This is a genomic window from Massilia orientalis, from assembly GCF_030411975.2.
Classification (GTDB): domain Bacteria; phylum Pseudomonadota; class Gammaproteobacteria; order Burkholderiales; family Burkholderiaceae_D; genus Telluria; species Telluria orientalis.
The window spans coordinates 338798-452378 of record NZ_JASNRB020000004.1 but is presented as its reverse complement, the minus strand read 5'-3'; the positions used below and the strand labels follow the sequence as shown (position 1 = coordinate 452378).

Here is a 113581-nt window from a genome sequence, read left to right as displayed (position 1 = left end):
TCGAGCAAATGGCGCAGATGTTCGCTGCAATCGATGCCGAAAGTCGGCGCTACGTCATGGTTGTGCTCCGCGGCGAATACGAGCGCGCAAACAGGTCTCGCCGCCCGATCCTGCGGCTGGTCCACGGCGGCTCGCCAGCCAAATCGACCGCTAAACCTCGCGCTGCGGCGTGCCCAGAAGCGAAGGAGTCGGCATGAGCATGCTTTCTACTATTCCTGCCACGACGGGAACGGACCGCATCGCCGGTATCGACGTCGCGAAGCTACTGCGCGACATCGGTGAAGCCAGCGCGAACGACAGCAGCACGGCGCTGTTTGGCCTGCTGCTGAGTGCCCAGCAAGTGCTGACCCAGGTGCAGGCCAGCTCCCCCACTATCCGGACGCCGCGCGAGGACGCTTTGTCCGCGACGTACCACGCGATGAACGACAACGGCCAGGATCGGCTTGTCAGCTACGCGAGGCACTTGCAGAAGCGGTTCTCGCGGCAGCGCGCGACTCTGACCCTTGTGCCCACCAGCAGCCAAGAAGGTGCACGATGAAAAAGCCCGTATCGGCCGGCGCCGACGCCCGCCCGAAACCCGCTGAAACCCGCATGGATGCTGTGTCCCACGGTGGCGCCAGACGCGTTCGCGCCCGCCGTGAGACAAGCCTGACCGATGCCGACTATGCGGCCATGGTTAAGCGCTATGAGGATGCCGGCGATGTCCAGAACGCGAACATCATCCGGCGTCAGTGGGAGATTGCGCGCGCAACCAGCGATTGCAAGAGTGGGGTCAATCATGAGTTCTGATGCTCTCCTGGCACGGCTGGATCTCGTGCGCAAGACCGGCAACGGGCGCTGGGTATGCCGCTGCCCAGCTCATGACGACAGAGGCCCAAGCCTGTCCGTCCGTGAGCTGGACGATGGCCGCGTGCTGCTTCATTGCTTTGCCGGCTGCGAGGTGCAGAGCATTTTGGATGCGGTCGGTTTGGCATTCGAGGACCTGTTCCCCGAGCGGATTGGCGGGGATGTCGTCAAGCGGGAGCGCCGACCCTTCAATGCGGCTGACGTTTTGCGCTGCCTGTCCTTTGAAGCTCTGATCCTTTGCCAGTATGCGACTACCTTGGCAAAGGGTGATGCGCTGACGACGGACGCGAGAGAACGGCTGCTGACCGCTGCCAAGCGGTTCCAACATGGCGTGGAGGTGACACATGCGTGACGGCTGGGATAGCGTCTTTCGTGGGGCCGCGGCGCTGGACGGGATGCCGGATCGAGTGCGAGTCGTAAAGATTCGTTGCGGTGCCGACATCAAGCCGCAGCCTATCACCTGGCTATGGCCTGGCTGGCTCCCAGCAGGCAAACTGACCATCCTAGCCGGCGCCGCTGGCACGGGTAAGACTACTCTGGCGCTTGCGCTCGCGGCCGTCATCACTAACGGCGGCCGTTGGCCGGACGGCGTGCCCAGCAGGACGACGGGCAATGTCCTGATCTGGTCCAGCGAAGACGTCGCCGACGATACTTTGGTTCCACGACTGCTTGCGTCTGGCGCCAATCTCGGGCGTTGCCACTTCATCGAGGGCATCGCTCAGAATGGTCAAAGTGTGCCGTTCGACCCGTCGCAGGACATCGTAGAACTGCATCGTGCGGCCCAGGTGATAGGCGGCGTCAGCCTGCTGCTTATCGATCCGATCGTGTCAGCCGTGGCCGGCGACATGCACAGGGCAAATGACGTGCGCCGAAGCTTGCAGGCTGTGGTGGACTTCGCGGACGCGCACGGCTGCGCTGTCATCGGCATCACGCACTTTGCCAAGGGCGGCGCTGGACGCGCGCCACAGGATCGGGTCATTGGTTCGCAAGCGTTCGGTGCTCTCGCGCGTATGGTCCTGGTCGCGGCCAAGGAGGAGGGGAGCGGACGCCGCGTGCTGGCGCGGGCAAAGTCAAACATCGCCTTGGACGATGGTGGCGTTGCGTATTCGATCGAGGCCGTCACTTTGGGCGGGGGGATTGAGGCGACGCACGCTGTTTGGGATGGAACGATTGAAGGGACAGCGCGCGAAATCCTCGGATCGGTCGAGTATGTCGAGGATGATGCCGGCGAGGAGCAACAAGATGCCGAGCAGTTCCTCCGTGGCCTCCTCACCGACGGACCCGTACCGACTAAGCAGATCAAAGCTGACGCGTTGGGCGCAGGCTACTCGTGGCGGACGATAGAAAGGGCCAAGCGTGACCTGGGCATTGAGGCGATCAAGGCCGGCATGAAGGTCGGCTGGGAGTGGCATCTCCCGAAGACCGCCAAAAACGCCGAAGACCGCCACACAAATTAAGTGGCGGTCTTCGGGAAAAGTGGCGGTCTTCGTGGCGATGTTCGCATATTTTGGTCGGCGCTGAGGCGAGTTTCGGGACGCGCTTTAGAGATCGGCGAGATGCGCGAAAGTGGGGTAGTGCTGCTGCAGATTTTGCTCACGCATGAGTCCGAGGCAAAAATGCCCCTACCCTGCCATTAGGTGTCAGGTTGAGACCCCCCTTTGACCTGTCACCTAACCACGTCGGATTGTGGTTAGGTGACACGTTGCACCTAACAGGTTTTTTGTGGTTAGCTGGACGGTTGTACCTAACCACTTCGCGCCGCCGAAAAGTAGCCGGGCAGGGTGATTTCAGGAGATCATTTTGCAACCACGCCCAACCGAACTTGGCACCATTGGCACATCTTGTTCCATTGCGAGGTTGACACTATGGGCGACATTAAAAGAGGTGGGAAGGGCTCGATCAGGCCGACGTTCGTGGCGTTAGAAAGCGAAATGCGGAGCCACATAGACACAGCATGCGCGGCATATCACCTTGGGCGAAAGGCTCAGACTCTGAGGACTTGGGCGTCTACCGAGACGGGCCCGGTGCGACCGATTCGGGTCAATGGGCGCTTGGCATGGCCTGTTGCAGCTATCCGCGCGATTCTCCAGGTATCGCCGCAGTGTGTGTCGAGCAGCGTTTAACGGAGGACGCTCCGGCGCACTGCCTGTCAGTGACGCCTGCCGGCTCACCGAGTAAGCGACTCATCTTTTTGCGCTGAAAATGCAAAAACTTGGCCGGCCGCGCCGTTTTCGGTCCCGGAGGAGTCTACGATTTGGCAGTATGTGCTCCACGTTCATTTCGGGAGCCGAACCCATGTCACAGTCAGCCGACACACCCATACAGACCACCACTCAGCCCATGCCTGCCTTTGTGCCGCTGGATCTCGAGCAACGCACGCACGTGGACACGGCGAGCGCCGCGTACCACCTGGGCCGTAAAGCGCAGACGATGCGAGTGTGGGCGTCGACGGAGCAGGGGCCGATCCGTCCGGTTCGGATCAATGGAAGGTTGAGCTGGCCAGTGGAGGAGATACGGCGAGTTTTGCAACGAGAAAACTAGCGTGAGATTGCTGCGAGGCAGCAAATTTTTACGCAACCTCAACGTGTGCCGATAGCGCATCTAAAAAACTTAGGATATACTAATGTAAATGGATCGGGGGGTCCCGGTCGGCGTCATTGGCCTCGGTGAGTTTCATCGGGGCTTTTCGCTTTCTGGGGCAGGAAAGATCTTTAGCCCCATGTCTTGGTAGCCAACTCCAACGTTAGCCCTTCCTCCGCTACAGTAAAACTTCTGCTTCAGTACTTCAAAAGCTCTGTTTTCTTGTCCAGTGCGTACGAAGCTCATGCCAATTGGTCGAGCTACAAGGTCGGCAAGCTGCAGGCCTGATGAGTTGACGCGCTTATCTGCGAAGATGATCTCGAACGGCAATCGGATGCGCCATTTGTTGTCCCCGTCGCATATCCTTCTGAACTCGAGCTCGAGGTCGTTGTCTTCTTGATCACCGCGCCGCTCGACGACCACGTGCGTCAGCAATTTCTCTTGCCCCTTTTCGCACAGAAATTCATAAAGCGTTTCTATGCAGAAACCAAGAGCTAAGTGGTAAGGGTTGTCAGGCAACGCTTGCTTAGCCCGAAGCCTTACCTTGTCGATCACGCAACTGACAAGGATAAAGTTGCTTTGCTGGATGACGTCGGTTAGCTCGGATATGAACTGATGTTTTTCTGCCTTGGTCTGAAACGTCTTAAAGTCGCCTGTTTCTTTTCTTATGTCACGCTCGTGTAGCACGATGTGGTCATGGCCGAAGTGTTTAAATTTCAAGTCCTCGACGGCTGCCACTACCTTACGTGTGTAATGCATCTTATGGAAGATGCAGAATGCGAGAACGAAGACGGGAAACTTTGCATCAATGGTTTGCATGCCGTGATCACCGCTCTCATCGACATACACGATGAATTTGCTGAATTTGGGAGCAGGTGTCTCGACGGGCACGTCAAGCATTTTTGGCGTGACTAGTTCCACAGGCGACTCGGGAACAACCACCGGCTTTGGAGCAATCTCCGGCACGATTGCAACTTCTAAATCGACAGTTACTTCGGGGTCAAAGAGAGAAAATTGTCGACGATCCATTTACATTCACCGGTTAGAGAGTAGACAAGCCTTGTTGTCGATCAAGGATTTTAACTGCTTTTTTCCTTAGGCAAGTAACGGTCTGAGCTGTCCGCTACTTCCAACCTGTCGAGTATGTGGCCATCTGGTGACGTTGTGACTCGGCCATGCGGGTTACATAGCGGTTACATGGACTCAGAAAGCAAAAAGCCCAACCGCAATGGCTGGGCTAAGTGCTTGATTCTATTGGTGCCGGCTGCAGGACTCGAACCCGCCACCTGATGATTACAAATCAACTGCTCTACCTGATGAGCTAAGCCGGCAATGTGGCCAGAATTATACCCTTATTTGATCCGGGTCAACGTGGGGCGTCCACCTTTTTTGGGTGGTTCGTCATCGTCGTCGGGTACATGCGACACCTCGGACGTCTTGGCCGGGACGGCAGCCAGGCCGGGAGCCGGGGCGGCTACCGGTTCCGGTGCGGGCGGGGGCAGGTCGGCGGCCGTCGTCGACACGTCGAAGGCCATGCCCTGGCCGTTTTCGTTGGCGTAGATGGCCAGTACGTTGTGGACCGGGATATACAGCTCGCGCGAGACGCCGTTGAAGCGCGCACGGAAGGTGATCGCGTCGTTGTCCATTTTCAGCCCGGAGGTCGCGCCGTAGCTGATGTTCAGGATGATCTCACCCTTTTTCACGTATTCCATCGGAACCGTGGTGGTGGCGTCGACCTTGACGGCCAGGTAAGGCGTGTAGCCGCTGTCCGTACACCATTCGTAAATGGCACGCAGCAGGTACGGCTTGGTGGAGATGTCGGGCATGGTGTGATCGGAATGATGCGAGATGTTACACGCCAGTGTACTTCGATTCGCCTGCGGCGGCGTAAACTGGCGTGCAACAGAGGTGGCGCTTTAACGGCGCATCACCTTTTCGGACGGGGTCAGGGCTTCGATGTAGGCCGGACGCGAGAAGATGCGCTCGGCATACTTCATCAGCGGTGCCGCGGTCTTCGACAGTTCGATGCCGTAGTGATCCAGGCGCCACAGCAGCGGCGCGATGGCCACGTCCAGCATCGAGAACTCGTCGCCCAGCATGTACTTGTTCTTCAGGAACAGCGGAGCCAGCGTCGTCAGGCGGTCGCGGATTTCGGCGCGCGCCTTGTCGTGGCTCTTGTCGCCCACCTTGTTGCGCTCGTTTTCGAGCGTGTTGACGTGGACGAACAGTTCCTTCTCGAAGTTGAACAGCATCAGGCGGGCACGGGCGCGCATGAGCGGATCGGCCGGCATCAGCTGCGGATGCGGGAAGCGCTCGTCGATGTATTCGTTGATGATGTTCGATTCGTACAGAATCAGTTCGCGCTCGACCAGGATCGGCACCTGGCCGTACGGATTCATCGTCGAGATGTCCTCGGGCTTGTTGAACAAATCCACGTCGCGCACTTCGAAGTCCATGCCCTTTTCGAACAGGACCAGACGGCAGCGCTGGGAGAACGGGCACGTGGTGCCGGAGTAGAGAACCATCATGGTTTATAGTTCCTTCAAGAAACAAAGGGGTGAAGCGCCAGGCGGCTCACCCCGAATAGACATTGCCCGCATTATAACCGGGCAATCAACTCACTTTACGTCTTTCCAATAAGAAGCATTCAACGACCAGGCAAGGAAAGCGAATAATGCGAGGAAAATCACGACGATCGCGCCCAGGCGCTTGCGAAAATCGCGCGCCGGTTCGGCCATCCAGTCCATGAATCCGACCAGGTCGGCCACCTGCGTATCGAATTCCTGCTGACTCAGGGTGCCCGGGGTCACCTGCTCGAAGCCGGCGAAGCGGTGCACGGTCTTGCCCGGCTCGTGCGGATCCGGTTCCTCGACCATCTTGACCGTGCGCACACCCTGCAATTGCCACAGCACGTGCGGCATGGCGACGTTCGGCACGACCAGGTTGTTCCAGCCGGTCGGACGGGCGTCGTCCTTGTAGAAAGTGCGCAGGTACGTGTAGATGTAGTCGGGGCCGGACCCAGCGCTCGAGGCGCGCGCGCGCGTGATCACCGACAGGTCCGGCGGCACGGCGCCGAACCAGGATTTCGCATCCGCAGGACGCATCGCAATCGTCATCAGGTCGCCCACCTTCTCGCCCGAGAACAGCAGGTTGTTCTTGATCTGGTCTTCGCTCAAACCCAGATCGCGCAGACGATTGTAGCGCATCGACGATGCGGAATGGCAGTTCAGGCAGTAGTTGACGAACAGCTTGGCGCCGTTTTGCAGCGACGCCATGTCGGTGCGTTCCGGCGCCCGGTCGAGCGCGACCGTCCCTTCGTTCGCGAACACGAATCCCGGCAGCAGGGCCAGGACCGCGAGCAGTTTTTTCGAGAAAAACATCATGGTTGTCCTTTGGCTAGTTTCCGGAATCAATGCGGGGTGAACGTGACACGCTTCGGTACCGGCTTGAACCGGCCCATTGCGCTCCACCACGGCATCAGGAGGAAGAAGCTAAAGTACAGCAGCGTGCAGGCCTGGGCGAGCAGCGTGTAGGCCGGGGTCGGCAGCTGGGTGCCGAGGTAGCCGAGCGTCAGGAACGCGACGAAGAACACCGCGTACACGTATTTGTGCCAGCTCGGGCGGTAGCGGATCGATTTCACCGGCGAATGGTCCAGCCACGGCAGCAGGGCCAGGATCACGACGGCCGAGCCGAACAGCACGACGCCCCAGAATTTCGCATCCAGCACTTGCGGCAGCATGCCGATCTCGGCCAGGATGGCGACGACGGTGATCGCGACCTTGGTCTTGTACGACAGGCGCGAACGCAGCCAGATGAACACGACGTACGCGGCAATGCCGGCCATCACGACCCACATGAAGTCGGACGTCGTCGCGCGCAGCACCGAGTAGAACGGCGTGAAGTACCAGGTCGGCGCAATGTGCGGCGGGGTCTTGAGCGAGTCGGCGGGCAGGAAGTTGTTGTATTCCAGGAAGTAGCCGCCCATCTCAGGCGCGAAGAACACGACGGCGCTGTAGATCAGCAGGAAGGCCGACACGCCGAACAGGTCCTTCGTCGTGTAGTACGGGTGCGAGGGGATCGTGTCGACGCCGTGGCCGTCCGGGCCCAGGTTTTCCTTGACCTCGATGCCGTCCGGGTTGTTCGAACCCACTTCGTGCAGCGCGATCAGGTGGGCGGCGACGAGGCCCAGCAGCACCAGCGGGATCGCGATCACGTGGAAGGCGAAGAAGCGGTTCAGCGTGGCGTCCGACACGACGTAGTCGCCGCGGATCCACAGCGACAGGTCCGGGCCGATGAACGGGATGGCGCTGAACAGGTTCACGATCACCTGGGCGCCCCAGTACGACATCTGGCCCCACGGCAGCAGGTAGCCGAAGAACGCCTCGGCCATCAGGCACAGGAAGATCGCGAAGCCGAACAACCAGATCAGCTCGCGCGGCTTGCGGTACGAGCCGTACAGCAGGCCGCGGGTCATGTGCAGGTAGACGACGATGAAGAAAGCCGATGCGCCGGTCGAGTGCATGTAGCGCACGAGCCAGCCCCACGGGACTTCGCGCATGATGTATTCGACGGAACCGAACGCGAGGTTGGCGTCCGGCTTGTAATGCATGGTCAGGAAGATGCCGGTGACGATCTGCAGCACGAGCACCAGCATGGCCAGCGAGCCGAACAGGTACCAGATGTTGAAGTTCTTCGGGGCATAGTAGCGGCCCCACTGGTCGTTCCACAGCTTGGACAGCGGGAAGCGGTCGTCGACCCAGGCGAGGGCCTTGTGGCTTTTCGGCGCGTCGGCCGGGAGTTTGGTGTCCTTGAACGCTGCGCCCATCTTATGCCTCGCCTTTCTCGTCTTTGCCGATCAAGATCTTGTTGTCGGACAGGTACATGTACGGAGGAACATCGAGGTTGGCAGGGGCCGGCTTGTTCTTGAAGACGCGGCCCGACAGGTCGAATGTGGAACCGTGGCAGGGGCAGAGGAAGCCGCCGTGCCAGTCGTCCGGCAGGTTCGGCTGGGGACCTTCGGTAAAGCGGGCGGAGGGCGAGCAGCCCAGGTGGGAGCAGATGCCGACGACGACGAGCACTTCCTTGTGCTTGTCGTAGGCGCGGAATTCGTTCTTCGCGTATGCCGGCACCGGCATTTGATAGGGTTTATCGGAATTCGGATCGGCAACGAGGTTGTCGTTCTTCGGCAAACTGGCCAACATTTCGGGAGTGCGGCGGAGGATCCACACGGGCTTGCCGCGCCATTCCACGACTTTCAGTTCACCCGGTTTAACATCGGAAATATCCGCTTCGACCGGAGCACCGGCCGCCTTCGCTCGTTCCGAGGGCTGCAACGTACTGACCAGCACCCCGGCCGTTGAAACACCGACAACGCCACCCGCCGCGCATGTAGCCACGAGCAAGCCTCGCCGGCCTGAATCGACCTGCTTCTCATTACTCATACCAACTCCATTCGTCAAATGCGAAATGTTGCAATGCAATACGTTGCAAACCAGTAAAAGGCTTTTTTGCAACAGTCGATTATAGGTGAACAGTTTTGCAAATTAAAGAAAAAACGTTTGCCGTGTCAGGCGGCATCCCAAAACGCCCGTTTTTGACTTGGACCGCTTGACCACATGGATATCTCCCTGGACCGGATTGCCCCACGTTTCCTGTATCATCGCTGTGAACCTGACAAGGTTTTAAAAAACACAAGGGAGGTCCGTGATGGCTATGCTGGAAGAGTTCAAGAAATTTGCGATGAAGGGTAACGTCGTCGACCTGGCGGTCGGCGTGATCATCGGCGGTGCGTTCGGACGCATCGTCGATTCGCTCGTGCAGGACGTCATCATGCCCCCGATCGGCAAGCTGTTCGGCGGCCTCGATTTCGCCAGCTACTACATCCCGCTCAACGGCCAGGCGTACGGCCTGCCGCTGGCCGAGGCCAAGAAGGCCGGCGCCGTGCTCGCCTACGGTAATTTCTTCACGATCCTGCTGAACTTCGTGATCCTGGCCTTCGTCATCTTCCAGATGGTGCGCCTGATGAACCGCATGCGTGCGCCGTTCACCAAAGCGGAAGAAGAGAAAGAGGCGGCCGCGGCGGTAGCAGTATCGGAAGAGGTCGTGCTGCTCCGTGAAATCCGCGATTCGCTGAAACGCTGAACACAGGAGTTCCCCGATGCGCCGCTACTGGCTGCTGTTCGCGCAAACCGTCACGATCGCCCTCGGCATCTATATCGTGATCGCGGCGCTGCGGCCGGCGTGGACGGGGCGCGCGCCGACCCAGGTCGGCGGGGTGGTGCCCGTGCTGCAGGCGCCCGGCGGCGGTCCGGCGCCGGCCAGCTACCGCGACGCGGCCGGCCGCGCGATGCCGGCCGTCGTCAACATTCTCACCAGCAAGGCGTTGCGCGAAACGCATCCGCTGCTGAAGGATCCATTTTTCAAACGGTTTTTCGGCGACAAGATGCCGCCGCAGGAACAGATGGCCAGCCTGGGCTCCGGCGTGATCGTCAGCGGCAACGGCTATATCCTGACCAATTACCACGTGGTGGAAGGCGCCGACGAGATCGAGGTCGGCCTGGCCGACGGGCGCAAGGCGGCCGCCAGCATCGTCGGGACCGATCCGGAAACAGACCTCGCCGTCATCCGCATCAAAGCGGATAAATTGCCCGTGATCGTGCTGGGCGACCCCGAGCAGGCGCGCGTGGGCGACGTCGTGCTCGCGATCGGCAATCCGTTCGGCGTGGGCCAGACCGTTACCCTCGGCATCATCTCGGCGCTGGGCCGCAACAACCTGCACATCAACCACTTCGAGAACTTCATCCAGACGGATGCCGCCATCAACTTCGGCAACTCGGGCGGCGCGCTCGTCGATACGCGCGGCAACCTGCTGGGCATCAACTCGGCCATTTATTCGCAGACGGGCGGTTCGGTCGGCATCGGCTTCGCGATTCCCGTGTCGACGGCGAAGACCGTGCTCGATTCCATCATCAAGCATGGCCAGGTCGTGCGTGGCTGGATCGGCGTCGAATCGCAGGACATCACGCCCGAACTGGCCGACAGCTTCGGCCTCCCGCGCGACCGCGGCGCCATCATCGCCGGCGTCGTGCGCGGCGGACCGGCCGACCGCGCCGGCATGCGCCCGGGCGATATCCTGCTGGCCGTGGAAGGCAAGAAAGTCGGCAGCACCAATGACATGATGAACCTCATCGCCGACCTGCCGCCCGGCGGCAAGGCGCAGATGACGGTCATGCGCAAGAACCGCGAGACGACCATCGCCGTGACCGTCGGCCGCCGTCCGCGCCAGACGCCCTGAATATTTGGACTCATTTTGGACCCCTTATGCACCTGCGCGACCTGACGCAATTCCTTACCGAACTCAAAGAGAACAACACCCGGCCCTGGTTCATCATGAACAAGCCCCGCTACGACATCCTGCGGGTCGAATTCCTGGAAGTGCTGACGGAACTGATCAGGGAGATCGGCCGGTTCGACAAGCAGGTCGTCGCCTGCGACCCGAAGAAGGCGATGTTCCGCTTCCAGCGCGATACGCGCTTTTCGCACGACAAGACGCCGTACAAAACGCATTTCTCGGCCGGCATCGCACCCGGCAACAAGCGCCGGCCCAGCGAAGGCGGCGGACCGACCTATTACTTCCACATTGAAGCGGACGGCACGCTGCTGTACGGTGCGGGCGAATACCTGCCGCCGGCGGCGCGCCTGAAGGCGATTCGCGAGCACGTCGTCAACGATGCGACAGGTTTCGCCAAAATGTTGAAGAATAAACATCTGCGCGAAGCGTATGGCGACCTGCAGCCGGAAGACAAGCTGCAACGCCCGCCGAAGGGATTCGATCCGAACCATCCGCTGGTCGAATACCTGAAGCTGAAGAGCTATTTCGTCTGGAAGGAAGAGAAGCTGGACATCAACGCCCCGGACAAGCTCGTGCCGCAGCTCGCGCAGGGGTTCAAGGACGCCACCGCGCTTGTCACCTGGCTGCGCGGGGTGCCGCAGACATTCGAAGAGTAAAGGGAGTCACACATGGCGTTGCACCACGCAGTCTCGGGTGAGCGGATCGCACTCCAGCGGGGCGAAGACGATATCGCGAATTTCACCTCGATCGCACTGATCAAGACGGATCGCATGGAATTGATCCGGCTCGTGATACCGAAGGAAAAACCGCTGCCGGAACATTGGGTCGAAGGCGAGATGACCTTGCTGTGCCTGGAAGGCGAGATCGCGTTCCAGGCCCACGGCCGCACGACGATCCTGCGCCCGAACGAGATGGTTTATCTCGCCGGCGGCGAACCGCATGCGGTCCACGCCAACCAGGATGCGGTCGCGTTGCTGACCATCCTGCTGCATCCGGGCGATAACGCGGGTGGGCCGACGCGGAGCACGCCGGCACCGTAGTCCTGCGCAATAAGCCAGGATCAGGCCAGTTCGTCGCGCGGATCCCGCGCCAGCAGCCTGGCCACCATGTCGCTGGCGGAATCGCCATCGAACAGCACGCCGGCCACCGCATTGGTGATCGGCATGTCGACGCCCAGCCTGGCCGCCAGCTCGCGCACGGCCTTGGCGCAGGGCACGCCTTCTGCCACGTGGCCGAGTTCCCGGACGATCGTGTCGAGCGGCTTGCCCTGGGCCAGTGCCAGGCCCACGCGGCGGTTGCGCGACAGGTCGCCCGTGCACGTCAGGATCAGGTCGCCCATCCCCGTCAGGCCCATGAAGGTGGCTGCATGGCCGCCCAGCGCCGTGCCGAGGCGGGTGATTTCCGCGAGGCCGCGCGTGATCAGCGCGGCGCGCGCATTCAGGCCCAGGCCGAGGCCGTCGGCCGTGCCGGTGGCGATGGCGAGGATGTTCTTGACGGCGCCGCCCACTTCCACGCCAACCATGTCATCGCAGGAATACACGCGCATATTGCCGCCATGGACGAGTGCAACGACGCGCTCGCGCAATGCCTTGTCGGTCGAGGCGACCGTCAGCGCGCACGGCAGGCCGCGCGCCACTTCCTGCGCGAACGACGGGCCGGACAGCGCAGCGGCCGGCACGGTATCGCCCAGCACGGCGCGCACGACCTGGTGCGGCAGCAGGCCGGTTTCGTATTCGAAGCCCTTGCACAGCCAGACGATGTTCGGAATCGCGCGGCCCTTCAGTTGCTGCAGCAGCGGGCGCAGGCCGGCCACCGGGCAGGCGGCGATCAGCAGCGGCGCCTCGCCGGCGCCATGCGCGACATGCGCGACGGCGGCATCGAAATCGGCCGTGACGTCCAGGCCGTCCGGGAACGGGAAGCCGGGCAGGTATTCGGTGTTTTCGCGCGCGCTGGCGGCTTGCGTCATCTGCGCGGGATTGCGTCCCCACAGCAGGACGTCGTGGCGCGCGGCGAGCGCGATCGCCACCGCCGTGCCCCAGGCGCCGGCACCGAGGACGGTGATCTTTTGGGGTGGTTTCGGTTCGTGCATGGGTATCGATAGACGGGCTAGATGCCCCAGATGTCGGACGCCTTGACGTAGCCGCTGGTGCCGTCGCGGTGGCGCACGCGCACCCAGTTGCCGGCTTCCGGATCGACGAGCTCGAGCAGGACGTTCTTTTCGGCCGTCATCACGACGGGCGCATTCTCGTCGGGCGCCGAGCGCACCTTGGCGGACGCGACGCGCACGATGACGTTGCGCTTGGCCGACAGGTTCTTTGCTTCGGTCCAGGCCATGTCGCCGGTGGCGTCTCTGACCTTGACCCAGTCGCCGTAGCTGAGTACGACCTCGACCGGCATGCCGCTGGGCGCGACGTACAGCTTGCCGCTGCGGGTGGACGGGGCGTCGTACAGGATCACGGCATGCGCGCCGACCGTCTTGAAATCGAACGCGGCGGCCGCGCACGATGCCAGCAGCAGCAGGCTGCCTGCAATGAGTCGGTGGCGGAAGCGGATGGGGCGCATGTGGGCCTTTGAAGACGGTGCATGCCGGGCGTCGGCGTGCGCGTCAAAGAAACAAGGCGTCCGGCCCCGCCCGGGACGGGCGAAGCGGGACGCCCGGGATATTACTGGTTACCAGCCGGCGTGCCTGCTGCGGCAGCCTGCTCGGCCAGCGCCTGGCGGCGCTGCTGGTAGAACACTTCGAAGTTGATCTCGGCCAGGTGGACCGGCGGGAAACCGGCACGGGTGATCACGTCGGCGATGTTCGCACGCAGGTACGGATAGATGATGTTCGGGCAACCGATGCCCAGCAGCGGATCCATCTGCTCGGCCGGGATGTTACGGGCTTCGAAGATACCTGCCTGCTTGCCTTCGGCCAGGAAGGCCACTTTGTCCTTGACCTTGGCGGTCACGGTGATGGTGACGGTCGATTCGTAGATGCCATCGGCAATGCCTTCGGCGCCGACGTCCAGCGCGACCTCGATGGTCGGGGCTTCCTGCTCCAGGAAGATCGCCGGGGAATTCGGTTGTTCCAGCGACAGATCCTTCAGGTAAATACGCTGGATTTGGAATACGGGTTGCAGGTTTTCGTCAGCCATGGAACGCTTTCGTGTAATTTTTAAAAAGAATGGCAACATCCTGCCATTCGAGGTGCTTGACTTGTCAAGGCGCCGGCAATTGTATCAAAACCAATTCGGTTTCAATAGTTAGCCGGGGCCCTGCCAAGCCCACGGGTCAGGCTGCGCTGCCGTTCAGCAGCGGATCCAGGCGTCCTGCCTGGTCGAGCGCGTACAGGTCGTCGAAGCCGCCCACGTGGGTATCGCCCACGTAGATCTGCGGCACCGTACGGCGCCCCGTGCGTTGCATCATGATGGCGCGCTGTTCCGGATCAAGGTCGACACGGATGCGTTCAATGTTGGTCACGCCCTTGGCTTCCAGCAGGCGCTCGGCACGCACGCAGTAGGGACAGCTGGCGGTGTGATAGAGGACAACATGGGCTGTCATGGCAATTCCTTTCAAATTATTTGATCAGGGGCAGGCCGGCAGCCGTCCAGGCCGCGATACCGCCTTCCAGGCCATAGATATCTTCGAATCCTGCCGCTTTCAACAGGCGCGCCGCTTTACCGGCGTGTTTGCCGTCCTGGTCGACGACAACGATGGTCTTGACTTTCGACTTGTCCAGCTCGCCGGTACGATTGCCCAAGTCTGCCAGCGGAATGTGTTTCGCGTCGCGCAGGTGCCCTGCGGCAAATGCGTCGGCGCTGCGGACATCGATCACGGCGGTGGATTTACCCCGGTTGATCATCTGGGTAGCCTGCAGCGGCGAGGCCACGCGGCCACGCGGCGCGAGCGACAACCACAGCAGGGCGCCCCCCGACAGAAGAGCGATCGCGACAGTGATGAAATGGTCGATGATGAATTTCACGAAGGTTCCGTTGGTTGAACTGAATCATCGCATTATAAAATAGAAGTCGGATCGGTATTTCCTGCTCACTTTTTTCTATAAAGCACCTATGTACAAAATCGTATTCATGCGCCACGGCGAGTCCACTTGGAACCTCGAGAACCGTTTCACCGGCTGGACCGATGTCGACCTGACCGAAAAAGGAGTCAATGAAGCCAAGCTGGCCGGCCGCCTGCTGAAGGAAGCCGGCTTCACCTTCGACCTGGCGTACACCTCGGTCCTGAAACGTGCGATCCGCACCCTGTGGCTGGCGATGGACGAGATGGACATGATGTGGCTGCCGGTCAAGAACGACTGGCGCCTGAACGAGCGTCACTACGGCGCGCTGCAGGGCCTGGACAAGGGCGAGACCGCCGCCAAGTTCGGCGACGAGCAGGTGCTCGTATGGCGCCGCAGCTACGACACCCCGCCGCCGGCACTGGAAGCCGACGATCCGCGCACGTCCTTCAACGACCCGCGCTACGCCGGCCTCGACAAGGCCCAGATCCCGCTGACCGAATGCCTGAAGGACACCGTCGCCCGCGTGATGCCGGCCTGGGACGAAGAAATCGCCCCGGCCATCCGCGCCGGCAAGCAGATCCTGATCTCGGCCCACGGCAACAGCCTGCGCGCCGTCATCAAGATGCTGGACAACATCAGCGACACGGACATCGTCGGCCTGAACATCCCGAACGGCACCCCGCTCGTGTATGAACTGGACGCGGACCTGAAGCCGATCCGCCACTACTACCTGGGCGACCAGGCAGCGATCGCGGCCGCCATGGCCGCCGTGGCCAACCAAGGGAAGGCGAAGTAAGTCTTGCGTTTTTCCTTCGTGAAGTCGACGTCCGCGGGCCTGTCCGCCCGCGGCAAGCTGGTATGCGGCCTGCTGGCCTGCGCGTTCGCCTTCGGCAGCGTGCAGGCGGCGCCGCGCCAGACCACGCGCAGCAAGGAGAAGGCCGCCGCCGAGGCGGCGCGCGCCGGTATCCAGCAAAAGCTCAATGCGCTCAAGAAGGACATCAGCCGCACCGAGAGCGAAAAGGAAGACGCGGCCGACGAGTTGGCGGAATCGGAAGAAAAGATTTCCGACGCCAACCGCTCGCTGCGCGAACTCGCGGACGAGCAGGCCGAGACCAATACCAGGCTGAAGGATCTCGCGACCGAAGAGGCGAGACTTGGCGACACCATCGCGGCCCAGAAGCGCCAGCTGGCGAAGCTGTTGCGCGAGCACTATATCGCCGGCAACGAGGACCGCATCAAGCTGCTGCTGTCCGGCGATAACCCGAACCGGATCAACCGCGACCTGCAGATGATGGCCTACGTCTCGCAGGCGCAAGCGAAATTACTGAACTCCCTGCGCACGAACCTGGCGGCCGTCGAGGCGAACCACGCCGAGACGCAGAACGCCAGGGACGAGCTGGAAGAAATTGCACAAGAGCAGACGTCGCAAAAGACGCTGCTCGAAAAGGAAAAGGCCAAACGGGCCGCCTTGCTGGCGAACCTGTCGAGCAAGCTGACGGACCAGCGCAAGCAGGCGAGCCGCCTGGAACAGGACGAGCAGCGCATGAGCGGCCTCGTCGACCGCCTGACGCGCCTGATCCGCGAACAGGAAATTGCCGCCGCGGCCGAGCGCAAGCGCCAGCAGGAACTGGCCGCCGCGCGCGCGAAAGCGGCCGCCGAGGCGAAACAACGTGCGCTGGCGCGGGCCAGGGCGCAGCGTGAAGAACGCGAACGCCTGGCGCGCGAAGCCGCGAAGGAAGCGGCCAAGACCGGCAAGCCCGTCAAACCGTTGCCGCCGCCGAAACCCGAACCGGAAGAGACGCGGGTGGCCGAGGAACCGGCACCGAAACCGGAAGCACCGCAGCGTTCGGCCGATACGGCACTGGCCGCCGACCTGCCGAGCGGCGCATTCGAAAGCCTGCGCGGCCGCCTGCCGGCGCCGATCTCCGGCAAGATCGCGGCCCGTTTCGGCGCCAAGCGCGGCGACGGTCCGACGTGGCGCGGCATGTTCATCAAGGCCCCGGAAGGGACCGACGTGCGCGCCATCGCGGCGGGGCGTGTCGTGTTCGCCAACTGGATGCGCGGCTACGGCAACCTGATCATCATCAACCACGGCGGCGAGTACCTGTCGATCTACGGCAACAACCAGACCTTGGTGAAACAGGCCGGCGACGCGGTCAAGCCGGGCGACGTCATCGCCAGTGCCGGCAATACCGGCGGTAACGAGGAATCGGGGCTATACTTCGAGCTCAGGCATCTCGGAAAAGCGTTCGATCCTTCGAGCTGGATCAGGTTCTAATTTCCGGAAGCACAATCCAGGGAACAGCATGGGCAAGAAACTCAAGAACCTCGGTCTGATCGGCCTCGGTATGGTGGCCGGGGTGGCCGTCTCGGTCCAGTATTCGGCGCTGGCACAAAAGGGCGGCGATGCGCCCCTGCCGCTGGACGAGCTGCGCCAGCTGGCCGATGTGTATGCCCTGATTAAAAGCGATTACGTCGAGAAGGTCGACGACAAGAAGCTGCTGTCGGACGCCATCGCCGGCATGGTGAATTCGCTGGATCCGCATTCCGTCTACCTGGACCAGAAGGATTTCGCCGAGATGCGCGAAGAGGTGCAGGGCCGCTTCGTCGGCCTCGGCATCGAGGTCGCGATGGAAGACGGCTACGTCAAGATCGTCTCGCCCATCGAGGATTCGCCCGCCTACCGTGCCGGCATCAAGGCCGGAGATTTGATCACCCGCATCGACAACGTGCCGGTGAAAGGCCTGTCGCTGGACGATGCCATCAAGCGCATGCGCGGCGAGCCGCACAGCAAGGTGATGCTGACCATCGCGCGCCGCGGCGCGGACACGCCGTGGGTCGTGCCGGTCGAGCGCGAGGAAATCAAGGTGGCCAGCGTCAAGGCGAAGATGATCGAGCCCGGCTATGCCTGGCTGCGCATCAACCAGTTCCAGGAAGAGACCGTCGACGACGTCGCGGACAAGTTGAAGGACCTGTACGCCCGCAACCCGAACATCAAGGGCCTCGTGCTGGACCTGCGCAACGACCCGGGCGGCCTGCTGCCGAGCGCGATCGGCGTCTCCGCCGCCTTCCTGCCGGCGAACGACGTGATCGTCTCGACAAAGGGCCAGCTGGCCGAGTCGAACGCCACGTTCTACGGCCGGCGCGAATTCTATGCCGTCAAGCCGGGCGCCGATCCGCTGGCGAAATTGCCGGCCGCGCTGAAGACCGTGCCGATGGTGGTGCTGGTCAACACGGGTTCGGCCTCGGCGTCGGAAATCGTCGCGGGCGCGCTGCAGGACTACAAACGCGCCATCGTGATGGGCAGCCAGACGTTCGGCAAGGGTTCCGTGCAGACCCTGCGCCAGCTGACGCCCGACACGGCCGTGAAACTGACGACGGCCCGTTACTTCACGCCGAAAGGCCGTTCGATCCAGGCGCTGGGCATCGTGCCGGACCTCAAGGTCGACGAGACGCCGGAAGGCGACGGCCTGAACGCCGTGCGCGTGCGCGAAGCGGACCTCGATCACCACCTGACGAACGACGCGGCCGACAGCAAGAGCGCGAACGCGAAGCGCCGCGACGAGCTCGAGGAAGAGCAGTTCACCATGGCCGCGCTGAAGAATGAGAAACCGGTCGAATTCGGCGGCAAGGATGACTTCCAGCTCACGCAAGCCCTGAATCACTTCAAGGGTTTGAAGGTGCAGCTCGCCAAGGCCGATCCGGACGAGGACAAGCCCGCGCCGGCCAAGCTGCCGGGCCAGGAGCCGAAGCCGGCCGAGATCAAGGACGACGCCAAGCCGTCTGCACCGAAGCGATGAACGACCAGCAACTGCTTCGCTATTCGCGCCATATCCTGCTGGACGAGATCGGCATCGAAGGCCAGGCGCGCTTCCTGGCCGCGCGCGTGCTCGTGATCGGCGCCGGCGGTCTCGGCTCGCCGGCCGCGCTGTATCTCGCCGCGGGCGGTGTGGGCCGGTTGACGCTCGTCGACGACGACACCGTCGACCTGACGAATCTGCAGCGCCAGGTGATGCACACGACGGCCCGCGTGGGCCAGCCCAAGGTCGAGTCCGGGCGCGAAGCCCTGCACCAGATCAATCCCGAGGTCGAGGTCGTCGCCTTGCGCGAACGCGCCGATGCCGCACGTTTAGGGGAACTCGTGCGCGATTCCGATGTCGTACTCGACTGCAGCGACAATTTCGCCACCCGCCATGCCGTCAATCGCGCCTGCGTTGCCGCCGGCGTCCCGCTCGTCGCGGGCGCCGCGATCCGTTTCGACGGGCAGATCTCGGTCTTCGACGTGCGCGACCCCGCTTCGCCCTGCTATGCGTGCCTGTTCCCGGAGGACGGCAAGTTCGAGGAAGTGGCATGCAGCACGATGGGCGTGTTCGCGCCGCTGGTCGGCATCATCGGCGCCATGCAGGCGGCGGAGGCGCTGAAGCTGCTGGCCGGAAGCGGCCGTTCGCTGGCCGGCCGGCTGCAGATGCTGGATGCGCGCGCCATGGAATGGACGGAGATCGGCGTGGCGCGCAATCCGTGCTGCCCCGTTTGCGCGGGGCGTCCCGGCGTAGAATGAGTCGCGGCGCACGCAGAAGGTGTCTTTCTGTGCCGTCTATCTTACAATTAGACAATTTTCCTGACGAGTTGGAACATTTTCCAAACGACTTTTAACGTCATCCCCGCTCGTTCGGCCTTATACTGTTTTTTCGACCACATCCATCACATCTATGCAGAACTTCAAGCATCGTTTCGCACGGCAGCGCCGCCAGCGCGGTTTCACCCTCGTCGAAATCATGGTCGTCGTGGTCATCATCGGCATCCTGGGCGCGCTCGTCGTGCCCAAGCTGCTGGGCCGTACCGGCGAGTCGCGCGTGACAGCGGCCCGCGTCGACATCGCCACGCTGATGTCGGCACTCAAGATGTACAAGCTCGATAACCAGCGCTATCCGACCACGGAGCAGGGCTTGCAGTCCCTCGTCCAGAAGCCGACCAGCGGCCCGGCCGCCAACGGCTGGAAGGAAGGCGGCTACATCGACAAGCTGCCGAAGGACCCGTGGGGCAATCCGTACCAGTACCTGTCGCCGGGCCTGCACGGCGAGATCGACGTGTTCTCGCTGGGCGCGGACGGCCAGCCGGGCGGTACCGGCGAGGATGCCGACGTCGGTTCGTGGGACAACAAATAACGTAGGTGTGTCGATGACCACGCGCGCGCCGGGCCGCGCCGGCGGCTTCACCCTGGTGGAGATCATGGTCGTGATGGTCATCATCGGCATCACGCTGGGGCTGGCCAGCCTCAACGCCATTCCCAGCCCGCACCAGGACCTGCAGAAGGAGGCGCAGCGCATCGCGCTGCTGCTGCAGCTGGCGCGCGATGAAGCCATCGTGCGCAACCGCCTCGTCGCCTTCGAAGCCACGCCCGAGCGCTACCACTTCCTCGTGCGCACCGAAACGCGCTGGCAACCGATCGCGAACGACGACATGCTGCGCGAGCGCGACTTCAAGAATGCCCCGCTGACCCTGCTGCTGGACCCGACCAGCGCGGGTACCCTGAATCCGCTGCGCATCACGTTCGGCAGCGAACCGGTCGACAAGCCGTTCGTGCTCACGCTGGCCAGCGGCAACGACCGCGTCGCCATCCGCGCCGACGGGGTCGGGCACTTCACGGTGGAGTGAAGAGGTCAATCATGCGCGCCATGCGATTCCCGAACCGGCAACGCGGCTTCACGCTGCTCGAAGTGCTCGTGGCCCTCGTCATCGTGGGCACGGCGCTGGGCGCGGGCCTGCGCGCCGTCGGCAGCCTGAGCGCCAACGGCAGCAGCCTGCGCGCCTCGATGATGGCGACGTGGTCGGCCGAGAACCGGCTCGTGCAGATCCGCCTGGGCAAGGAATTCCCCGACATCGGCAAGCACGGCTTCGATTGCCCGCAGGGCGACCTGCACCTCGTGTGCCAGGAAGAAGTGATCGCCAGCCCGAACCCGCGCCTGCGCCGGGTCGAGGTCTCGGTGTACGACATCGAAAACCCCAACCGGCGCATCGTCAAGCTGGTCCAACTCGTGCTGAAGCCGTGGCGATGACGAACTCTTCCCGGGCCCGCGGCTTCACGCTGGTGGAGCTGCTCGTGGCGATCAGCATCCTCGCCATCGTGGCCGTGCTCGGCTGGCGCGGGCTGGACGGCATCGTGCGTGCCCGCGTGGCTCTCACGCAGCAGATGGAAACGACGCGCGGCATGCAGCTGGCCTTCGCGCAGATGCAGAGCGACTGCGAGCACATCGCGCAGCGCGACGTCGTCGACCAGCGCCCCTATCTCCTCGTCGGCGCCGACCGCCTGACGCTCGTGCGCGAGGTGTTTACGGAAAACCAGCCGTCGCGGCTGCAGGTGGTCGCGTACCGCATCGTCAACGGCACCTTGATGCGGCGCGAGTCGCAGCCGACGCGCGACCTCGTCCAGCTCGACGCGCTGTGGCAGGCCGTCACCAGCGATGCCGACACCAATCCGGCCGTCGCCCTGCAGACCGGCGTGACGGGCATGCAGGTCGCGACCTGGCTCAACAACTCCTGGCGCCAGGGTGGCGTCGATCCCGGTGCGAATGCGGCGGGCACGGGCCAGGCGCCGCCGCCGCCCCAGCCCCCGTCGCCCGACCAGGCGGCGCAGATGAGCAACGAACCGACCGGCCTGCAGGTCGCGTTGCAGGCCCAGAACCTGCAACAGCCGATGGTCAAATCCTTCCTGCTGGGGGAACCATGAGAACGCGCCAGCGCCGGCCTGCGCGCGAACGCGGCGTGGCCGTGATCACCGCGCTGCTGCTCACCACGCTGGCGATCTCCATCGTCGCCAGCCTGTTCTGGCAGCAGCAGGTGCAGGTGCGCTCGATGGAAAACCAGCGCCTGCACTTGCAGACCAAGTGGATCCTGCGCGGCGCGCTCGACTGGTCGACGCTGGTCCTGTTCCAGGACGGCATCGACCACCGCGACTACACGTCGCTCGACCAGGTCTGGGCGACGCCGCTGGCGGAAACGCGCCTGGACCAATACGTCGAACGCCAGCGGGTCGAAGGAGAAACGTTCGATGCGAGCCTGTCCGGTAACATTACCGACGCATGCTCGCGTTACAATTTGCGCAACCTGGGGATGAGCCGCGGGTTGCCGGATCCGCAGCAGCAGGTGATTTTCAAACGCCTGCTGAACAACCTGCAGCTGGATCAGGGCCTCGCGCTGCGCATCGCGAACTTCGTCGCGGCCGGCTTGCCGGCCACGACGGACGAGGGCAACGACCCGACGAAGCAGACGCAGGCCGCGCCCGTGACGGGCGCGCCGGTGAAGATTCTGCAGGTGGAAGATTTGTTGTCGGTGCGGGGCGTGACGCCGGCCATCGTCGAGCGGCTGCGGCCGTTCGTGACGGTGCTGCCGGAAAAGACGCCGGTGAACGTCAACACGGCGCCGGCGGAAGTGCTGGCGGCCGTGGTGCCGGACATGTCGGTGTCGGAAGCGAATACGCTGATCGTGCGGCGCAAGCAGGCGGCGTGGCGCGGTCTCAATTATTTCGAGACCGAGATCGGCGAGAACCGGAAGCCGGTGGAGGGTACGGCGGGCGTCAAGAGCGACTGGTTTTTCGTCGACAGCCGCATCCGCCTGGACCGTGCGGCACTGGACGCGCAGGCGCTGATCCACCGGTCGTCGAACCTGGTGGCGGGCAGCGGGCCGAAAGTGGTGTGGATCCGCCAGTATTGAATTGGACAGAAGTCTCGAGGGATAGCGCAGGGCATGTTAGAACGACCAACAGAAGATCGAGAAAGCGAGACAGTTTGAGCACACTTTATATCCGGCATCCTGCGCGTGCCGAAGGTGAACATGCGTTGTGCCGCTTCGCCCTCGTCACCGATGGCGGCGCGATCGACCAGCACGGCGAAGGCCCGCTGCGCAACCTGGGCGACCTGGTCGGCGCGAGCCGCCGCATCGTCCTGCTGCTCGCCGCCGCCGACGTGACCCTGCTGTCGGTGCAGGCGCCGCCGCTGTCCGGCGCGCGCCTGAAGGCCGCGCTGCCGGGCCTCGTCGAAGAACACATCCTGGGCGATCCGATGGACGCCGTCCTCGTGGCCGCGCCCGAGCAGCCCGACGGCATGCGGCCCATCGCCGTGGTCGAGCGCGACTGGCTGCAAGGCATCGTGAAAAGCCTGCTGGCGCAGGGCGCGCGCACCATCATGGCCGAGCCCGCGCAACTGTGCTTGCCCTTGCAGCCGGGCAGTGTTGCCGCCGCCATTTCCGGCGTCGAACTGACTTTGCGCCAGAGCCTGTTCCAGGGCTTCGGCCTCGCGCTCGACGCCACGCCGGCCGTCGTGCTGCAGACGGCGCGCGCCTTCAGCGGCGACGCCCCGCTCGTGCTGTACGTGCCGCCCGCGCAACTGGGCGAATACCAGGCGCTGGCGCAGGAAGCCGGTCCCGGCATCCTGATCGAGGCCGACAACTGGACGCACTGGATCGCCGGTTCCAAGACGACTGCGCTGGACCTCGTGAGCGGCCTCGGCGCGGCGGGGGCGCCCACGCGCGACTGGCGCCGCTGGCGCTGGCCGATCGCGCTCGGCGCGCTGGCCGTGGCCGTCAACCTGATCGGGCTGAACGTCGACTGGCTGCGCCTGCGCCGCGAAGCCAACACGGTGCGCCAGTCGATGATCCAGACCTACCGCAACGTGTATCCGCGTGAAACGACGATCCTCGATCCCGTACTGCAGATGCGCCAGCACGTCGCCCGCGCGCGCGCCAACACGGGCGACGTGTCGCCCGACGAATTTACTTATCTCGCCTCGGCGCTGGGTGAAGCGACGCGCGCGCTCGGCCGTCCGGTTGGAATTGCATCAATCGAATACCGCGAACGCGCGTTGACCGTCAAAGTCAAACCTGAGACGGTCGACCCCGGTTTGACCGGGCAGTTGCGCACGGCCCTGGCCACGCGCCGGCTCACGCTGGAAGAAAGCACGCCGGGCAACTGGGTCATCCGCAGCACGGGAGCCAAACCATGAGCATCGCCACCACCTTCGCCCAGTACCGCGAGCGCGCCACGGCGCTCTGGCTCGCGCGCACCGAGCAGGAACGCCGCTTCCTGGCGGCCGGCGGCGCCGTCGTGCTGGCCGCGCTGCTGTATCTGCTGCTCGTCGATCCGGCCATCGAAGGGCGCGCCCAGCTGCGCCGCCAGTTGCCGCAGCTGCGCCAGCAGGCGGCCGAGCTGCAGGCCATGGCCCAGGAAGCGAGCACGCTGGCGCAGGCGCCGGAAACGCACGTCGTGCCGCTCACGCGCGACACCGTCGGCAGCAGCCTGTCGGGGCGCGGCCTGAATCCGGAATCGCTGTCGGTGAACGGCGAATACATCAAGCTGCAGTTGAATAACGTGGCGTTCGCCAACCTCGCCACGTGGCTGGACGAGCAGCGCCGCGCCAACCGCTTGCTCGTGCAGGACGCCGTCGTCACGTCCCTGCCCGCCGCCGGCCAGGTCGACGCCAGCCTGACGCTGCGCCAGAACACCGGCAGCGGCCAATGAAGCGCACGTTCGCCTGGATCGCGCTGCCGACGCTCGCGGTGATCCTGACGGTACTGGCGTTCCTGCCGGCGGCATGGCTCGCGCCGATGGTCGAACGCCAGACGGATGGCCGTTTGACTCTGGGGGATGCGCAGGGTACGCTTTGGCGCGGCTCAGCCTTTGTGGGCGGGGCGCCGGGCGCGGGCGGATCCGTCACGCCGCTGCTGCCGGGACGCTTCAGCTGGCGCCTGTCGCCGCTGGTGCTGTTCGGGGATGTCAGCATGGACCTGGCCAACGACCAGGCGCTGGCGCAGCCCGTGCACGTCAGCGGCAGCTGGTCGCAATGGCAGGTCAGCGCCGGCCAGCTGCTGTTGCCGGCCGAGGGCCTGGCCGGCCTGGGTGCGCCGTTGAACACGCTCGCGCTCACGGGCACGATCAAGCTGTCCTGGAACCTGCTGGACATCGCGCGCCAGGGCAATACGGTGGCGGTGAGCGGGCGCACGGTGCTGTCGCTGACCGACATGGGATCGCGCATGAGCCCGATCAAACCGCTCGGTACCTACGAGATGGCCATGGACTGGCACGGCCAGCGGGCCGACGTGGTGCTGCGTACGGTGAGCGGTGCGCTCCTGCTGTCTGGCAATGGAGCATTGGAAAGCGGCCGCTTGCACTTCTCGGGACAGGCCGCGGCGGCCGACAAGTACGAAGACACGCTGGGCAACCTGCTCAACCTGCTGGGTCAACGGCGTATGGTGAACGGCAAGAACATAATCGCGTTAGAGTTCAGATGATGAAAAAAAATCCAACCCGCAGCATCCAGCAACTCCCGGCACTGCGCCGCATCGTGGCCGGCGCCATGCTCTGCTGCACCGTCGGAACCAGCGTCCTGCCGCCGCTCGCCCATGCACAGGACGGTAGTGGCAATGGCGCCGCGCTCAACTTCGTCAATGCCGACATGGAGTCCGTGATCAAGGCGGTCGGCCATTACACGGGGACGACGTTCATCATCGACCCGCGCGTGAAAGGCACGCTGACGCTCGTTTCGGAAAAGACATTGACCAGGGCCCAGGCTTTCTCGCTGCTGACCTCGGCACTGCGCCTGCAGGGCTATGCGGTCGTCACCGGCGACGGTTATGCGAAGGTGGTGCCGGAAGCGGAAGCGAAGCTGCAGTCCTCGCCCACGCAGGTCGGCATCGGCGGCTCGAAGGTCAAAGGCGACCAGATCGCCACGCAGGTCTACCGCCTGCAGCATGAGTCCGCCGCCAACCTGACGGCCGTGCTGCGGCCGCTGATCTCGCCCAACAACTCGATCATGGCCGACCCGGGCAACAACAGCCTCGTGATCACGGACTATGCCGACAACCTGCGCCGCCTGTCGAAGATCATCGCCGCGCTCGACGCGCCGGCCACCGGCGACCTCGACGTGGTCCCGATCCGCAACGGCATCGCCAGCGACGTCGCCACGCTCGTCACGCGCCTGATGGAACCGGCGGCAGGTGGCGATGCGGGCCGTGTCACCGTGCTGGCCGATCCGCGCACCAATACCGTCATCGTGCGTGCGCCGTCGCCGGCCCGCGCGAGCATGGCCAAGAACCTGATCGCGAAGCTCGACCAGCCGACGACGGAACTCGGCAACATCCACGTGGTCTACCTGAAGAACGCCGACGCCAGCAAGGTCGCGCAGACCTTGCGCGCCGTCGTGTCGCAGGATGCGTCGGCCGTGCCGGTGCAGCAGCAGGGCACGGCGGGCGGGTCGATCCAGTCCACCGCCGCCGGCGGCGCCGGTGGTGCCGGCGGACTCGGCGGCCAGCAGGGCCAGCAGAGCAGCGTCGGCATGGGCGGCACGGGCGGCTCGTTCGCCCAGCAGGGCCAGGCCACGGCCGGCGGTGCCGGCGGCGGACAGGGTTCCGGCTTCATCCAGGCCGACGCATCGACCAACAGCCTCATCATCACGGCGCCGGACGCCGTGTACCGCAACCTGCGCGCCGTCATCGACCAGCTCGACGTGCGCCGCGCCCAGGTCTACATCGAGGCACTGGTGGTCGAGGTGACGTCGACCGACGCGTCCGAGTTCGGCGTGCAATGGGTGGGCCTGACCGGCAACAACAACAGCAGCTACCGCGTCGGCGGCCTGCAGTCGTTCAGCCTCGGCGGCAGCAATAACAACATCGTCAACCTGGCGCTGGCCGCGGCGACGGGCATCAGCGGCGCATCCGGCACGACCACCGGCAGCTCGATCCCGACGCCGACCGGCCTGTCGATCGGCCTCTTCAAGCAGGTGAACGGCGAGCTGGGCCTGGGCGCGATCGCGCATGCCCTTGAAAGTACGGGACACGCCAACATCTTGTCCACACCGAACATGATCACGCTGGATAACGAACTGGCGACGATCAAGGTCGGCCAGAACATACCGATCATCACCGGTTCCTTCACGACGGGCGCGAGCGGGGCAAGCAATCCGTTCCAGACGGTCGACCGCAAGGACGTGGGCCTGCTGCTGAAAGTGCGCCCGCAGATTTCCGAAGGGGGTACGATCAAGCTGGCGATCTATCACGAGAATTCGGGGATCGACAATTCCGTCAGCTCGGCGTCGGGCATCGTGACCACCGTCCGCGCGATCGAGAGCAACGTGTTGGCCGACAATGGCCAGATCGTCGTGCTGGGCGGACTGATCTCGGACGACGAATCCGAGAACAACGAAAAGACGCGTGGACTGGGCGATATTCCGATCATCGGCAACCTGTTCAAGTACCGCACCCGCACGCGCGCCAAACGTAACCTGATGGTGTTCCTGCGCCCGGTCGTGGTGCGCAGCAAGGAACAGAACGACAGCCTGTCGATGGACCGCTACGAATTCATGCGCGCCGCCGGCACGACGGCACAACCGGTCGACGACACCGTGCTGCTGAAGAACCTCGGCGCACCGGTGCTGCCGAGCCTGGTCAATGGCCAGCCGCCCGTGGGCAGTGCGATGGCGACGATGCCGCCGCCGGCACCGGCCACTGCGCGTCCGGGCGCCGCCACCGGGCCGGGCACGAGCCAGCCCAAGGCGCCGGCCCAGCCGGAGTTCCGTCCTGTGCAACCCGCGCAACCTGAATACCGGCCGGCGACGCCGACCCAACAGAATTGACAGACGATGAATAACTTGTTGCCCTACGCATTCGCACGCGATTACGGCGTGCTGGCGCGTTCCAACGGCGACCCGTCGCAAGCCGTCGAAGTGCTGGTCTCGAACGCGACCAAGCCCGCGGCGATCGCCGAGGTCTCGCGCCGTTTCGGGCGCATCACCCTGCGGCGGATGGAACGGGCCGAACTGGAATCGGCCATTGCCGCCGCGTACCAGTCGGCCGGCGGCGACGCGTCGCAGGTCGCGGACGAGTTCGACGCCGATCTCGACCTCACGAAGCTGCTGCAGGACGTGCCCGCGATCGAGGACCTGCTGGAATCGTCCGACGATGCGCCCGTCATCCGCATGATCAACGCGCTCCTCACGCAATCGCTGCGCGAAGGCGCGTCGGACATCCATATCGAACCGTTCGAGCAGACGTCCGTCGTGCGCTTCCGCATCGACGGCGCGCTGCGCGACATCGTGCGCCCGCGCAAGGGCATCCACGCGTCGCTGATCTCGCGTATCAAGATCATGTCGCAGCTCGACATCGCGGAAAAACGCCTGCCCCAGGACGGCCGCATCACGTTGCGCATCGGCGGCAAGCCCGTCGACGTGCGCGTGTCGACCCTGCCGACCGGCCACGGCGAACGCGCCGTGCTGCGTCTGCTCGACAAGGAAGCGGGCCGCCTCGACCTCAGCCACCTCGGTATGAGCGGGCAGATGCTGCCGCAGTTCGACAAGCTGATCAACCAGCCACACGGCATCGTGCTCGTCACGGGCCCGACCGGTTCCGGTAAAACGACGACCCTGTACGCGTCGCTGTCGCGCCTGAATTCGACGACCACCAACATCATGACGGTGGAAGACCCGATCGAATACGACCTGCCGGGCATCGGCCAGACGCAGGTCAACGCCCGCATCGACATGACGTTCGGCAAGGCCCTGCGCGCGATCCTGCGCCAGGACCCGGACGTGATCATGATCGGCGAGATCCGCGACCTTGAAACGGCCCAGATCGCCGTGCAGGCCTCGCTGACGGGCCACCTCGTGCTGGCCACGCTGCACACGAACGACGCCGCGTCGGCCGTCACCCGTCTGCTGGACATGGGTATCGAGCCGTTCCTGCTGTCGTCGTCGCTGCTGGGCGTGATGGCCCAGCGCCTCGTGCGCAAGCTGTGCCCGCACTGCAAGCGCCAGGAAGCGGGACATTGGGTGGCGGTCGGGTGCGACCGCTGCGGCCACACGGGCTTCCACGGCCGCGTGGGCGTGTACGAGCTGCTCGAGACGAACGAAAAGATCCGTTCGCAGATCCACAACCAGGCCGCCGAGGCCGAGATCCGCAACGCGGCCCTGAAATCCGGCATGAAGACCATGCATGACGATGGCCAACGGTGGGTGCAGGAAGGCATCACGACGGAAGCCGAATTGCTGCGCGTGACGAAGGTGGATTGATCGATGCCCGCCTTCCGCTATGAAGCCGTCGACACGGGCGGCGTGACCCGCAAGGGCGTCCTGAACGCCGACAGCCCGCGTGCCGCGCGCGCCGACCTGCGCCTGCAGGGATTGACGCCGCTCGCCGTCGAGGCCATCGCGGCCCAGGTCGACGAGAGCGGGGCCGCGCGTGCGCGCGGCTTCGGCGAGCGCCTGTCCCAGGTCGAGCTCGCGCTGTTCACGCGCCAGCTCGCGAGCCTGCTGGAAGCCGGCCTGCCGCTCGAACAGGCCTTCACCGCGTTGCTGGAACAGGCCGAGCGTGCCTACGTGCGCGACCTGATCGCGTCGATCCGGTCCGAAGTGATGGGCGGCGCGTCGTTCTCCAGTGCGCTGGCGCGCCATCCGCGCGACTTCGCCGAGATCTACCGGGCCCTCGTCGCGTCCGGCGAACAGATCGGCCAGCTGTCGCGCGTGCTGTCGCGCCTGGCCGACTACATCGAACGCCGCAACGCCCTCGTGCAGCGGGTGCGCCTGGCGTTCACCTATCCGGCCATCGTCACCGTCGTCGCGTTCGCGATCGTGATCTTCCTGCTGACCTATGTCGTGCCGCAGATCGTCTCGGTGTTCGCCAATACCAAGCAGAAACTGCCGTTCCTGACCATCCTCATGCTCGGTGTGTCGAACTTTACGCGCGCCTACGGGATCTATGTGGCATTGGTCGTCATCGCGGCGTGGTACGCGTGGCGCCGCGCCCTGCGCAACCCCGTGCTCAAGCGCCGCTGGCATACGTGGCTGTTGAACGCGCCCGTGTACGGCAAGTTCGAGCGCAGCCTGAACACGACCCGTTTCGCGAGCACCCTGGCGATCACGACGGGCTCCGGCGTGCCCATCCTGCGCGCGCTCGAGACGAGCCGCGACACGTTGTCGAACGTGGCGATGAAGGAACTCGTGGAGCAGGCGACCGCCAGCGTGCGCGAGGGCGTGAGCCTGGCGCGGGCGCTGTCGGCGCAAAAGCTGTTCCCGCCCATGCTCGTGCACATGATCCGCGCGGGCGAGATCACGGGCGAACTGCCGGCCATGCTCGAGCGGGCCTCGAATTCACAGCAGGCCGACCTCGAACGGCGCACCCTGACCATTGCCGGCCTGCTGGAGCCGGTGCTGATCCTGGCCATGGGCCTCGTCGTGCTATTGATCGTGCTGGCCGTGCTGATGCCGATTATTGAAATCAACCAGTTGGTGCAGTGACAAGGAAACTGATGAACAAGCGCTTGCCTTTTTTCCTGAGCCTGCTGGGCGTGGTCCTGTTTGCCGTGTCGCTGGCGTACTGGATCATGCAGTTGTACCAGCCGCCCCAGCGCCCGATCGCGGCGGCGCCGCAGGCCGCCATGCCCGACCCGACCATCGATGCCGCCGCCACCTTGTTCGGTGGCCAGGTCTCGGTGGCAAGCGCGACGAATTACCAGTTGACGGGCGTCGTGGCGGACGGGAGCAGCAGCGTGGCGATCATCGTCGCCGAAGGTTCGCCGCCGAAGGCGCTGCGGGTCGGCAAGGAGCTGGCGCCCGGCATCACGCTGGCGGAAGTCCACCCGCGCTATGTGATGCTGTCCGATGGCGGCGTCATGAAGCGTGTCGACCTGGCGACCGATACCAAGCCCGCCGCGGCGATGGGTGGCGCGCCCGGCGGCATGCCGCCCAGTGGGGCGCCGCCGGGCGGCATGCCGCAGCAGAATTTTCCGCAGCCCCAGCAGATCACGACCGCACCGGCCGCGCAGCCGGTGCAGGCCGTACCGGAGCCGCCGATGGCACCGGGCGCCGTCCAGCCACAGCCGTCCATGACGAACCCGGGCGACGTCGGCACGCACGACAATCCGCCGCCCTCGAATCCGAACCCGATCAATCCGACGCCGAACGGTCAGCAGATGCCGCCGCAGACGCGCGGCGACAATCCGGCCGGTCAGATGAATACGCAATAAGCGTCAGCGCCGCAATGCGGTGAACGCCGCGAATTCCCACGAACGGAAACCCACCAGCAACGTGAAGCCGTCGCGCTCCTGCGGAGGCAGGCGGCGGTCGTTGCGGTGCATGCGTGCGAGTTCGCCGGCCAGCTGATGGATCTTTTCCGCCAGCTCGGCGGCGCTCGCCAGCGACAGGCGTGCGGGCAGGCACATCAAGGTTTCGCCGGCACCGTCGAAGTTACCGGCGAAATAATCCTCGACGACGTGGGCGCGGAAGAAGCGCTGCACCGGCCCGTCCGGCAGCCAGCGGAACGCGTTCGAGACCCGCAGCGTGTAACGGTTCAGTGGCTTCAGTTCGATCACGCCGAGGCGGTCGAGTTCCACCAGCAAGCCGATGCATTCGGGTTCGCTCAAACGATAGGTTTCCACCATCTGTTCCAGGCTCCAGTGCCCGAGGCAGCAGATCGCCACGAGCAGCAGGCGCGGGTTGGCGACGAGCGCCGTTTCCTGGATGAGCGTGAGCGTGTCGGCCTGCGGCCGCGCATCGGCCGCGCGCCGCAGCACGTCTTCCATGGCGATGCCGGCCGCCTGGCAGATCTGCGCCAGGCGCGACAGGGTCATGTCCTTCTGGCCGAACATGCGTTTGATACTCGATTCGCTCATCGCGATGCGGTCGGCCAGCATCTTGTAGGTGATCCCGGCTGCGCGCAGTTCGGCGCGCAGCACGTCCAGCAGCATGTCGGGGGAGCTCATGGTTGTGGTCAGTTCTCTGTTTTCGTTCGTCAACTCGGCCTAACGAATGTACAGAAGAAGGCAGGGCAGTTCAAGAAATGTCGAGTCCCGCCAGCCACGACCGCCTGCTGAGTCGGGTCAGCGTTATGATACGCATCAGTTCAGGTGCGAACGTCGGTGCCCTCGCCGCTGCGCCGGTGTCCAATCGATACCAAAGGAGGAACCATGAAAACGGTAACCGTGATCACTCTGGCGCTATTGGGCGCGGCTGCGTTTGCGCAAGCGCCGGGCGTGCGGCGCACCGACCTGCTGAAGCATGACAGCGTGGTGTCGGGACGCGAAGTCGTGGAGGTGCGCGTCGAGGTCGACGCCGGTCATGGCGTGCCGAGGCATACGCATCCGGGTGATGAAGTGCTGTACGTGGTCGAGGGCACGCTGGAGTACCTGCCCGACGGCAAAGCGCCGGTGATGCTGAAGGCGGGGCAATCCGTCTTCATCCCGGCCGGCACCATCCACGCGGCCAGGAACCCCGGCACGGTGGCCGGGGCGGGCATCGCCACCTATGTCGTCGAGAAGGGCAAGCCGCTGATCATGCCGGCAAAGTAGGGCCTGATCAGCCCTCGTCCGGTTCGAGCTTGACCTTCTTGAGCGCACGCTTCGCGGCCAGCCGCTCGCTGGCCTCGGGTTTTGCATGCGCTCCAGCCGCGCGTGCCTTGGCGAAGCCGGCGAACGGGTTGCGGGGTTTGAGTGGCGGCGTCGGCTCGACACGCAGCCGCATCTTTTGCCGGGTTGCCAGTGCCTTGTTTGCCATCGCCGCCTCTCCTTTTTGCAGCCGTGGATTACAACACGTAGCGCGACAGGTCTTCGTTGACCGCCAGCGCATCCAGCCGTTCGTTGACGTAGGCCGCGTCGATGACGAGCGCCTGGCCCGACTTGTCGGTGGCCGAGTACGAGATCTCTTCCAGCAGCTTTTCCATCACCGTGTACAGGCGGCGCGCGCCGATGTTCTCGGTGCGCTCGTTGACGGAATACGCGATCTCGGCCAGGCGATGGATGCCGTCGTCGGCGAACTCGAGTTTGACGCCTTCCGTCGCCAGCAGGGCTTCGTACTGCTTGGTGAGACTCGCGTCCGTCGAGGTCAGGATGCTCTTGAAATCCTGGATCGACAGCGATTCCAGCTCGACACGGATCGGGAAGCGGCCCTGCAGCTCGGGAATCAGGTCCGATGGTTTCGACAGGTGGAACGCGCCCGAGGCGATGAACAGGATGTGGTCGGTCTTGATCATGCCGTACTTCGTGTTCACCGTCGTGCCTTCGACGAGCGGCAGCAGGTCGCGCTGCACGCCCGCGCGCGAGACGTCCGCACCGCCGTGTTCCGAACGCGACGCGATCTTGTCGATCTCATCCAGGAACACGATGCCGTTCTGCTCGACGTTGGCGATGGCCTTCTGCTTCATCTCGTCTTCGTTGATGAGCTTGGCTGCTTCCTCGTCGACGAGCAGCTTCATCGCTTCCTTCACCTTCATCTTGCGGGGCTTCTTGCGCCCCGCCCCGACGCCGGCGAACATCGACTTGATCTGTTCCGTCATTTCTTCCATGCCGGGCGGCGCCATGATTTCCATCTGCGGCGAGGCTTCGGCGACGTCGATCTCGACTTCCTTGTCGTCGAGCGCGCCTTCGCGCAGGCGCTTGCGGAAGGTCTGGCGCGTGGCGTCGCCGCCGTCCTTGGCGTCGCTGCTGACGTTGAAGCCGAAGTCGCGCGCCGGCGGCACGAGAATGTCGATGATGCGGTCCTCGGCCGCGTCCTCGGCGCGCTGGCGCACCTTCTTCATTTCGCTGGCGCGGGTCTGCTTGACGCCGATGTCGATCAGGTCGCGGATGATGGTGTCGACGTCGCGGCCGACATAGCCGACCTCGGTGAACTTGGTCGCCTCGATCTTGATGAACGGGGCGTCGGCCAGCTTGGCCAGGCGGCGCGCGATCTCGGTCTTGCCGACACCCGTCGGGCCGATCATGAGGATGTTCTTCGGGGTGATCTCGTGGCGCAGCGGTTCCTCGACCTGCTGGCGGCGCCAGCGGTTGCGCAGCGCGATCGATACGGCGCGCTTGGCTTTGCTTTGGCCGACGACGTGCTTGTCGAGTTCCGAGACGATTTCGGACGGGGTCATGTTCATAATTGTGCTCATGAGTGCTTTCTTGCGGGAGAGGCCGTTATTCCAGCGTCTCGATGATGTGCGACATGTTCGTATAGATGCATAGCTCGCCTGCGATGGTCAGCGCTTTCTTGACCACGTCGGCCGGGGCGAGATCCGTGTTTTCCTGCAAGGCCTTGGCCGCGGACTGCGCGTAGATGCCGCCCGAGCCGATCGCGCCGATGCCGTCTTCCGGTTCCAGCACGTCGCCGTTGCCGGTGATAATCAGGGTCTTTTCGCGGTCGGCCACCAGCAGCATGGCTTCCAGGCGGCGCAGCACGCGGTCGGTGCGCCAGTCCTTGGCCAGTTCGACCGAAGCGCGCAACAGATTGCCCTGGTGTTTTTCCAGTTTCGCTTCGAAACGGTCGAGCAGGGTGAAGGCGTCGGCCGTGCCGCCGGCAAAGCCGCACAGCACCTTGTTCTGGTAGAGCTTGCGTACCTTGCGCGCCGAGCCCTTCATGACGACGTTGCCCAGGGTGACTTGTCCGTCGCCGCCGAGCGCGACCTGGTTGCCGCGCCGTACGCTGACGATCGTCGTGCCGTGAAATTGTTCCATATTTGCCTCGTGGTTGATCTGCTCACCGCAAGTGGGGATGCGATATGAAATTGCAAGACTGAACCGTATCCGAGGGGCATGGCGCCTGGCGGCGTCAGTATCGGTGGGCGTACAGACGCACTTGGTCGCCGACGCCAAGCAGGCGCAGCAGCGCGGCGACGGGATGGTTCAGGTCGCGCAGCACGACCTCGCGCCCGTCCTGGGCAAGCGTGCGCAGATGGGCGGCGAGGGCGCTCGCGGCCGCGTAATCGATGCGTGCGAGCCGGGACCCGTCCAGCACGAGGACTGGATGGCGCGCCGCGTGGTCGGCGATGGCAGCCAGCAGCGGCGCGCTGTCGCCCCGGATCGCGGCCGGCAGGAGGAAGCGGTCGCCCGCCGCCGCCGGGCCGGCCGCCAGGCTCAAGGCCGCGTGCTTCGGGGCCTCGAACGACGGCGGCGACACTTCGAAGGTGACGCAATAATCCATCGCGGTCTCCTCGAAATCCTTTTCACGGTTCGTCAGCAGCAGCAGTTCCAGCAACAGCAGCCAGGGCGTCTCTCCCGCGCGGCGGTCGCCGATCGCCAGCATCGGACGCAGCACGGCGACGAGGTGGTCGGCGCCTGCCAGCACGAGTTCGCGTCCCGCCTTGCGCAGCGCCTGCAGCGCGTCCAGCAGCAGGACGCAGCCCGGTGCCGTCACCGCGGTGACGGCCTGGAATTCGAACCGGACCAGCGGACCGGGCGAGGCGGCGCGGGCGAGTTGCGCGCGGGCGAGCGGACCGTCGTCGAGGCGGCCGGACAGGGTGGCCGTCGGGATCGCCCCCGATACCTGGCGGTCGGGCGCGTGCGACGTGTCCGCGACGGGGTGATACGTGGGCGGCGACGTCTCGAACCGGCTGGCGTAGTCGATCGCGATGCTTTCGAACTCGTGTTCGAGGCCCATGATCTGGACCAGGTCGAACAGCATCCACCACGGCAGACGGTCGCCGTCCTGGTCGCGCAGGCTCGTGCGCAGCAGCAGGGCGGCCGCGTCGAGCTGGCCGTTGGCGTACAGGATCGCCGCTTCCTCGACGACCGGCGCGCTCGACGGGGTAGCGGCCGCGTCCGGCATTTCATCCTCGCCCGGCAGGAGGTCCGTGGCCTGCTCAGGCGGCGGCGCGCCGGCGGCGGCCGGCGGGCGCCGGTTGCCGGCCCAGGTGTCGTCGTCGAAGATGGCGGAGGCCATCTCCAGTTCGATCGCGTCGATCTTGGCCGCGGTGGCGCGCGCGATTTCACGCTGGCGTTCGCGTTCCGCCTCGGTATCGAGAGAAAGCCGCGTGACGGGGCCGGCAGTCAGCGGATCGTCAGGGCGCGGGCGGCCGTCCGCACCCGCCAGCGGTGCGTCGCCTTTTTTCTTCAGGAAATCGAAGAGTCCCATGCCGTCCTTGTCTGCCCATTTGCCGGTCGAGACATTAGCATGGCGGCGCGGACGGTGTGGTGCGCACGCCTGAGCTGCGTCAACTTGCCGGCGATCCGATAAGTGTATCCGATGGGAAATAATTCGTGCGCACGAACCCTAGGGTCATCGGTCCCAAAAATAAAAAAGCATGCGCGGGCGCATGCTTTTTCATCGGCGCGTACGGCGATCAGTCACCGTACAGCTTTTGCTTCAGCTCGCGGCGCTGCTGGGCTTCCAGCGACAGGGTCGCGGTCGGACGGGCGATCAGGCGGGGGATGCCGATCGGTTCGCCGGTCTCTTCGCACCAGCCGTATTCGCCGGACTCGATCGAGGCCAGCGATTGCTGGACCTTCTTGAGCAGCTTGCGCTCGCGGTCGCGGGTACGCAGCTCGAGCGCGTGCTCTTCCTCGATGGTGGCGCGGTCGGCCGGATCGGGAACGAGTACGGTTTCGCGCAGGTGTTCCGTCGTTTCGCCTGCGTTTTTCAGCAGTTCCTTTTCGAGTTCCTGCAGGCGGTTCTTGAAGAACGCCAGCTGGGCCGGGTTCATGTAGTCGTCGTCGCTCATGGCCCGAATTTCTTCTTCCGTCAGGAGGCGTTCTTCGGGCTGCGCAACGGTATTCGGTTTCGTTGTTTTAGTCATGACTTCACTTACCTTTGATACGACAGAGTTTCCATTTTATCAGCTAACTCAGCGGTTACCATTGCTTCGGTGTGCGCGCCGGGCGAGCTGCCGTGACCGTTGTTCAGTCGTTCAACCACAGGGTGCATGAGAGCACCATAGAACCGGGGTAGTTTATACCAAACACTGTTCCAATCCGCGAATAAAGACATCTTTCGGTAAATTTTTACCAATAAACACCATCTTGCTGCCGCGCGATTCGCCATCCGCCCACTTTGCACCGAGGTCGCTGCCCATGATTTGATGCACGCCTTGGAAGACGACCTTGCGATCTGCGCCCGCCATCGACAGCACGCCCTTGTAACGCAGCATGTTCGGACCGAATACTTGGACCATGCTGCCGAGGAATTGATCCAGACGCTCGGGGTCGAAAGCACGGTCGCTCTTGAAGACGAACGCGGCGATGTCGTCGCTGTGGTGGCCATGATGGTGGTCGTGGCTGTGGTCGCACGCTTCCGTGTGGACGTGGTCGTGGTCGTGGTCATGATCGTGGTCGTGACCATGGTCGTGCGCCTCTTCCGTCGTGAGGAAGGCGGGATCCAGCTCCAGCTTGTCGTTCAGGTTGAAGCCGCGCAGGTCGAGCACGTCGCTGATCGGGGCGCGGCCGAAGTCCGACGTGCTGATCGGTGCACGCGGGTTGATGCGGCGGATGCGCGCCTTCAGTTCCTCGACGGCGGCTTCGTCCACGAGGTCCGTCTTGGACAACAGGATCTTGTCGGCGAAACCGACCTGGCGCTGGGCTTCCTCGTGGCGGTCCAGCTGGTCCATGGCGTGGCGGGCATCCACGACGGTGACGACGGCGTCGAGCAGGTAGTGCGCGCCGACTTCCTCGTCGACGAAGAACGTCTGGGCCACCGGGCCCGGATTGGCGAGGCCGGTGGTCTCGATGACGACGCGGTCGAAGCTGATTTCGCCCGCTTCGCGCTTGCGTGCCAGGTTCGTCAGGGCGACGATCAGGTCGCCGCGCACGGTGCAGCAGATACAGCCATTGTTCATTTCGACGATCTGCTCGCTCGGATCCTGCACGAGGATTTCGTTGTCGATATTTTCCTGGCCAAACTCGTTTTCGATGACGGCGATGCGCAGGCCGTGCTCTTCCTGCAGGATGCGGTTGAGCAACGTGGTTTTGCCGGCGCCGAGGAAGCCGGTCAGGATGGTGCTTGGGATCAATTCCATATGTCGCTGTCCAATGGTGGGCGCCGTTCCGGCCGCAGGGAATCGGAAGATTATGCCGGAATTTGCGAATCGTCACCAGCCGGCATGCCGTGCCTGCCTGCACTGGCGCACTTACTTTCGCTTTGCGCGCGGATGGGCCCGGTCGTAGACGGCGGCGAGGTGCTGGAAGTCGAGCGAGGTATAGATCTGGGTCGACGTGATGCTGGCGTGGCCCAGCAGTTCCTGCACGGCGCGCAGGTCGCCCGAGGATTGCAGCACGTGCGAGGCGAACGAGTGGCGCAGCACGTGCGGGTGCACGTGGACCGGCATGCCGGCCTTGTGCGCATGGGCCTTCAGGCGGTATTGCACGACGCGCGGGCTGATGCGCGTGTCGCGCGCCGACAGGAACAACGCGGCGCTGCCGTCGCGCGCCGGCGGTCGCACGGCCAGCCACGCTTCCAGTGCCGCGCGCGCCGGTCCGCCGACGGGGACGCGGCGCATCTTGTTGCCCTTGCCGGTGACGACGACTTCCTGCGCTTCCAGTTCCAGCCAGCCGAGCGAGGCCGGCTGGCCACCGCGGGCGGGGACGTGGTGGACGTCGAGTCCGGCCAGCTCGGATACGCGCAGGCCGCTCGAGTACAGCAGTTCGAACATGGCGCGGTCGCACAGCTCTGCGGGTTCCGGATGGCCGGACGTCGTCTTTTCCATGAGCTGGACCGCATCGTCGACGGCCAGTGCCTTCGGCAAGCGCTTGGGGCGGCGCGGCGCGCGCACGCCGTCGGCCGGGTTGGCGGCCAGCGGGCGCTGGCGCGACAGCCAGTCGAAGAAGCCGCGCCAGCCGGACAGCTTGCGCGCGATCGAGGCGGCGCTTTGCCCCTCGGCATGCAGTTTCGCAGTGACGCGGCGGATGTCGAAATGGGTCAATGCCGCCCAGTCGGCCTGGCCGGTGAGCCGGGCCAGTTCGGCCAGGTCGCGGCGGTAGGCGGCGATCGTGTGGTCGGACAGCTGGCGTTGCGTTTTCAGCTCCGCCAGGTAGCGGCCGGTCCAGTCGTCGTCGGCCGGCGTGTCCATGTCAGTCGAGCAGAGGAAGGAGAGAAGAACTGAGCGCGGTGCTGGCCGTCTCGCCGATGTGGACGAGGAAATCCGTTGCCATCGTGGCGCTGAAGCGTTCCGGATCGGGCGAGCCGAGCACGAGCAGGCCGAAGGCGCCGCCGTTCGCGCGCAGCGGCAGCAGGACGGTCGAGCGCACGGCGTCCGCGCCGTCCAGCCAGCTGACCGCCTCGAAGTCCTTGTTCGGACCGCAGTACGGCGCGCGCAGACTGCTGGCGAACAGGCGCACGTCCTCGGAGACGCCGTTCGTGTACCACGTGTCGGCGTGCTCGGACGCCAGTTTCCACAGGCGCAGCGTGGCGTGCGGCACGATGAAATGCTTGACGAGGCCTTCGGCGACGGCGGCCGGGATCTCGCCCGGCACGCGGGTGCGCAGCAATTGCTGGGTCCAGCCATGGAAACGGTTGGCGATGGCCGCGTTTTCCTCGGCGTGCCGCACCAGCTCGGACATGCGCAGTTCCAGGGTGCGGTACTTGTCGCGCATGACTTCCATCTGGCGTTCCTGCAGCGACACCGCGCGGCCCGTAAGTGGGCTCGACAGTTTTACTTCGCCCAGCAAAGCGGCGTGCTCCACGAAGAACTGCGGGTGGTCGAGCAGGTATTGGGCGATGGCGGTGGGATCCAGTGTTGCGGCGGTCATGTGCGGCTTGCGAGATGGGTAGACGGTTCATTTTAACCGACGGCAATGGGTCGGCGCAGATTTCCTGTCTGCACTGTGCCACAAAAGCCAAGGGCGGACCTGGTTGCCCAGGTCCGCCCTTGCTTGAGCGATGCAGCGGGGTTGCCCCCGCGGCTCGGCTTAGAACGAGTGGTTCAGGCCGATGTCGTAGTGGTTGACGGTCGGGGTAGCCGAAGATGCGCCGGTCGCCTGGTTGAAGACGTTGGTCTTGCGCGATGCGTCGACGTACAGGTACGTACGCTTCGACAGGCTGTACTCGTAGCCCAGCGAGTACTGACGGGTGATCAGGTCGTGCAGGCGGACGTTTTCTTCCTGCTTCTTCAGACCGAAGCCAGCCAGCAGCTTGCCCGGACCGACAGCGTAGGTTGCACCGATTTCAGCACCCTTGATGGTCGGACGCTGGGTGTTGGTGTGCTCCATGTTCTGGTGCGAGTAGGTACCCATCAGTTTCAGTTCCGGGGTCACCGAGAACGAACCTGCGACCGACCAGACCTTCGATTCGACGGCGTTGCGCTCGTAAGCCAGCATCGCTGCTGCCGGACCGTTGTTGTAGGTACCAGCGATCGAGAACGGGTTGGCCGAAGCCTGTGCGCCCGCAGCGTAGGTGGCAGCGCCAGCGCCGATACCGGTCACGCCGCCGCCGGTGGCTTCTTTCGATGCCCACGAAGCGTTCACCTGGAAGCCATTGGCGACCGGCGAGTTATAGAAGATCGCGTTCGAGACACGGTTGTTGTTCGGGCTGGTGCCGCCGACGTCCAGCGGAGCCGAGTTGAAGCCGGCGACCGAGATGTCGGTGTAGAAGCCGGCCTGGGTCGGCAGACCGTGCCACGGTTCGAACGAACCAACGATTTCCTGGAACGGGGTCAGGCCACGGCCCAGACGGACCATACCGAAGTCACCCTGCAGACCGACGCGGGTCTGGCCCTGGAACAGCGGACGGCCGTTGTTTTCGTTGGTGCCGGTGTCCGGCTCGTAACGCATTTCAACCTGGAACAGTGCCTTCAGGCCGTTGCCCAGATCTTCGGTGCCTTTGAAGCCCAGGGTGTTCGAAGCACGCTTGCCGATGGCCAGGGTCTGGTCGGTGCGCTTGACCATGCCGACGTCGATGTTGCCGTAGATTTGAACAGCGGTTTGAGCTTGTGCCACACCGGCGAATGCGCCCAGCAGAGCGGCTGCCACGAGGGTTTTTTTCATCTTAATTTTTATCCTAAAAAGTGAATCGAAGGAATCCAGAGAGCATTGAGATTTTTATTAGTTGCTGAACACTCGGATGTGTGAACCTTAAATGCTTAATGCGTCAAGATTGTCTGATTTGTCAATTATGACTGTTGCACTTGGTCGAAAGCCAATAAATCCAATCGTGCTGTTGTATTTTCGAAACGGCCGTGTCGGGAAACCGGGCGCACCTTAAGGCTCGTTTAAGTTTCAAAACATCATCATTCTCTCCCCGTACCACGGCAGGGTTTGTGCGGGCTCAAAGGCCTTTGGAATCGTAGCCGAATCGCATCGCCGCGGCTTTAGACTCTGGCCCATCCGACGTCCATTGTTACCGCAGTGCGCGACACATGAGCTCATCAGTAGCGCAACGCAAGCGATCTTCACGTATTTTCGTGCATTGTGCTTGCGGAATTGGACTGCGTATATTTCGTAGACGTCTCTAACATCCAGAAAAGAACGATGGCAAACCGTGAAGAACTGGCGGTCATCCGCGGCGCACGTGCCGGTCGCGTCGACTCGCAACTGGCCCTGGGCCGGCTCTACCTGTTCGGCAGTGCCGGGCTGCCGAAGAGCCTGCCCACGGCCCTCCACTGGCTCGACCGTGCCGCACAGCAGGGTTGCGCTGAAGCATGGCAATTGATCGGAAACCATATTCCGGTCGATCTTGCGCGTGACAATCCGCAACCCGTTACCGGCTGGTATGAACTGGCCTACGACGGCGGGCTCGTGCGCGCCGGGCTCGTCTATGCCCAACTGGTGCTGGGCGCGCTGAACGAGGGCCAGTGCACGCCGGCCCAGCGCGCCAAGGCCTTGCGCGCGCTGGAAGACGCGGCCCGTGCCGGTTTTCCGGAGGCGCAGTGGCTGCTCGCGCGCGAGCACGGCGCGGCGCCGCCAGAGACGGACGAGCCGGTCGCCCGCGCGCCCGTGGCAAGCCCCGCGGGCCAGCGCTGGCTGCGCCAGGCGGCCGACAGCGGCGTCGGCGCCGCGCAGTTCGCCCTGCTGGAACAGGACTGGAACGCGGGCCGCTGGTCCGCCTGGCTGGAGCGGGCGCTCCCGCTGGCGCGCGCCCTGGCCGGTTCCGATGCCGCCCAGGACCACGCGGCTGCCCGCCTGGCGCCGGACGAGGTGCTGCTGCTGTCGCGCTGTGCCCGACTCGTGGCCGCGAACGAGGCCCCGCACGACGTCGGCCAGGATGAATTGCTGCGGTTCTGGGAAATCGCCGCGGCCGAGCAGGACCGCCATGCCCAGTTCGCGCTCGGTCTGTGGTGCGCCCGCATGCGGGTGGACGGCAAGCGGATTCCCGGCAGCCATGGCGCGGCCAACTTCAAAAAGGCCGTGCGCTGGCTGACCCTGGCCGGCGAGCAGGGCCTGGCCGAAGCGTGGTACGCGCTGTCGCGTATTTATATCAAGCCGGAATTCTCCCAGCGCAATGTGCTGGAGGCGCAGAAATACCTGGAGCGCGCGGCGGAGATGGGCTATCGCGATGCCCAGCTCGAATGCGGGAACGCGGCATGGCGCGCGCGCCGCGAGAACGAGAACAACGACGTGCGCGCGCTGTTCTGGTTGCAGAAGGCGGCGGCGCAGGCTTGTCCCAAGGCTGCGGCCGCGCTGCGCAAGCTGGCGCCGCGCCAGCCCGGCGCCTGGAAGGACATGGGTGGGCTGGCCGGGCGCGACCTGGCGGCCCATCCGCTGCTGGCCGCGCGCCTGGAACTGGCGGTGGCCTTTGGCCTGAGCCGGGCCGAGGCGCTGTTGCTGGATATCCGCGGCGCCGACCGCGGCCACTGCCTCGTGATCGACATTCGCGCCAGCTACGGCCGCAGCCGGCGCCGGCTGATCTCGGTGGAAACGGCGCAGGAGCGCCAGCTGCTCGACCGCGTGGCGCTCGTCTTCGAGAACGTCGATTGCGGTCCGGGCGGACCGGAAGGGAATTACCGCCAGCGCCTGTACCGGTTGCGCAGCCTGTTGCCGGAGATGGCGAGCGTGGAGTCCGGGACGGAAGAACCGGAAGAGTCCCCGGCGCCGGATGGCGACTACTCGCTGGCCGCCTGACTCAAATATCCTTACTCAGATTTCGATTTCCCCTTCGAACACGGTCTCGGCAGGACCGCTCATATAAACCGGCTGGCCTTCGCCGGCCCAGTTGATGGTCAGCTTGCCGCCGCGGGCCTGGACTTGCACGGGCGAATCCAGCAGGCCGCGCCGGATGCCCGCCACGACGGCGGCGCAGGCGCCCGTGCCGCAGGCCAGCGTCTCGCCAGCGCCGCGTTCGTAGACGCGCAGCTTCACATGGCCGCGGTCCACGATCTGCAGGAAGCCGGCGTTCACGCGGCGCGGGAAGCGCGGGTGGTGCTCGATCTGCGGGCCCGTTTCCAGGACGGGGGCCGCATCGACGTCGGCGACGACCTGCACCGCGTGCGGGTTGCCCATCGACACCGTCGACACGAGCACGGTCTGTTCCTGGCCCTTGTTCGAGACGGTAAGCGGCCACAGCGTGTCGCGTCCTTCGGCGACGCCTTGCAGGCCGGCCGCATCGAACGGGACCCGGCCCGGCTCCAGGATCGGCGCGCCCATGTCCACCGTGATGCTGCCGTCGTCTTCCAGGCGCGGGGTGATGATGCCGCTCATCGTTTCGACGCGGATGCTGCGCTTGCCGGTCAGCCCCTTGTCGCTGACGAAGCGGACGAAGGCGCGCGAGCCGTTGCCGCATTGCTCGACCTCGCCGCCGTCATTGTTATAGATGCGGTAGCGGAAATCGCTGCCCTCCGTGACCGGGCGCTCGACGACCAGGATCTGGTCGGCCCCGACGCCGAAGCGGCGGTCGGCCAGGCGGCGCCATTGTTCCGGACCGAGGTCGAGTTGCTGGTTGATCGCGTCGATGACGACGAAATCGTTGCCGGCGCCGTGCATCTTGGTGAACTTGAGTTTCATGGTATCTGTCATTAATCGTAGAACGAGGGCTCGCCGGGCGGCCGGGTCTTGAAGCGCTTGTGGGTCCAGAAGTACTCGGCCGGATGTTCGCGCACGCGGTCCTCGATGAAGGCGTTCATGCGACGCGTGGCGGCGATGATGTCGTCGCCGGGGAAATCTTCCCATGCAGGATAGAACTCTACCCGGTATCCCTTGTAGTTGGGCAGGAAAGTGGCGACGACCGGGATGACTTTTGCGCCGGTCGCGCCCGCCAGCCGGCCCATCGCCGTCAACGTGGCGGCCGGGATGCCGAAGAACGGGACGAAGGTGGCATCCTTCTCGCCGAAATCCATGTCCGGCAGCATGAAGTAGGGCAGGCCTTCGCGCAGCGCGCGGATGATCGGCTTGATGCCGTCGGTGCGCGTGAACAGGCGCACCGGGCCGTAACGTTCGCGGCCATAACGCAACAAATCGTCGAACGCCTTGTTCTTTTGCGGCGAATACATCGTCGACAGCGGCACCACGCGCGACGCCACGCCGGCCACGTCCAGGCACACGAAGTGCGGGCAGAACACGATGGTCGGGCCGCTTTCCAGCTGCGCTTTCGGCACCTTCGGCACGATCTCGATCAGGCCGTGGATGCGTTCGAACGGCGCCCACCAGATCAGCGAGCGCTCCAGGATGCTGCGCGAATAGGCCATGAAATGGCGCTTGGCGATATCGACCCGCTCCGCTTCGCCCAGTTCGGGCATGCACAGGCGCAGGTTGACCAGCGCGATCTTGCGGCGCTTGGGAATCGCGTAATACATCAGCCAGCCGACGGCGTTGCCGATGCGACCGAGGACAGGCAGCGGCAGGAAGTGCAGCAGCCACAACAGGAATATCAGGAACCTCATGCGACGGACTCGGGGTGCGGTGCTTCGACGCCTTGCGGCTTCTTGTAGCGGTTATAACTCCAGAAATACTGGGCGGGGCAGTAGGCGATGAGCTTTTCCATCTGGCGGTTGATGGCGGCGGCCTGCTGGGCCGCGTCGCCGTCGAGCGACCCTTCGAAGGGGACGAAGCGGATGGCGAAGCCGCGGCCGCGCGGCAGGCGTTCCGCGTACACGGTCAGGATGTCGGCCTTGCCCAGCTGGGCCAGCTTGGCGGGCAGGGTCATCGTGTAGGCGTCGCGGCCGAAGAACGGCGCCCACACGCCTTCACCTTCCTGCGGGACCTGGTCCGGCAGCACGCCGACGGGCTGGCCGCCCCGCAGCGCCTTGACGAGCATGCGCACGCCGGCCAGGTTGGCGGGCGCCAGGTGCATGTGCTGGCGCTCGCGGGCGCCTTCGACGAGCGGCTTCAGGGCGCTCTGGCGCGGCGGGCGGTACATGACCGTCAGTTCGACGCGCAGCGAGACCTGCTGGGCGGTCAGTTCGAAGCAGCCCAGGTGCGGCGTGAGGAAGACGATGCCGCGGCCGGCGTCGAGCTGGCGCTGCACCAGTTCCCAGTTTTCCATGGTGACGTGGCGGGTGACGCGCTTCTGCGGCGCGCACCAGACGAACGGCAGCTCGGCGATGGCCTTGCCGGATTCGGCGATCGCGGCGCGCAGATGGCCGCCGTAGCCGGCCTGTTCGAGGTTTTCGCGCAGGCGCCGGCGGTGCGACGGCGAGAGCAGATAGACGATCCAGCCGAGCGCGGCGCCGAGCGCATGCAGGGCGCGCAGCGGCAAAAACGACAGGATTCGAAACAAAAGGACAAGCATTATTGATTTAGGGTAGAGAACCGACGGGTTGCTGTGCCAGAATTTTTGGAGGAGCGTAAAATACCACTTTGTAGCATCCGCGGAGTTAATGACAACTTGCGAAGCGGAATATAAATCTCGCTAAAGCGTCGCAGGCCTTGGTGCTGCGGCAATTTTTACAACAGTATCAGGAGCCTTAATGTCTTCCAACGACTACCTCTTCACTTCCGAGTCCGTCTCTGAAGGCCACCCGGACAAAGTCGCCGACCAGATTTCCGACGCCATCCTCGACGCCATCCTCGAACAGGATCCGCGCGCGCGCGTGGCTGCCGAGACCCTGTGCAACACGGGTCTGGTCGTCCTGGCCGGTGAAATCACGACGCACGCAAACGTCGATTATATTCAAGTTGCCCGCAATACCATCAAGCGCATCGGTTACGACAACACCGACTTCGGCATCGACTATAAAGGTTGCGCCGTGCTGGTCGCCTACGACAAGCAGTCGCCGGACATCGCCCAGGGCGTGGACGAAGGTGCCGGTCTCGACCTCGACCAGGGTGCGGGCGACCAGGGCCTGATGTTCGGCTACGCGTGCGACGAGACGCCGGAACTGATGCCGGCCGCGATTTATTATGCGCACCGCCTCGTCGAGCGCCAGTCGCAGCTGCGCAAGGACGGCCGCCTGCCGTGGCTGCGTCCGGACGCCAAGTCCCAGGTCACGCTGCGCTACGTCAACGGCCGCCCGGTGTCCGTGAACACCGTCGTGCTGTCGACCCAGCACGCGCCGGAAGTCAGCCACAGCCAGATCGAGGAAGCGGTGATCGAGGAGATCATCAAGCCGGTGCTGCCGCGCGAATGGCTGCAGGACACCCGTTACCTGGTCAACCCGACCGGCCGCTTCGTCATCGGCGGCCCGCAGGGCGACTGCGGCCTGACCGGCCGCAAGATCATCGTCGACACCTACGGCGGTGCCGCACCGCACGGCGGCGGCGCGTTCTCCGGCAAGGACCCGTCCAAGGTCGACCGCTCGGCCGCCTACGCTGCCCGCTACGTCGCCAAGAACGTCGTGGCCGCCGGCCTGGCGCGCCAGTGCCAGGTGCAGGTCAGCTACGCGATCGGCGTGGCCCGTCCGATCAACATCACGGTCTACACGGAAGGCACGGGCGTCATTTCGGACGAGAAGATCGCCGAACTGGTGATGGAACACTTCGACCTGCGCCCGAAAGGCATCGTGCAGATGCTCGACCTGCTGCGCCCGATCTACACCAAGTCGGCCGCCTACGGCCACTTCGGCCGCGAAGAGCCGGAATTCACGTGGGAGCGCACCGACAAGGCCGCGCTGCTGCGCGCGGAAGCCGGTCTCGCGTAAAAACCACCAAATTGGGCCCCTGCCTTCGCAGGGGCGACGGCTCAAATAAGTGTTGCTTTATGCACGTCGTCCCCGCGGAGGCGTGATGATGCCCCCGGCACCATCACCCCAGGTTCGCCGCACCGTGATAAACTAACGAATTCCGAGGAGCGTTGCGACGAGATTCCCCATCTCGCCAGGCTCGGATATCAACACCGCGCTCACGTTACTTTTTTCTTAACTTGAAAGGAGGGCGTGATGAGCGCCGTACTCAAAGACACCACCCAGGACTACCTCGTTGCCGACATCGGCCTCGCCTCGTGGGGCGAGAAGGAAATCCGCATCGCCGAAACCGAAATGCCCGGCCTGATGGCCATCCGCGACGAATACGCGGCCGCCCAGCCCCTGAAGGGCGCGCGCATCGCCGGTTCGCTGCACATGACCATCCAGACCGCCGTGCTGATCCGCACGCTGGAAGCCCTCGGCGCGCAAGTGCGCTGGGCCTCGTGCAACATCTACTCGACGCAGGACCACGCCGCCGCCGCCATCGCCTCGGTCGGCACGCCCGTGTTCGCCGTCAAGGGCGAGACGCTGGACGAGTATTGGGACTACACCCACCGCATCTTCGAATGGGGCGATGACGTCTACGCCAACATGATCCTGGACGACGGCGGCGACGCCACGCTGCTGCTGCACCTGGGCGTGCGCGCGGAGAAGGACATCTCGGTGCTGGACAAGCCGGGTTCGGAAGAAGAAATCTGCCTGTTCAACGCCATCAAGGGCCGCCTGGCCATCGATCCGCAGTGGTACTCGAAGCGCCTGCCGGAAATCAAGGGCGTGACGGAAGAGACCACCACCGGCGTCCACCGCCTGTACCAGATGCACGCGGACGGCAAGCTGGCGTTCCCGGCCATCAACGTCAACGATTCCGTGACGAAATCGAAGTTCGACAACCTGTACGGCTGCCGCGAATCGCTGGTCGACGGCATCAAGCGCGCGACGGACGTGATGGTCGCCGGCAAGGTCGCCGTCGTGGCCGGTTATGGTGACGTCGGCAAGGGTTCGGCCCAGGCGCTGCGCGCGCTGTCGGCCCAGGTCTGGGTCACCGAGATCGACCCGATCTGCGCACTGCAGGCCGCAATGGAAGGCTACCGCGTCGTGACGATGGACGAGGCTGCCGAACACGGCGACATCTTCGTCACTTGCACGGGCAACTACCACGTGATCACCGAGCAGCACATGCTGCGCATGAAGGACCAGGCGATCGTCTGCAACATCGGCCACTTCGACAACGAAATCGAAGTCGCCGCGCTGCGCAAGTACGAGTGGGAAAACATCAAGCCGCAGGTCGACCACATCATCTTCCCGTCTGGCCGCCGCATCATCCTGCTGGCCGAAGGCCGCCTCGTGAACCTGGGCTGCGGCACGGGTCATCCGTCGTACGTGATGAGCTCGTCGTTCGCGAACCAGACCATCGCCCAGATCGAACTGTTCACCAATACCGCCGCCTACCCGGTCGGCGTGTACACGCTGCCGAAGAAGCTGGACGAAAAAGTCGCCCGCCTGCAGCTGAAAAAGCTCAACGCCCAGCTGACCGAGCTGACCGAAGAGCAAGCCGCCTACATTTCGGTGAGCAAGGAAGGCCCGTACAAGCCGGAACATTACCGTTATTGATCTGGTAAGCTCTTCCGTGAACTGATGCGCCTCCGCCGGATTCCATCGTCGGCGGAGGTGTGCTGGACAACCTCTCACGAAAGACACAACATGCGCCTGCTCCTGACTTGGCTGATCAATGCGGCGGCCCTGATGGCCTTGCCTTACCTGATGCACTCGGTATCGGTCGACAACGTCGGCACCGCCCTCGTGGCGGCCCTCGTCCTGGGCCTCGTGAATACGATCATCCGTCCCTTGCTCGTCGTGCTGACGTTGCCCGTGACGGTCGTCTCGCTCGGCCTGTTCATCCTGGTGATCAACGCACTGCTGTTCTGGCTGGTCGCTCACCTCGTCGGGGGCTTCCACGTGGCGGGGTTCTGGTCCGCGTTCCTCGCGGCGATCCTGTACAGTGTCATTTCGTGGGCGCTTTCTACCTTACTACTCAACAAAGATGGAAACCCCTAACATCAGTATCGAGTTTTTCCCGCCCAAGACGCCCGAGGGCGCGGAGAAACTGCGCGTGGCTCGGCAGAAGCTGGCCGAGCTGAATCCGAAATATTTCTCCGTAACGTTCGGCGCCGGCGGCAGCACGCAGCACGGCACGCTGTCCACCGTCCTCGAGATCCTGGCCGCGGGCCACGACGCCGCACCGCACCTGTCGTGCGTGGGCGGCACGCGCGAATCGATCCGCGCGATCCTGCAGGAATTCAAGGACAAGGGCATCCGCCGTCTCGTGGCGCTGCGCGGCGACTTGCCGAGCGGTTATGGCGGCGCGGGCGAACTGCGTTATGCCAGCGACCTCGTCGAGTTCATCCGCCAGGAAACGGGCGACTGGTTCCACATCGAGGTGGCCGCGTATCCGGAAATGCACCCGCAGGCCAAGTCGCCGCAGGACGACCTGCAAGCCTTCGCCCGCAAGGTGCAGGCCGGCGCGAATGCCGCGATCACGCAGTATTTCTACAATCCGGACGCGTACTTCCAGTTCGTCGACAATGCCCGCAAACTGGGTGTGGACGTGCCCATCGTGGCCGGCATCATGCCGATCACGAACTACACGCAGCTGATGCGTTTCTCCGACATGTGCGGCGCCGAGATTCCGCGCTGGATCCGTTTGAAGCTGGCCAGCTTCGGCGACGATTCCGCGTCGATCAAGGCGTTCGGCCTCGACGTCGTCAGCGGCCTGTGCGAGAAACTGCTCGCCGGCGGCGCGCCCGGCCTGCACTTCTACAGCATGAACCAGGCGGCGGCCACGACCGCGATCTGGCAGCGCATCACGGCTGCCTGATCCGGCGTCATCCTCACGAATGCCCGTGCGACCGGAAGGCCGCGCGGGCATTTTTTTCAGGCATCAGGTGACGTGGGTGGTTTCCGTCACGATCACGTCCAGCGGCACGTCGTGCGGCGCATGCGAGAACTGGGCTTCCTGGTTACTGTAGGCAATGCCCAACGTGTGCGGGCGCGGCGGCTGTTCCAGCGTGCGGTCATAATAACCGCCGCCATAGCCGAGGCGGTACCCATCGGCATTGAAGCCGAGGCAGGGGATCAGCAGGGCCGGCGGGCGCTCGATGAAGCGCAGCTGGGCCGGGACCTGCACGCCGGCTTCGTCCGGCAACATGGCTTCGCCGGGCGTCCACTCCGTGAACGTCAGCGGCGCATCGCGTTCCATCACGACGGGCAGCGCCAGGCGCACGCCCGCCTGGTGCAATTCCGCGTACGCCGCGCGCAAGTCGGGCTCGCCGGCCAGCGGCCAGTACACACCGATGACACTTACCTGGCGCAATCTCCACCAGGCGACCACCTGCGCGCCGATATGTGCATCCCACTGGACCTTGATTGCGGGATCAAGCCCCCCACGTGCAGTCCTGAGCACCTTGCGCAATGCCGTTTTTGCCGCCTGTTTCTCGTCCGCCACGCTCGGGCTCGAGGGGCATGGTATTCTTGAATCGCCGGTCATGGATGAAATGAAGCCTACATTGAATATTGCATTATCGATGTCGCAGACACTGTTAGCCGGCGCCGTCGTGGCCGCTTCCAGCCTGCTCTTCCTCGCGTCGTCTGCTGTCGCGGCCCAGGCCGTGTCGCCAGGGACGACGCCCCCCACACCCGCTGCGCCCACCGCGGTGCCTGCGCCGGTCGTCGCGCCCGGACCGCAGGCCGACGCCAGCCGCGAGCAGGACGAACTCTTCGCGCAACTGCGCGACGCTGCCCGCAAGAACGATGCCGATAAAGCGGCGGCGCTGGCGGCCCGGCTGCCGGATTACGCGATTCCGTCGTACGTCGACTATTATCGGCTCAAACCGCGGCTGCGCGATGCTTCCAACGAGGAAATCCTGGATTTCCTGAAACGTTACGAGGGCAGCGCCATCGCCGACCGCCTACGCAACGACTGGCTGCTGGAACTCGGCCGTAAGCGCGACTGGGTCAACTTCGACCGCGAGCTGCCCCTGTTCGTCAAGAAAGACGATTACCAGGTCAAGTGCTACGCCTTGCTGTCGCGCGCATCGAAGGGACAAAACGTGGCGGCCGAGGCACGCGTGCTGCTCGACAATCCGCCGATGTACGGCGAAGCCTGCGCCGCGCTCGTCAACCAGCTCGTCCAGTCCGGCCAGTTCACGAACAATGATTTGCTGGCGCAATTGCGCCTGGCCGGCGAGATGCATGCGACGGGGCCGTCGCGCCGCACGGCGCTGCTGCTGGGTGCGTCCGACACTCGCGCGGCGCAGGCCGTCGACCTGCCGGCCGTGGCGATGGCGCGCGGCATCGGCAGCACGCGCGCCGACCATGAGATCTACCTCGTCGCCATCGGCCGCATGGCGCGCACGAGCCTGAAACTGGCGACGGTGGCGCTCAACAAAAACGCACCGAAACTGTCGGCCGAGGAAAGGGCGATCGGCTGGGCGAACATCGCGCTGGCCGCGTCGCTGACCTTGGCGCCCGAAGCGTATGACGACTGGAAGAAGGCGGAAGGGGCGCCGCTGACGTGGAACCAGCTGGAGTGGAAGACGCGCATCGCGCTGCGCCGCGGCGACTGGAAGACGGTGCGTGCGACGATCGAGGCGATGCCGCCGCAGCAGCATGACGAGCCCGCCTGGACGTACTGGCTGGGCCGCGCGCTGCAGGCAGAAGGCCGGCGCGAGGATGCGCAGGCCTTGTACCGCGGCATCGCCGACCAGAACAGTTTCTATGGCCAGCTGGCGATGGAAGAGCTGGGCATGCAGATCAGCATCCCGCCCAGCGCCGCGCCGCCCACGCCGGCCGAGCTGGCGCAGGTGGCCACGAACCCCGGCTTCAAGCGCGCCTTGAAATTCTTTTCGATGCGCATGCGTTTCGAAGGCACGCGCGAATGGAATTGGGCGCTCACCGGATTCACGGAACGGCAATTGCTCGCCGCCGCCGAATTCGCGCGCCAGAACGATATCCTCGACCGCATGCTGTCCACGTCCGAACGCACGCGCACCGAGTTCGACTACACGCAGCGCTTCCCGGCGCCGCACAACGACATCCTGCATCCGACGGCGCAGGGCCTCGGCCTGGACCAGGCCTGGGTCTATGGCCTGATCCGCCAGGAATCGCGTTTCGTCTCCGATGCGCAGTCGGGCGTGGGCGCGTCCGGGCTGATGCAGGTGATGCCGTCGACCGGTAAATGGGTGGCGGAAAAGATCGGGCTGACGGACTACGGCCACGGCATGCTCAGCGATATCCGGACGAATATCGTGCTCGGCACCAATTACCTGAACATGGTGCTGAACAGTGCGGAAGGCTCGCAGGTGCTGGCGACGGCCGCGTACAACGCCGGACCGGGGCGCGCACGCACGTGGCGCGGGCTGTTGACGGCGCCGATGGAAGGGGCCGTGTTCGTGGAGTCGATCCCGTTCGAGGAAACGCGAACCTACGTGCGCAACGTGATGTCGAACGCGACGAACTATGCCGCGCTGTTCGACAAGCGTCCGCAATCGCTCAAGGCGCGCCTGGGTACGATCACGCCGCGCGGCGGAGGCATCGGCCTTCCTTAATCCATCAGGAGACGAGCATGCACGCGCAATCGGTCGTTCTGTTCGGCGGGACGGGATTCATCGGCAGTCACCTGGCGGCCAGGCTGTCCGAGCACGCCATCGACATCGTCGTGCCCACGCGGCACGAAAGCCACGCGATGCACCTGATGCCGCTGGGCGTCGACATCGTGCAGGCGGATCCTTACGACGACACGGCGCTCCGCAAGCTCGTGGCCGGGCGCGATGCCGTCATCAACCTGGTCGGCATCCTGCACTCGCGCCGCGGCAACCCGTACGGGCCGGATTTTCGCCGGGCCCACGTCGATTTGCCGCATCGCATCGCCGCCGCCTGCGCGCTCGAGGGCGTGCCGCGCTACTTGCACATGAGCGCGCTGGGGGCCGACCGCAACGGCCCGTCGATGTACCAGCGCTCGAAGGCCGACGGCGAGGCGGCCGCGGCGAGCCAGCCCAGCGTCGCGGCGACGATCTTCCGGCCATCCGTCGTGTTCGGCCCGGAAGATAAATTTCTCAATATGTTCGCGCGCCTACAGCGCCACCTGCCCGTCGTCCCGCTCGCCTGCGCGCATGCGCGCTTCCAGCCCGTGTACGTGGGCGACGTGGCCGAGGCGTTCGTGCGCGCGCTGCTCGATCCGCACACGGCCGGCCTCACCTATGAACTGGGCGGGCCGCAAGTCTACGAGCTGGGCGACCTGGTGCGGCTGGCGGGGCGCTATGCCGGGCACGAGCGCAAGGTGATCGCCTTGCCGGATGCGCTCGCGCGGCTGCAGGCGATGTTGTTCGAGCTGCTGCCGGGGGAGCCCGTCATCACGCGCGACAACCTCGATTCGATGAAGGTCGACAATGTGCTCCAGCCGTCCAGGGACAATAAAGTCTTGACAACAGCGGCGCTGGGAATCAAGCTCACGGCGCTCGAGGCCGTCGCGCCGCAGTACCTGGCGCCCCCCGGCGGACTCGACGTCCTGCGCGCCCGTGCCGGGCGCTGACCTCAACGATCACGCCACACCATGCAGACTCTCGAACTCGACCCGACATTGACGCAGACCCTCGACAACGCACGCCAGGCCGGCCTGACCCTGGTCATCGGCAACAAGAATTACTCTTCGTGGTCGATGCGGCCCTGGGTGGCCGCCGTCGCCGCCGGTATCCCGTTCACGGAAGTGCGCGTCCTGCTCGACAAGGCGGACACGGCCACCAACATCGCCCAGTACTCGGCGTCCGGCCGCGTCCCGGTGCTGCTGGCCGGCGAAATGACGATCTGGGACAGTCTCGCCATCTGCGAATACCTGGCCGAGCAATTCCCTGAGAAGCATCTGTGGCCGCAAGACGTGGCCGCCCGCGCGCTGGCCCGTTCCGTCGTGGCCGAGATGCATTCCGGCTTCGGCGACCTGCGCACCGCGATGACGATGAACATCAAGGCGCGCCTGCCGGGCCGCGGCCGCACGCCGGGCGCCCAGGCCGACATCGGCCGCATCTGCGAGATCTGGGAAGAGTGCCTGTCCCGCTTCGGCCACCACAACTTCCTGTTCGGCGATTTCTCCGTCGCCGACGCGTTCTTCGCGCCCGTCGTCACGCGCTTCCAGACCTATGGCGTGGCGCTGGCGCCCGCGCTGCAGGCCTATTGCAAGCGCGTGCTCGCGCACCCGGCCGTCGCGCGCTGGGTCGAGGAGGCGATGGCCGAAACGGAAATCGCCGGCCTGCACGAAGACGAGTTGCCGGACTGATGACGATGCAGGCGTACGTCGTCGGCGGCGCCGTCCGCGATGAGCTGCTGGGGCTGCCCGTCCAGGACCACGACTGGGTTGTCGTCGGCGCCACGCCCGAGGACATGATCGCCAAGGGGTTCCGGCCCGTCGGCAAGGATTTCCCCGTCTTCCTGCACCCGGAGACGCACGAGGAATACGCGCTCGCCCGCACCGAGCGCAAGACGGCGCCGGGCTACCACGGCTTCGTGTTCCACACCGCGCCCGACGTGAAGCTCGAAGACGACCTGATCCGGCGCGACCTGACCATCAATGCGATGGCGCGCGCCGAGGACGGCACCATCGTCGACCCGTATGGCGGCTTGCAGGATTTACAGGACCGCGTGTTCCGCCACGTGTCGCCCGCGTTCGCCGAAGACCCCGTGCGCATCCTGCGCCTGGCCCGCTTCGCCGCGCGCTTCCCGGAATTCACGGTGGCCGGCACGACGCTCGCGCTGATGCGCCAGATGGTCGAGGCGGGCGAGGTGGATGCGCTCGTGCCGGAGCGCGTGTGGCAGGAACTCGCGCGCGGGCTGATGGAGCAAAAGCCGTCGCGCATGCTGGCCGTGCTGCGCGACTGCGGCGCGCTGGCGCGCATCCTGCCCGAGCTCGATGCGCTGTGGGGCGTGCCGCAGCCGCCGCTGCACCATCCCGAAGTCGATACCGGCGTTCACATGATGCTCGTGATCGATTACGCGGCCGAACAGGGCTACGACTTGCCGGTGCGCTTCGCCGCCCTGATGCACGACCTGGGTAAAGGGTCGACGCCGCCCGAACACTGGCCCAAGCACCATGGCCACGAAGGCATGGGGCCGCGCCTGATCACGGAACTGAGCAAGCGCCTGCGCGTGCCGACGGGGTGCCGCGACCTGGCCGTGATGACGGCGCGCGAGCACGGCAACGTCAGCCGCGCGCTCGACCTGCGGCCGAACACGATCGTGACCCTGTTCGAACGCTGCGACGCGTTCCGCAAGCCGGACCGCTTCGCGCAGATGCTGCTGGCGTCCGAATGCGATGCGCGAGGGCGCGGCGACGAACGACACGAGATGCGCAGCCGCGCCTATCCGCAGGCGCCTTACCTGCTGCGCGCGCTGGACGCGGCGCGCGGCGTGACCGCGGGCGAGGTGGCGGCGCGCCATGCCGAGAACCGCGAAAGAATTCCGGAAGCCGTGCACGCCGCGCGGGTGAGTGCCGTGAAGGCGGCGCTGGGCGACGTGCGCGACTGAACCTAGGCCGCCGCGGCGTCGGCCCCGAACCTGCACCACGTGTCGCGGCCCGATTCCTTGGCGCAGTACAGCGCCGTATCGGCGTTCTTGTACAGCGCGTCCGTGTCCACGCCGTCCCGCCAGGCCAAGGCGGTGCCGACGCTGGCGCTGACGTGCATGTCGTGGGCGCCGAACGCGATTGGTGCGCGCATCGAATCGACGATGCGCTGGGCCACGTCGCCGACGATGGCGTCGCTAGCGGGCGTCAGCAGGACGGCGAATTCGTCGCCACCCAGCCGCGCCACGCAGTCGGTCTGGCGCACGGCCGCCCGCAGGCGCTCCGCCGCCGCGACCAGCAGCGCATCGCCCGCATCGTGGCCGAGCGTATCGTTGATGTGCTTGAAGCGGTCCAGGTCGATCAGGAGCAGCGCGAACGGGTCGCCGCCGCGCCGGCTGAGGGCGGCCAGGCGCTGCAGTTCGTCGTTGAAGCGGCGCCGGTTGGGCAGGCCCGTCAACGCGTCGTTGTAGGCCATGGTTTCCAGTTTCAGCTGGGTGGCGCGCAGCTCGGCGGTGCGGCTGGCGACCACGGCCTCCAGCTCGCGCTGGCGCCGGCGCAGCAGCGATGTGCGGGCCTGCATCAGGGCGGCGAGGATGCCCAGCACGACGATCGCACCCAGCGCCCGCACCCAGGCCAGCTGGTGCCAGGCGGGGAGGACGCGGACCGGCAGTTCCAGGTTGACGGTATCGTCGCCGGTGGCGCGCACGCGCAGGCGGTAGTTCCCTGGCGGCAGGTTGTTGTAGCTGGCGCGGCGCACGGTCGTGTCGGCTTCGATCCATCCGGTGTCGAAGCCGTCGAGCTGGTAGGCGTAGTGGCGGTGCTCGGCCGGCATGTAATCCAGGGCCGCGAACTCGACCGCGAAACCGCGTTCGCGATCGGCGGGCGTGACGGTCAGCGCGGCCGGCTCGCCCGACGCGGCCGGCGCAAGCGCACGGATCGCCCGCCCGCCGAGCATCAGTTGCGTGATGGCGAGCCGGGGCGGGGGACGGCGGGTGTCCAGCCGGTCGGGGAATACGACGGAGAGGCCGGTGAAACCGCCGAACAGCACTTCGCCGTCGGCCCCCAGCGCGCCCGAGCTGGTCCAGTAACTCGGCACGTGGGCGCCGTCGGCCTCGCCCAGCCGGCGGACCTGCAGGGTGTCGGGGTGCACGCCGGCCAGGCCGAGGTCGGTGCTCAGCCAGATCTGCCCGCTACGGTCCTGTACCAGCATGTTGACGCTGTTGTCGGGCAAGCCGTCGGCCGTCGTCAGGCGCCGGAACCAGCGGCGCCCGCCGGCATCGGTGCGATCGAGGATGGCGATGCCGTTGCCGAACGAGGACACCCACAGGCGGCCCGTGCGGTCGACGAGCAGGGACGAGACGAAGCCGTTCGGCGCGCGCGTGCGGTCGGCATTGTCGGTCGGCAGGCGCTCCACCGTCGTGCCGTTCCGGTCCAGCCGCACGACGCCGCGCCGGGTGCCGATCCACACACTGCCGTCCGCAAGCGGCAGCAGGGCGGTGACGCGGCGGTCGCCCAGCGCCTCGTCTTCGTGGCGCAGCACGGTCGCCGGCCCGGCGGATGACGGCCGCACCGCCCATGCCCCGTCCAGTCCGCCCAGCCACAGGACGTCGCCGCGCCACGCCAGGGCCCAGACGGAGGCGTCGGGACGGCGGCCCGCAATCTCGACGCGCCGTACGGCACGCCCGGTGCCGTCGCTATGGTACAGGCCTTGCTGGGTACCGAGGTAGACGCTGCCGTCCGGCGCATTCGCCATGGCGAGCACCCGGCCCTTGGGCAGGGCGTTGGCGTCCGCCCTGATCTCGGCCACCGCGCCGGTGTGCGGTTCGACGATGCTCACGCCACCGCCGGGAACGCTCAGCCATACCTTGCCGTCCGGGCGGGGCAGCAGATGATAAACGTTGAGGCCGGTAATGCTGCCGATCGTCCGCACCGTCACGATGCCGCGCGGGAGGGGATCGTGCTGGCTCAGGGTGCCGCCGGTGGCAACGAAGATCTGGCCGCCGCGCTCGCGCAGCAGGGCGAGGATCTCGTCGCTGCGCAGGCTGTCCGGCACATCGCCGTGGTAGCGCAGGCGCCGCGTCGTGCCCTGGCGCACGTCGACCTCGACGATGCCGCCGCTCTCCGTGCCGAGCCAGACGACGTCGTCATCCTTTTGCACGATCGTGAACACGCGCTCGCCCTGCAAGGCGGCCTGCGGACCCGTTTCCACGATGGGGCGGGGTGCCGCGCCCCGCGTGGCGATGACGAAGGCGCCATGGGTACGGGTGCCGATCCATACGCGCCCCGCGCTGTCCTGGTACAAGGCGTTGATCGACGGTTCGTTCGGCGCCGGCAGCCCCAGGTGCACGACCTCCAGCCGGTCGTGGTCGCCGGACCGGTAGAACAGGCCCTCGCGGGTGCCGATCCAGAGGCCGCCCTGGCGGTCGCGCAACAAGACGTCCACCCCGTCCGGCGGCAGCACGGGTGCGGCGAGCTGCGGGGCGCCGCTGGCGGCGGCGTGCACCTTGCCCTCGGCATCGACGCGTTCGAGTCCCGCGCCGGTGCCGACCCAGATGCCGCCGGCGCCGTCGTCGACGATGCTGGAGACGCGTGCATGGCCCAGGCCGCCCGGGCCAGCCGGGATCACGGCGAAGCGATCGCGCGCCGCGTCGTAGCGCGCCAGGCCGCCCGCGCTCGTACCGATCCACAGGCGTCCGCCCGTGTCCACATGCACGCTCTGGATATAGCCGTCCGGCAGGCCACCTTCCCGCGCCGCATCGGCCACATAGCGCCGCACCCGGAAACCGTCCCAGCGAACCAGGCCGGTCTGCGTACCCAGCCAGAGGAAACCGTCGCGATCCTGGGCGAGAGAGGTTCCGAAACGCAGCGCTTCTTCGGTGTGATGCCGGAACGAGACGTGAGAAAATGGTTGCCAGGCTGCGGATGCATCTGCGTTGGCTGCGGTGGATGGAAACGCGAGCAGCACGCTCATCCAGAAGATCAGGCAGGGCAGGGCCTGGCGAAACAATGGCATGCGACACTCTCGATTTCTCTTTAGAATCAAGTATATGCCGCTTTATCCTTGGTATCCCGTTCGCAGCGATAAGTGATCAAATTCTGTTGTATCGACGCAAGAATAGGGCGCCCATGCAGGACCATCCACTCCGCCGCTGGCTGAACCACCTGATCAAGAAGAAGGGGCAGGCCGTGCTGGTCAAGGCATTGGCCAGGCGCGACCGGCGGCGGATCCTGCGCCACTTCCTGGCCCTCGACCGCGACGATCGCCTGCTGCGCTTCGGCAGCGTGTTGCCGGACGAGCTGATCGAAGCGTATGTCGCGAAGCTCGATTTTTCGAAGGACATCGTGTTCGGCGTTGTCAACGGGCGGTTCCAGCTGGTGGGTGTGGGCCACCTCGCGTTCACGTCGCGCGAGGCGCATCCGGACAGCATCCATTACACGGACAAGGAAAAAGTGGCCGAGTTCGGCGTCTCCGTTTCCAGATCGGCGCGGGGGCAGGGCGTGGGCACGCGGCTGTTCGAACGGGCCGCCATCCACTGCCGCAATTCCGACGTCGACACGTTGTACATGCAGTGCCTGTCGTCGAACCGCACGATGATGCACATCGCGAAGAAGGCCGGCATGGAGATCCGCCGCGAATACGGAGAAGCGGACGCCCACCTGCACCTGCCGCCGCCCAGCCCGGGCAGCGTGCTCGCGGAGGCGCTGGAAGAGCAGTTCGCCAAGATCGATTACACGGTCAAGGCCAATGCGCGCGCCGCCGTCAAATGGTTCCGGCCCAAGCGTTGAACGTGCTCACGCCGACTCGCGCGGCACCAGTCCCCCCGTAAACCGCTTGCGGTAAGGCGTCGTGCCGGCGCCGTCGAGCTGCGCCTGCAGGCATTCCATCGCCGCGACGCCGATGGCGGCGACGTCCTGGCGGAACGTCGTCAGCGGCGGGTAGAGGTAGGCGGAGATCGGCAGGTCGTCGTGCCCGACGATCGCGAGGTCCTTGCCCGGCTCCAGCCCGAAGCGGCGGCAGGCGGACATGGCGCCGATCGCGAGCCTGTCGGTGCCGCAGGCGAGCGCCGTGACGCCGGCGCGCTTCCAGGCGCCGCTCGCGAGCCAGTCGAGCACATGGCGGAACGCGTACGCTTCGAAATCCCACGACGGCTGCGTGCTGGCCGGCACGAGGTGCGGCTGCATGCCGGCTTCCGTCATCGCGTCCTGGTAGCCGGCCAGCCGTTCTTCCGGCGACGGATGCGCGACGGGCGGCGCGCCCAGGTAGGCCGGACGGTGGCCGCGGCCCAGCAGGTAGCGGGTCAGCATCGCCATGCTTAGGCGGTTGTCGTTCATGACGTAGTTGCAGTCTTCGTGGACGTAGCTGTCCATGTAGACGATGCGCATTTCCTGCTCCAGCCGCAGCAGCAGGTCGAGGTTCGCCGTCGACGCGACCGCGGTCAGGATCACGCCCGCCACCTTCATCGACCGCATCGTCATCAGCGCCGCCGCTTCCTCGGCCGGGTCGTTGTACGAGCACTGGATGATCACGTCCATGCCCAGCGCCTTGGCCTTCGCCTCGATCGCGCGCAGCGCCTCGGCGAAGAAGGGTTCGTTCACCACCGGCAGGATCACGCCGACCATGCGCGAGCGCCCGCGCACGAGGCTCACGGCGTGCGGGTCGGGCACGTATTCGAGGTCGCGGCAGGCCTGCTCGATGCGGGCCCGCGTATCGGCTTTCAATCCCTCGCGGTCGTTGAAATACTTCGACACCGTGGCGCGCGACACGCCGGCCCGCGCGGCGACGTCGTGCATGGTCACCGGGCCACGAGAGGCCGGGCCACGAGAGGCCGGGCTACGGGGATTTTGCGCTGTTTTCATCAGTTTGTTGACTCGTGTAAAGTAAGCGCCCGCCGACAGGCGCGTCACCATCATAGCAAAAATACTTGCGTGCAATAAGAGCGCGGATTTCCCTCGCGCAGGCGCCATCCGCTCGCTGTGGATCACTGTTGTTGTGGTCACTCAACCATTAAAAATTTTGTAAAAAAATCTGTTGACGACAAAAAGTCGACACGTGTAAAGTTTCTCCGTCAGGCAGTAACCCATACTTAAAACAGCTCGGAGACACCGTCATGAAAAGATCCGCCGTGTTCGCGTGCATCGCGGCACTCGCCTTCTCCCTGGCCGGCGTGGCGCACGCCGCGCGGCCGCTGAAGTCCGTCGGCGTGGCCGTCAGCGACCTCGCCAATCCCTACTTCGTCGCCATCGGCAAGGGCGCGCTCGACGCCGCGAAAAAGGTCGGCGGCGACAAGGTCAAGGTCACCACCGTCTCCAGCAAGTACGACCTCAACACCCAGGTCGGCCAGATCGAGAACTTCATCGCCAACAAGGTCGACATCCTCATCGTCAACGCGTCCGATCCGAAGGGCATCGCGCCCGTGCTGCAAAAGGCGCGCGCTGCCGGCATCGTCGTGGTGGCCGTCGACGTCGGCGCCGACAACGCGGATGCGACGGTCATGTCCGACAACACGATGGCCGGCACGGAATCCTGCAAGCGCATCGTCGAACGCCTGCACGGCAAGGGCAACGTCGTCATCGTCAACGGCCCGCCCGTCACCGCCGTGATCGCGCGCGTGGCCGGCTGCAAGCAGGCCTTTGCCGGCACCGGCATCCGGATCGTGTCCGACAACCAGGATGCGAAGGGCAGCCTCGATGGCGGCATGGAAGTGATGACGAACCTCCTGATCGCGCACCGCCGCATCGATGCCGTCTTCGCCATCAACGACCCGTCCGCGATCGGTGCCGAACTCGCGGTCAAGCAGGCGGGCCGCCCGGACGTGCAGATGGTCGCGTCGGTCGACGGCGCGCCGGATGCGGAAGCGGCGCTCAGGGCGAAGAACAGCATCTTCGCCGTCACCACCGCGCAAGACCCCTACAAGATGGCCACGCTGGCCGTCGACATCGGCTACGGGATCATGAACGGCAAGCGGCCCGCGAACCCGGTCGTGCTGATTCCCACCCCTGCGATCACCAAGCAGAACGTGCTGGCCTACAAGGGCTGGGCCAGTCACTAAAAAAACCTCATCGGAGGAGACAATGGCAACACGAGATCCACAACCGGTGCTGGAAGTATCCGGCATCCGCAAACGCTTCGGCGCCGTCACGGTGCTCGACGGCGTCCAGCTGACCATCCGCCCCGGCGAAATCCACGCGCTGATGGGAGAAAACGGTGCCGGCAAGAGCACCCTCATGAAAATCCTCGCCGGCGTGTACCAGCCGGATGCCGGCGAGATCCGCGTGGCCGGGAAGCCAGTCCGCATCGGGTGTCCCGCCGATGCGCGCGCGTGCGGCATCAACCTGATCTACCAGGAGCTGTCCGTCGCGGCCAATCTCACCGTCGCGCAGAACATCTTCATGGGCGCGGAGCCGCGCCGACGCTTCGGCATCGTCGACACGGCGCAGATGAACCGGCGCGCGGCCGAGGTATTGAAAAGCCTCGGCGCCACGTTCGCGCCGAACCGCATCGCGAGCGGCCTGTCGATCGCCGACCAGCAGCAGGTGGAAATCGCCCGCGCCCTCGTGCACGACAGCCGCGTGCTGATCATGGACGAGCCGACGGCCGCGCTGTCCGAGCGCGAGACCGAGCGCCTGTTCGACGTGATGCGCGCGCTGCGCGAACGGGGCATCGCGATCATCTACATCAGCCATCGCATGGCGGAAGTGCGCATGCTGGCCGACCGCGTCACCGTGCTGCGCGACGGCACGTGGATCGGCGAGCTGCCGCGCGACGAAGCGACGCCGGACACGGTCGTGCGCATGATGGTCGGCCGTGAGATCGGCGGCTTCTACGAACATACGGAGCGGCGCGTGCCGGGCCCCGTGCGCCTGAAGCTCGCCGGTGTGCATGGCGCCAAGGTGCATCCCGTGTCGCTGGACGTGCGCGCCGGCGAGATCGTCGGCCTTGCGGGCCTCGTCGGCGCGGGCCGCACGGAACTGGCGCGGCTGGTCTTTGGCGCGGACCCTCTGTCCGGCGGCACGATCGAAGTCGATGGCCGGCCGGTGACGATCCGCACGCCGGGCGATGCGATCCGCCTCGGCATCGCCTACGTGCCGGAAGACCGCAAGGGGCAGGGCCTGTTCCTGCAACAGTCGCTGCTGGCGAACGTGACGATGAACGTGCTCGGCAAGCATGCGCGCTGCGGCGTGCTCCGGCGCGGCGAACTGCTGGACGTCACGCGCGGTGCGATCACGAAGCTGTCGGCGCGCGGCGCGGGGCCGGACGGCATCATCGGCGGCCTCTCGGGCGGCAACCAGCAAAAGCTGCTGCTCGCGCGCTGGCTGGAAATCGGGCCGCGCGTGCTGATCCTCGACGAGCCGACGCGCGGCGTCGACATCGGCGCCAAGCACGAGATCTACCGGATCATCCACGAGCTGGCGGATGCGGGCGTGGCCGTGCTGTGCATCTCGAGCGAGCTGGCGGAAATCATCGGCGTGTGCGACCGCGTGCTCGTCATGCGCGAAGGCTGGCTGTCCGGGGAACTGCTCGGCGAGCGCATCACCCAGGAAAACATCATGGCGCTGGCCACCCAGGCCCAGGCCGCATAGGAGACATCATCATGCAGACCCTCAAATCATCCCTTCCCACGGCGCCGCGTGCGTCCGCGCACGGCGGCATTGGCCAGGCGTTCTCGCGCATGTTCGCGACGATGGGCATGCTGCCCGTGCTCGTCGCGCTGTACATCGTGTTCTACTTCCTGACCGGCTACTTCGCCGAAGACGGCGTGTCGAATTTCGCGACGACGGCCAACACGATGAACGTGCTGCGCCAGAGTTCCATCAATCTCGTGCTGGCGACGGGCATGACGTTCGTGATCCTCACGGGCGGTATCGACCTGTCCGTCGGCTCCGTGCTGGCGGTGTCCGCGGTGCTGGGCATGATCGCGTCGCTGCCGGGCCACGCGCCCGCGCTGTCGCTGCCGATCTTTTTACTCGCGGGCCTGGGCATGGGCCTGCTGAACGGCACGCTCGTCGCCGTCTTCAAGATCAACCCGTTCGTCGTCACGCTCGGCACGATGACGGCATTGCGCGGCACGGCCTACCTGCTCGCGGACGGCACCACGATCCTGAACCGCGAGATCCCGACCTTCGAATGGATCGGCAACGACTCGTTCGCCGGCCTGCCGTGGCTCGTGTGGGTCGCCGCCGCCCTGGTGCTGGTGGCCTGGTTCATCCTGCGCCGGACCGTCCTCGGCATGCACGTGTATGCGGTCGGCGGCAATCCGCAGGCGGCGCGGCTCACGGGCATCAAGGTCGGCCTGGTCCTCGTCTTCGTCTATGCCTTTTCCGGCCTGTGCGCCGGCACGGCGGGCGCCATGTCGGCCAGCCGGCTGTATGGCGCGAACGGCAACTGGGGTTCCGGCTACGAACTCGATGCGATCGCCGCGGTGGTCCTCGGCGGCACGAGTCTGATGGGTGGCGTGGGCACGATCTGGGGCACCGTCATCGGCGCGCTGATCATCGGCCTCCTCAACAACGGTCTCACGATCCTCGGCCTGTCGTCGTTCTGGCAGTACGTGGCGAAGGGCACGGTCATCGTGCTCGCCGTGATGCTCGATAAATGGCGTTATCAACAACAGGCGAACTGACATGCAAGCACAACGACTCCCCCGCTACGTGGTCTTCGGCGAAGCGCTCACCGACATGATCCGCCAGGACGACGGCACGTGGCGCTCGCTGCCCGGCGGTTCGTGCTGGAACGTCGCGCGCGTCGGCGCAAGGCTTGGGCTGCACACGGGTTATGCGGGCGCCGTCAGCATGGATGCGTTCGGCGACGAGATCGCGGACGCAAGCCGCGCGGCCGGCCTGGACGAACGCTTCCTGCAGCGCGTGGACGCGCCGCCGTTCATCGCGATGGTGACGTCGCGCCATCCGCCCCGTTACGTCTTCCTGGGCGAGAACAGCGCGGACCTGCACTTCCGCCCCGCGCTGCTGCCGGACGGCTGGCTGGAAGCGGCCGACTTCATCCACGTGGGCAGCCTCGCGCTGGCGCGCGGACCGCTGGCGCGGCGTCTCGTGGAGCAGGCGCTGATGGCGCGCCAGGCCGGCAAGCGCATCGCCTTCGATCCGAACTTCCGCAACGCGATGCGCGACGCGGCGTACCGGCCCACGTTCGAACTGATCGCGGGTCTCGCCAGCCACATCAAGGTGTCCGACGAAGACCTGGAAGGCCTGTTCCCGGGCCTCGAACAGCGCGACGCGCTGGCCGCGCTGCGCGCGCTGGCGCCGGATGCCGAGATCCTGTACACGCGCGGTGCCGATGGCCTGACGCTGATCCGCGCCGACGAGGTGCTCGATGCGCCCGCGCGCCGCGTGGACGTCGTCGACACCGTCGGCTGCGGCGATGCGTCGATGGCCGGCTGGATCACGGGCCTGCTGCTCCATCCGGAGATGCGCGCGTCGTGCCAGCTCGCGCGCATCGCGGCGGTGGCCGCCACGGCCGCCATGCACGCCGGGCCGTATGCGCCGACGGCGCAAGAAGTCGAAGCCCTGCTCGACTAAGCAATCCTCCGATCCTGTTCCAGCGACCTGCCGCGGCATCTGCGCCGCGGCCGGACGGGATCCGCTTTGCCCAAAAAAACATCAAAGGAGACACCATGCGCATGCCAACCATCGCGCCGGCGCTGCTCGCGCTCGCGTTCTGCTTTCCCGCGTCCGCCGCGGACGTCCAGAACTACCTGCGCGCCAACGCGGCCGCGAATTCCGAAGGCGGCGGCCAGACCTGCTTCGGCCTGGCCGGCGCGGGCGCCAAGTACCGGCTCGGCAACGAGTGCGGCGTCTACGGCGAAATGCTGCTGGGCCAGCACCTCGTGCAGGGCGACGCCGGCGAGGACGTGAAGGCGTACGCGATGCTCAACCTGGGCAATGCGGCCGCGTCGAACAATGCAAGGCGGCCGCAGGGCGGCTGGAAGATCGGCCTGCCGCAGGCGTACCTCGCCATCGAACACGTGAGCGGACTCGGTGACGCCGCGCTGTGGATCGGGCGCCGCTACTACAAGCGCGAAGGCGCGAACGTCAACGATTTCCTGTACTGGAATCCGTCCGGCATGGGCGTCGGCATCGAGGACGTGCCGCTGGGGCCCATGAAGTTCAGCTACGCCTACCTGCACGACGACCAGCAGACGATGCCGATCATGCGCGTCGGCGACACGGCGAACCGCCACGATTTCCAGTTGCGCGGTGTGCCCGTGAATCCGGGCGGTACGCTGGAATTCGGACTCGCGCTGATCCGCAGCGACGGTACGCCCGGTCACCACGGCGGCTCGATGGTCACCGTGCAGCACCGGCAGAAGATCCTTGGCGGCGCGGGCGACAACCGCCTCGCGGTGCAGTGGGGGACGGGCGCCGGCACCGACAATGGCGCGACGGGCGACATCACGAGCGGCGACGACGTGCACCGGCTGCGCATCATCGACAGCTGGTATGCGCAGGTCACGCGCCGCTTCGGCGGCGAACTGGTCGCCGTGTGGCAGCGGGATACCGCGCACGATGCCGCGAAAGCGAAGACGTGGGCATCGGCGGGCGGGCGCATGTCGTACGCGCTGTCCGACAAGATAAAGCTGCTGGCGGATATCGGCCATGACCGCGTGGCGCCGCAGAACGGCGACGTGCGCCGGCTGACCAAGGTCACGGGCGCTATCGCGCTGATGTCGAAGCCCGGCTATTTCGACCGTCCGGAACTGCGCCTGTTCGTCACGCACGCGCACTGGAACGAGGCCGCGCGCGCGGCCGCGCGGACGAACGATCCGCTGGCCGCGAACGGCATCTATGGCACGACGCTGTCCGGTTTTACGGTAGGTGTCACCTTCGAAAACTGCTGGTGATTCAGGCGTGCATCCCGGCCAGCAGTGTATCGATGGCAGCCAGCGACGGCGGCGTGGCACCGGCCGCGAGGCAGGCCGCGGCGCCCGCCGCCACGGCGAAGCGCAGGTGCGCGAGGCCATCGCGTTCGGGCGCGTGCAGCATGCTCCACGCGAGCGCGGCGATGCTGGCGTCGCCCGCGCCGACCGTGTCCACGGGCGTGATGCGCGGCGCCGTCATCTCCCACGATCCCGCGGGCGTATGCAGCGAGGCGCCGGCCGCGCCCTTCGTGTACAGATAGGTGGCGTCCGGGTTCCAGCCGCGCAGCGTCGCGAAGGCGGCGTCGGCGTCGTCCGTCCGGAGCAGGCCGACGAGATCCTCTTCCGAGACCTTCACGACGTCGGCCAGGGCCGTCATGCGCCGGAGTGTCGGGTCGTAATTCTCGTCCATCAGCGCGCGGAAATTCGGGTCGTAGCTGATGCGCACGCCGCGCGCCTTCAGCGTTTCGGCGAGGGCGACGAGCTTGCCGGCCAGCGGCTGGCGCGCGAGGCTGATGCCGCCGAAGTGCGCCCAGTGGCAGGCGCCGATCCAGCCTTGCGGCAGCTGGGCGGCGTCGAAGTGCAGGTCGGCGCTGTCGTCGCCGACGAAGAAATAGCTGGGCGGGTCGAGGCGGTGCACGATCGCGAGCAGCGGCGATTTGTCCAGGCGCTGGACGAAACGCTCGTCCAGGCCCGCGTCGAGGCTGGCGCGCCACAGCTGGTCGCCGAACACGTCGCGGCTGACGGCGCCGGCGAACGCGCTGGGCGCGCCCAGCTTCGCCATCGCGCGCGCCACGTTCCACGTCGAGCCGCCCGTCACGCTGTGCCAGCGCGTGGCGCCGGCATCATCAACGATCATGTCGGTCAGGGCTTCCCCTGCCGCGACGAATACGGGAAAGTCCGCCATGTCAGTCCTTCACGAGAACGGTCAATACTTCATAGCAGGCGCCCATCGTGTGGTAATCCACCTTGCCGGCCGGGCTCTTCTCGTCCGTGAGCTTCTCGTTCTTCGGGCCGAGGATGCGGTACCAGGCGCCGTGCTCGTGGTCGACGAAATGTTCCCAGCTGTAGGCCCAGATGCGGTCGTACCAGTCCCAGTACGCTTTATCGCCCGTGCGTGCGCCCAGCAGCGCGGCGGCGGCGAGGCTCTCGGCCTGCACCCAGAAGTACTTGTCGGCGTCGCAGATTTCGTTTTCCGGGCCGAAGCCGTAATGGATGCCGCCGTGCTGCGCGTCCCACGCCTTGGTCAGCGCCGCGTCGAACAGCTCTTTCGCGCGCGGCACGAGCCAGCCGGACGGGCCGGCCATCCGGTCCTTGTGGCGCTCCATGATCAGGAGGAGCTTGGCCCATTCCGTCAGGTGGCCCGGCTGGTAGCCCCACGGGCGGAAGATGTTCGTCTTGTCGTCGCGGTTGTAGTCCGGGTCGACGGACCAGTCGCTGTTGTAGTGTTCCCAGACCAGGTTGCCGTACAGGGCCGCCTGGCGCACGGTGATGTTGTGCGCGAGCGTCTCGGCGCGCCACAGGTATTTCGTGTCGCCCGTCGCGTCGAACGCGGCCAGCATGGCTTCGCACGCATGCATGTTGGCGTTCTGGCCGCGGTACGGGTACAGCGTCGACCAGTCGCCGTTCGCTTCGTCCGCGTACAGGCCGTGCGCCGGTTCCCAGAAACGGCGCTCCATCAGGTCGTAGGTCTCGTCCAGCCAGGCGCGCGCCTCGTCGACGCCGGCATTGACCGCGTGGGCGTAGGCCAGCAGCACGAAGGCGAGGCCGTAGCAGTGGTTCGTGTCGTCCGTGACTTTCTTTTGTCCGTCGTTCCAGTCCAGCGTCCAGGCATAGCCGCCCGTCTCCGGGTTGCGGTGCGCGTCGCGCAGGAAGCGCAGGCCGTGCAGCACACGTTCGCGGTCGGCCGGCTCCTGGAACTGGCGCCACGCCATCGAAAAATTGAATACGAAGCGGGTGCTGCTCACCAGGTGGCGCGTGCGCGCGTCGTAGATCGCGCCGTCGTCCTTGTAGAAGTGATAGAAGCCGCCGCTCGGGTCGACGCAGCGCGGGTCGTAGAACTGGCGGGTGTGGCGGATGTGCTGCAGCAGCGTCGAGCGGGAATGGAAATCGGGAAGCATGGTGGGTGTAGGTGGATAAAGAGTGACTTACTTACGGGTGCGGAAGTCTTCGCACACGGTGCTGGCGCGCACGACGAGTTCCACGGGCGCCACCTGTTCCAGCGGCGGATCCTGCGGACCGCGCAGCAGCAGCTCGACGCCCAGCGCGCCCAGCTCCTTCTTGTTGATGCGCAGCGTCGTCAGCGGACGGTGGCCCAGCACGGCGCCGGGGATGTCGTCGAAGCCGACGATCGAGACGTCGTGCGGCACCGTCTTCCCGGCCGCCAGGCAGGCGCGCATCGCGACGAGGGCGGCGGCGTCGTTGTAGCAGAACACGGCGTCGGGCGGGTGGGGCTGGTCGAGCAGGGCCTGCATCGCTTCGTAGGCGCCCGTCTCGAGGTCGACGCCGTCCGGCAGGCACGTCTCCAGGCGCGGGTCGGCCAGCATGCCGGCTTCGTACAGGGCCTGGCGGTAGCCGCGGTTGCGCTCGCGGATGCTGTAGTGGCCGAGCGAGCCGGAGATCATGGCGATGCGCTCGCGGCCCAGCGAAATCAGATGCCGGGTGGCGAGGTAGCCGCCCATGTGGTTGTCCGGGTTGACCGAGCTGTAGCCGCGCAGCTTCATGTCGATGAGGACGAGGGGCTTGCCGCTGGCGCGCAGGGCGTTCAGCAGTTCGGGTTCGAAGAAGCCGGCGCACACGATGGCGTCCGGCGCGTGCATGCGCAGCTGTTCCGTGACGCCGTCGGCCGGGCCGACCGCCATGAACGACAGCACGATGCCCTGCTTGCGGCAGGCTTCCTCGGCGCCGTGCAGCACGGGCGAGTAGAACGGGCTGCTGGCGGCCGTATTGTGTTGTCGATGCAACAGGAACGTGAGGCGGCGGATGCGCTTGCGGCGCAGCTTGCAGAAGTCATACCCCAGTTCGTGGGCTGCCGACAACACCATCTGGCGCGTGCTTTCCGTGAGGCCGGGCTCGTTTTTCAGGGCGCGCGAAATCGTGCCGGCCGAGACGCCGGCGTACTTGGCCAGGTCGCGGATCGTGACCGGTGCGGGGCTGTCGCCCGCCTGGGGGCGTGAGGTGACGGGATTCACGTTGTCTCCGATATCGTTGCTGCGCACGCCTTGGGCGTCGCTCATTTGAATGGAGTCTTGCATATGAAAATTCCCTTGGTCAAACGCGAAGATGCATTTACAGGGAAGTTTAGTCGGCTTTACTAAACAGCTGTTTGCCCGGTATATTCTCATGTAAGAAACCGATTTCATAAGAGGGGAGGCCGTGTTTAGTGGCACCTGACTAAACTTCGCGGCGAATCGCATACCCCGTTTGACCCTATTACCCTGCTTCTGCAGAATCTTTTCACAATATAAGTTGCCGTCCTGTTAGCGGTAACATCTCAAGGAGACTTATCCATGGAACGTGCACCACAGGCTGCCGTCGAGCCTGCTAATCGGGCCCAGCCCAGCTACACCTTTCCGCTCACCGTCGTCACCGCACTGTTTTTCATGTGGGGCCTGCTGACGTCGCTGAACGACATCCTGATCCCGCACCTGAAATCGGTCTACAACCTGACGTACGTACAGGCGATGATGGTGAACCTGGCCTTCTTCAGCGGTTACTTCCTGCTGTCGATCCCGGCCGGCGCCCTGATCCGCCGCATCGGTTACAAAGCCGGCGCGGTCGCCGGCCTGGCCGTGTGCGCCGTCGGCGCCGCGCTGTTCTACCCGGCGGCCACCAGCGTGTACGCGCTGTTCCTGTTCGCCCTGTTCGTGCTGGCCGGCGGCATCACCATCCTGCAGGTGGCCGCCAACCCGTACGTCACCGTACTGGGCCCGCCGGCCACCGCGTCGAGCCGCCTGAACCTGACCCAGGCCCTGAATTCCTTCGGCACCTTCGTCGGCCCCCCGGTCGGCGGCTACCTGATCCTGTCGCACATCTCGACGGTCGCCGATCCGAACAACATGACCGCCGCCGAAAAACTGGCGCAGGCGCAGGCCGTGCAGGGTCCGTACCTGGGCCTGGCCGCCACGCTGGCGATCCTGGCCATCCTGTTCGCCGTGATCCGCCTGCCGGTCATCCGTGACGAGGACACGGGCACGGTGCGCACCGGCTCGATCCTCAAGCAGAAGCGCCTGATGCTGGGCGTGCTGGCGATCTTCGTGTACGTCGGCGCCGAGGTGAGCATCGGCAGCTTCCTGATCAACTACATGGGCGACACGTCCATCGCCGGCTTCACGCCGGAAGTCGGCGCGAACTACGTCGCCTACTATTGGGGCGGCGCGATGGTCGGCCGCTTCATCGGTTCGGCCGTGATGCGCACCGTCAGCCCGGGCAAGGTCCTCGCGTTCAACGCCGCCGTGTGCATCGCGCTGCTGGTGGCGACCACGTTCGGCCATGGCCACTTCGCGATGTGGGCCGTGCTGGCCGTCGGCCTGTTCAACTCGATCATGTTCCCGACCATCTTCAGCATGTCGGTGCACGAACTGGGCCCGCAGACCAGCCAGGGCTCCGGCCTGCTGGTGATGGCCATCGCCGGCGGCGCCGTGGTGCCCGTCATCCAGGCCCAGGCCGCGGACATGATCGGCCTGCAGACGTCGTTCCTGATCCCGGCCGTCTGCTACGCCTACATCCTGTACTTCGGCGCGAAATACGCCCGCATGTACGTGGACATCAAGGCCGTCTGACCGCCTGATCCCTGTTGCCGCCGCGTGGTTCCCACGTGGCGGCGTTGCTTCGTATACCTATAACGATCCGTATCCTAAGAGAGCCTCGTCCCATGCGTTTGAACCAACTGACCCTCGTTGCCGCCCTGGCTGCCGCCTTCCCCCTGTTCGCCACCGCCGCCGACGCGCCCGCCGCGCCGGCCCAGAAGCCGTGGCTGGACCGTTCCCTGAGCGCCGACAAGCGCGCCGAACTCGCCGTCAAGGCCATGACCCGCGAAGAAAAGCTGCGCTGGGTGTTCGGCTATTTCGGCACGTCGTTCGCCCCGAAGGGCACCACGCCGCCGAAAGGCGCGATCCCGTTCTCGGCCGGCTTCGTGCCGGGTAACCCGCGTCTTGGCCTGCCGGACTTGCTGGAAACGGACGCCGGCCTCGGCGTCGCCACCCAGGCCACCCCGACCCCGCGCGAGCGCACGGCGCTGCCGTCGGGCCTCGCCACCGCATCGACGTGGGATACGCAGATGGCCTATGCCGGCGGCGCGATGATCGGCTCGGAAGCGCGCCTGTCCGGCTTCAACGTGATGCTGGCCGGCGGCGTGAACCTGATGCGCGATCCGCGCAACGGCCGCAACTTCGAATACGCCGGTGAAGACCCGCTGCTGGCCGGCACGATGGTCGGCCACGCCGTCAAGGGCATCGAGTCGAACCACGTCATCTCGACCGTCAAGCACTATGCGCTGAACGACCAGGAGACGGGCCGCAACGAGCACGACGTCCGCATCGACAAGGCCGCGGCCCGCATGTCGGACCTGCTCGCGATGCAGCTCGCGCTGGAGCAGTCGGACGCCGGTTCCGTCATGTGCTCGTACAACCGCGTGTTCGGCACCTATGCGTGCGAGAACGACTACCTGCTGAACGAAGTGCTGAAGAAGGACTGGGGCTTCAAGGGCTACGTGATGTCCGACTGGGGCGCGACGCACAGCACCGTGCAGGCCGCGAACAATGGCCTGGACCGCCAGTCGGGCCAGGAATTCGACAAGTCGCCTTACTTCGGCGGCGCGCTGGACGAAGCCGTGAAGAACGGCTACGTGTCGGAAGCGCGCCTGGACGACATGGCCACGCGCATCGTGCGCGCCATGTTCGCCAAGGGCGTCGTCGACAATCCGGTCGCGCAGGACGGCAAGATCGACTTCGCGAAAGACGGCGCCGTCAGCCGCGCGACGGCGGAAGAGGGCATCGTCCTGCTGAAGAACGACAACAAGGTGCTGCCGCTGTCGAAGGACGTGAAGACCATCGCCGTCATCGGCGGCCATGCCGACGTGGGCGTGCTGTCGGGTGGCGGTTCGTCGCAGGTGTATCCGGTCGGCGGCAATGCCGTGCCGGGCCTGGAGCCGAAGGTCTGGCCGGGTCCGGTCGTGTATTACCCGTCGTCGCCGCTGCGTCACATCCAGGCGCTGGCGCCGAACGCGAAGGTCGTGTACGACGACGGCACCGATCCGGCCCGCGCCGCACGCGTGGCCGCGCAGGCGGACGTCGCGCTCGTGTTCGCGACGCAGTGGATCGGCGAAGCGAACGACGCGACGTCGCTGGCGCTGCCGGACAACCAGGACACCCTGATCGACAACGTGGCCGGCGCCAACCCGCGCACCGTCGTCGTGCTGGAGACGGGCGGCCCCGTCGCCATGCCGTGGGTCGCGAAGATCCCGGCCGTGCTGGAAGCGTGGTACCCGGGCACGAGCGGCGGCGAAGCGATCGCACGCGTGCTGTTCGGCGCCGTGAACCCGTCCGGCCACCTGCCGGCCACGTTCCCGGTCTCCGAGCAGCAGCTGCCGCGTCCGACGCTGGATGGCGATCCGAAACAGCCGGAGCAGCGCTTCACCGTCGATTACAAGGAAGGCGCGGCCATCGGCTATAAATGGTTCGACCAGAAGGGCCTGACCCCGCTGTTCCCGTTCGGCCACGGCCTGTCGTACACGACGTTCTCGTACTCGGGTCTCGCGAGCCAGGTCAAGGACGGCCGCCTGCACGTGCGCTTCAAGGTCACGAACACGGGCAACGTCGCCGGCAAGGACGTGCCGCAGGTGTACGTGTCGCCGCTGGCCGCGAAGTGGGAAGCGCCGAAGCGCCTGGCGGGCTGGGACAAGGTCGCGCTGCAGCCGGGTGAATCGAAAGAGGTCGACGTCGTCGTCGAGCCGCGCATCCTCGGCCTGTTCGACGAGAAGAGCAAGACCTGGCGCATCGCCAAGGGCAAGTACAAGCTGGTGCTGGCCGAAGACGCCGCCGGCAAGAACGCGACCAGCGTGACGGTCGACCTGCCGGCGTCCACGCTGGACGTGCGCGGCCGCCAGCGCAAGTAAGCACCATCCCTCTGCCGCCCACCGCCCGGTGGGCGGCGCATGATCCCACATTACGACGTTCCCCAAGGAGCGCGAGGAGACTACGACCATGCAACGCAAGTTCGGCAACATCGCCTTGGCCGCCACCCTGCTGATGGCAGGTGCAGCCCATGCAGACAACAGCGGCTTCGTGGCCGTCAAGGACAGCCATTTCGAACGCAACGGCCAGCGCTACATGATCGCCGGTGCGAACTTCTGGTACGGCGGCTATCTTGGCGCACCGACGGGCGTGGGCCAGCGGGCCCGCCTCGTCAAGGAGCTGGACCGCATGAAGGCGCTCGGCATCAACAATGTGCGCGTGCTGGCCGTGTCGGAGAAGACGGCAATGAAGAGTGCCGTCAGCCCCGCCACGACGAGCGCGCCCGGGCAGTACGACGAGCAGCTGCTGCAAGGCCTGGACTTCATGATGGCCGAACTGGCAAAGCGTGACATGACGGCCGTGCTCTACCTGAATAATTTCTGGCAGTGGTCCGGCGGGATGACCCAGTACCTGAACTGGTTCACCGGCTCGCCCGCGCACGATCCCAACGTGAGCAAGGACTACGAACGCTACATGGCCGAAAACGCGACGTTCTACACGAACGCCCGCGCCCAGGCCGAATACCGCAACGTGATCGCGAAGATCGTCCAGCGCACCAACACGGTGACGAAGAAACCGTACCGCGACGATCCGACGATCCTGTCGTGGCAGCTCGCGAACGAGCCGCGCCCCGGCAACAGCAAGGCGACGCCGCAGGAAAAGGCGACGTACGTGAAGTGGATCGCCGAGACCGCCCATTACATCCGCTCGCTCGATGGCCGCCACATGGTCAGCACGGGCAGCGAGGGCCTGGCCGGCTCCGCCCAGGATGCGCAGCTATACCTGGATGCGCACCGCACGCCGGACATCGCCTACCTGACGTACCACCTGTGGCCGACGAACTGGGGCTGGTTCGATCCGAAGAAGCCCGACGCCACGTGGAACGGCATGATGGAGAAGGCCAGCCACTACCTGAATGTGCACGTCGACTATGCGAAGAAGCTCGGCAAGCCGATCGTGCTGGAGGAATTCGGCCTGAACCGCGATGGCGGCTCGTTCGACATCAAGGCCTCGACCAAGGTGCGCGACCGCTTCTACGACGCAGTCTTCACGACGCTGGAGAAGCGCGCGGCAGCGGGCGATCCGGTCGCGGGCTGGAATTTCTGGGCGTGGGGCGGTGCGGGGCGTGCGGCCAATGCGGATTACTGGTGGAAGCCGGGTAACGATTTCGTCGGCGATCCGCCGCAGGAAGAGCAGGGCCTTTATTCCGTGTTCGACAGCGATGCCAGCTCGCTCAAGTTGATCGCGGACCACGATAAACGCCTGAAGACGATTGGAGCAAAATAGTGAAACGTAGTGCCTCCCTGATCCTTGCCGCCACCATCGCGGCGTCCCCGGCCGCGGCCTCGGCGCAGAAATTCGACGGCCTCGCGGCCACGCCGCAGATGGGCTGGAACAGCTGGAATAAATTCGCCTGCGACATCGACGAAAAACTGATCCGCGAGACGGCCGATGCCATGGTCAAGCTGGGCCTGAAGGATGCCGGCTACCAGTACATCAACATCGACGACTGCTGGCACGGCGCGCGCGACGCGCACGGCGACATCCAGGCGGACCCGCAGCGCTTCCCGTCCGGGATGAAGGCGCTGTCCGACTACGTGCATGCGCGCGGCCTCAAGCTGGGCATCTACTCGGACGCCGGCGACAAGACCTGCGGCGGCCGTCCCGGCAGCCGCGGCCACGAATACCAGGATGCGAAGACGTATGCCGCCTGGGGCATCGACTACCTGAAATACGACTGGTGCGAGACCAAGGGCCTGAACGCGGTCGGCGCCTACACGACGATGCGCGACGCGATCCGCGCCGCCAACCGCCCGATCCTCTTCAGCATCTGCGAATGGGGCGACAACAAGCCGTGGGAATGGGCGGCCGACGTCGGCCACTCGTGGCGCACGACGGGCGACATCTACCCGTGCTGGGATTGCGAAAAGAGCGCCGGCTCGTGGTCCGCCTGGGGCGTGATGCGCATCCTCGACATGCAGGCGGGCCTGCGCAAGCACGCGGGGCCGGGCCACTGGAACGACATGGACATGCTGGAAGTCGGCATGGGCATGACGGAAGACGAGGACCGCGCGCACTTCTCGATCTGGGCCATGATGAATTCGCCGCTCATCCTCGGCAACGACCTGCGTTCGATGCCGGACTCGGTCAAGAAGATCATCGGCCGGCGCGAAGTCATCGCCCTCAACCAGGACCCGCTGGGCGTGCCGGCGCTGCGCTTCTGGAAGCAGGGTCCCGTCGAACTGTGGGCCAAGCCGCTCGCGAACGACGAGTGGGCGTTCATGGTGCTGAACCGCGGCGAGTCCGCGCTGCCGCTGCACTATGACTGGAAGCAGAACGCCATCGCCGACGACCTGTCCAAGCGCGAAGTCGATTTCAAGAAGGCCACCTGGCAGTGGACGGATGCGTGGACCGGCAAGATGGGCGACACGAGCAAGCGCCTCGACGCGACCGTGCCGTCGCACGGCGTGCTGCTGCTGCGCCTGAAGAAGGGGGCGTGATGCGTAGGCCGCTGATTGCCGCGCTGTTGGCATTGTGCGCGGCCGGCGCGGCGGCCGAACAGACCATCCCGGCGAGCGACAGCCACGTGACCCGCATGGGCCGCACGGTGGCCGGGGACGACGGCACGGTGCGCTTCGGCTATGCCGGCGTGACCTTGCTGCTCGCCGTCGACGGCACGCGGCTCGCCGTCGATGCCGCAGGCGGGTCCCGCAGCCTCGTCGACGTGATCGTGGACGGCAAGCCCGCCGGCACGCTGCGCCTGGCGCCGCAGATGACACGCTACGACGTGTTCAAGGGCGCGGCGCCCGGCCCGCACAAGGTGGAACTCGTGCACCGCGGCGAGACGTGGCTGGGCGTGCCGTCCATCGCGCGCTTCACGTCCGACGGCACGTTTCTCGCGGCGCCCGCGCTGCCGGCGCGGCGCCTGCTCGTGCTGGGCGATTCCGTCACGTGCGGTGCCGACATGGAGCGGGGCGCCGGCGACAAGGACACACCCGATTGGTGGAATCCACGCCAGTCGTACGGCATGCTGGCCGCGCGTGCGCTCGACGCGCAGGTGCAACTGGTCTGCTACGGCGGCCGGGGTCTTGTGCGCAGCTGGAACGACCGGACCGATGAGTTCCAGCTGCCCGCGTTCTACGATCTCGCGATCGCGGATGCGGCGCATCCTGTTCAATGGAACCAGGCTGCGTACGATGCGGACCTGATCGTCATCGCGATCGGTACCAATGACTTCAATCCCGGCATTCCGGAGCGCGTCGCGTATGTCGATACGTACACGGCCTTGTTGCGCCGCGTGCTGCGCGACCATCCGCACGCGCAGATCGCGCTGACGGAAGGCGTGCTGCTGAATGGCGACAAGAAGGCGGCGCTGATCGGCTATCTGAAGGAAGCGATGGGCCGCGTGGGCGATCGACGCGTGCACCTGCTCGCACCGGTGGCGTACCAACCCGGTGACGCCGTCAATGGCCATCCGACGACGGCCCAGCATGCGGCCATGGCGGCCGAACTGCTGCCGCAGCTGCGTCGCATCACCGGCTGGTAGGTCAAAAAAATCCGACGGACCGGGCGCGCCCGGTGCATCGGAAAGAGAGCCGGACCACACCGGCTGGAGACGAACCGGCCGCCCCTGAAGCGACGGCCGGGCCGAGACCAGGTCGAGATTAGCGAGACCGCCGCGCCGGGTCAAACGTACGCGCGCATCGGCCTACGAGTTTCGTGCTTATTACTAAACACCGTCAAACGATGGGCAGCGCTGTCGTTTCCTTGATGCGCTGCAGGGCGAAGCTCGACTTGACGTCCAGCACGGCCGGGTGGCGCAGCAAGGTGCTCATCATGAAGCGCGAGAAGTGGTCCATGTCTTCCACGTGCACGCGCAGCAGGAAATCCATCTCCCCCGTCATCGCATAGCAGGCCACCACTTCCGGCCAGGTCGAGACGGCCTGGGCGAATTCGAAGCGCGGCGACGTCGCCGGCACGCGCGCGTTCGCCGCACCTTCGCTGTGTTTTTCCAGGCGGACATTCACATAGGCCAGCAGGCCCAGGCCCAGCTTGTCGGGATCGAGCAGGGCGACATATTGCCGGATGACACCGGCCTCTTCCAGCCGCTTGATGCGGCGCAGACAGGGCGACGGCGACAGGCTGACGCGCTCGGCCACGTCCTGGTTCGACAGGCGGCCATCCGACTGGAGGATGGCCAGGATTTTGCGATCGGTTTTATCCAGCTCGATTTTTGACATGAATTCTCCACAGGACGGGCACGTGTCGCAATTTTATTGCGCAAATCGCCGGATGGGGGGAATTCATTGAAATTTAATGCTTGTGACACAGGTCTATACTGGCCCGAACCGAAACACGACAAACATAATCGGAGACACGCATGAACGCCCCCCTGGACCGCAGCCAGCTGGAACCGCTACCCCCGCACGAGATCACGCTCGACGACAAATGGACGCTCGAGCGCGGCCGCGCCTTCATGACCGGCACCCAGGCGCTGATCCGCCTGCCGATGCTGCAGCGCGAACGCGACCTGAAGGCCGGCCTGAACACGGCGGGCTACATCACCGGCTACCGGGGTTCGCCCGTCACCCAGGTCGACCAGACCGCGTGGAAGGCGAAGAAACACCTGGAATCGCACCACGTCCACTTCCACCCCGGCATGAACGAAGACCTCGCGGCCACCGCCGTCTGGGGCACGCAGCAGACCAATCTGTTCAAGGATGCGAAGTACGACGGCGTGTTCGCCATGTGGTACGGCAAGGGCCCGGGCGTGGACCGCTGCGGCGACGTGTTCAAACACGGCAACAACGCGGGCTCCGCGCAGAACGGTGGCGTGCTCGTACTGGCGGGCGACGACCACGCGGCGAAGTCGTCGTCGACGGCGCACCAGTCCGACCACATCCTGCACCACTGCGGCATTCCCGTGCTGTATCCGTCGTCCGTGCAGGAATACATCGACTACGGCCTGCACGCGTGGGCGATGAGCCGCTACAGCGGCCTGTGGGTGTCGATGAAATGCGTGACCGACATCATCGAATCGGGTGCGGTCGTCGACCTCGATCCGGACCGCGTCCAGACCATCCTGCCGGCGGATTTCGAGATGCCGCCGGGCGGCCTGAACATCCGCTGGCCGGACGCCGTGCTGGACCAGGAAGTGCGCATGAACCACTACAAGTGGTATGCCGCGCTGGCCTATGCGCGCGCCAATAAACTCAACCAGATCATCTGGGACAGCCCCCAGCCCAAGATCGGCATCATCACCGCGGGCAAGTCCTACCTCGACACGCGCCAGGCGTTGGCGGATCTCGGCATCGACGAGCAGGCCGCGCGCGACATCGGCCTGCGCGTGTACAAGGTTGGCATGACGTGGCCGCTGGACTCGGTCGGCGTGCACGAATTCGCGCGCGGCCTGGACGAGATCCTCGTCGTCGAGGAAAAGCGGCAGGTGCTGGAATATGCGCTGAAGGAAGAGCTGTACAGCCTGCCGGACGGCGAGCGCCCGCGCGTCGTCGGCAAGTTCGACGACGCCGGCGAGTGGAGCGTCAAGAACCGCTCCGGCCAGGGCGACTGGCTGCTGTCGGCCAACTACGAGCTGAACCCGGCCCAGGTCGCGCGCGCGATCGCGTCGCGCATCTCGCACTACTGCGCCGGCCATCCGGTCGCGGAGCGCGTCAAGGAACGCATCGCCTTCCTCGAAGCGAAGGAACTGATCCTCAAGAACATCCCGAAGGCGAATCCGGAAACCGACCGCATCCCGTACTTCTGCTCCGGCTGCCCGCACAACAGCTCGACCAAGGTGCCGGAAGGTTCGCGCGCGATGGCCGGCATCGGCTGCCACTACATGGTGCTGTGGATGGACCGCGAAACGTCCACGTTCACGCATATGGGCGGCGAAGGCGTCACGTGGATCGGCCAGGCGCCGTTCACGGGCGAGAAGCACGTGTTCGCCAACCTCGGCGACGGCACCTATTACCACTCGGGCGTGCTGGCGATCCGCGCCTCGGTCGCGGCCAAGGTCAACATCACTTATAAAATCCTGTACAACGACGCCGTCGCGATGACGGGCGGCCAGGTCGTCGACGGCCCGCTCGATCCGGCCAAGATCAGCCGCCAGCTCGCGGCCGAAGGCGTGAAGCCGATCATCGTGGTCACGGACGAACCGGAGAAGTATCCGGACGATTATCCGTGGGCCGAAGGCGTCACCGTGCGCCACCGTGCGGAACTGATGGACGTGCAGCGCGAACTGCGCGAGATGCCGGGCGTGTCGGCCATGATCTACGACCAGACCTGCGCGTCGGAAAAGCGCCGCCGACGGAAGAAGGGCGCGTACCCGGATCCGGCCAAGCGCGCGGTGATCAACGAAGCCGTGTGCGAAGGCTGCGGCGACTGCTCGAAGCAGTCGAACTGCCTGTCCGTCGAACCGCTGGAGACGGAACTGGGCCGCAAGCGCCAGATCAACCAGTCCTCGTGCAACAAGGATTTTTCGTGCGTGACCGGGTTCTGCCCGAGCTTCGTCACGGTCGAAGGCGGCGGACTCAAAAAGCCGAAGAAGACGGCCGCCGAAGCGGCGCCGCCCGCGTTGCCGATGCCGAAGATTCCGGCGACGACGAACCCGTTCGGCATCCTCGTCACCGGCGTCGGCGGCACGGGTGTCGTGACGGTCGGCCAGATCCTCGCGGTGGCCGCCCACGTGGAGGGCAAGGGTGCCCTCGTGCTGGACATGAGCGGCCTCGCGCAGAAGGGCGGTCCGGTCATGTCGCACGTGCGCCTCGCGGACCGCCAGGGCGATTTGTACTCGACGCGTGTCGGCACGGGTAACGCAGACCTGGTGATCGGCTGCGACCAGATCGTGACGGCCAGCCGCGACGCGCTGTCGCGCATGGGCGAAGGCCGCACGTGGGCCGCCGTCAACGGCACCGGCGCGACGACCGCCGCCTTCATCCGCAACCCGGACTGGCAATTCCCGGCCGAAGGTTCGCGCGGCGCCATCGTGCAGGCTTGCGGCGAAGGCAATGTCGACTTCATCGACGCGGGCCACATCGCGACGACCTTGATGGGCGACGCCATCGCCACCAACATGTTCATGCTGGGCTACGCGTTCCAGAAAGGCCACGTTCCGCTGCAGGAAGCGTCGCTCATGAAGGCGATCGAGTTGAACGGCGTGTCGGTCGCCTTCAACAAGGCCGCCTTCAACTGGGGCCGCACGGCGGCGCATGACCTGCCGTCCGTGCAGAAGCTCGTCACGCCCGCGAAGGTGATCGAGTTCAAGCGCGCGCAGACGCTCGACGACCTGGTCAAGCGCCGCGTCGAACTCTTGACCGCGTACCAGGACGCCGGCTATGCGGCGCAGTACAAGGCCTTCGTCGACCGCGTCCGCGCCGCCGAGGACAAGCTGGGCAAGGGCACGCGCCTGACGGAAGCCGTCGCGCGCTACCTGCACAAGCTGATGGCCTACAAGGACGAGTACGAAGTCGCGCGCCTGTACACGGATCCGGCGTTCATGGCCAAGATCGACGGCATGTTCGAAGGCGACGTCAAACTGAAGTTCCACCTGGCGCCGCCGCTGTTCGCGAAGAAGGACAAGGAAGGCCACCTGGTCAAACAGGAATTCGGTCCGTGGATGATGAAGGCCTTCGGCGTGCTGGCGAAGCTGAAGGGCTTGCGCGGCACGGCGTTCGATCCGTTCGGCCACACGGCCGAGCGCCGGATGGAGCGCGCACTGATCGGCGAATACCGCGCCACCATCGAAGGTTTGCTGCCCAAGCTGACGGCCGAGAACCTGGCGCAGGCCGTGGCCATCGCGAGCATCCCGGAAGACATCCGCGGCTTCGGCCACGTCAAGGAGCGCAACCTCAAGGTAGCCAAGCGCAAGGAAGCGGAACTGGTGTCCGCCTTCCACGCGGGCGGCACCGTCACCCGCGCCGCCTGATGCCGATCTTTTGACACGACGCCGCCTGCCGGATTCGGCAGGCGGCGTTGTTACAGTTGGATGTATTTGCGCGAAGCGGCCGGGTCTATAATCGGACGCATGAAATCGCTTTCTACCTCTGCTTCGCCGACCCGTTTTTCCCGACTGTTCGCCTGCGCTTTCGCGACGCTCGTCACGCTGTCCGGCTGTGGCGGCGGCGGGGGGAGTCCAGGCATCGGCGCCTCGACGCCCGTCGCCGGCAATCCCGGCACCGGGACGCCCACGCCACCGACCACGACGCCCACGCCACCGGCCGTGACCCCGGACCCGATCCCGTCCGACTACATCAGTTACCAAAACCTGTGCGCCACGCCGCGCATGGGCGTCGACGCCGAGGGCCATGCGTTCCCGGACCGCCAGGGCACGCTGCAGGACGAGATGAAATTCCTGCGCGGCTGGACCGACGCGACTTATCTCTGGTACAACGAGATCCCGTCGACGGTCCACATGGCCGACTACACCAACACGCTCGACTATTTCGATGCGCTCAAGACGCCCGCGCTGACCGCGTCGGGCAAGGAGAAGGACCGTTTCCATTTCACCTACACGACGGCGGAATGGGACGCGCTGACCAATGCGAGCCAGGATACGGGCTATGGCCTGACGTGGTCCGTCAACTCCACGACGGCGCCGCGCACCTGGATCGCGGCGATCGTCGAGCCGGGGTCGCCCGCGGCGGCGGCCGGCATCCGGCGCGGTGATCTGCTGACCGCCGTCGACGGCATCGACTTCATCAACACCGCCGACGAGGCGCAGATCGCGCTGCTGAACGACGGCCTGTCGCCGGACACCGCGGGCGAGCGCCACACGCTCACGCTCCGCCGCGGCGACACCACGATGGACATCGCGCTGACGTCCGCCGTCGTCACGACGACGCCCGTGAAAAACGTGAAAGTGATCGACACGCCGACCGGCAAGGTGGGCTACCTGAGCTTCGAGGACCACAATGCCGTCTCCGAGCTGCAGCTCGTGAATGCGTTCACGAGCCTGAAGAACCAGGGCGCGGCGGACCTCGTGCTCGACATGCGCTACAACGGCGGCGGCCTGCTGTACGTCGCCAGCGAACTGGCGTACATGATCGCGGGACCGGCCGCGGCCGGAAAGACGTTCGAGCGCGCGCTGTACAACGACAAGACGGCGCCCGATGCCCCGATCCCGTTCCGCAACACGGCCTACGGCTTTTCCGCGCCGCGCAATCTGGCGTTGCCCTACCTGGGCCTGAAGCGCGTGACCGTGCTGACGACGTCCGACACGTGCTCGGCCAGCGAAGCCGTCATCAACGGCCTGCGCGGGGTGGACGTCCAGGTCGATATCATCGGCGCGACGACCTGCGGCAAGCCCTACGGCTTCCTGCCGGCGGACAACTGCGGCACGACGTATTTCACGATCCAGTTCCAGGGCGTGAACGCGAAGGGCTTCGGCGATTTCGCCGACGGCTTCGCGCCGACCTGCGCCGTGTCCGACGACATGGCGCATGCGCTGGGCGATCCCGCCGAGGGCATGCTGGCCGCCGCGCTCGCGTACCGCGCCACCAATGCCTGCCCGGCGGCATCGACGGCGCGGGCGCGTCGCGTGCCGATGCACATCGCGCGGTCGCAGATGAAGGAGATCGCGATTTATCCGCCGCGCACACGCTGACCGGATCACCGATCTATAATTTCCGGCTTGAATCTTTTTCAATCCTGCCCGGGTGTATCGATGATCCGCACTGCGTTCTTGCTGGCCCTGCTGGCTGCGCCCCTGGCGCACGCCGCCCCCGACCTCGTCACCGTCTCGGAGCGCTCCGGCTTCCAGGCCACGGGCCGCTACGACGAGGTCGTCAAGCTGTGCGGCGCCTTCCAGCAGGCGTATCCGAAGCAGGTGAAATGCTTCCAGTTCGGCACGACGCCGGAAGGCCGGCCGATGCTGGCGCTGGCCGTCAACGCACGCGGCGTGTTCACGCCCGAGGCGGCGCGCAAGGCGAACCTGCCGGTCACGCTGATCCAGGGCGGCATCCACGCGGGCGAGATCGACGGCAAGGACGCGGGCTTCCTCGCCCTGCGTGAAATCCTCGACGGCAAACTCGCGGCGGGCGTGCTGGACAGGCAGGTGCTGCTGTTCGTCCCCGTGTTCAACGTCGACGGCCATGAACGCTTCGCGAAATGGAACCGCCCGAACCAGCGCGGCCCCGTCGAGATGGGCTGGCGCACCACCGCGCAGAACACCAACCTGAACCGCGACTACGTGAAGGCCGACGCGCCCGAGATGCAGGCCATGCTGGCGCTGGTGAACGCGTGGGACCCGTTGACCTATGTCGACCTGCACGTCACGGACGGCGCCATGTTCCAGCACGACGTCTCCATCCAGGTCGAACCCGTGTACTCGGGCGACCCGGAATTCCGCGAGATCGGCCGGGCACTGCGCGCGAACGTCATCGCCGACATCAGCAAGCAGGGCTCGATGCCGCAGTCCTATTACATGTCGTTCAAGGAGACGGACGACCCGGCCTCCGGCTTCGTCGACGGCGTCTCCGATCCGCGCTTCTCCACCGGTTATTTCCAGCTGCGCAACCGGATGGCCATGCTCGTCGAGACGCACTCGTGGAAGGACTATCCGACCCGCGTGCGCATCACGCACAATGCCATCGTCTCCGTGTTGCAGCAGGTGGCCGCCCACGGCGCGGCATGGACGCAGGCGGCACGCGCCGCCGACGCGCGCGCCACGCACATCGCCGGCCAGCCCGTGGCGCTGACGTACCGCACCACCGACAAGACCACGATGGTCGACTTCCAGGGCTATGCCTACACGCGCACGATGTCCGACGTGTCCGGCATGCTGATGACCCGCTACGACGAAACGAAGCCGCAGGTCTGGCACGTGCCGCTGCGCGACGAGGTCGTGGCCGACCTGCAGGTGCAGGCACCGGGCGCGGGCTACGTCGTGCCGGCCGCGTGGGCGCAGATGGTCGCGACGAAGCTCGTGCAACACGGCATCGTGTTCCGCAAGATCGACAAGGCGGTCGATGCCGCGCCCGTGCAAACCTTCCGTGCCGACCAGGCCACGTTCTCCCCGACGTCGTTCGAATCGCACCAGCGCCTGAAGGTCGAAGGCAGCTGGAAGCCCGAGCCGCGCAACCTCGGCAAAGGTGCGCTGTTCGTGCCGATCGCCCAGCCCAAGGCGCGCCTCGTCATGGCCCTGTTCGAGCCGCAGGCCCCGGATTCGCTGCTGGCCTGGGGCGAGTTCAACAACGCCTTCGAGCGCAAGGAATACATGGAGGAATACGTGGCCGAGGACGTGGCGCGCGAACAGATGGCGCGCGATCCGGCCCTGGCCGCCGAATTCCGGCGCAAGATCGAGACCGATCCGGCATTCGCGAAGAATGCCCACGCGCGCCTGGAATTCTTTGCGCGCCGCCACCCGTCCTGGGATGAGCGTTTCAACCTGTATCCGGTACTGCGCACCGACGTGGCGCTGTAACCGTTCGATCTCTTTCATATCCATTTGTCGGCGGCAGATGCTTGCAGTCTGATCCCGCGCAAGCGCCGTCGATTCCACTGCAACCGTCGCGCACGGCGCCACTCTGAACCCATGTGTTTCGTTCGATGGAGGGCGCCATGGACAAGGAATTCCGTTTTGCAACTAACCGGCGTGCCGCGCATGCACCGCGCGCCCGGCGAACGCGCGCGCGCGGCGGGGGCTGAGCATGGGCGCCGCGGCCGTCCGGGCCAGCTGCTGCCTCGTCTGCGGCGGGGCGACAGCGGACCGGATCGAGCATCTGCTGCTCAGCCTCACGACGGCCTGTCCGCACCTGCGGGTCTACCTGGTCGACGATGCGCAACAGCCAGCGCTGGCCGCGCTGGCCGGACGCTACGGGGCGCACTACCGCCCGCAACCGGACTGGCCCCGTCAGGCGCGCGCCCATAACCGCATCCTGCGCGAGGCCGCGGCGGCGGGGAGTGTCTATCACCTGCTGCTTGCACCCGACATCGGCTTGCCGCTCGACGCGGTGGCCCGGATGGTCGCCTACATGGAGCAGCATCCCGACGTGGGCCTGCTGGCGCCGCGGGTGCAGGATGTGGACGGGCGCCTGCAGCCGCTGTGCAGCCTGCTGCCGGGGCCGCTGGAACTGCTGCTGGGGCGCTGCTTTCCGCTGCTGCGCCGGTCCAGCGGCAGGCTGGCGCGCTACCAGCTGCACGCGGGCGGCTACAGCCGGGTGATGGAGGTGCCGGTGCCGCCGGGCTGCTGCCTGCTGATGCGGGTCGAGACCGTGCTGCGCGCGGGCATGTTCGACGAGCGCTTCCTGCAGCGGTTCGATACCGTCGACCTGGCGCGCCGTACCGCATGCATCGCGCGCACTGTGTTCGTGCCGCATGTCACGGTGTTGCGTCACACTGTGCGCGACCCGACCCAGACAAGCGCGCGCGGCTGGCGCAGGCGGTCGGCAGCGCTCTGGTGGCGGTGCGTGTCGGCGTGGCGCTACTTCGACAAGTGGGGCTGGCTGCGCGATGCCGAGCGCGACCGCATCAACGCCCGCGCGCTGCGCCAGCTCGGCCAGGCGCGCAGGCAGCCGGACGGCGTGAACCCGGCGGGCACGGATGTCGCGGGTTGACGCTCAGCCGTGCTGCAGCGGCCGGCGCGCGTACCAGCCGAACACGAGGATCAGCAGGTAGCACAGCGCGGGCACGGCGAGCGCGAGGCGCAGGCCGGCGGCGTCGGCGGCGTAGCCCGTGATCAACGGCACGATGGCACCGCCGACGATGGCCACGCAGATCAGGCCCGAGCCTTCGGCCGCGCGCTCGCCCAGGCCTTCCGACGCCAGCGTGAAGATGGTGGGGAACATGATCGAGTTGACGAGGCCGATGGCGAGCAGCGCCCAGCCCGATGTGGCGCCTTGCGTGGTGGCGGAGACGAGCAGCAGCAGGGCGGCGGTGGCGCCGGCGCCGGCCAGCACCTTGCCCGGCGCGCAGATGCGCAGGACGTAGGCGCCGAGGAAACGGCCGACCATGGCGCCGCCCCAGTACAGCGGCACGTGCTTGCCGGCCGCTTCCGCGCCGAGGCCCAGCACGTCGTGCTGCATCAGGTAGTTGACGATCAGCGAGCCGACGGCCACTTCGGCGCCGACGTACAGGAAGATGCACAGGGTGCCGAACGCGAAGCGGGGCTGTTTCAGCAGGTCGAAGGCGCTCCACATGCTGCCGGCGGGATGGGGGTGTTCGACGAGCTTGTTGCGGTTCGTCCAGACAAGGAGGGCGACGACGGCCAGCGCGACGGCCAGGCCGAGGTAGGTGTGCACGACGACCTGGCTCTCGGCCGCGCGGTAGGCGGCGAGCGCGTCGGCCGACAGGGTCGCCTGGTCGACGTGGGCCAGCGAGCCGAGGATCAGGATGGCGCCGACGTACGGAAAGACGGTCGTGCCGAGCGAGTTGAAGGCCTGTGCGAAGGTCAGGCGGCTGGACGCGGTGGCGGGGGCGCCCAGCATCGAGATGAGCGGATTGGCCACGACCTGCACGATGGTGATGCCGGCGGCCAACACGAACAGCGCGAGCAGGAAGGTGATGAACATGCCGGACGAGGAGGCGGGGATGAACAGCAGGCAGCCAGCCGTCATCGTAAGCAGGCCGACGACGGCCGTGCGCATGTAGCCGATGCGCTGCACGATGGCGGCGGCCGGCAGCGACACGATGAAATAGGCGGCAAAGAAGGCCGACTGCACGAGCATCGCCTGCGCGTACGACAGCGTGAACAGGTCTTTCAGTTTCGGGATGATGACGTCGTTCAGGCTCGTGATGCCGCCGAACGTGAAGAACAGGGCGAACACGAAAACGCGCAGGCTCGCGACCTGGGTGTTGGCGTGGGTAGTGGCGCCGCCCGGCTGGGCGGTACCGGCAGGATGGCCGATTTGCATGAGGGATCCAGGTGGGCGTGACAAAGAGGTAGGAATATTACATCCGTTTCCCCGCCCGCGGTGGAGGTTGCCTTGTAATCTCTAGAGTGAAATCGATCTCATGAGAGATGATCGACCAGCGATGGTGAAACTATATTACACAAAAGCGTTACGCCGGCGAGGCTGATCGCCGGCGTATGGCTTACAGCGGCTGCAGCGGAATGGTCCCCGTCGCGGGCGTCGAGCACGGCTCCTCGTCGAACGCGATGTCGCCGGCCGGATTCGCCACGCCGTCCGCCTTCAGGTCCGTGAAGCCGAACATCTCGCGGTCCATCAGGTGCGACGGCACGACGGTCGACAGCGACGAGAAGATGTTTTCCACGCGGCCCGGATATTTCTTCTCCCAGTCGCGCAACATCGCCTTGATCTGTTTTCTCTGCAGGTTTTCCTGCGAGCCGCACAGGTCGCACGGGATGATCGGGAACTCCTTCACTTCCGCATAGCGTTCCGTATCCGCTTCCTTCACGTAGGCCAGCGGGCGGATCACGACGTGCTTGCCGTCGTCCGAGACGAGCTTGGCCGGCATGCCCTTGATCTTCGCACCGAAGAACATGTTCAGGAAGAAGGTCTCGAGGATGTCGTCGCGGTGGTGGCCCAGGGCGATCTTCGTGCAGCCCAGTTCGTCCGCCACGCGGTACAGGATGCCGCGTCGCAGGCGCGAGCACAGCGAGCACGTCGTCTTGCCTTCCGGGATCAGGCGCTTGACGATGCTGTACGTGTCCTGGTTTTCGATGTGGTACGGGATGCCCAGCTTGTCCAGATAGGCCGGCAGTACGTCGGCCGGGAAGTTCGGCTGTTTCTGGTCGAGGTTGACGGCGACGATGTCGAAGTGGATCGGAGCACGCTCGCGCAAGGTCATCAGGATGTCCAGCAGCGCATAGCTGTCCTTGCCGCCGGACAGGCAGACCATGACCTTGTCACCGTCCTCGATCATGTTGAAATCGCCGATCGCCTGGCCGACGAGCCGGCACAGCCGCTTGTGCAGCTTGTTGTTTTCGTAGGCCTGCTTCTCGGCCTTCTTGTCGGCGGCGTCGGGCAGGGCCTCGGACGGGCGCGCCATCGTTACTTCATTCATGCTTCATCCTTGATCTGGAACACTTCGACGCCGACGCCTTCGCAGTCGGGATACACGTCGGGCTTCATCGTCGACACGCGGGCCGCGCGCACGTTCGGGTGCGCCAGCATCGCCTTCACGACGTCGTCGCACAGGGTTTCCTGCAGATGCACGTGGCCCTGCGCCATGCGCCTGGCGATGGTCTCGCGCATGAAGTCGTAGTCGACCACTTCGTGCAATTGATCGTCCTTCGGCGTCGACAGGGCGAGCGGGATGTACAGGTCGACATTGATCAGGACGCGTTGCTCGCCCTTCTTTTCGAACTCATGGACACCGATGTTGATCATGACTTCGTAATTGCGCAGGAACAGCCTGCGGCAATCGCGCAGCTGCGGGTAGAACAGGGCGGACAACATAGGAAACCTTCGAAATAAGAGGGGGACGGGGTTGATTCAGTCTTCAGTCAAAAACATCACGTCGCGCGCCAGCGGCATCAGGTGCTGGCCGCCGTCGACGAGCAGGGTGGTGCCGGTCAGCGCCTTCGCGTTGGCCGCGTAGCACACGGCGTCGACGATGTCCTGCGGCGTGGACGAGCGTCCCAGCGGCGTGACCTTGTGCGCGCGCTCGAAGCCGTCCGCGCTCTGGTCGCCCGAGACGAGCGTGATGCCGGGCGCGATGCCGACGACGCGCAGTGTCGGTGCCAGCGCCTGGGCCAGCATCGTGGTCGCCGTCTGCAATGCCGCCTTCGACAACGTGTACGACAAAAAATCCGGGTTGAGATTGTACAGTTTCTGGTCGAGTAAGTTGATCACGACGGCCTGGCCGCCGTCCGGCACCAGCGTGTGCAAGGCCTGCGCGAGCAGCAGCGGCGCGCCCACGTTGCACTGCATGTGGGCGGCCAGCAGGGCCGGAGAAAAGGCGTCCGGCTTGTCGTATTCGAACAACGACGCGTTGTTGACGATGCAATCCAGCCCGCCCAGCAGGTGCGCGGCATGGCCGGGCAGGGCGCGCACGGCCGCCTCGTCGGCGAGGTCCGCATGCAGCGCGACGGCCCGCCGGCCCAGGGCGCGGATCGCCGCGACGACCTCGTCGGCATCCTGTGCGGACTGGCGGTAGTGAACGGCGACGTCCCAGCCGGCTTCGGCCATGCCAAGCGCGATGGCGCGCCCGATGCGCCGGCCGCCGCCCGTGACGAGGGCCACGCGCGCGCGTCCCGCGTGCGGGCGGGCCAGGGATGTGCCAACTGGGTCAGGCGTCGAAAATGTCTGTGTCATCGTGGTTTGTGGGTCGCTGCCGATTCTCGCTACAATGGCCGGATGTCCTTACCTCTTCCCTCCAGCGACGCGCTGGCCGCGTCCCAAGCCCTGCAGCGCATGATCGCTGCCGAGATCGCCGACCAGGGCGGCGCCATCCCGTTTTCGCGGTTCATGGAACTGGCACTGTACGCGCCGAATCTCGGCTATTACAGCGGCGGCGCCGCGAAGCTGGGCCGCGATGGCGATTTCACCACGTCGCCCGAGATCAGCCCGCTGTTCGGTGCCACGCTGGCGCGCGCGGCAGCCGCTATTATGGCCCAAAGTGCCCCTGACATTATCGAATTCGGCGCCGGCACGGGCAAACTCGCCTATGACGTCCTGACGGCGTTGGCCGAACTGGGCGTGCGCGTCGACAGTTATACGATCATCGAACTGTCGGGCGAATTGCGCGCGCGCCAGCAGGAAGCGTTGAAGGATTTCCCGCAGGTGCGTTGGACGCACGATTTTCCCGTGGCGTTCCACGGCGTCGTGCTCGCCAACGAGGTGCTGGACGCGATGCCGGTCGAGCTCGTCGTGCGCGACGGCGGCCGCTGGCTGCGCCAGGTGGTGACGGTAGAAGACGGCCGCTTCGCCTTCACGCCCGCAGAGCCGGACGCGGCACTGCTCGACCAGATCGGCCGCCAGATTCCCGACGCCGACACCTTGCAGGACGGCTATCTCACCGAAGTCCACCCGGTCGCCTGCGGCTTCATGCGCTCGCTGGCGCAGATGTTCGAGAAAGGCAAGGGCGCCGCGATCCTGATCGACTACGGTTTCCCGGCCCACGAATATTATTTCGACGAGCGCACGAGCGGCACGCTGATGTGTCATTACCGCCACCATGCGCACCCGGACCCGTTTTATCTGCCGGGCCTGCAGGACATCACGGCGCACGTCGATTTCACGGCGATGGCCCTGGCGGCCCACGGCGCGGGGCTGGACGTGCTCGGCTACATGAGCCAGGCGGCCTTCCTGCTGGCGGCGGGCATCGGCGAGCTGCTGCTGAAGACGGACCCGGAAGATGCGCTGCGCTACCTGCCGCAGTCGAAGGCCGTGCAGAAGCTCGTCTCGCCGGCCGAAATGGGGGAATTGTTCAAGGTGCTCATCGTCGGCAGCGGGGTCGCGCTCGACCCCGCCATCGAGCGCGCCGATCGCAGCCACAAGTTGTGATACTGACATCTTGCGCTGTGGACACAAACCCGGCTATGCTGTAATGCCGCCCGTACGGCAGGCTGTCCTTTGCCTCTGCCGTTAAAGAACGAATCGGCTAATATTGAAGCAGCTGGCGCCCCTGTGCAACCCGACCCTGACCCATGGCCAAGATCCATACCCATTATGACAACCTGAAGGTGTCGCGCCACGCACCGCAGGAAGTCATTCGCGCGGCCTACAAGGCCTTGAGTCAGAAATATCACCCCGACAAGAATCCGGGCGACGAGCGCGCCGCCCGCATCATGGCCATCGTCAATACGGCCTACAACATCCTGTCCGATCCCGTGCGCCGCAAGGAACACGACGAGTGGATCGCGTCGGAAGAGTGGGAAGTCGAGTGGCTGGAAAGTTCCCATGGCGAGGATGGCCGCGAGAAGCCGCGCGGCGACGGGCACTGGGAACCGCGCCAGGTCGCGGCGCCGTCGCGCTGGCGCGTGCTGCGCGACCCGCGCTGGTGGGGCCTGATGCTGGCCTCCTTCGCGGGCGGCGGCGCGCTGGCCATCGTCCTGCTCGATCCCCCGAAGATGCTGCCGAGCGCGCTGGCCTGGCCGGGCAAAGCCCAGCCTGCGGCCGCAGCACCCGCGTCGGCCTCCGCATCGGCCTCCGCGTCGGCCTCCGCCTCTACGCCGAACACCCCGCCGGACCCCCTCGGCAGTGACGCCAGCGCCGACGGCTGGGCGCGGCCGGCCGGGCAGGCCGATGCGCCGCCCGACATCAAGGCCCTCGGCGTGACCCAGTTGATCGTCCCGGCCCGCGCACCCGATTGCGACACCGACCTGCAGGCCCAGGTCGCACCGACGGGCGATCCGTGGCCGGCCCAGTCCGGCTACATCGACGGTTATCCGCTCGGCAACCAGGGCGACGAGATGCAGGTATTGGTCGACAACAGCAACAATCCGTCGCCTGTGCTGGTCAAGATCTACGACCTGGACCGCCGCTCGAACGTGCGCCACGCCTACGTGCTGGGCCGCGCCAAGTTCCTGATCGATAAACTCGCGGCCGGCAAGTACGAAGTCCGTTACCAAAACATCATGATCGGCGGTGCCCGCCCCGAATGCGCCCCCGGTCACCGCGCGCCGCTGCGCCAGGCCGCCGCACGCCAGCCCGGCGCCTGATAACCAAAAGTGTGGTTTTTCGCGACATTTCGCCGGTTTGATGGTGGGTGAAATTCAAGAATTTAGTTCCCTGGACGTAATATACTCGGTAGACCACACGGGCCCATGCAGCCCGCCAGCCCATCGCAGGCACACACGGAAAACCGGGACATGAACGAACTTGACGGCCTCAACGCCCTGATCATCGAGCCGCACGCCGGGATGCGCTCGACGATCCACAACATGCTGAACATGTGCGGCCTGAGCAAGATCGACCACGTCGGCAGCTCCAATCAGGCCGTCAAGCACCTCGGCCTGAAGCAGTACGACCTGATCCTGTGCGAATACGCGCTGGAAGGCGGCCAGGACGGCCAGCAACTGCTCGAGGACGTGCGCCACCACAAGCTCATGCCGCTGTCGACCATGTTCTTCATGGTCACGGCCGAAGGCGATTACGGCAAGGTCGTCAGCGCCGCCGAACTGGGCCCCACCGACTACGTCCTGAAACCGTTCACGGCCGACCGCCTGCTCGAACGCATCGCGCGCGGGCTGGAACGGAGAAATGCGCTGTTGCCCGTGTACGACCTGATGGAGGCGGGCAACCAGCGCGAGGCGATCGCCGCCTGCCTCGACGGGGAAGAACGCTATCCGCGCTACCTCGTCGACTTCATGCGCCTGCGCGCCGAACTGCACATGTTCCTCGGCGAGCCGCACGAAGCGGAGCCGCTCTACCGCCAGCTCGTCGAGACCAAGGCGATCGCCTGGGCGCGCCTGGGCCTGGCCAAGACGCTGTTCCTGCGCGAGCGCTACGACGACGCGCGCGAGATGCTCGAAGACCTCGTCGACGCCAACAAGAACTTCGTCGACGCCTACGACTGGCTCGCGCGCACCCACGAGGCGGCCGGCGCGCTCGATGCGGCGCAGGCCGTGCTGACGGAGGCGGTGACAGTCTCCCCGCACGCGGTGCGCCGGCTGCGCAAGCTGGGCGAAACGGCGCTGGAGGCGGGCGACCACGATACGGCCGAGAAGATCCTCAAGCAGGTCGTCAGCAAGGCCAAGTATTCCGAATTCAAGGACCCGCAGGACCACGTGCGCCTCGTGCAGACCCTCGTGCGCAAGGGCGACCCGGTGCAGGCCGCGGCCGTCATCCGCGACCTGGACAAATCGATGGCGTTCCAGAAGCACACGCCGCTGTGCAGCGCCATCGCGTCGAGCCTCGTGCACGAATACACAGGCAACGAGGCGCGCCTGGCCGAATCGCTGGCGGCGGCCCTCGCGGCCAGCCAGGACGCGCCGGACCTGCGCCCGGAGATCAAGCTGGAACTGGCGCGCACCTGCATCGAGAACGGCATGGAGGAGGGCGCCGCCGAGATCGTGCGCGACGTGATGCGCAATGCGCAGAACGGCGCCGCGGTGGCGCGCGCGATGGCCGTGTTCGAAAACGCGGGCCAGGCCGAGACGGCGCAGAAGCTCGCCATGGAAAGCCGCCAGCAGGTCGTCGACCTCGTCGCCACCGGCGCCGCCAAGGCGAAGAGCGGCGACTACAAGGGCGCCGTCGTGCTGATGCAGGAAGCGGCGACCAAGCTGCCGGACAATCCTCAGGTCGTGTTCAACGCCGCGCTGGCGATCCTGAAATGCCTGGACCACGAAGGCTGGGACGAGCGCCTCGGCCAGCAGGCCCTGGCCTACATCGCCGGCGTGCGCCGCCTCGATCCGGTCAACCCGAAGCTGCCGGCGCTGGCCGGGCTGCACCATCAAATTCTCAAGAAATATGACAAGGGCCCGCGTCCGAAAAGGGCCGGCTGAGCGATCATGATTCCTGCAGTCGGGAGCGCCGCTTCCAATCCCAACACGAACGCCGCGTCGTTCCAGCCGACGGACGGGGGCCGCCGCGTGCGCGCCGCGCTGCTGCAGAAGGTGTGCGGCGACGACGACATGTTCGCGCTGGGCAGCGCCATCGCGCGCGTCGTGCAGATGGCGACATCGGAAGACCAGGGCACCCACGATCTCGCGCACTACGTGCTGTCCGACGTCGCGCTCACGCAGCGCATCCTGCGCCTGGCGAACACGGTCCGCTACCGCACGGCAGCCGGCACGGCCGTCACGACGGTGTCGCGCGCCATTTCCCTGCTGGGCTTCGACAACGTGCGCACGGTCGCGCTGGCGATGCTGCTCGTCGACGCGCTGGCCAGCAGCGACCATGCGTACAGCGTGCGCATGGAACTGGAAGCGTCGCTGTGCGCGAGCCTCGTCGGGCGCGAAATGGCGCGCCACAGCTTTTACCAGGGCGCGGAGGAAGCATCGATCAGCGCGCTGTTCAAGAATCTCGGCGCGCTGCTGGTCGCGTCGCACGAGCATGACCGCTACCGCGAGATCCAGGCCCTGCTGGCGACCGGCAAGCACACGTCCGCACAGGCCGCGCAGATGATCCTCGGCTGCGGCTTCGACGCGCTGTCCGAAGCCGTGCTGGGCGAGTGGAAGATCCCGGGCGTGATCGTGCACGCCCAGCGCCCGCTGGAGGCAGGGGCGCTCAAGCTGGCCGTCAACCGCAGCGAGTGGATGCGCCAGGTGGCGTCGTTCAGCCTGGACGTGGCGCGCCTGATGGGCAGGGCCCCCACGCCGTCCGACGCGCCGGAAGCGCAGGCGCTGCTGGCGCGCTACGGCACCGCGCTGAACCTCGGCGCGGCCGAGCTGGACGAGTTGTTCGAGACGGTCGCGTTCGAAATGACGAGCCTCCTGCAGAGCATGAATTTGCAACCCATGCCGCGCCGCGCGCCGCAGGAAGACAAGGGCGGCCTGCCCAACGTGCTGCTGCTGGCGACCCTCGGCGGGGAAGAGGAAGCGCAGGGCACGTACCCGAGCGGCAAGCCGAAGAACGCGCGCGACCTGCTGCTGGCGGGCGTGCAGGACGTCACCCAGATGCGCGCGTCCGGCCGGCACAAGGTCAACGACGTCGTCATGGCCGTGCTGGAGACGTTGTACACGGCGCTGGGCTTCCGCTTCGCGACGGTCGTGCTGAAGGACGTGCGCGCCGGCCAGTACCGGGCCCGCGCATCGTTCGGGCTCGCGCAGGCGCGCGTGCAGGAGGGCTTCACGTTTCCGCTGGCGCCCGCCGGAGAAAGGAGCGCGCGCGACCTGTTTTACCTGGCGATGGAAAACGACGCCGACCTCATGATCTCGGACGCGCGCGGCGCCAAGATCCGCGACCTGCTGCCGGCCTGGCACAAGGCGTTGCTGCCCGACGCGCAGAGCTTCATCGTGCTGCCGCTGGTGGTCGGCAAGGTGCAGCTGGGCCTGTTCTACGCCGACCGCACGGAGCCCGCGCCGGAAGGCGTGCCGCCCGACGAGACGGCCCTCATCAAGGCGCTCAAGGGCCAGGTACTGGCTGCGCTCGCGCCCTGACGAACTCCCGGAATTCGCGCGCCGGCATCGGCCGCCCGAACAGGTAGCCCTGCGCCTCGTCGCTGTTGCGGTCGCGCAGGAAGCCCCATTGCGCTAGGGTTTCCACGCCTTCCGCGATCACGCCCAGCCCGAGCGCATGGGCCAGGCCGATGGTCGCGTCGACGATGGCGGCGTCGTTCGGATTCGTCTCGATGTCGCGCACGAAGCCGCGGTCGATCTTGATGCGGTCGATCGCGAACAGCTTCAGGTAGGCCAGCGACGAATACCCCGTGCCGAAGTCGTCGATGGCCAGCTTGAAGCCGCGCGCGCGCAGCTGCAGCAGCAGCCTGCGCGTGTTTTCCGGGTCGCGCATGGCGGCCGTCTCCGTGATCTCCAGTTCCATCCGCGCCGGGTCGATCCCGTGCTCGGCGAGCAGCTCGTCGAGGCGCGACAGCAGCGCGCCGCCGCTGAACTGGCGCGCCGACAGGTTCACGGCCAGGCGCAGGTGATCCATGCCGTCGTCGCGCCACTCGGCCAGCAGGGCCATCGCGCGCGCCAGCACCCAGTCGCCGAGCGGCAGGATCAGGCCCGATTCCTCGGCGATGGGGATGAAGCGTCCGGGCTCCACGCTGCCCAGCTCCGGATCGTGCCAGCGCAGCAGCACCTCGGCGCCGATCACGCGCCCCGTCTCGAGTTCGACCTGGGCCTGCAGGTGGACGTCGAAGCCGCCGTTCTCCAGCGTCGCCCACATGCGGTTTTCCAGCAGCAGGTGCTCGTGCGTGGCCGCGTTCATGGCGGGCGAGAAGAACTGGAAATTGCCGCGGCCTTCGCGCTTGGCCGCGTACATCGCCATGTCGGCGTGGCGCAACAGCGTGTCCGCATCGTGGCCGTCTTCGGGGAACAGGGCCACGCCCACGCTGGCGCCGCTGTGCGCCGTCGTGCCGGCCAGGCGGTAGGGCTGCTGCAGCGATGCCACGAGGCGCACCGCCACCGCGCTCACGCTGTCGGGAGACAGGGGGCCGCACAGCACGATGATGAATTCGTCGCCGCCGAGGCGGGCGAGGGCGTCGACGTCGCGCAGCAGGTCCTTCATGCGCGCGGCCGCGCCCACGAGCAGTTCGTCGCCGGCCTGGTGGCCGAGCGAATCGTTGATCTTCTTGAAGTGGTCGAGGTCGATGAACAGCACGGCCAGCGGCTGCCGGGTGCGGCGCGCCTGGGCGAGCTGCTGCTCCAGGCGCATGCCGAGCGCATGGCGGTTCTCCAGGCCCGTCAGCGGGTCGTGGTGGGCCAGGCGGTGGATGCGCGCCTGGGCGCGCTGCTGCTCCGTCAGGTCGCGCAGGATGCACACGTACAGGCGCTCCCCGGCCAGGTCGACGATGGACACCGCCACCGCGAGCGGCAGCGGCTCGCCGCGCGCGTTCAGGCCGTCCAGCTGGCGTTCGTCGGGCCTGCTGCCGGCCAGGCGCGCCAGCAGGCCCAGGCTGTCTTCTTCGCCATGGCCCGGCACCAGCGTCGTGAACGCGAGGCCGGGCAGGTGATTCGGCGGGTAGCCGAACAGCGCGGCCGTGGCGCGGTTGGCCGACAGCACCGTGCCGCGCGCGTCGACGGTGACGATGGCGTCGGCGGCATTGTCCAGGATGGCCTGCAGGCGCGCCGTGCGCTCCGCCACCTGGGCCTCGATCTGGGCGCGTTCGCCGCTGACGATCAGCATCAGCGCGCCCAGCAGCGCGGCCAGCAGCAGGCCGGTCGTGATCACGATCCAGCTCGCGAGTCCCCGTTCGCCTTCCATGTAGGCAGCCGTGGGCGTGAAGCGCAGTTGCAGGGTGCGGCCGCCGTACGTGAGCGGCACGGTGTAGTCGCCGCTGACCGCGTGCCGGCCGGGCGTGCCCACCAGCGCGATGGGCGCGCCGCGGCCGGTCGTATCCGCCAGGCTGATGTCGAAGCCCGAGAAGCCGGCGCGCAGGACCGCCTGCCGGACGAAAACATGGGCATCCAGGATCAGGGCCAATACCCCCAGCGGCGGCTGGCCGGGCGCGCCGACCGAGCGGAACAGGCCGATGCCGTTGGCGCCGTTGGATACCAGCTCGACCGGCCCCGTGGCGACGGCGCGTGTGCCGGCCAGCGCGCGCGACACCGCTTCCGTGCGTCCCGGCGCCGTCAGGAAGTCCATGCCGCGGATGCGCGCATTGGACGGGGGCCAGGTGTACAGCAGGGGCAGGTATTGCGCGCGCCGGCCGGCCGGATGCAGGCCCTGTGTCCGCGTCACGTCGCGCACGCCGGCGAACGCGGGATCGACGTGCGTGCGTACCCACGTCTCGAACGCCGCGCGTTCGGCCAGCGTGACGGGCACCAGCCAGTTGATGGCGGCGATCTCCGGCCGGCCGTCGACGTAGCCGCTGGCGATGTTCAGGAACTTGGCGCGGTGCATGAACCGGTCTTCCGCCGCAAGCGTGCGCGAGAACGTGCCGACGAAGCGTTCGTGCTCGCGCAGCTCGGCCTGCAGCTCGTCGGCCACCTGCTGGGCCTTCAGGCGGTAGGCCTGCAGGTATTGCTGGTGCTCCCAGTGCACGGTCTGCTCGTAGGCGGCCATGACGACGCCGGCCGCCAGCAGCAGCGGCAGGGCGACGAGGCGCGCCCGCCGGCGCCACAGCCGGCGCGGCCGGCCGCACACGATCCAGACGAGCGGGGCGGCCAGCAGGACGCCCACGGTGTCGCCGGCCCACCAGTTGATCCAGTTCGGCGCCCGTTCGGCCGCCGTCACCACGTCCAGCCGGTACAGGGCGGACACGTTGGCGGTGGCGTTGATCAGGCAGAACACCGGTGCCAGCGCGAGGAAACGGGCGACGTCGCGCGCCGTGCCGAGGGCCGGGTCGACGAAGCGGCGGAACCAGCGGGCGCCCAGCCAGGCCTGCACGAGCGAGCCCAGCGTGGCGACCGTCGTCGCGAGGACCGCGGTCGCGGGCGCGGTGTCGGGGTCCATCCAGCCGTCGGGCAGGTGCGACAGGCACGCGCCGATGGCGACGCCAGGGAGGGCGCGCAAGCCGAACGCGACGCTCAAGGCGAATCCGACGCCGGCCGGCAGGTATACGGGCGTTGCATAGCCCGCGGGCAGGGCCAGCGCGCGGCTGAGGAGAAGGGTGCCGGTATAGACGGCAATGGTCGCCAGGTTGGCCAGCCACAGCCGAAGCCCGTGCCCTTCGTGATTGCCGGTGCGATGCTGGTCCATGGGGGCCTCTGACGTCAATACAGTGTACGCGCAAACGCATGGTTGGACCGCTCTGCAGGGATTCTTGCAAACAGCCCTTGCGGAGTTGTACTGCGGCCGTTACAATCACGCCCCGAAGCAACGACACTGTTTGAGTTTGATCAGTACAAGCAAAAACAGTTGACGAAGTTGTTATCTTGCTTCATACTCTGCGGTTCTTCGCGGTGGGGTGGCCGAGTGGTTAAAGGCAGCAGACTGTAAATCTGCCCTCTCTGAGTACGCTGGTTCGAATCCAGCCCCCACCACCAATAGCGTTGATCGTGTAGTGAATCGAATGGGTGGTACCTCGCGGGTGTAGCTCAATGGTAGAGCTGAAGCCTTCCAAGCTTATGACGAGGGTTCGATTCCCTTCACCCGCTCCAGTTTCAAATCAGCCCTTGTAGCTCAGTGGTAGAGCACTCCCTTGGTAAGGGAGAGGCCACGTGTTCAATCCACGTCAAGGGCACCAGAATTTAAACGGCTGTCGGCTGTTTCGATCGTCAGGTGTGCCTGGTAATTTTCAATATCGTTAGGATCTTAGGAGTCTAGAATGGCAAAGGAAAAATTCGAACGGACCAAGCCGCACGTGAACGTCGGCACCATCGGTCACGTTGACCACGGCAAAACCACCCTGACGGCGGCAATCGCAACCGTTCTGTCGAAGAAATTCGGCGGTGAAGCCAAGGCCTACGACCAGATCGACGCGGCTCCGGAAGAAAAAGCACGCGGCATCACGATCAACACCGCGCACGTCGAGTACGAAACGGCCAACCGCCACTACGCACACGTCGACTGCCCGGGCCACGCCGACTACATCAAGAACATGATCACCGGTGCTGCCCAGATGGACGGCGCGATCCTGGTGTGCTCCGCTGCTGACGGCCCGATGCCGCAGACCCGCGAACACATCCTGCTGGCTCGCCAGGTGGGTGTTCCGTACATCATTGTGTTCCTGAACAAGTGCGACCTGGTCGACGACGCAGAACTGCTGGAACTGGTCGAAATGGAAGTGCGCGAACTGCTGTCGAAGTACGAGTTCCCGGGCGACGACCTGCCGATCATCAAGGGTTCGGCTCGTATGGCGCTGGAAGGCCAGCAGGGCGAAATGGGCGAAGACTGCATCATCCGCCTGGCTGAAGCCCTGGACACCTACATCCCGACCCCGGAGCGTGCCGTCGATGGCGCCTTCCTGATGCCGGTGGAAGACGTGTTCTCGATCTCGGGCCGCGGTACCGTGGTGACCGGTCGTGTCGAGCGCGGCATCATCAAGGTCGGCGAAGAGATCGAAATCGTCGGTATCGTCGATACGGTCAAGACCACCTGCACCGGCGTGGAAATGTTCCGCAAGCTGCTGGACCAGGGTCAAGCTGGCGACAACGTCGGCCTGCTGCTGCGCGGTACCAAGCGTGAAGACGTCCAGCGTGGCCAGGTCCTGGCCAAGCCGGGTTCGATCAAGCCGCACACCGACTTCACGGGCGAAGTGTACGTCCTGTCGAAGGACGAGGGTGGTCGTCACACCCCGTTCTTCAACAACTACCGTCCGCAGTTCTACTTCCGTACGACTGACGTGACCGGCTCGATCGTTCTGCCGGCCGACAAAGAGATGGTCATGCCGGGCGACAACGTGTCGATCACCGTCAAGCTGATCGCTCCGATCGCGATGGAAGAAGGTCTGCGCTTCGCAATCCGCGAAGGCGGCCGTACCGTCGGCGCCGGCGTGGTTGCCAAGATCATCGCCTAAGTAATACCGCTGTACCTCCGGGCGGAACGATTCTGTTCCGCCCAACAATAGAGTGTTGCGCGAAATACCCAAGTAGCGTATAATGCTCGATTCAACTAGAAGTTTTTGTAGGGGCGTAGCTCAATTGGCAGAGCGTCGGTCTCCAAAACCGAAGGTTGGGGGTTCGATGCCCTCCGCCCCTGCCACCGAATTCGGTGCCAGGCACCCGAAAGTAAATTAAGTATGTCTAATCAATCCGTGCAAACCGTCGGCACCTCGAACGACAAGTTCAAGGTCGCGCTGGCAGTGGTTGCTACGATTGCAGGCGTGGTCGGCTTTTTCATTCTGAAAGGCCAGAACAAACCAGCCCTGATGTGCGCAGGCGCACTCGTGGCTGGTTTGGCTATTGCCGTCCTGCTGTTGTGGACTTCCGCGACCGGTCGCGATTTCCTGAGCTTCGCGAAGGAATCCGTACGTGAAACGAAGAAGGTTGTATGGCCTACCCGCAAGGAAGCGACCCAGATCACCGCCGTGGTGTTCGGGTTCGTGCTGGTGATGGCAATTTTCCTGTGGGGCACGGATAAGATTCTTGAATTTCTGATGTACGACGTGATCCTGGGGTGGAAATAATAATGAGCGAAAACGCTGACAACGTGCCGGGTGAAGTCCCGGCGGCCGGCGTTCCGGCACAAGACGCTGATGCGCCGCTGAGTACTCCGGTCAGCAACAAGCGCTGGTACGTCGTGCATGTCTACTCCGGCATGGAGAAGAGCGTGATGCGCGGCCTGACCGACCGCATCGAGCGCGGCGGCATGCAGGAACAATTCGGCCGTATCCTGGTTCCGACCGAAGAAGTGGTCGAAGTCAAGAATGGCAGCAAATCAGTGACCGAGCGTCGCTTCTTCCCGGGTTATGTGCTGGTCGAGATGGAGATGACCGACGAGACCTGGCACCTCGTGAAGAACACGCCGAAAGTCACCGGTTTCATCGGCGGCAAGAGCAACAAGCCGACGCCGATTCCGGCGCGCGAGATCGACAAGATCATGCAGCAGGTCCAGGAAGGTGTCGAGAAGCCGCGGCCCAAAGTGCTGTACGAAGTGGGCGAGCAGGTGCGTATCAAGGAAGGCCCGTTCACCGACTTCAACGGCTCTGTCGAGGAAGTCAACTACGAAAAATCGAAGGTGCGTGTGTCTGTCACCATCTTCGGCCGCGCGACTCCGGTGGAACTGGAGTTCGGGCAGGTAGAGAAAGTCTAAAACGCCGAATCGGAGCGTCGCAGCAGCAAGGCGGAATCCGATAAGAGGAGCTCCGCCTGACTAAAAGGCACTCCGAGAAAGCGTAGCGAGCGGCGGCAGTTTTGATCGAGAAGCGCAGCTGTACGAATGTACAGCGAGCATCGCAGATCGAAAATGCAACGCGCAGTAGCTTGATCGGGGCGCCAGGTGGAGCGCTACCACTCATAATCGACAAAGGAGCCAATCATGGCAAAGAAAATCGTCGGTTTTATCAAGCTGCAAGTGCCGGCTGGTAAAGCAAACCCGTCCCCCCCGATCGGCCCGGCCCTCGGCCAGCGCGGTCTGAACATCATGGAATTCTGCAAGGCCTTCAATGCCAAGACGCAAGGCATGGAACCGGGCATGCCGATTCCGGTCGTGATCACCGCCTTCGCGGACAAGTCGTTCACCTTCGAGATGAAGACCCCGCCGGCAACGTACCTGATCAAGAAGCTGTCGGGCGTCACCAAAGGTTCGCCGAAGCCGCATACCGACAAGGTCGGCACGCTGACCCGTGCCCAGGCTGAAGAAATCGCAAAAATCAAGCAGCCGGACCTGACCGCCGCTGACCTGGACGCTGCTGTGCGCGTCGTGGCCGGCTCGGCACGTTCGATGGGCATCACGGTGGAGGGTATCTAATATGGCCAAGCTGTCCAAGCGCGTCAAAGAAATCAAAGCCAAGGTCGACCGTAACAAGGCCTACGCTTTCGACAACGCCGTTGCAATCGTCAAAGAATTCGCAACCGCCAAGTTCAACGAGTCGATCGACGTCGCCGTGCAACTGGGCGTGGATCCGAAGAAGTCGGACCAGGTCGTCCGCGGTTCCGTCGTCCTGCCGGCTGGTACCGGCAAGACCGTGCGTGTCGCCGTCTTCGCACAAGGCGACAAGGCCGAGCAGGCTAAAGCTGCCGGCGCCGACATCGTCGGTATGGAAGACCTGGCAGAACGCGTCAAGGCCGGCGACATGCCGTTCGACGTCGTCATCGCTTCGCCGGACACCATGCGTATCGTCGGTACCCTGGGCCAGATCCTGGGCCCGCGCGGCCTGATGCCGAACCCGAAAGTCGGCACCGTGACCCCGGACGTGGCTGGCGCCGTGCGCAACGCCAAGGCCGGTCAGGTCCAGTACCGTACCGACAAGGCAGGTATCATCCACGCCACGATCGGCCGCAAGTCGTTCAGCGACGAACAGCTGAAGACCAACCTGGTCGCGCTGATCGACGCCCTGAACAAGGCCAAGCCGGCTTCGTCGAAGGGTATCTACCTGCGCAAGGTCGCGATCTCGTCGACCATGGGCGCTGGCGTGCGTGTCGATCACGCTACCCTGGCTGCTTAAGTAAAGAATTAAGTCCCCGCAGAACATCGCGGGGCAGATCTTTGGGCTGGCGGACTGAACCCCGCCAGGCAATCAAAGACCGTTGGGCCGAATGCAGCAGGCAGGCAAGAGGTTAAAAAGCAAACCCAACGCAGATGGCGAACCCGAACAAGTTTTGTAGTCGATGCTTTGTCGTACTTCTTAACTTCGGACGCCGTGTTCGAACCGATGCGGGGGACGTCCCTCACATCATTTAAGGAGATTGACCGTGGGTCTTAATCTGAATGACAAAAAGGTCGTCGTCGAAGAAGTTAGCGCGAAAGTAGCAACCGCGCAAACCATCGTCGTCGCCGAGTACCGTGGCATCCAGGTTAGTGCTCTGACGAAACTCCGTGCAAATGCTCGTTCGCAGGGCGTGTACCTGCGTGTTCTGAAGAACACGCTGGCTCGTCGCGCTGTGGAAGGCACCCAGTTCGCACCGCTGGCTGAGACCATGGTTGGTCCGCTGATCTACTCGATCTCGGACGACGCCGTGGCAGCCGCCAAGGTGCTCAGCGACTTCTCGAAGACCAACGACAAACTGGTGGTCAAGGGCGGTAACTACGCTGGCAAGAACCTGGATGTCGCTGGCGTCAACGCGCTGGCAAGCATCCCGAGCCGTGAAGTCCTCATCGCCCAGCTGCTGGGCGTCATGCAGGCTCCGGTGTCCGGCTTTGCACGAGTTCTGGCTGCAATCGCAGCACAAAAAGGCGAAGGTTCCGCAGCTCCGGCAGAAGCCGCAGCAGCAGAATAAGCAAGCCTTTTTGGTCAAGTACTAATCACAATCAAATATTTGGAGTTTCAAATGGCAATTAGCAAAGAAGAGTTCCTGGACGCAGTTGGCGCAATGTCGGTCATGGAACTGAACGACCTGGTCAAGGCATTCGAAGAGAAGTTCGGCGTGTCGGCAGCTGCAATGGCCGCACCGGCAGCTGGCGGCGGCGCCGCTGCACCGGCTGCTGAAGAGCAGACCGAATTCAACGTCGTCCTGACCGAAGTCGGCGCGAACAAGGTCGGCGTCATCAAGGCCGTCCGCGAAATCACCGGCCTGGGCCTGAAAGAAGCCAAGGACGTCGTTGATGGCGCACCGAAGACCGTCAAGGAAGCCCTGCCGAAAGCTGACGCTGAAGCCGCCAAGAAGAAGCTGGAAGAAGCTGGCGCCAAGGCCGAGCTCAAGTAATACATATGCAAAGGGCGCTGAATCAGCGCCCCGCGCCGGAGTCAAAGCGCGCAGATCCCCGCCGGAAGGTGGGGTATGCGGCTTTGGCTCTTTTGTCGTCCCTACGACAAAATACGGAATACCCCTGTTTCAGAAGCACCGCAGCACAGCATTATCGTAACACAGCAGCACCGGTTCCCAATCACCCGGCGGAATGCGGCGAGATTTGAGGCCTTGCATGTGGTGGCTTAACCACTGGCAATTCCTGAATTCTCATCCTTTCTGTCACTCACGGAGTGTCCATGCACTACTCATTTACTGAGAAGAAACGCATTCGCAAGTCGTTCGCGAAGCGCGCCAACGTTCACAACGTTCCCTACCTCCTCGCTACGCAGCTGGAGTCTTACGAGAATTTCCTGCAAGCGGATGCAGGGCCCTCCGTACGCAAGAACGAAGGTCTGCAATCGGCTTTCACCTCCATCTTCCCGATCGTGTCGCACAACGGTTTTGCGCGCCTCGAGTTCCTCTCCTACGTGCTGGGTGACCCCGCTTTCGACGTCAAGGAATGCCAACAACGCGGCCTGACCTTCGCGTCGCCGCTGCGCGCCAAGGTGCGCCTGGTGATCCTGGACAAGGAATCGCCGACCAAGCCGGTCGTGAAGGAAATGAAGGAACAGGAAGTGTACATGGGCGAACTGCCGCTCATGACCGCCAACGGTTCGTTCGTGATCAACGGCACCGAGCGCGTGATCGTCTCGCAGCTGCACCGTTCGCCGGGCGTGTTCTTCGAGCACGACCGCGGCAAGACGCACTCGTCGGGCAAGCTGCTGTTCTCGGCACGTATCATTCCTTACCGCGGCTCGTGGCTGGACTTTGAGTTCGACCCGAAGGACATCCTGTTCTTCCGCGTCGACCGCCGCCGCAAGATGCCGGTGACGATCCTGCTGAAAGCCATCGGCATGACGCCGGAGCAGATCCTCGCGAACTTCTTCGTGTTCGACAACTTCAACCTGCGCTCGGAAGGCGCGGAACTGGAATTCGTGGCCGAGCGCCTGCGCGGTGAAGTCGCGCGCTTCGACATCGTCGATCCGAAAACCGGCAAGACGCTGGTAACGAAGGACAAGCGCATCAACGCCAAGAACGTGCGCGACGTCGAAAACGCCGGCATCACGCACATCTCGGTGCCGGAAGACTACCTGGTCGGCCGCGTGCTGGCGAAGAACGTCGTCGACGGCGACACCGGCGAGATCATCGCCAACGCCAACGACGAGCTGACCGACGAGCTGCTGGGCAAGCTGCGCGACGCCAACATCGACGCGATCCAGACGCTATACACCAACGACCTGGACCAGGGCGCCTACATCTCGCAGACGCTGCGCACCGACGACACCGCCGACCAGACCGCGGCCCGCGTGGCGATCTACCGCATGATGCGTCCTGGCGAACCGCCGACCGAAGAATCGGTGGAAGCGCTGTTCCACGGCCTGTTCTACAGCCCGGAACGCTACGACCTGTCGGCCGTGGGCCGCATGAAGTTCAACCGCCGCATCGGCCGTGACGAACTGGTCGGCGACATGACCCTGTCGAACGAAGACATCCTGGCCGTGATCAAGATCCTGGTCGAGCTGCGCAATGGCCGCGGCGAAGTCGACGACATCGACCACCTGGGTAACCGCCGCGTGCGTTGCGTGGGCGAACTGGCCGAAAACCAGTTCCGCGCCGGCCTCGTGCGTGTCGAACGCGCCGTCAAGGAACGCCTCGGCCAGGCCGAAGCGGACAACCTGATGCCGCACGACCTGATCAACAGTAAGCCGATCTCGGCCGCGATCCGCGAATTCTTCGGTTCGTCGCAGCTGTCGCAGTTCATGGACCAGACCAACCCGCTGTCGGAAATCACGCACAAACGCCGTGTCTCCGCACTGGGCCCGGGCGGCCTGACCCGCGAGCGCGCCGGCTTCGAAGTCCGCGACGTGCACCCGACCCACTACGGCCGCGTCTGCCCGATCGAAACGCCTGAAGGCCCGAACATCGGCCTGATCAACTCGCTGGCACTGTTTGCCCGCCTGAACGAATACGGCTTCCTGGAAACCCCGTACCGCAAGGTCGACGGTTCGAAAGTCACCGACAAGATCGAATACCTGTCGGCGATCGAAGAAGGCCGCTACATCATCGCCCAGGCGAACGCGCAGATCAACGCAGAAGGCCAGTTGGTCGACGAGCTGGTCTCGGCACGTGAAGCGGGCGAAACGATCCTCGTGTCGCCGGAACGCATCCAGTACATGGACGTGGCCCCGGGCCAGATCGTGTCGGTGGCGGCATCGCTGATTCCGTTCCTCGAGCACGATGACGCGAACCGTGCACTGATGGGCGCCAACATGCAGCGCCAGGCCGTGCCTTGCCTGCGTCCGGAAAAAGCCTTCGTCGGTACCGGCATCGAGCGCACCGTGGCGGTGGACTCGGGCACGACCGTGCAGGCGACCCGTGGCGGTATCGTCGATTACGTCGACGCCGGCCGCGTGGTGATCCGCGTGAACGACGAAGAAGCGCAGGCTGGCGAAGTCGGTGTCGACATCTACAACCTGATCAAGTACACCCGTTCGAACCAGAACACCAACATCAACCAGCGTCCGATCGTGAAAGTGGGCGATCGCGTGGCTCGCGGCGACGTCATCGCCGACGGCGCCTCGACCGACCTGGGCGAACTGGCACTGGGCCAGAACATGCTGGTGGCGTTCATGCCGTGGAACGGCCTGAACTTCGAGGACTCGATCCTGATCTCGGAAAACGTCGTCAAGGATGACCGCTACACCTCGATCCACATCGAGGAGCTGTCGGTCGTCGCACGCGACACGAAGCTGGGCCCTGAAGAAATCACCCGCGACATCTCGAACCTGGCGGAAAACCAGCTGGCTCGCCTGGACGAGTCGGGCATCGTCTACATCGGCGCCGAAGTGCAGGCCGGTGACGTGCTGGTCGGTAAGGTGACGCCGAAGGGCGAAACCCAGCTGACGCCGGAAGAGAAGCTGCTGCGCGCGATCTTCGGTGAAAAAGCGTCGGACGTGAAGGACACGTCGCTGCGCGTGCCGTCGGGCATGGTCGGTACCGTGATCGACGTGCAGGTGTTCACCCGTGAAGGCATCGTGCGCGACAAGCGCGCCCAGCAGATCATCGACGACGAGCTGAAGCGCTTCCGCCTGGACCTGAACGACCAGCTGCGTATCGTGGAAGGCGACGCGTTCCAGCGTCTGGAGCGTCTGCTCGTCGGCAAGACCGTCAACGGCGGTCCGAAGAAGCTGGCCAAGGGTGCCGTGATCGACAAGGCCTACCTGGACGACCTGGACAAGTTCCACTGGTTCGACATCCGTCCGGCCGACGACGAAACCGCCAACGCACTGGAGGCGATGAAGGAGTCGATCAACGAGAAGCGTCACCAGTTCGACCTGGCGTTCGAAGAGAAGCGCAAGAAGCTCACGCAGGGCGACGAGCTGCAGCCGGGCGTGCAGAAGATGGTCAAGGTCTACCTGGCCGTCAAGCGCCGCCTGCAGTCGGGCGACAAGATGGCAGGCCGCCACGGTAACAAGGGTGTGGTCTCGCGTATCGTGCCGGTGGAAGACATGCCGTTCATGGCCGACGGTACGCCGGCCGACGTCGTGCTGAACCCGCTGGGCGTTCCGTCGCGTATGAACGTCGGTCAGATCCTGGAAACCCACCTGGGTTGGGCAGCGAAAGGCCTGGGCCTGCGCCTGGGCGAAATGATCAAGGCCAAGGCCGAGACCGAGCAACTGCGCGCGTTCCTGGGCAAGATCTACAACGAAACGGGCAAAAAGGAAGACCTGGACAACTTCAGCGACCAGGAAATCGTCGAGCTGGCGAACAACCTCAAGAACGGCGTGCCGTTCGCGACCCCGGTGTTCGACGGTGCCCACGAAGAAGAGATCCGCCGCATGCTGGATCTGGCCTTCCCGGACGAGATCGCGACCCACCTGGGCATGACCCCGTCGAAGAACCAGGTCACGATGTACGACGGCCGCACCGGCGAAGCGTTCGAGCGCAAGGTGACCGTGGGCTTCATGCACATGCTGAAGCTGCACCACCTGGTCGACGACAAGATGCACGCCCGCTCGACCGGTCCGTACTCGCTGGTGACGCAGCAGCCGCTGGGCGGTAAAGCCCAGTTCGGTGGCCAGCGCTTCGGTGAGATGGAGGTGTGGGCACTGGAAGCGTACGGCGCATCGTACGTGCTGCAGGAAATGCTGACCGTCAAGTCGGACGACGTGAACGGCCGTACCAAGGTGTACGAGAACCTGGTCAAGGGCGACCATGTGATCGACGCGGGTATGCCGGAATCGTTCAACGTGCTGGTGAAGGAAATCCGCTCGCTGGGTATCGACATCGATCTCGAGCGCAGCTAAGACAGCAGCACGGCCGCCAGCCTTCGGGCTGGCCCGCGACCCCAACATCGTCGTTCCCGCGCAGGCGGGAACCTGAGTTCGGTGAATCGCCGAAAAACTTGGATCCCCGCCTGCGCGGGGATGACGGTTTTAAGGAATGTGGTTCCAGCAAGCACTGGCGAAAATCAGTGAGAAGCTGGCGGTAGTAGTAGGTACAGAATTCAATCACCCGGAGTGATAAATGAAAGCACTGCTCGATCTATTCAAGCAAGTTCAGCAAAACGAGAGCTTCGACGCCATCAAGATTGGCCTGGCGTCGCCCGAGAAAATCCGTTCGTGGTCGTTCGGCGAAGTCAAGAAGCCGGAGACCATCAACTACCGTACGTTCAAGCCGGAACGTGATGGCCTGTTTTGCGCGAAAATCTTTGGTCCGATCAAGGACTACGAATGCCTGTGCGGCAAGTACAAGCGCCTGAAGCACCGCGGCGTGATCTGCGAGAAGTGCGGCGTCGAAGTCACCCTGGCGAAAGTCCGTCGTGAGCGCATGGGCCACATCGAGCTGGCCTCGCCGGTCGCGCACATCTGGTTCCTGAAGTCGCTGCCGTCGCGTCTGGGCATGGTCCTGGACATGACGCTGCGCGATATCGAACGCGTCCTGTACTTCGAAGCATACGTCGTGACCGATCCGGGCATGACCCCGCTGAAGAAGTGCCAGATCATGTCGGAAGACGACTACGCCGCCAAGTACGAAGAGTACGGCGACGACTTCACCGCATTCATGGGCGCCGAAGGCATCCGTGAACTGCTGCGCTCGATCGACATCGACCGCGAAGCCGAAGCCCTGCGCGTCGAACTCAAAGAGTCGAAGTCGGAAGCCAAGATCAAGAAATACGCCAAGCGCCTGAAAGTGCTCGAGGCGTTCCAGCGTTCGGGCATCAAGCCGGAATGGATGATCATGGAAGTGCTCCCGGTCCTGCCGCCGGAGCTGCGTCCGCTCGTCCCGCTGGATGGCGGCCGTTTCGCCACGTCCGACCTGAACGACCTGTATCGCCGCGTCATCAACCGTAATAACCGCCTGAAGCGCCTGATGGAACTGCGCGCGCCGGAAATCATTACGCGTAACGAGAAGCGCATGCTGCAGGAAGCCGTGGACTCGCTGCTGGACAACGGCCGTCGCGGCAAGGCGATGACCGGCGCCAACAAGCGTCCGCTGAAGTCGCTGGCTGAAATGATCAAGGGTAAGGGCGGCCGCTTCCGTCAGAACCTGCTGGGCAAACGCGTCGACTACTCGGGCCGTTCGGTCATCGTGGTGGGTCCGCAGCTGAAACTGCACCAGTGCGGTCTGCCGAAGCTGATGGCCCTGGAACTGTTCAAGCCGTTCATCTTCAACAAGCTGGAACTGATGGGCCTCGCGACCACCATCAAGGCTGCGAAGAAGCTCGTCGAGCAGCAGGAACCGGTCGTCTGGGACATCCTGGAAGAAGTCATCAAGGAACACCCGGTGATGCTGAACCGTGCGCCGACGCTGCACCGTCTCGGTATCCAGGCGTTCGAGCCGGTCCTGATCGAAGGTAAGGCGATCCAGCTGCACCCGCTGGTTTGCGCGGCGTTCAACGCCGACTTCGACGGTGACCAGATGGCAGTCCACGTCCCGCTGTCGATCGAAGCACAGATGGAAGCGCGTACGCTGATGCTGGCGTCGAACAACATCCTGTTCCCGTCGAACGGCGAACCGTCGATCGTGCCGTCCCAGGATATCGTGCTGGGTCTGTACTACGCGACCCGCGAGGCGATCAACGCCAAGGGCGAAGGCATGCTGTTCCCGGACGTGTCGGAAGTCATCCGCGCGTACGACAACAAGGAAGTCGAACTGGCGACCCGCATCACCGTGCGTATCGTGGAATTCCCGCGCAACGCCGAAGGCGGTTTCGACCAGACGCTGACCCGCTACGAGACCACGGTCGGCCGTGCGATCCTGTCCGAGATCCTGCCGAAAGGCCTGCCGTTCTCGGTGCTGAACCGCGCGCTGAAGAAGAAGGAAATCTCGAAGCTGATCAACACGTCGTTCCGCAAGTGCGGCCTGCGTGCGACCGTCGTGTTCGCCGACAAGCTGATGCAGTCGGGCTTCCGTCTCGCAACGCGCGCCGGTATCTCGATCGCCGTGGACGACATGCTGATCCCGGACGTCAAGAAGACCATGATCTCGACCGCCGAAGCGGAAGTGAAGCAGATCGAGCAGCAGTACGCCTCGGGTCTGGTCACCGCCGGCGAGCGTTACAACAAGGTCGTCGACATCTGGGGCAAGACCTCGGACGAAGTGGGCAAGGCGATGATGGACCAGCTGAAAGTCGAGCCGGTCACGAAGCGCGACGGCACGCAAGGCACGCAAGAGTCGTTCAACGCCATCTACATGATGGCCGACTCGGGCGCCCGTGGTTCCGCAGCCCAGATCCGTCAGCTGGCCGGTATGCGCGGCCTGATGGCGAAGCCGGACGGCTCGATTATCGAAACGCCGATTACCGCGAACTTCCGCGAAGGCTTGAACGTTCTGCAGTACTTCATCTCGACGCACGGCGCCCGTAAAGGTCTGGCCGACACCGCGCTGAAGACGGCAAACTCGGGTTACCTGACCCGTCGTCTGGTCGACGTGACGCAGGATCTGGTCGTGACGGAAGACGATTGCGGCACCTCCAATGGCACGCACATGAAGGCGATGGTCGAAGGCGGTGAAGTGATCGAAGCCCTGCGCGACCGTATCCTCGGCCGCGTGACCGGTACCGACGTCGTCAATCCGGAAACGCAGGCGACCCTGTACGAAGCCGGCACGCTGCTGGACGAAGACATGGTCGAAGAGATCGAGCGTCTGGGCATCGACGAAGTCAAGGTCCGCACGCCGCTGAACTGCGACACCCGTTACGGCCTGTGCGCGAAGTGCTATGGCCGTGACCTGGGCCGCGGCATGCTGGTCAACTCCGGCGAAGCCGTCGGTGTGGTGGCAGCACAGTCGATCGGTGAGCCGGGTACCCAGCTGACCATGCGTACGTTCCACATCGGTGGTGCGGCATCGCGTGCGGCGGTGGCATCGTCGGTGGAAGCCAAGTCGAACGGTACGGTCCGCTTCACGGCGACCATGCGTTACGTGACCAACGGCAAGGGCGCCCAGATCGTCATTTCGCGTTCGGGCGAAGTGCTGATCACGGACGACCACGGCCGCGAGCGCGAGCGTCACAAGGTGCCGTACGGCGCGACCCTGGCTGTCCAGGACGGCATGGTGGTGAAAGCCGGCCTGCCGCTGGCAACGTGGGACCCGCTGACCCGTCCGATCATCACCGAGTACGCCGGTACGATCAAGTTCGAGAACGTGGAAGAGGGCGTCACCGTCGCTCGCCAGGTGGATGACGTGACCGGCCTGTCGACCCTGGTCGCGATCGACCCGAAACGCCGCGGTTCGGGCAAGGTCAATCGTCCGCAGGTCAAGCTGCTCAACGCCGAAGGCCAGGAAGTCAAGATCGCCGGCACCGAGCACGCCGTGACGATCGGCTTCCAGGTCGGCGCGCTGATCATGGTGAAGGATGGCCAGCAAGTGTCGGTGGGTGAAGTGCTTGCACGTATCCCGACCGAATCGCAGAAGACCCGTGACATTACCGGTGGTCTGCCGCGCGTTGCCGAGCTGTTCGAAGCCCGTTCGCCGAAAGATGCCGGCATGCTGGCGGAAGTCACCGGTACGGTCGCATTCGGTAAAGAGACCAAGGGCAAGCAGCGCCTGGAAATCACCGACATGGACGGCAACAAGCACGAGTTCCTGATCACCAAGGACAAGCAAGTGCTGGTGCACGACGGCCAGGTGGTGAACAAGGGCGAGATGATCGTGGACGGCCCGGCCGATCCGCAAGACATCCTGCGCCTGCTGGGTATCGAAGCGCTGGCCCGCTACATCGTCGACGAAGTGCAGGACGTGTACCGTCTGCAGGGCGTGAAGATCAACGACAAGCACATCGAGGTGATCGTTCGCCAGATGCTGCGTCGTGTTCAGATCGTCGAAGCCGGCGACACCGACTACATCGTCGGCGAGCAGGTGGAGCGTTCGGAACTGCTGGAAGAGAACGACCGCGTGACGGCCGCAGGCAAGCTGCCGGCGACCTACGAAAACGTGCTGCTGGGTATTACCAAGGCATCGCTGTCGACCGACTCGTTCATCTCGGCCGCATCGTTCCAGGAAACCACCCGCGTGCTGACCGAAGCGGCGATCATGGGCAAGCGCGACGGTCTGCGCGGCCTGAAGGAAAACGTCATCGTCGGCCGCCTGATCCCGGGCGGTACCGGTCTGGCATTCCACCGCGCCCGCAAGGAGAAAGAAGCGTGGGAAGCCGAAGAGCGCGCAGCGCTGCTGCAGCAGGAGAAGGCCAACATGGCTGCCGAGCTGCAGGCGATGGAAGACCAGCAGAATGCTGCGGCTTCGGTCGAGCAGCATCATGGCGACGGCGAGTGATCGCTTCAGCATTAGCTTAATCAGCTGATAAAAACGGCACCTCGAGGGGTGCCGTTTTTTTTGCCTGGCGCCTGCCGGCCTCAGTGCTGGTAGATGTTCGTCCAGTTGCCCGAGCCCGTCTGGTTGACGTTGGCCACATAGCCTTCGCCGGGCTGGCTGATCGACGCGATGTTGCTGTTGCCGATCTGGGCAATCGTGGCCGTGTTGCCGGCGCCGGTCTGGAGGACCCTGGCCAGGTTGGCGTTGCCGACCTGGTTGATGTCGGCGACATGGTCGCTGCCGGTCTGGCTGGCGTCGGCGATGTTGCCCGATCCCTCCTGCCGGATCGTGATCGAGGAATCGTCGCCATCGTTCTGGACTGTGCTCGCGCTGTTCAGCGTGCCGTTCTGTACGATGTCCGGGCCGCCCGCCAGCATGTTGTTGGCGACCACCGACACGGTATTCCCATCGCCCGCTTGCGTGATCGCCGGACCGTGATAGACGGCGCCCCGCTGGCTGACCGTCAACCGGTTGCCCGTGCCGGATTGTGAGGTCCGGATGCTCGTATCGGCACTCTCGATCTGCTCGACGCGCGCAACGTTGCCGCTGCCGCTCTGGTTGACGATGACAGGACTCGACGTGACGATGGCTTGCGCGATGGCGGCATCGTTCCCGTTCCCGAGTTGGGTGATCCGCGCTTCAACCAGTCCGTGCGTTCCCCTCGCGCCATCTTGCGTGATGCCTGCATTGTTCCCGGTGCCGTTCTGGCTGACCACGGCGGTCACACCGTA

Annotated in this window: 100 protein-coding genes, 5 tRNA genes and 1 riboswitch (2 of these 106 cut by a window edge); of the genes, 67 read left to right on the top strand and 38 right to left on the bottom strand. The window is 65.3% G+C overall.

All coding sequences use genetic code 11. The features are described 5' to 3' along the window. The 5 genes in view from QPK29_RS08415 to QPK29_RS08395 are tightly spaced (each overlapping or abutting the next) and all read left to right on the top strand, a layout consistent with a single transcriptional unit that may run on beyond the window. On the top strand, positions 1–197 hold the 3' portion of the coding sequence (locus tag QPK29_RS08415; RefSeq protein WP_371771685.1) for a hypothetical protein. Its footprint begins 10 nt before the window's first position; the window shows 197 of its 207 coding nt (coding positions 11–207); its start codon lies beyond the left edge, outside the window; the stop codon is at positions 195–197. Then, positions 194–538 carry a hypothetical protein gene (locus QPK29_RS08410; RefSeq protein ID WP_371771684.1) on the top strand — a complete coding sequence of 115 codons (345 nt, stop codon included), beginning with the start codon at positions 194–196 and terminating at the stop codon, positions 536–538. The genes QPK29_RS08415 and QPK29_RS08410 overlap by 4 nt, the downstream gene beginning before the upstream one ends. After that, entirely contained in the window at positions 535–789 is a 255-nt protein-coding gene (locus QPK29_RS08405; RefSeq protein ID WP_371771683.1) for a hypothetical protein, read from the top strand. The genes QPK29_RS08410 and QPK29_RS08405 overlap by 4 nt, the downstream gene beginning before the upstream one ends. After that, positions 779–1198, top strand: a complete 420-nt coding sequence (locus QPK29_RS08400) for a DNA primase (protein ID WP_371771682.1) — start codon at positions 779–781, stop codon at positions 1196–1198. The genes QPK29_RS08405 and QPK29_RS08400 overlap by 11 nt, the downstream gene beginning before the upstream one ends. Then, positions 1191–2303 carry an AAA family ATPase gene (locus tag QPK29_RS08395; protein WP_371771681.1) on the top strand — a complete coding sequence of 371 codons (1113 nt, stop codon included), beginning with the start codon at positions 1191–1193 and terminating at the stop codon, positions 2301–2303. Before QPK29_RS08400 ends, QPK29_RS08395 begins: the two co-directional genes overlap by 8 nt. A 1216-nt stretch (positions 2304–3519) precedes the next feature. On the opposite strand, the gene QPK29_RS08390 is transcribed toward QPK29_RS08395, so the two are convergent. The 7 genes from QPK29_RS08390 to petA form a co-directional block, all read right to left on the bottom strand. Next, positions 3520–4455, bottom strand: a complete 936-nt coding sequence (locus QPK29_RS08390) for a DUF3800 domain-containing protein (RefSeq protein ID WP_371771680.1) — start codon at positions 4453–4455, stop codon at positions 3520–3522. Positions 4456–4681: 226 nt separating this feature from the next. Further along, a tRNA-Thr gene (locus QPK29_RS08385) sits at positions 4682–4757 on the bottom strand. A 21-nt stretch (positions 4758–4778) separates the two neighbouring features. Next, positions 4779–5252, bottom strand: coding sequence for a ClpXP protease specificity-enhancing factor (locus QPK29_RS08380; RefSeq protein ID WP_056134398.1), 474 nt, complete (start codon positions 5250–5252; stop codon positions 4779–4781). A gap of 90 nt (positions 5253–5342) precedes the next feature. Further along, positions 5343–5954 carry a glutathione S-transferase N-terminal domain-containing protein gene (locus QPK29_RS08375; RefSeq protein WP_036231132.1) on the bottom strand — a complete coding sequence of 204 codons (612 nt, stop codon included), beginning with the start codon at positions 5952–5954 and terminating at the stop codon, positions 5343–5345. Between the two features lie 90 nt (positions 5955–6044). Next, positions 6045–6806: a cytochrome c1 gene (locus tag QPK29_RS08370; protein ID WP_056134813.1), complete on the bottom strand. Its 762-nt coding sequence runs from the start codon at positions 6804–6806 to the stop codon at positions 6045–6047. 29 nt (positions 6807–6835) lie between these two features. Then, positions 6836–8251, bottom strand: coding sequence for a cytochrome b (locus tag QPK29_RS08365; protein ID WP_160406902.1), 1416 nt, complete (start codon positions 8249–8251; stop codon positions 6836–6838). 1 nt (position 8252) lies between these two features. Then, positions 8253–8867, bottom strand: a complete 615-nt coding sequence (petA, locus tag QPK29_RS08360) for a ubiquinol-cytochrome c reductase iron-sulfur subunit (protein WP_056134403.1) — start codon at positions 8865–8867, stop codon at positions 8253–8255. Positions 8868–9132: 265 nt separating this feature from the next. Here petA and mscL point away from each other — a divergent pair, with 265 nt between their 5' ends. From mscL to QPK29_RS08340, 4 genes are read left to right on the top strand one after another with little or no spacing between them, the layout of a single operon-like run. Further along, entirely contained in the window at positions 9133–9567 is a 435-nt protein-coding gene (gene mscL / locus QPK29_RS08355) for a large conductance mechanosensitive channel protein MscL (protein ID WP_056134406.1), read from the top strand. A 16-nt stretch (positions 9568–9583) separates the two neighbouring features. Beyond that, a complete protein-coding gene (locus QPK29_RS08350; protein ID WP_056134408.1) occupies positions 9584–10720 on the top strand; it encodes a Do family serine endopeptidase in 1137 nt (378 codons plus the stop codon). A gap of 26 nt (positions 10721–10746) precedes the next feature. Continuing rightward, positions 10747–11433 (top strand): DUF2461 domain-containing protein, encoded by a 687-nt coding sequence (locus QPK29_RS08345; RefSeq protein WP_371771679.1) that lies wholly within the window; start codon positions 10747–10749, stop codon positions 11431–11433. Positions 11434–11445: 12 nt separating this feature from the next. Then, positions 11446–11817 carry a cupin domain-containing protein gene (locus QPK29_RS08340; RefSeq protein WP_056134415.1) on the top strand — a complete coding sequence of 124 codons (372 nt, stop codon included), beginning with the start codon at positions 11446–11448 and terminating at the stop codon, positions 11815–11817. Positions 11818–11837: 20 nt separating this feature from the next. On the opposite strand, the gene QPK29_RS08335 is transcribed toward QPK29_RS08340, so the two are convergent. From QPK29_RS08335 to QPK29_RS08315, 5 genes are all read right to left on the bottom strand, one after another. Then, the gene (locus QPK29_RS08335; protein ID WP_371771678.1) at positions 11838–12866 is read right to left on the bottom strand and encodes an NAD(P)H-dependent glycerol-3-phosphate dehydrogenase; all 1029 of its coding nucleotides are present in this window, start codon (positions 12864–12866) and stop codon (positions 11838–11840) included. 17 nt (positions 12867–12883) lie between these two features. After that, positions 12884–13339, bottom strand: a complete 456-nt coding sequence (locus QPK29_RS08330) for an SH3 domain-containing protein (protein WP_056134421.1) — start codon at positions 13337–13339, stop codon at positions 12884–12886. A 101-nt stretch (positions 13340–13440) separates the two neighbouring features. Further along, complete coding sequence (gene secB / locus QPK29_RS08325; RefSeq protein WP_056134424.1) at positions 13441–13914, bottom strand: protein-export chaperone SecB; 474 nt, start codon at positions 13912–13914, stop codon at positions 13441–13443. A 136-nt stretch (positions 13915–14050) separates the two neighbouring features. Further along, positions 14051–14320 carry a glutaredoxin 3 gene (grxC, locus tag QPK29_RS08320; RefSeq protein WP_056134427.1) on the bottom strand — a complete coding sequence of 90 codons (270 nt, stop codon included), beginning with the start codon at positions 14318–14320 and terminating at the stop codon, positions 14051–14053. A gap of 16 nt (positions 14321–14336) precedes the next feature. Further along, a complete protein-coding gene (locus QPK29_RS08315) occupies positions 14337–14741 on the bottom strand; it encodes a rhodanese-like domain-containing protein (RefSeq protein ID WP_371771677.1) in 405 nt (134 codons plus the stop codon). An 88-nt stretch (positions 14742–14829) separates the two neighbouring features. Here QPK29_RS08315 and gpmA point away from each other — a divergent pair, with 88 nt between their 5' ends. The 16 genes from gpmA (at position 14830) to QPK29_RS08235 (ending at position 30783) form a co-directional block, all read left to right on the top strand. After that, positions 14830–15576 (top strand): 2,3-diphosphoglycerate-dependent phosphoglycerate mutase, encoded by a 747-nt coding sequence (gene gpmA / locus QPK29_RS08310; protein WP_056134431.1) that lies wholly within the window; start codon positions 14830–14832, stop codon positions 15574–15576. Positions 15577–15645: 69 nt separating this feature from the next. Continuing rightward, the gene (locus QPK29_RS08305; protein ID WP_371771700.1) at positions 15646–17058 is read left to right on the top strand and encodes a murein hydrolase activator EnvC family protein; all 1413 of its coding nucleotides are present in this window, start codon (positions 15646–15648) and stop codon (positions 17056–17058) included. Positions 17059–17086: 28 nt separating this feature from the next. After that, entirely contained in the window at positions 17087–18580 is a 1494-nt protein-coding gene (locus tag QPK29_RS08300) for a S41 family peptidase (protein ID WP_056134435.1), read from the top strand. Further along, a complete protein-coding gene (locus tag QPK29_RS08295; RefSeq protein WP_371771676.1) occupies positions 18577–19338 on the top strand; it encodes a HesA/MoeB/ThiF family protein in 762 nt (253 codons plus the stop codon). Before QPK29_RS08300 ends, QPK29_RS08295 begins: the two co-directional genes overlap by 4 nt. Positions 19339–19489: 151 nt before the next feature. Beyond that, positions 19490–19945 carry a type II secretion system major pseudopilin GspG gene (gene gspG / locus QPK29_RS08290; RefSeq protein ID WP_371764243.1) on the top strand — a complete coding sequence of 152 codons (456 nt, stop codon included), beginning with the start codon at positions 19490–19492 and terminating at the stop codon, positions 19943–19945. A gap of 13 nt (positions 19946–19958) precedes the next feature. After that, complete coding sequence (gene gspH, locus QPK29_RS08285; RefSeq protein WP_371764244.1) at positions 19959–20435, top strand: type II secretion system minor pseudopilin GspH; 477 nt, start codon at positions 19959–19961, stop codon at positions 20433–20435. Between the two features lie 11 nt (positions 20436–20446). After that, positions 20447–20836, top strand: coding sequence for a type II secretion system minor pseudopilin GspI (gspI, locus tag QPK29_RS08280; RefSeq protein WP_371764245.1), 390 nt, complete (start codon positions 20447–20449; stop codon positions 20834–20836). Next, a complete protein-coding gene (locus tag QPK29_RS08275; protein ID WP_371771675.1) occupies positions 20833–21507 on the top strand; it encodes a PulJ/GspJ family protein in 675 nt (224 codons plus the stop codon). Before gspI ends, QPK29_RS08275 begins: the two co-directional genes overlap by 4 nt. Beyond that, a complete protein-coding gene (gene gspK, locus QPK29_RS08270; protein WP_400189747.1) occupies positions 21504–22490 on the top strand; it encodes a type II secretion system minor pseudopilin GspK in 987 nt (328 codons plus the stop codon). The genes QPK29_RS08275 and gspK overlap by 4 nt, the downstream gene beginning before the upstream one ends. 74 nt (positions 22491–22564) lie before the next feature. Next, positions 22565–23776: a type II secretion system protein GspL gene (gene gspL, locus QPK29_RS08265; RefSeq protein WP_371771674.1), complete on the top strand. Its 1212-nt coding sequence runs from the start codon at positions 22565–22567 to the stop codon at positions 23774–23776. Beyond that, positions 23773–24291 (top strand): type II secretion system protein GspM, encoded by a 519-nt coding sequence (gene gspM, locus QPK29_RS08260; protein WP_056134458.1) that lies wholly within the window; start codon positions 23773–23775, stop codon positions 24289–24291. Before gspL ends, gspM begins: the two co-directional genes overlap by 4 nt. Next, positions 24288–25061 (top strand): type II secretion system protein N, encoded by a 774-nt coding sequence (gene gspN, locus QPK29_RS08255; protein WP_056134460.1) that lies wholly within the window; start codon positions 24288–24290, stop codon positions 25059–25061. The genes gspM and gspN overlap by 4 nt, the downstream gene beginning before the upstream one ends. Beyond that, a complete protein-coding gene (gene gspD, locus QPK29_RS08250) occupies positions 25061–27400 on the top strand; it encodes a type II secretion system secretin GspD (RefSeq protein WP_371771673.1) in 2340 nt (779 codons plus the stop codon). Before gspN ends, gspD begins: the two co-directional genes overlap by 1 nt. A gap of 6 nt (positions 27401–27406) precedes the next feature. Beyond that, on the top strand, positions 27407–28831 hold the full coding sequence (gene gspE / locus QPK29_RS08245; protein WP_371771672.1) for a type II secretion system ATPase GspE: 1425 nt from the start codon (positions 27407–27409) through the stop codon (positions 28829–28831). Between the two features lie 3 nt (positions 28832–28834). Further along, positions 28835–30055, top strand: coding sequence for a type II secretion system inner membrane protein GspF (gspF, locus tag QPK29_RS08240; RefSeq protein ID WP_056134466.1), 1221 nt, complete (start codon positions 28835–28837; stop codon positions 30053–30055). Positions 30056–30066: 11 nt separating this feature from the next. After that, a complete protein-coding gene (locus tag QPK29_RS08235) occupies positions 30067–30783 on the top strand; it encodes a type II secretion system protein N (RefSeq protein ID WP_056134469.1) in 717 nt (238 codons plus the stop codon). Positions 30784–30786: 3 nt separating this feature from the next. On the opposite strand, the gene QPK29_RS08230 is transcribed toward QPK29_RS08235, so the two are convergent. After that, positions 30787–31518: a helix-turn-helix domain-containing protein gene (locus QPK29_RS08230; protein ID WP_056134472.1), complete on the bottom strand. Its 732-nt coding sequence runs from the start codon at positions 31516–31518 to the stop codon at positions 30787–30789. Positions 31519–31722: 204 nt separating this feature from the next. Between QPK29_RS08230 and QPK29_RS08225 the strand changes: the two genes are divergently transcribed. Further along, positions 31723–32103: a cupin domain-containing protein gene (locus tag QPK29_RS08225; RefSeq protein ID WP_371771671.1), complete on the top strand. Its 381-nt coding sequence runs from the start codon at positions 31723–31725 to the stop codon at positions 32101–32103. Positions 32104–32110: 7 nt separating this feature from the next. On the opposite strand, the gene QPK29_RS08220 is transcribed toward QPK29_RS08225, so the two are convergent. From QPK29_RS08220 to QPK29_RS08180, 9 genes are all read right to left on the bottom strand, one after another. Continuing rightward, the gene (locus tag QPK29_RS08220; RefSeq protein ID WP_371771670.1) at positions 32111–32308 is read right to left on the bottom strand and encodes a hypothetical protein; all 198 of its coding nucleotides are present in this window, start codon (positions 32306–32308) and stop codon (positions 32111–32113) included. 28 nt (positions 32309–32336) lie between these two features. Further along, complete coding sequence (gene hslU, locus QPK29_RS08215; protein ID WP_371771698.1) at positions 32337–33671, bottom strand: ATP-dependent protease ATPase subunit HslU; 1335 nt, start codon at positions 33669–33671, stop codon at positions 32337–32339. 37 nt (positions 33672–33708) lie between these two features. Further along, a complete protein-coding gene (hslV, locus tag QPK29_RS08210; RefSeq protein WP_036231052.1) occupies positions 33709–34245 on the bottom strand; it encodes an ATP-dependent protease subunit HslV in 537 nt (178 codons plus the stop codon). 94 nt (positions 34246–34339) lie between these two features. Further along, entirely contained in the window at positions 34340–35641 is a 1302-nt protein-coding gene (locus QPK29_RS08205) for an STAS domain-containing protein (RefSeq protein WP_371771669.1), read from the bottom strand. A gap of 208 nt (positions 35642–35849) precedes the next feature. Further along, positions 35850–36302: an RNA polymerase-binding protein DksA gene (dksA, locus tag QPK29_RS08200; RefSeq protein ID WP_056134490.1), complete on the bottom strand. Its 453-nt coding sequence runs from the start codon at positions 36300–36302 to the stop codon at positions 35850–35852. A 153-nt stretch (positions 36303–36455) separates the two neighbouring features. Then, the gene (locus QPK29_RS08195; protein WP_371771668.1) at positions 36456–37517 is read right to left on the bottom strand and encodes a CobW family GTP-binding protein; all 1062 of its coding nucleotides are present in this window, start codon (positions 37515–37517) and stop codon (positions 36456–36458) included. Between the two features lie 111 nt (positions 37518–37628). Continuing rightward, entirely contained in the window at positions 37629–38567 is a 939-nt protein-coding gene (xerC, locus tag QPK29_RS08190; protein WP_371771667.1) for a tyrosine recombinase XerC, read from the bottom strand. 1 nt (position 38568) lies between these two features. Further along, on the bottom strand, positions 38569–39246 hold the full coding sequence (locus tag QPK29_RS08185; RefSeq protein ID WP_371771666.1) for a DUF484 family protein: 678 nt from the start codon (positions 39244–39246) through the stop codon (positions 38569–38571). Between the two features lie 159 nt (positions 39247–39405). After that, positions 39406–40479, bottom strand: coding sequence for a porin (locus tag QPK29_RS08180; protein ID WP_371771665.1), 1074 nt, complete (start codon positions 40477–40479; stop codon positions 39406–39408). A gap of 483 nt (positions 40480–40962) precedes the next feature. Between QPK29_RS08180 and QPK29_RS08175 the strand changes: the two genes are divergently transcribed. Continuing rightward, positions 40963–42552: a tetratricopeptide repeat protein gene (locus QPK29_RS08175; protein WP_371771664.1), complete on the top strand. Its 1590-nt coding sequence runs from the start codon at positions 40963–40965 to the stop codon at positions 42550–42552. A 15-nt stretch (positions 42553–42567) separates the two neighbouring features. On the opposite strand, the gene dapF is transcribed toward QPK29_RS08175, so the two are convergent. Genes dapF through QPK29_RS08160 form a run of 3 tightly spaced genes read right to left on the bottom strand, consistent with a single transcriptional unit; the run spans position 42568 to position 45244 of the window. Further along, positions 42568–43431, bottom strand: a complete 864-nt coding sequence (gene dapF / locus QPK29_RS08170) for a diaminopimelate epimerase (RefSeq protein WP_371771663.1) — start codon at positions 43429–43431, stop codon at positions 42568–42570. 11 nt (positions 43432–43442) lie between these two features. Further along, positions 43443–44306 carry a lysophospholipid acyltransferase family protein gene (locus QPK29_RS08165; protein WP_371771662.1) on the bottom strand — a complete coding sequence of 288 codons (864 nt, stop codon included), beginning with the start codon at positions 44304–44306 and terminating at the stop codon, positions 43443–43445. Further along, positions 44303–45244 carry a lysophospholipid acyltransferase family protein gene (locus QPK29_RS08160; RefSeq protein WP_371771697.1) on the bottom strand — a complete coding sequence of 314 codons (942 nt, stop codon included), beginning with the start codon at positions 45242–45244 and terminating at the stop codon, positions 44303–44305. The genes QPK29_RS08165 and QPK29_RS08160 overlap by 4 nt, the downstream gene beginning before the upstream one ends. 88 nt (positions 45245–45332) lie before the next feature. On the opposite strand from QPK29_RS08160, the gene metK reads away from it, so the two are divergent. The 4 genes from metK to metF all read left to right on the top strand — a co-directional run bounded on the left by metK (position 45333) and on the right by metF (position 49419). After that, complete coding sequence (metK, locus tag QPK29_RS08155) at positions 45333–46502, top strand: methionine adenosyltransferase (RefSeq protein WP_056134518.1); 1170 nt, start codon at positions 45333–45335, stop codon at positions 46500–46502. Between the two features lie 138 nt (positions 46503–46640). Next, a riboswitch (S-adenosyl-L-homocysteine riboswitch) is annotated at positions 46641–46711 on the top strand. 28 nt (positions 46712–46739) lie between these two features. Then, complete coding sequence (gene ahcY, locus QPK29_RS08150; protein WP_056134521.1) at positions 46740–48155, top strand: adenosylhomocysteinase; 1416 nt, start codon at positions 46740–46742, stop codon at positions 48153–48155. A gap of 90 nt (positions 48156–48245) precedes the next feature. Next, a complete protein-coding gene (locus QPK29_RS08145) occupies positions 48246–48599 on the top strand; it encodes a phage holin family protein (protein ID WP_371764265.1) in 354 nt (117 codons plus the stop codon). Further along, the gene (metF, locus tag QPK29_RS08140) at positions 48586–49419 is read left to right on the top strand and encodes a methylenetetrahydrofolate reductase [NAD(P)H] (protein ID WP_056134526.1); all 834 of its coding nucleotides are present in this window, start codon (positions 48586–48588) and stop codon (positions 49417–49419) included. Before QPK29_RS08145 ends, metF begins: the two co-directional genes overlap by 14 nt. A 63-nt stretch (positions 49420–49482) precedes the next feature. Here metF and QPK29_RS08135 read toward each other — a convergent pair whose 3' ends face one another. Next, positions 49483–50088: a 5-formyltetrahydrofolate cyclo-ligase gene (locus QPK29_RS08135; RefSeq protein ID WP_400189746.1), complete on the bottom strand. Its 606-nt coding sequence runs from the start codon at positions 50086–50088 to the stop codon at positions 49483–49485. 37 nt (positions 50089–50125) lie between these two features. Between QPK29_RS08135 and QPK29_RS08130 the strand changes: the two genes are divergently transcribed. Genes QPK29_RS08130 through QPK29_RS08115 form a run of 4 tightly spaced genes read left to right on the top strand, consistent with a single transcriptional unit; the run spans position 50126 to position 55112 of the window. Beyond that, on the top strand, positions 50126–52147 hold the full coding sequence (locus QPK29_RS08130; RefSeq protein ID WP_371771660.1) for a lytic transglycosylase domain-containing protein: 2022 nt from the start codon (positions 50126–50128) through the stop codon (positions 52145–52147). A gap of 17 nt (positions 52148–52164) precedes the next feature. Further along, positions 52165–53130 carry a complex I NDUFA9 subunit family protein gene (locus tag QPK29_RS08125; protein WP_371771659.1) on the top strand — a complete coding sequence of 322 codons (966 nt, stop codon included), beginning with the start codon at positions 52165–52167 and terminating at the stop codon, positions 53128–53130. 21 nt (positions 53131–53151) lie between these two features. Then, on the top strand, positions 53152–53868 hold the full coding sequence (locus tag QPK29_RS08120) for a glutathione S-transferase family protein (protein ID WP_056134534.1): 717 nt from the start codon (positions 53152–53154) through the stop codon (positions 53866–53868). Positions 53869–53873: 5 nt separating this feature from the next. Next, on the top strand, positions 53874–55112 hold the full coding sequence (locus QPK29_RS08115) for a multifunctional CCA addition/repair protein (RefSeq protein ID WP_371771696.1): 1239 nt from the start codon (positions 53874–53876) through the stop codon (positions 55110–55112). Positions 55113–55114: 2 nt separating this feature from the next. Here the strand turns inward: QPK29_RS08115 and QPK29_RS08110 are convergent, their stop codons facing one another. Beyond that, a complete protein-coding gene (locus QPK29_RS08110; protein ID WP_371771658.1) occupies positions 55115–58162 on the bottom strand; it encodes a diguanylate cyclase domain-containing protein in 3048 nt (1015 codons plus the stop codon). Between the two features lie 113 nt (positions 58163–58275). Between QPK29_RS08110 and QPK29_RS08105 the strand changes: the two genes are divergently transcribed. Next, the gene (locus tag QPK29_RS08105) at positions 58276–58935 is read left to right on the top strand and encodes a GNAT family N-acetyltransferase (RefSeq protein WP_056134540.1); all 660 of its coding nucleotides are present in this window, start codon (positions 58276–58278) and stop codon (positions 58933–58935) included. A gap of 6 nt (positions 58936–58941) precedes the next feature. Here QPK29_RS08105 and QPK29_RS08100 read toward each other — a convergent pair whose 3' ends face one another. Continuing rightward, positions 58942–59940, bottom strand: coding sequence for a LacI family DNA-binding transcriptional regulator (locus QPK29_RS08100; RefSeq protein WP_056134541.1), 999 nt, complete (start codon positions 59938–59940; stop codon positions 58942–58944). Positions 59941–60257: 317 nt separating this feature from the next. Between QPK29_RS08100 and QPK29_RS08095 the strand changes: the two genes are divergently transcribed. From QPK29_RS08095 to QPK29_RS08075, 5 genes are all read left to right on the top strand, one after another. Continuing rightward, entirely contained in the window at positions 60258–61199 is a 942-nt protein-coding gene (locus tag QPK29_RS08095; RefSeq protein WP_056134545.1) for a substrate-binding domain-containing protein, read from the top strand. Positions 61200–61221: 22 nt separating this feature from the next. Continuing rightward, positions 61222–62730 carry a sugar ABC transporter ATP-binding protein gene (locus QPK29_RS08090; RefSeq protein WP_056134548.1) on the top strand — a complete coding sequence of 503 codons (1509 nt, stop codon included), beginning with the start codon at positions 61222–61224 and terminating at the stop codon, positions 62728–62730. Between the two features lie 11 nt (positions 62731–62741). After that, positions 62742–63770 (top strand): ABC transporter permease subunit, encoded by a 1029-nt coding sequence (locus QPK29_RS08085; protein ID WP_371764274.1) that lies wholly within the window; start codon positions 62742–62744, stop codon positions 63768–63770. 1 nt (position 63771) lies between these two features. After that, entirely contained in the window at positions 63772–64683 is a 912-nt protein-coding gene (locus QPK29_RS08080) for a carbohydrate kinase family protein (RefSeq protein ID WP_371771657.1), read from the top strand. A gap of 95 nt (positions 64684–64778) precedes the next feature. Then, complete coding sequence (locus QPK29_RS08075) at positions 64779–66005, top strand: maltoporin (RefSeq protein WP_371771656.1); 1227 nt, start codon at positions 64779–64781, stop codon at positions 66003–66005. Position 66006: 1 nt separating this feature from the next. On the opposite strand, the gene QPK29_RS08070 is transcribed toward QPK29_RS08075, so the two are convergent. Genes QPK29_RS08070 through QPK29_RS08060 form a run of 3 tightly spaced genes read right to left on the bottom strand, consistent with a single transcriptional unit; the run spans position 66007 to position 69256 of the window. Further along, positions 66007–66927, bottom strand: coding sequence for a carbohydrate kinase family protein (locus tag QPK29_RS08070; protein ID WP_371771655.1), 921 nt, complete (start codon positions 66925–66927; stop codon positions 66007–66009). A gap of 1 nt (position 66928) precedes the next feature. Continuing rightward, positions 66929–68140, bottom strand: a complete 1212-nt coding sequence (locus tag QPK29_RS08065) for an AGE family epimerase/isomerase (RefSeq protein ID WP_371771654.1) — start codon at positions 68138–68140, stop codon at positions 66929–66931. A gap of 27 nt (positions 68141–68167) precedes the next feature. Beyond that, positions 68168–69256 carry a LacI family DNA-binding transcriptional regulator gene (locus tag QPK29_RS08060; RefSeq protein ID WP_082577604.1) on the bottom strand — a complete coding sequence of 363 codons (1089 nt, stop codon included), beginning with the start codon at positions 69254–69256 and terminating at the stop codon, positions 68168–68170. A gap of 273 nt (positions 69257–69529) precedes the next feature. Between QPK29_RS08060 and QPK29_RS08055 the strand changes: the two genes are divergently transcribed. The 5 genes from QPK29_RS08055 (at position 69530) to QPK29_RS08035 (ending at position 76799) form a co-directional block, all read left to right on the top strand. Then, positions 69530–70801 (top strand): sugar MFS transporter, encoded by a 1272-nt coding sequence (locus QPK29_RS08055; RefSeq protein ID WP_056134562.1) that lies wholly within the window; start codon positions 69530–69532, stop codon positions 70799–70801. A 92-nt stretch (positions 70802–70893) separates the two neighbouring features. Next, entirely contained in the window at positions 70894–73134 is a 2241-nt protein-coding gene (locus QPK29_RS08050) for a glycoside hydrolase family 3 C-terminal domain-containing protein (protein ID WP_056134565.1), read from the top strand. Positions 73135–73222: 88 nt separating this feature from the next. Then, positions 73223–74539 (top strand): glycoside hydrolase 5 family protein, encoded by a 1317-nt coding sequence (locus tag QPK29_RS08045; RefSeq protein ID WP_056134568.1) that lies wholly within the window; start codon positions 73223–73225, stop codon positions 74537–74539. Further along, positions 74539–75753, top strand: coding sequence for a glycoside hydrolase family 27 protein (locus tag QPK29_RS08040; RefSeq protein ID WP_371771653.1), 1215 nt, complete (start codon positions 74539–74541; stop codon positions 75751–75753). The genes QPK29_RS08045 and QPK29_RS08040 overlap by 1 nt, the downstream gene beginning before the upstream one ends. Beyond that, the gene (locus tag QPK29_RS08035; protein ID WP_371771652.1) at positions 75753–76799 is read left to right on the top strand and encodes an SGNH/GDSL hydrolase family protein; all 1047 of its coding nucleotides are present in this window, start codon (positions 75753–75755) and stop codon (positions 76797–76799) included. The genes QPK29_RS08040 and QPK29_RS08035 overlap by 1 nt, the downstream gene beginning before the upstream one ends. Positions 76800–76992: 193 nt before the next feature. On the opposite strand, the gene QPK29_RS08030 is transcribed toward QPK29_RS08035, so the two are convergent. Continuing rightward, positions 76993–77493: an Lrp/AsnC family transcriptional regulator gene (locus tag QPK29_RS08030; RefSeq protein WP_036230990.1), complete on the bottom strand. Its 501-nt coding sequence runs from the start codon at positions 77491–77493 to the stop codon at positions 76993–76995. A 140-nt stretch (positions 77494–77633) separates the two neighbouring features. Here QPK29_RS08030 and QPK29_RS08025 point away from each other — a divergent pair, with 140 nt between their 5' ends. The 4 genes from QPK29_RS08025 (at position 77634) to QPK29_RS08010 (ending at position 85809) form a co-directional block, all read left to right on the top strand. Continuing rightward, on the top strand, positions 77634–81182 hold the full coding sequence (locus tag QPK29_RS08025) for an indolepyruvate ferredoxin oxidoreductase family protein (protein WP_371771651.1): 3549 nt from the start codon (positions 77634–77636) through the stop codon (positions 81180–81182). 99 nt (positions 81183–81281) lie between these two features. Further along, positions 81282–82859, top strand: a complete 1578-nt coding sequence (locus tag QPK29_RS08020) for a S41 family peptidase (RefSeq protein ID WP_371771650.1) — start codon at positions 81282–81284, stop codon at positions 82857–82859. A 60-nt stretch (positions 82860–82919) separates the two neighbouring features. Further along, positions 82920–84677: a M14 family metallopeptidase gene (locus tag QPK29_RS08015; protein WP_371771649.1), complete on the top strand. Its 1758-nt coding sequence runs from the start codon at positions 82920–82922 to the stop codon at positions 84675–84677. 226 nt (positions 84678–84903) lie between these two features. Next, on the top strand, positions 84904–85809 hold the full coding sequence (locus QPK29_RS08010) for a glycosyltransferase family protein (protein WP_371771648.1): 906 nt from the start codon (positions 84904–84906) through the stop codon (positions 85807–85809). Positions 85810–85812: 3 nt separating this feature from the next. On the opposite strand, the gene QPK29_RS08005 is transcribed toward QPK29_RS08010, so the two are convergent. The 4 genes from QPK29_RS08005 to QPK29_RS07990 all read right to left on the bottom strand — a co-directional run bounded on the left by QPK29_RS08005 (position 85813) and on the right by QPK29_RS07990 (position 89472). Continuing rightward, positions 85813–87105: a sugar MFS transporter gene (locus QPK29_RS08005; protein WP_371771647.1), complete on the bottom strand. Its 1293-nt coding sequence runs from the start codon at positions 87103–87105 to the stop codon at positions 85813–85815. 181 nt (positions 87106–87286) lie between these two features. Next, a complete protein-coding gene (ttcA, locus tag QPK29_RS08000) occupies positions 87287–88219 on the bottom strand; it encodes a tRNA 2-thiocytidine(32) synthetase TtcA (RefSeq protein ID WP_160406827.1) in 933 nt (310 codons plus the stop codon). Then, complete coding sequence (locus tag QPK29_RS07995) at positions 88216–88614, bottom strand: dihydroneopterin aldolase (RefSeq protein ID WP_056134732.1); 399 nt, start codon at positions 88612–88614, stop codon at positions 88216–88218. Before QPK29_RS07995 ends, ttcA begins: the two co-directional genes overlap by 4 nt. A 36-nt stretch (positions 88615–88650) precedes the next feature. After that, positions 88651–89472 carry an SDR family oxidoreductase gene (locus QPK29_RS07990; protein WP_371771646.1) on the bottom strand — a complete coding sequence of 274 codons (822 nt, stop codon included), beginning with the start codon at positions 89470–89472 and terminating at the stop codon, positions 88651–88653. Between the two features lie 42 nt (positions 89473–89514). Between QPK29_RS07990 and QPK29_RS07985 the strand changes: the two genes are divergently transcribed. The 4 genes from QPK29_RS07985 to QPK29_RS07970 all read left to right on the top strand — a co-directional run bounded on the left by QPK29_RS07985 (position 89515) and on the right by QPK29_RS07970 (position 95201). After that, entirely contained in the window at positions 89515–90663 is a 1149-nt protein-coding gene (locus QPK29_RS07985) for a class I SAM-dependent methyltransferase (RefSeq protein ID WP_056134738.1), read from the top strand. A 143-nt stretch (positions 90664–90806) separates the two neighbouring features. Further along, a complete protein-coding gene (locus tag QPK29_RS33535; protein ID WP_056329040.1) occupies positions 90807–91820 on the top strand; it encodes a J domain-containing protein in 1014 nt (337 codons plus the stop codon). A gap of 150 nt (positions 91821–91970) precedes the next feature. Next, complete coding sequence (locus QPK29_RS07975; RefSeq protein ID WP_371771645.1) at positions 91971–93605, top strand: tetratricopeptide repeat protein; 1635 nt, start codon at positions 91971–91973, stop codon at positions 93603–93605. A 6-nt stretch (positions 93606–93611) separates the two neighbouring features. Further along, positions 93612–95201 carry an HDOD domain-containing protein gene (locus QPK29_RS07970; RefSeq protein WP_371771644.1) on the top strand — a complete coding sequence of 530 codons (1590 nt, stop codon included), beginning with the start codon at positions 93612–93614 and terminating at the stop codon, positions 95199–95201. Here QPK29_RS07970 and QPK29_RS07965 read toward each other — a convergent pair. Next, positions 95167–98406 carry an EAL domain-containing protein gene (locus tag QPK29_RS07965; protein ID WP_371771643.1) on the bottom strand — a complete coding sequence of 1080 codons (3240 nt, stop codon included), beginning with the start codon at positions 98404–98406 and terminating at the stop codon, positions 95167–95169. The genes QPK29_RS07970 and QPK29_RS07965 overlap by 35 nt on opposite strands. 202 nt (positions 98407–98608) lie before the next feature. Here QPK29_RS07965 and QPK29_RS07960 point away from each other — a divergent pair. From QPK29_RS07960 to rpoC, 13 genes are all read left to right on the top strand, one after another. Further along, positions 98609–98693, top strand: a tRNA-Tyr gene (locus QPK29_RS07960). Between the two features lie 40 nt (positions 98694–98733). After that, a tRNA-Gly gene (locus tag QPK29_RS07955) sits at positions 98734–98807 on the top strand. An 11-nt stretch (positions 98808–98818) separates the two neighbouring features. Then, a tRNA-Thr gene (locus tag QPK29_RS07950) sits at positions 98819–98893 on the top strand. An 81-nt stretch (positions 98894–98974) separates the two neighbouring features. Continuing rightward, entirely contained in the window at positions 98975–100165 is a 1191-nt protein-coding gene (gene tuf, locus QPK29_RS07945) for an elongation factor Tu (protein ID WP_160406738.1), read from the top strand. 109 nt (positions 100166–100274) lie between these two features. After that, positions 100275–100350: transfer RNA gene (locus QPK29_RS07940), tRNA-Trp, on the top strand. 37 nt (positions 100351–100387) lie between these two features. Further along, positions 100388–100774: a preprotein translocase subunit SecE gene (secE, locus tag QPK29_RS07935; RefSeq protein WP_056128720.1), complete on the top strand. Its 387-nt coding sequence runs from the start codon at positions 100388–100390 to the stop codon at positions 100772–100774. A gap of 2 nt (positions 100775–100776) precedes the next feature. Further along, on the top strand, positions 100777–101400 hold the full coding sequence (nusG, locus tag QPK29_RS07930) for a transcription termination/antitermination protein NusG (protein WP_371765348.1): 624 nt from the start codon (positions 100777–100779) through the stop codon (positions 101398–101400). 225 nt (positions 101401–101625) lie between these two features. After that, positions 101626–102057 (top strand): 50S ribosomal protein L11, encoded by a 432-nt coding sequence (rplK, locus tag QPK29_RS07925; RefSeq protein ID WP_056128716.1) that lies wholly within the window; start codon positions 101626–101628, stop codon positions 102055–102057. Position 102058: 1 nt separating this feature from the next. After that, entirely contained in the window at positions 102059–102754 is a 696-nt protein-coding gene (gene rplA, locus QPK29_RS07920) for a 50S ribosomal protein L1 (protein WP_056128713.1), read from the top strand. Positions 102755–103001: 247 nt separating this feature from the next. Further along, positions 103002–103526 (top strand): 50S ribosomal protein L10, encoded by a 525-nt coding sequence (gene rplJ / locus QPK29_RS07915; protein ID WP_075794183.1) that lies wholly within the window; start codon positions 103002–103004, stop codon positions 103524–103526. A gap of 51 nt (positions 103527–103577) precedes the next feature. Continuing rightward, a complete protein-coding gene (gene rplL / locus QPK29_RS07910; protein WP_056128709.1) occupies positions 103578–103952 on the top strand; it encodes a 50S ribosomal protein L7/L12 in 375 nt (124 codons plus the stop codon). Between the two features lie 281 nt (positions 103953–104233). Continuing rightward, positions 104234–108343: a DNA-directed RNA polymerase subunit beta gene (gene rpoB / locus QPK29_RS07905; RefSeq protein ID WP_371771639.1), complete on the top strand. Its 4110-nt coding sequence runs from the start codon at positions 104234–104236 to the stop codon at positions 108341–108343. Positions 108344–108563: 220 nt separating this feature from the next. Next, positions 108564–112811, top strand: a complete 4248-nt coding sequence (gene rpoC, locus QPK29_RS07900; RefSeq protein ID WP_056128704.1) for a DNA-directed RNA polymerase subunit beta' — start codon at positions 108564–108566, stop codon at positions 112809–112811. Between the two features lie 80 nt (positions 112812–112891). On the opposite strand, the gene QPK29_RS07895 is transcribed toward rpoC, so the two are convergent. Continuing rightward, a protein-coding gene (locus QPK29_RS07895) for a hypothetical protein (protein ID WP_371771638.1) crosses the window boundary here: on the bottom strand, positions 112892–113581 show its 3' portion. It continues 246 nt past the right edge of the window; only the last 690 of its 936 coding nucleotides appear in the window; its start codon lies off the right edge, out of view; the stop codon is at positions 112892–112894.

What these genes read in the sequence shown, in the direction of transcription:
- metK (WP_056134518.1), top strand. Translation starts at nt 45,333, where the DNA reads ATGTCTTCCAACGACTACCTCTTCACTTCCGAGTCCGTCTCTGAAGGC.
- QPK29_RS08105 (WP_056134540.1), top strand. Translation starts at nt 58,276, where the DNA reads ATGCAGGACCATCCACTCCGCCGCTGGCTGAACCACCTGATCAAGAAG.
- petA (WP_056134403.1), bottom strand. Translation starts at nt 8,867, where the DNA reads ATGAGTAATGAGAAGCAGGTCGATTCAGGCCGGCGAGGCTTGCTCGTG.
- QPK29_RS08130 (WP_371771660.1), top strand. Translation starts at nt 50,126, where the DNA reads ATGTCGCAGACACTGTTAGCCGGCGCCGTCGTGGCCGCTTCCAGCCTG.
- rplL (WP_056128709.1), top strand. Translation starts at nt 103,578, where the DNA reads ATGGCAATTAGCAAAGAAGAGTTCCTGGACGCAGTTGGCGCAATGTCG.
- QPK29_RS08395 (WP_371771681.1), top strand. Translation starts at nt 1,191, where the DNA reads ATGCGTGACGGCTGGGATAGCGTCTTTCGTGGGGCCGCGGCGCTGGAC.
- QPK29_RS07985 (WP_056134738.1), top strand. Translation starts at nt 89,515, where the DNA reads ATGTCCTTACCTCTTCCCTCCAGCGACGCGCTGGCCGCGTCCCAAGCC.
- QPK29_RS08055 (WP_056134562.1), top strand. Translation starts at nt 69,530, where the DNA reads ATGGAACGTGCACCACAGGCTGCCGTCGAGCCTGCTAATCGGGCCCAG.
- QPK29_RS08025 (WP_371771651.1), top strand. Translation starts at nt 77,634, where the DNA reads ATGAACGCCCCCCTGGACCGCAGCCAGCTGGAACCGCTACCCCCGCAC.
- gspD (WP_371771673.1), top strand. Translation starts at nt 25,061, where the DNA reads ATGAAAAAAAATCCAACCCGCAGCATCCAGCAACTCCCGGCACTGCGC.
- QPK29_RS08180 (WP_371771665.1), bottom strand. Translation starts at nt 40,479, where the DNA reads ATGAAAAAAACCCTCGTGGCAGCCGCTCTGCTGGGCGCATTCGCCGGT.
- QPK29_RS08125 (WP_371771659.1), top strand. Translation starts at nt 52,165, where the DNA reads ATGCACGCGCAATCGGTCGTTCTGTTCGGCGGGACGGGATTCATCGGC.
- ahcY (WP_056134521.1), top strand. Translation starts at nt 46,740, where the DNA reads ATGAGCGCCGTACTCAAAGACACCACCCAGGACTACCTCGTTGCCGAC.
- QPK29_RS08060 (WP_082577604.1), bottom strand. Translation starts at nt 69,256, where the DNA reads ATGAGCGACGCCCAAGGCGTGCGCAGCAACGATATCGGAGACAACGTG.
- QPK29_RS08145 (WP_371764265.1), top strand. Translation starts at nt 48,246, where the DNA reads ATGCGCCTGCTCCTGACTTGGCTGATCAATGCGGCGGCCCTGATGGCC.
- QPK29_RS08275 (WP_371771675.1), top strand. Translation starts at nt 20,833, where the DNA reads ATGACGAACTCTTCCCGGGCCCGCGGCTTCACGCTGGTGGAGCTGCTC.
- QPK29_RS08225 (WP_371771671.1), top strand. Translation starts at nt 31,723, where the DNA reads ATGAAAACGGTAACCGTGATCACTCTGGCGCTATTGGGCGCGGCTGCG.
- nusG (WP_371765348.1), top strand. Translation starts at nt 100,777, where the DNA reads ATGAGCGAAAACGCTGACAACGTGCCGGGTGAAGTCCCGGCGGCCGGC.
- dksA (WP_056134490.1), bottom strand. Translation starts at nt 36,302, where the DNA reads ATGACTAAAACAACGAAACCGAATACCGTTGCGCAGCCCGAAGAACGC.
- QPK29_RS07965 (WP_371771643.1), bottom strand. Translation starts at nt 98,406, where the DNA reads ATGGACCAGCATCGCACCGGCAATCACGAAGGGCACGGGCTTCGGCTG.
- QPK29_RS08010 (WP_371771648.1), top strand. Translation starts at nt 84,904, where the DNA reads ATGGGCGCCGCGGCCGTCCGGGCCAGCTGCTGCCTCGTCTGCGGCGGG.
- ttcA (WP_160406827.1), bottom strand. Translation starts at nt 88,219, where the DNA reads ATGAATGAAGTAACGATGGCGCGCCCGTCCGAGGCCCTGCCCGACGCC.
- QPK29_RS08175 (WP_371771664.1), top strand. Translation starts at nt 40,963, where the DNA reads ATGGCAAACCGTGAAGAACTGGCGGTCATCCGCGGCGCACGTGCCGGT.
- QPK29_RS08195 (WP_371771668.1), bottom strand. Translation starts at nt 37,517, where the DNA reads ATGGAATTGATCCCAAGCACCATCCTGACCGGCTTCCTCGGCGCCGGC.
- QPK29_RS08230 (WP_056134472.1), bottom strand. Translation starts at nt 31,518, where the DNA reads ATGAGCTCCCCCGACATGCTGCTGGACGTGCTGCGCGCCGAACTGCGC.
- QPK29_RS08345 (WP_371771679.1), top strand. Translation starts at nt 10,747, where the DNA reads ATGCACCTGCGCGACCTGACGCAATTCCTTACCGAACTCAAAGAGAAC.
- QPK29_RS08035 (WP_371771652.1), top strand. Translation starts at nt 75,753, where the DNA reads ATGCGTAGGCCGCTGATTGCCGCGCTGTTGGCATTGTGCGCGGCCGGC.
- gspN (WP_056134460.1), top strand. Translation starts at nt 24,288, where the DNA reads ATGAAGCGCACGTTCGCCTGGATCGCGCTGCCGACGCTCGCGGTGATC.
- QPK29_RS08045 (WP_056134568.1), top strand. Translation starts at nt 73,223, where the DNA reads ATGCAACGCAAGTTCGGCAACATCGCCTTGGCCGCCACCCTGCTGATG.
- QPK29_RS07990 (WP_371771646.1), bottom strand. Translation starts at nt 89,472, where the DNA reads ATGACACAGACATTTTCGACGCCTGACCCAGTTGGCACATCCCTGGCC.
- QPK29_RS08030 (WP_036230990.1), bottom strand. Translation starts at nt 77,493, where the DNA reads ATGTCAAAAATCGAGCTGGATAAAACCGATCGCAAAATCCTGGCCATC.
- QPK29_RS08020 (WP_371771650.1), top strand. Translation starts at nt 81,282, where the DNA reads ATGAAATCGCTTTCTACCTCTGCTTCGCCGACCCGTTTTTCCCGACTG.
- QPK29_RS08135 (WP_400189746.1), bottom strand. Translation starts at nt 50,088, where the DNA reads ATGACCGGCGATTCAAGAATACCATGCCCCTCGAGCCCGAGCGTGGCG.
- QPK29_RS08405 (WP_371771683.1), top strand. Translation starts at nt 535, where the DNA reads ATGAAAAAGCCCGTATCGGCCGGCGCCGACGCCCGCCCGAAACCCGCT.
- QPK29_RS08410 (WP_371771684.1), top strand. Translation starts at nt 194, where the DNA reads ATGAGCATGCTTTCTACTATTCCTGCCACGACGGGAACGGACCGCATC.
- QPK29_RS08165 (WP_371771662.1), bottom strand. Translation starts at nt 44,306, where the DNA reads ATGAGGTTCCTGATATTCCTGTTGTGGCTGCTGCACTTCCTGCCGCTG.
- gspG (WP_371764243.1), top strand. Translation starts at nt 19,490, where the DNA reads ATGCAGAACTTCAAGCATCGTTTCGCACGGCAGCGCCGCCAGCGCGGT.
- QPK29_RS08300 (WP_056134435.1), top strand. Translation starts at nt 17,087, where the DNA reads ATGGGCAAGAAACTCAAGAACCTCGGTCTGATCGGCCTCGGTATGGTG.
- QPK29_RS08120 (WP_056134534.1), top strand. Translation starts at nt 53,152, where the DNA reads ATGCAGACTCTCGAACTCGACCCGACATTGACGCAGACCCTCGACAAC.
- QPK29_RS08235 (WP_056134469.1), top strand. Translation starts at nt 30,067, where the DNA reads ATGAACAAGCGCTTGCCTTTTTTCCTGAGCCTGCTGGGCGTGGTCCTG.
- QPK29_RS08185 (WP_371771666.1), bottom strand. Translation starts at nt 39,246, where the DNA reads ATGACCGCCGCAACACTGGATCCCACCGCCATCGCCCAATACCTGCTC.
- secE (WP_056128720.1), top strand. Translation starts at nt 100,388, where the DNA reads ATGTCTAATCAATCCGTGCAAACCGTCGGCACCTCGAACGACAAGTTC.
- QPK29_RS07970 (WP_371771644.1), top strand. Translation starts at nt 93,612, where the DNA reads ATGATTCCTGCAGTCGGGAGCGCCGCTTCCAATCCCAACACGAACGCC.
- QPK29_RS08075 (WP_371771656.1), top strand. Translation starts at nt 64,779, where the DNA reads ATGCGCATGCCAACCATCGCGCCGGCGCTGCTCGCGCTCGCGTTCTGC.
- QPK29_RS07975 (WP_371771645.1), top strand. Translation starts at nt 91,971, where the DNA reads ATGAACGAACTTGACGGCCTCAACGCCCTGATCATCGAGCCGCACGCC.
- xerC (WP_371771667.1), bottom strand. Translation starts at nt 38,567, where the DNA reads ATGGACACGCCGGCCGACGACGACTGGACCGGCCGCTACCTGGCGGAG.
- gspI (WP_371764245.1), top strand. Translation starts at nt 20,447, where the DNA reads ATGCGCGCCATGCGATTCCCGAACCGGCAACGCGGCTTCACGCTGCTC.
- dapF (WP_371771663.1), bottom strand. Translation starts at nt 43,431, where the DNA reads ATGAAACTCAAGTTCACCAAGATGCACGGCGCCGGCAACGATTTCGTC.
- rpoB (WP_371771639.1), top strand. Translation starts at nt 104,234, where the DNA reads ATGCACTACTCATTTACTGAGAAGAAACGCATTCGCAAGTCGTTCGCG.
- QPK29_RS08090 (WP_056134548.1), top strand. Translation starts at nt 61,222, where the DNA reads ATGGCAACACGAGATCCACAACCGGTGCTGGAAGTATCCGGCATCCGC.
- QPK29_RS07995 (WP_056134732.1), bottom strand. Translation starts at nt 88,614, where the DNA reads ATGTTGTCCGCCCTGTTCTACCCGCAGCTGCGCGATTGCCGCAGGCTG.
- QPK29_RS08050 (WP_056134565.1), top strand. Translation starts at nt 70,894, where the DNA reads ATGCGTTTGAACCAACTGACCCTCGTTGCCGCCCTGGCTGCCGCCTTC.
- QPK29_RS33535 (WP_056329040.1), top strand. Translation starts at nt 90,807, where the DNA reads ATGGCCAAGATCCATACCCATTATGACAACCTGAAGGTGTCGCGCCAC.
- QPK29_RS08380 (WP_056134398.1), bottom strand. Translation starts at nt 5,252, where the DNA reads ATGCCCGACATCTCCACCAAGCCGTACCTGCTGCGTGCCATTTACGAA.
- QPK29_RS08350 (WP_056134408.1), top strand. Translation starts at nt 9,584, where the DNA reads ATGCGCCGCTACTGGCTGCTGTTCGCGCAAACCGTCACGATCGCCCTC.
- mscL (WP_056134406.1), top strand. Translation starts at nt 9,133, where the DNA reads ATGGCTATGCTGGAAGAGTTCAAGAAATTTGCGATGAAGGGTAACGTC.
- gspH (WP_371764244.1), top strand. Translation starts at nt 19,959, where the DNA reads ATGACCACGCGCGCGCCGGGCCGCGCCGGCGGCTTCACCCTGGTGGAG.
- QPK29_RS08015 (WP_371771649.1), top strand. Translation starts at nt 82,920, where the DNA reads ATGATCCGCACTGCGTTCTTGCTGGCCCTGCTGGCTGCGCCCCTGGCG.
- metF (WP_056134526.1), top strand. Translation starts at nt 48,586, where the DNA reads ATGGAAACCCCTAACATCAGTATCGAGTTTTTCCCGCCCAAGACGCCC.
- QPK29_RS08295 (WP_371771676.1), top strand. Translation starts at nt 18,577, where the DNA reads ATGAACGACCAGCAACTGCTTCGCTATTCGCGCCATATCCTGCTGGAC.
- QPK29_RS08205 (WP_371771669.1), bottom strand. Translation starts at nt 35,641, where the DNA reads ATGGGACTCTTCGATTTCCTGAAGAAAAAAGGCGACGCACCGCTGGCG.
- QPK29_RS08370 (WP_056134813.1), bottom strand. Translation starts at nt 6,806, where the DNA reads ATGTTTTTCTCGAAAAAACTGCTCGCGGTCCTGGCCCTGCTGCCGGGA.
- gspK (WP_400189747.1), top strand. Translation starts at nt 21,504, where the DNA reads ATGAGAACGCGCCAGCGCCGGCCTGCGCGCGAACGCGGCGTGGCCGTG.
- gspM (WP_056134458.1), top strand. Translation starts at nt 23,773, where the DNA reads ATGAGCATCGCCACCACCTTCGCCCAGTACCGCGAGCGCGCCACGGCG.
- QPK29_RS08115 (WP_371771696.1), top strand. Translation starts at nt 53,874, where the DNA reads ATGCAGGCGTACGTCGTCGGCGGCGCCGTCCGCGATGAGCTGCTGGGG.
- secB (WP_056134424.1), bottom strand. Translation starts at nt 13,914, where the DNA reads ATGGCTGACGAAAACCTGCAACCCGTATTCCAAATCCAGCGTATTTAC.
- QPK29_RS08065 (WP_371771654.1), bottom strand. Translation starts at nt 68,140, where the DNA reads ATGCTTCCCGATTTCCATTCCCGCTCGACGCTGCTGCAGCACATCCGC.
- QPK29_RS08070 (WP_371771655.1), bottom strand. Translation starts at nt 66,927, where the DNA reads ATGGCGGACTTTCCCGTATTCGTCGCGGCAGGGGAAGCCCTGACCGAC.
- gspE (WP_371771672.1), top strand. Translation starts at nt 27,407, where the DNA reads ATGAATAACTTGTTGCCCTACGCATTCGCACGCGATTACGGCGTGCTG.
- QPK29_RS08330 (WP_056134421.1), bottom strand. Translation starts at nt 13,339, where the DNA reads ATGCGCCCCATCCGCTTCCGCCACCGACTCATTGCAGGCAGCCTGCTG.
- hslU (WP_371771698.1), bottom strand. Translation starts at nt 33,671, where the DNA reads ATGAACATGACCCCGTCCGAAATCGTCTCGGAACTCGACAAGCACGTC.
- QPK29_RS08375 (WP_036231132.1), bottom strand. Translation starts at nt 5,954, where the DNA reads ATGATGGTTCTCTACTCCGGCACCACGTGCCCGTTCTCCCAGCGCTGC.
- QPK29_RS08365 (WP_160406902.1), bottom strand. Translation starts at nt 8,251, where the DNA reads ATGGGCGCAGCGTTCAAGGACACCAAACTCCCGGCCGACGCGCCGAAA.
- QPK29_RS08095 (WP_056134545.1), top strand. Translation starts at nt 60,258, where the DNA reads ATGAAAAGATCCGCCGTGTTCGCGTGCATCGCGGCACTCGCCTTCTCC.
- QPK29_RS08085 (WP_371764274.1), top strand. Translation starts at nt 62,742, where the DNA reads ATGCAGACCCTCAAATCATCCCTTCCCACGGCGCCGCGTGCGTCCGCG.
- QPK29_RS08110 (WP_371771658.1), bottom strand. Translation starts at nt 58,162, where the DNA reads ATGCCATTGTTTCGCCAGGCCCTGCCCTGCCTGATCTTCTGGATGAGC.
- hslV (WP_036231052.1), bottom strand. Translation starts at nt 34,245, where the DNA reads ATGGAACAATTTCACGGCACGACGATCGTCAGCGTACGGCGCGGCAAC.
- QPK29_RS08005 (WP_371771647.1), bottom strand. Translation starts at nt 87,105, where the DNA reads ATGCAAATCGGCCATCCTGCCGGTACCGCCCAGCCGGGCGGCGCCACT.
- QPK29_RS08340 (WP_056134415.1), top strand. Translation starts at nt 11,446, where the DNA reads ATGGCGTTGCACCACGCAGTCTCGGGTGAGCGGATCGCACTCCAGCGG.
- rplK (WP_056128716.1), top strand. Translation starts at nt 101,626, where the DNA reads ATGGCAAAGAAAATCGTCGGTTTTATCAAGCTGCAAGTGCCGGCTGGT.
- QPK29_RS08390 (WP_371771680.1), bottom strand. Translation starts at nt 4,455, where the DNA reads ATGGATCGTCGACAATTTTCTCTCTTTGACCCCGAAGTAACTGTCGAT.
- QPK29_RS08080 (WP_371771657.1), top strand. Translation starts at nt 63,772, where the DNA reads ATGCAAGCACAACGACTCCCCCGCTACGTGGTCTTCGGCGAAGCGCTC.
- tuf (WP_160406738.1), top strand. Translation starts at nt 98,975, where the DNA reads ATGGCAAAGGAAAAATTCGAACGGACCAAGCCGCACGTGAACGTCGGC.
- grxC (WP_056134427.1), bottom strand. Translation starts at nt 14,320, where the DNA reads ATGACAGCCCATGTTGTCCTCTATCACACCGCCAGCTGTCCCTACTGC.
- QPK29_RS08400 (WP_371771682.1), top strand. Translation starts at nt 779, where the DNA reads ATGAGTTCTGATGCTCTCCTGGCACGGCTGGATCTCGTGCGCAAGACC.
- gspF (WP_056134466.1), top strand. Translation starts at nt 28,835, where the DNA reads ATGCCCGCCTTCCGCTATGAAGCCGTCGACACGGGCGGCGTGACCCGC.
- rplA (WP_056128713.1), top strand. Translation starts at nt 102,059, where the DNA reads ATGGCCAAGCTGTCCAAGCGCGTCAAAGAAATCAAAGCCAAGGTCGAC.
- gpmA (WP_056134431.1), top strand. Translation starts at nt 14,830, where the DNA reads ATGTACAAAATCGTATTCATGCGCCACGGCGAGTCCACTTGGAACCTC.
- rpoC (WP_056128704.1), top strand. Translation starts at nt 108,564, where the DNA reads ATGAAAGCACTGCTCGATCTATTCAAGCAAGTTCAGCAAAACGAGAGC.
- QPK29_RS08335 (WP_371771678.1), bottom strand. Translation starts at nt 12,866, where the DNA reads ATGCACGAACCGAAACCACCCCAAAAGATCACCGTCCTCGGTGCCGGC.
- QPK29_RS08220 (WP_371771670.1), bottom strand. Translation starts at nt 32,308, where the DNA reads ATGGCAAACAAGGCACTGGCAACCCGGCAAAAGATGCGGCTGCGTGTC.
- QPK29_RS08100 (WP_056134541.1), bottom strand. Translation starts at nt 59,940, where the DNA reads ATGCACGACGTCGCCGCGCGGGCCGGCGTGTCGCGCGCCACGGTGTCG.